Annotated in this window: 101 protein-coding genes (1 of these 101 cut by a window edge); 61 read left to right on the top strand and 40 right to left on the bottom strand. The window is 66.2% G+C overall.

Annotated elements, in window-relative coordinates:
* The first annotated feature begins 53 nt into the window (after positions 1–53).
* From rpmC to G5C50_RS12585, 26 genes are all read left to right on the top strand, one after another.
* The gene (gene rpmC, locus G5C50_RS12710) at positions 54–275 is read left to right on the top strand and encodes a 50S ribosomal protein L29 (RefSeq protein WP_165069757.1); all 222 of its coding nucleotides are present in this window, start codon (positions 54–56) and stop codon (positions 273–275) included.
* A gap of 47 nt (positions 276–322) precedes the next feature.
* Complete coding sequence (rpsQ, locus tag G5C50_RS12705; RefSeq protein WP_165069755.1) at positions 323–661, top strand: 30S ribosomal protein S17; 339 nt, start codon at positions 323–325, stop codon at positions 659–661.
* A 37-nt stretch (positions 662–698) separates the two neighbouring features.
* Positions 699–1079, top strand: coding sequence for a 50S ribosomal protein L14 (rplN, locus tag G5C50_RS12700; protein WP_165069753.1), 381 nt, complete (start codon positions 699–701; stop codon positions 1077–1079).
* Between the two features lie 61 nt (positions 1080–1140).
* Positions 1141–1527: a 50S ribosomal protein L24 gene (rplX, locus tag G5C50_RS12695; protein WP_165069750.1), complete on the top strand. Its 387-nt coding sequence runs from the start codon at positions 1141–1143 to the stop codon at positions 1525–1527.
* A 61-nt stretch (positions 1528–1588) separates the two neighbouring features.
* A complete protein-coding gene (gene rplE / locus G5C50_RS12690) occupies positions 1589–2143 on the top strand; it encodes a 50S ribosomal protein L5 (protein WP_165069747.1) in 555 nt (184 codons plus the stop codon).
* Between the two features lie 91 nt (positions 2144–2234).
* Positions 2235–2420, top strand: a complete 186-nt coding sequence (locus tag G5C50_RS12685) for a type Z 30S ribosomal protein S14 (protein ID WP_068409443.1) — start codon at positions 2235–2237, stop codon at positions 2418–2420.
* A gap of 150 nt (positions 2421–2570) precedes the next feature.
* The gene (rpsH, locus tag G5C50_RS12680; protein ID WP_165069745.1) at positions 2571–2966 is read left to right on the top strand and encodes a 30S ribosomal protein S8; all 396 of its coding nucleotides are present in this window, start codon (positions 2571–2573) and stop codon (positions 2964–2966) included.
* 61 nt (positions 2967–3027) lie between these two features.
* The gene (gene rplF, locus G5C50_RS12675) at positions 3028–3579 is read left to right on the top strand and encodes a 50S ribosomal protein L6 (protein ID WP_165069742.1); all 552 of its coding nucleotides are present in this window, start codon (positions 3028–3030) and stop codon (positions 3577–3579) included.
* A 101-nt stretch (positions 3580–3680) separates the two neighbouring features.
* On the top strand, positions 3681–4058 hold the full coding sequence (gene rplR, locus G5C50_RS12670; protein ID WP_315852314.1) for a 50S ribosomal protein L18: 378 nt from the start codon (positions 3681–3683) through the stop codon (positions 4056–4058).
* 62 nt (positions 4059–4120) lie between these two features.
* Entirely contained in the window at positions 4121–4624 is a 504-nt protein-coding gene (gene rpsE / locus G5C50_RS12665) for a 30S ribosomal protein S5 (RefSeq protein WP_165069739.1), read from the top strand.
* On the top strand, positions 4624–5118 hold the full coding sequence (gene rplO / locus G5C50_RS12660) for a 50S ribosomal protein L15 (protein WP_165069737.1): 495 nt from the start codon (positions 4624–4626) through the stop codon (positions 5116–5118). The genes rpsE and rplO overlap by 1 nt, the downstream gene beginning before the upstream one ends.
* 161 nt (positions 5119–5279) lie before the next feature.
* On the top strand, positions 5280–6656 hold the full coding sequence (secY, locus tag G5C50_RS12655; RefSeq protein WP_165069734.1) for a preprotein translocase subunit SecY: 1377 nt from the start codon (positions 5280–5282) through the stop codon (positions 6654–6656).
* A 33-nt stretch (positions 6657–6689) separates the two neighbouring features.
* Entirely contained in the window at positions 6690–7595 is a 906-nt protein-coding gene (map, locus tag G5C50_RS12650) for a type I methionyl aminopeptidase (protein ID WP_240907066.1), read from the top strand.
* Positions 7596–8106: 511 nt separating this feature from the next.
* Positions 8107–8220, top strand: a complete 114-nt coding sequence (gene rpmJ, locus G5C50_RS12645; RefSeq protein ID WP_068409457.1) for a 50S ribosomal protein L36 — start codon at positions 8107–8109, stop codon at positions 8218–8220.
* 114 nt (positions 8221–8334) lie between these two features.
* Entirely contained in the window at positions 8335–8718 is a 384-nt protein-coding gene (gene rpsM / locus G5C50_RS12640) for a 30S ribosomal protein S13 (protein WP_165069731.1), read from the top strand.
* A gap of 161 nt (positions 8719–8879) precedes the next feature.
* Positions 8880–9260, top strand: coding sequence for a 30S ribosomal protein S11 (gene rpsK / locus G5C50_RS12635; RefSeq protein ID WP_165069728.1), 381 nt, complete (start codon positions 8880–8882; stop codon positions 9258–9260).
* A 129-nt stretch (positions 9261–9389) separates the two neighbouring features.
* Positions 9390–10019, top strand: a complete 630-nt coding sequence (gene rpsD / locus G5C50_RS12630) for a 30S ribosomal protein S4 (protein WP_165069724.1) — start codon at positions 9390–9392, stop codon at positions 10017–10019.
* Positions 10020–10063: 44 nt separating this feature from the next.
* Positions 10064–11059 carry a DNA-directed RNA polymerase subunit alpha gene (locus tag G5C50_RS12625; RefSeq protein WP_165069928.1) on the top strand — a complete coding sequence of 332 codons (996 nt, stop codon included), beginning with the start codon at positions 10064–10066 and terminating at the stop codon, positions 11057–11059.
* A gap of 86 nt (positions 11060–11145) precedes the next feature.
* Positions 11146–11559, top strand: a complete 414-nt coding sequence (rplQ, locus tag G5C50_RS12620) for a 50S ribosomal protein L17 (RefSeq protein ID WP_165069722.1) — start codon at positions 11146–11148, stop codon at positions 11557–11559.
* 133 nt (positions 11560–11692) lie between these two features.
* Entirely contained in the window at positions 11693–12127 is a 435-nt protein-coding gene (locus G5C50_RS12615; RefSeq protein WP_165069719.1) for an HIT family protein, read from the top strand.
* A gap of 85 nt (positions 12128–12212) precedes the next feature.
* Positions 12213–13922: a glycoside hydrolase family 5 protein gene (locus G5C50_RS12610; RefSeq protein ID WP_165069717.1), complete on the top strand. Its 1710-nt coding sequence runs from the start codon at positions 12213–12215 to the stop codon at positions 13920–13922.
* 479 nt (positions 13923–14401) lie between these two features.
* Entirely contained in the window at positions 14402–16348 is a 1947-nt protein-coding gene (dnaG, locus tag G5C50_RS12605) for a DNA primase (protein WP_165069715.1), read from the top strand.
* Between the two features lie 10 nt (positions 16349–16358).
* The gene (rpoD, locus tag G5C50_RS33090; protein WP_165069712.1) at positions 16359–18026 is read left to right on the top strand and encodes an RNA polymerase sigma factor RpoD; all 1668 of its coding nucleotides are present in this window, start codon (positions 16359–16361) and stop codon (positions 18024–18026) included.
* 93 nt (positions 18027–18119) lie between these two features.
* Positions 18120–18887 carry a zinc ribbon domain-containing protein gene (locus tag G5C50_RS12595; RefSeq protein WP_165069709.1) on the top strand — a complete coding sequence of 256 codons (768 nt, stop codon included), beginning with the start codon at positions 18120–18122 and terminating at the stop codon, positions 18885–18887.
* Positions 18888–18960: 73 nt separating this feature from the next.
* Positions 18961–19449, top strand: a complete 489-nt coding sequence (locus tag G5C50_RS12590; RefSeq protein ID WP_165069706.1) for a zinc ribbon domain-containing protein — start codon at positions 18961–18963, stop codon at positions 19447–19449.
* Positions 19450–19491: 42 nt separating this feature from the next.
* Positions 19492–20070: a TetR/AcrR family transcriptional regulator gene (locus G5C50_RS12585; protein WP_165069704.1), complete on the top strand. Its 579-nt coding sequence runs from the start codon at positions 19492–19494 to the stop codon at positions 20068–20070.
* A 25-nt stretch (positions 20071–20095) separates the two neighbouring features.
* Here G5C50_RS12585 and G5C50_RS12580 read toward each other — a convergent pair whose 3' ends face one another.
* The 8 genes from G5C50_RS12580 to G5C50_RS12545 all read right to left on the bottom strand — a co-directional run bounded on the left by G5C50_RS12580 (position 20096) and on the right by G5C50_RS12545 (position 27492).
* Positions 20096–21406, bottom strand: coding sequence for a hypothetical protein (locus G5C50_RS12580; protein WP_165069702.1), 1311 nt, complete (start codon positions 21404–21406; stop codon positions 20096–20098).
* 121 nt (positions 21407–21527) lie between these two features.
* Entirely contained in the window at positions 21528–22316 is a 789-nt protein-coding gene (locus tag G5C50_RS12575) for a hypothetical protein (RefSeq protein WP_165069699.1), read from the bottom strand.
* Positions 22317–22415: 99 nt separating this feature from the next.
* Positions 22416–22655 carry a hypothetical protein gene (locus G5C50_RS12570; RefSeq protein WP_165069697.1) on the bottom strand — a complete coding sequence of 80 codons (240 nt, stop codon included), beginning with the start codon at positions 22653–22655 and terminating at the stop codon, positions 22416–22418.
* A gap of 43 nt (positions 22656–22698) precedes the next feature.
* A complete protein-coding gene (locus G5C50_RS12565; protein ID WP_165069694.1) occupies positions 22699–23730 on the bottom strand; it encodes a DUF1559 domain-containing protein in 1032 nt (343 codons plus the stop codon).
* A 290-nt stretch (positions 23731–24020) separates the two neighbouring features.
* Complete coding sequence (locus tag G5C50_RS12560) at positions 24021–24761, bottom strand: GntR family transcriptional regulator (protein ID WP_165069691.1); 741 nt, start codon at positions 24759–24761, stop codon at positions 24021–24023.
* Positions 24762–25021: 260 nt separating this feature from the next.
* Complete coding sequence (locus tag G5C50_RS12555; protein WP_165069689.1) at positions 25022–25462, bottom strand: hypothetical protein; 441 nt, start codon at positions 25460–25462, stop codon at positions 25022–25024.
* 64 nt (positions 25463–25526) lie between these two features.
* Positions 25527–26498: a DUF1559 domain-containing protein gene (locus G5C50_RS12550; RefSeq protein ID WP_165069686.1), complete on the bottom strand. Its 972-nt coding sequence runs from the start codon at positions 26496–26498 to the stop codon at positions 25527–25529.
* Between the two features lie 262 nt (positions 26499–26760).
* A complete protein-coding gene (locus tag G5C50_RS12545) occupies positions 26761–27492 on the bottom strand; it encodes a GntR family transcriptional regulator (RefSeq protein WP_165069683.1) in 732 nt (243 codons plus the stop codon).
* A gap of 271 nt (positions 27493–27763) precedes the next feature.
* Between G5C50_RS12545 and G5C50_RS12540 the strand changes: the two genes are divergently transcribed.
* Positions 27764–28198 (top strand): YciI family protein, encoded by a 435-nt coding sequence (locus G5C50_RS12540; RefSeq protein ID WP_165069680.1) that lies wholly within the window; start codon positions 27764–27766, stop codon positions 28196–28198.
* 40 nt (positions 28199–28238) lie between these two features.
* Positions 28239–29495 carry an RNA polymerase sigma factor gene (locus G5C50_RS12535; RefSeq protein ID WP_165069678.1) on the top strand — a complete coding sequence of 419 codons (1257 nt, stop codon included), beginning with the start codon at positions 28239–28241 and terminating at the stop codon, positions 29493–29495.
* 26 nt (positions 29496–29521) lie between these two features.
* Here the strand turns inward: G5C50_RS12535 and G5C50_RS12530 are convergent, their stop codons facing one another.
* On the bottom strand, positions 29522–30601 hold the full coding sequence (locus G5C50_RS12530; RefSeq protein ID WP_165069675.1) for a serine hydrolase domain-containing protein: 1080 nt from the start codon (positions 30599–30601) through the stop codon (positions 29522–29524).
* Between the two features lie 404 nt (positions 30602–31005).
* On the opposite strand from G5C50_RS12530, the gene G5C50_RS12525 reads away from it, so the two are divergent.
* On the top strand, positions 31006–31248 hold the full coding sequence (locus G5C50_RS12525) for a hypothetical protein (protein WP_165069673.1): 243 nt from the start codon (positions 31006–31008) through the stop codon (positions 31246–31248).
* A gap of 25 nt (positions 31249–31273) precedes the next feature.
* Here the strand turns inward: G5C50_RS12525 and G5C50_RS12520 are convergent, their stop codons facing one another.
* From G5C50_RS12520 to G5C50_RS12500, 5 genes are all read right to left on the bottom strand, one after another.
* Positions 31274–32539, bottom strand: a complete 1266-nt coding sequence (locus G5C50_RS12520; protein ID WP_165069670.1) for a lactonase family protein — start codon at positions 32537–32539, stop codon at positions 31274–31276.
* A gap of 96 nt (positions 32540–32635) precedes the next feature.
* Positions 32636–34186 carry a hybrid sensor histidine kinase/response regulator gene (locus G5C50_RS12515; protein ID WP_165069667.1) on the bottom strand — a complete coding sequence of 517 codons (1551 nt, stop codon included), beginning with the start codon at positions 34184–34186 and terminating at the stop codon, positions 32636–32638.
* The gene (locus G5C50_RS12510) at positions 34179–35705 is read right to left on the bottom strand and encodes an ATPase domain-containing protein (protein ID WP_165069665.1); all 1527 of its coding nucleotides are present in this window, start codon (positions 35703–35705) and stop codon (positions 34179–34181) included. The genes G5C50_RS12515 and G5C50_RS12510 overlap by 8 nt, the downstream gene beginning before the upstream one ends.
* Before the next feature lie 116 nt (positions 35706–35821).
* Positions 35822–36958: a sialidase family protein gene (locus tag G5C50_RS12505; RefSeq protein ID WP_165069662.1), complete on the bottom strand. Its 1137-nt coding sequence runs from the start codon at positions 36956–36958 to the stop codon at positions 35822–35824.
* A 5-nt stretch (positions 36959–36963) separates the two neighbouring features.
* Positions 36964–37503 (bottom strand): glycine cleavage system protein R, encoded by a 540-nt coding sequence (locus G5C50_RS12500; protein ID WP_165069659.1) that lies wholly within the window; start codon positions 37501–37503, stop codon positions 36964–36966.
* Between the two features lie 355 nt (positions 37504–37858).
* On the opposite strand from G5C50_RS12500, the gene G5C50_RS12495 reads away from it, so the two are divergent.
* Positions 37859–38980 (top strand): DUF3466 family protein, encoded by a 1122-nt coding sequence (locus G5C50_RS12495; protein ID WP_165069657.1) that lies wholly within the window; start codon positions 37859–37861, stop codon positions 38978–38980.
* Between the two features lie 12 nt (positions 38981–38992).
* Here G5C50_RS12495 and G5C50_RS12490 read toward each other — a convergent pair whose 3' ends face one another.
* Positions 38993–41077, bottom strand: a complete 2085-nt coding sequence (locus tag G5C50_RS12490) for an FAD-dependent oxidoreductase (RefSeq protein ID WP_165069654.1) — start codon at positions 41075–41077, stop codon at positions 38993–38995.
* A 262-nt stretch (positions 41078–41339) separates the two neighbouring features.
* On the opposite strand from G5C50_RS12490, the gene G5C50_RS12485 reads away from it, so the two are divergent.
* A complete protein-coding gene (locus tag G5C50_RS12485) occupies positions 41340–41621 on the top strand; it encodes a hypothetical protein (RefSeq protein WP_165069651.1) in 282 nt (93 codons plus the stop codon).
* A 264-nt stretch (positions 41622–41885) separates the two neighbouring features.
* Here G5C50_RS12485 and G5C50_RS12480 read toward each other — a convergent pair whose 3' ends face one another.
* From G5C50_RS12480 to G5C50_RS12460, 5 genes are all read right to left on the bottom strand, one after another.
* On the bottom strand, positions 41886–43334 hold the full coding sequence (locus G5C50_RS12480) for a hypothetical protein (RefSeq protein WP_165069649.1): 1449 nt from the start codon (positions 43332–43334) through the stop codon (positions 41886–41888).
* A 54-nt stretch (positions 43335–43388) separates the two neighbouring features.
* Complete coding sequence (locus G5C50_RS12475) at positions 43389–43892, bottom strand: hypothetical protein (RefSeq protein WP_165069646.1); 504 nt, start codon at positions 43890–43892, stop codon at positions 43389–43391.
* Positions 43893–43986: 94 nt separating this feature from the next.
* Entirely contained in the window at positions 43987–44997 is a 1011-nt protein-coding gene (locus tag G5C50_RS12470; RefSeq protein WP_165069643.1) for a DUF1559 family PulG-like putative transporter, read from the bottom strand.
* Positions 44998–45471: 474 nt separating this feature from the next.
* Positions 45472–47985: a protein kinase domain-containing protein gene (locus tag G5C50_RS12465; RefSeq protein ID WP_165069641.1), complete on the bottom strand. Its 2514-nt coding sequence runs from the start codon at positions 47983–47985 to the stop codon at positions 45472–45474.
* Between the two features lie 138 nt (positions 47986–48123).
* Positions 48124–48864: an RNA polymerase sigma factor gene (locus tag G5C50_RS12460; RefSeq protein ID WP_206107669.1), complete on the bottom strand. Its 741-nt coding sequence runs from the start codon at positions 48862–48864 to the stop codon at positions 48124–48126.
* A 233-nt stretch (positions 48865–49097) separates the two neighbouring features.
* On the opposite strand from G5C50_RS12460, the gene G5C50_RS12455 reads away from it, so the two are divergent.
* A complete protein-coding gene (locus tag G5C50_RS12455) occupies positions 49098–50255 on the top strand; it encodes a sialidase family protein (protein ID WP_165069638.1) in 1158 nt (385 codons plus the stop codon).
* A 24-nt stretch (positions 50256–50279) separates the two neighbouring features.
* Here the strand turns inward: G5C50_RS12455 and G5C50_RS12450 are convergent, their stop codons facing one another.
* Positions 50280–50891 (bottom strand): vWA domain-containing protein, encoded by a 612-nt coding sequence (locus G5C50_RS12450; RefSeq protein WP_165069635.1) that lies wholly within the window; start codon positions 50889–50891, stop codon positions 50280–50282.
* A gap of 249 nt (positions 50892–51140) precedes the next feature.
* On the opposite strand from G5C50_RS12450, the gene rnc reads away from it, so the two are divergent.
* Positions 51141–51875: a ribonuclease III gene (gene rnc / locus G5C50_RS12445; protein ID WP_165069924.1), complete on the top strand. Its 735-nt coding sequence runs from the start codon at positions 51141–51143 to the stop codon at positions 51873–51875.
* Between the two features lie 10 nt (positions 51876–51885).
* Positions 51886–53175 (top strand): hypothetical protein, encoded by a 1290-nt coding sequence (locus tag G5C50_RS12440; RefSeq protein WP_165069632.1) that lies wholly within the window; start codon positions 51886–51888, stop codon positions 53173–53175.
* Between the two features lie 10 nt (positions 53176–53185).
* Here G5C50_RS12440 and G5C50_RS12435 read toward each other — a convergent pair whose 3' ends face one another.
* Positions 53186–54022 (bottom strand): SDR family NAD(P)-dependent oxidoreductase, encoded by an 837-nt coding sequence (locus G5C50_RS12435; protein ID WP_240907064.1) that lies wholly within the window; start codon positions 54020–54022, stop codon positions 53186–53188.
* A gap of 319 nt (positions 54023–54341) precedes the next feature.
* Positions 54342–54884: a TetR/AcrR family transcriptional regulator gene (locus tag G5C50_RS12430; RefSeq protein ID WP_165069629.1), complete on the bottom strand. Its 543-nt coding sequence runs from the start codon at positions 54882–54884 to the stop codon at positions 54342–54344.
* A 106-nt stretch (positions 54885–54990) separates the two neighbouring features.
* Here G5C50_RS12430 and G5C50_RS12425 point away from each other — a divergent pair, with 106 nt between their 5' ends.
* Complete coding sequence (locus tag G5C50_RS12425) at positions 54991–55929, top strand: NmrA family NAD(P)-binding protein (RefSeq protein ID WP_165069627.1); 939 nt, start codon at positions 54991–54993, stop codon at positions 55927–55929.
* Between the two features lie 32 nt (positions 55930–55961).
* Positions 55962–56723, top strand: a complete 762-nt coding sequence (locus G5C50_RS12420; protein ID WP_165069624.1) for a hypothetical protein — start codon at positions 55962–55964, stop codon at positions 56721–56723.
* 43 nt (positions 56724–56766) lie between these two features.
* Here G5C50_RS12420 and G5C50_RS12415 read toward each other — a convergent pair whose 3' ends face one another.
* Positions 56767–57174, bottom strand: a complete 408-nt coding sequence (locus G5C50_RS12415) for a hypothetical protein (RefSeq protein ID WP_165069622.1) — start codon at positions 57172–57174, stop codon at positions 56767–56769.
* Positions 57175–57510: 336 nt separating this feature from the next.
* On the opposite strand from G5C50_RS12415, the gene G5C50_RS12410 reads away from it, so the two are divergent.
* The gene (locus tag G5C50_RS12410; protein WP_165069619.1) at positions 57511–58734 is read left to right on the top strand and encodes a zinc ribbon domain-containing protein; all 1224 of its coding nucleotides are present in this window, start codon (positions 57511–57513) and stop codon (positions 58732–58734) included.
* A gap of 39 nt (positions 58735–58773) precedes the next feature.
* Here G5C50_RS12410 and G5C50_RS12405 read toward each other — a convergent pair whose 3' ends face one another.
* Both G5C50_RS12405 and G5C50_RS12400 read right to left on the bottom strand, forming a co-directional pair.
* Entirely contained in the window at positions 58774–59979 is a 1206-nt protein-coding gene (locus G5C50_RS12405; protein WP_165069617.1) for a hypothetical protein, read from the bottom strand.
* Positions 59980–60260: 281 nt separating this feature from the next.
* Complete coding sequence (locus G5C50_RS12400; protein WP_165069614.1) at positions 60261–61247, bottom strand: glycoside hydrolase family 43 protein; 987 nt, start codon at positions 61245–61247, stop codon at positions 60261–60263.
* A gap of 657 nt (positions 61248–61904) precedes the next feature.
* Between G5C50_RS12400 and G5C50_RS12395 the strand changes: the two genes are divergently transcribed.
* Entirely contained in the window at positions 61905–65774 is a 3870-nt protein-coding gene (locus tag G5C50_RS12395) for a DUF7379 domain-containing protein (protein WP_165069612.1), read from the top strand.
* Between the two features lie 125 nt (positions 65775–65899).
* Here the strand turns inward: G5C50_RS12395 and G5C50_RS12390 are convergent, their stop codons facing one another.
* Complete coding sequence (locus tag G5C50_RS12390; RefSeq protein WP_165069609.1) at positions 65900–66946, bottom strand: DUF1559 domain-containing protein; 1047 nt, start codon at positions 66944–66946, stop codon at positions 65900–65902.
* 579 nt (positions 66947–67525) lie between these two features.
* Here G5C50_RS12390 and G5C50_RS12385 point away from each other — a divergent pair.
* Complete coding sequence (locus G5C50_RS12385) at positions 67526–67924, top strand: hypothetical protein (protein ID WP_165069607.1); 399 nt, start codon at positions 67526–67528, stop codon at positions 67922–67924.
* 331 nt (positions 67925–68255) lie between these two features.
* On the opposite strand, the gene G5C50_RS12380 is transcribed toward G5C50_RS12385, so the two are convergent.
* Both G5C50_RS12380 and G5C50_RS12375 read right to left on the bottom strand, forming a co-directional pair.
* Positions 68256–69377 (bottom strand): iron-containing alcohol dehydrogenase, encoded by a 1122-nt coding sequence (locus G5C50_RS12380; RefSeq protein WP_165069605.1) that lies wholly within the window; start codon positions 69375–69377, stop codon positions 68256–68258.
* A 21-nt stretch (positions 69378–69398) separates the two neighbouring features.
* Positions 69399–69722 carry a hypothetical protein gene (locus tag G5C50_RS12375; protein ID WP_165069603.1) on the bottom strand — a complete coding sequence of 108 codons (324 nt, stop codon included), beginning with the start codon at positions 69720–69722 and terminating at the stop codon, positions 69399–69401.
* 484 nt (positions 69723–70206) lie between these two features.
* On the opposite strand from G5C50_RS12375, the gene G5C50_RS12370 reads away from it, so the two are divergent.
* The 4 genes from G5C50_RS12370 (at position 70207) to G5C50_RS12355 (ending at position 74663) form a co-directional block, all read left to right on the top strand.
* Entirely contained in the window at positions 70207–71619 is a 1413-nt protein-coding gene (locus tag G5C50_RS12370) for a trypsin-like peptidase domain-containing protein (RefSeq protein ID WP_240907063.1), read from the top strand.
* A gap of 288 nt (positions 71620–71907) precedes the next feature.
* The gene (locus G5C50_RS12365) at positions 71908–72579 is read left to right on the top strand and encodes a CPBP family intramembrane glutamic endopeptidase (RefSeq protein WP_165069601.1); all 672 of its coding nucleotides are present in this window, start codon (positions 71908–71910) and stop codon (positions 72577–72579) included.
* 91 nt (positions 72580–72670) lie between these two features.
* Complete coding sequence (locus tag G5C50_RS12360) at positions 72671–73624, top strand: hypothetical protein (RefSeq protein ID WP_165069599.1); 954 nt, start codon at positions 72671–72673, stop codon at positions 73622–73624.
* Between the two features lie 97 nt (positions 73625–73721).
* Entirely contained in the window at positions 73722–74663 is a 942-nt protein-coding gene (locus G5C50_RS12355) for a DUF6263 family protein (RefSeq protein WP_165069597.1), read from the top strand.
* Positions 74664–74690: 27 nt separating this feature from the next.
* Here the strand turns inward: G5C50_RS12355 and G5C50_RS12350 are convergent, their stop codons facing one another.
* Complete coding sequence (locus G5C50_RS12350) at positions 74691–77753, bottom strand: sigma 54-interacting transcriptional regulator (protein WP_165069595.1); 3063 nt, start codon at positions 77751–77753, stop codon at positions 74691–74693.
* A 613-nt stretch (positions 77754–78366) separates the two neighbouring features.
* On the opposite strand from G5C50_RS12350, the gene G5C50_RS12345 reads away from it, so the two are divergent.
* The 10 genes from G5C50_RS12345 (at position 78367) to G5C50_RS12300 (ending at position 92440) form a co-directional block, all read left to right on the top strand.
* Positions 78367–79245, top strand: a complete 879-nt coding sequence (locus G5C50_RS12345; protein ID WP_165069593.1) for an alpha/beta fold hydrolase — start codon at positions 78367–78369, stop codon at positions 79243–79245.
* 287 nt (positions 79246–79532) lie between these two features.
* Positions 79533–81569: a tetratricopeptide repeat protein gene (locus G5C50_RS12340; protein WP_165069591.1), complete on the top strand. Its 2037-nt coding sequence runs from the start codon at positions 79533–79535 to the stop codon at positions 81567–81569.
* An 81-nt stretch (positions 81570–81650) separates the two neighbouring features.
* Positions 81651–82061, top strand: coding sequence for an Ig-like domain-containing protein (locus G5C50_RS12335; RefSeq protein ID WP_165069588.1), 411 nt, complete (start codon positions 81651–81653; stop codon positions 82059–82061).
* 184 nt (positions 82062–82245) lie between these two features.
* Positions 82246–84804 (top strand): DUF1592 domain-containing protein, encoded by a 2559-nt coding sequence (locus G5C50_RS12330; RefSeq protein ID WP_165069586.1) that lies wholly within the window; start codon positions 82246–82248, stop codon positions 84802–84804.
* Between the two features lie 41 nt (positions 84805–84845).
* Entirely contained in the window at positions 84846–86159 is a 1314-nt protein-coding gene (locus tag G5C50_RS12325; protein ID WP_165069584.1) for a DUF1552 domain-containing protein, read from the top strand.
* A gap of 15 nt (positions 86160–86174) precedes the next feature.
* Positions 86175–86450: a hypothetical protein gene (locus G5C50_RS32295; RefSeq protein ID WP_206107668.1), complete on the top strand. Its 276-nt coding sequence runs from the start codon at positions 86175–86177 to the stop codon at positions 86448–86450.
* Between the two features lie 676 nt (positions 86451–87126).
* A complete protein-coding gene (gene aroF, locus G5C50_RS12315; RefSeq protein ID WP_165069581.1) occupies positions 87127–88140 on the top strand; it encodes a 3-deoxy-7-phosphoheptulonate synthase in 1014 nt (337 codons plus the stop codon).
* Between the two features lie 645 nt (positions 88141–88785).
* On the top strand, positions 88786–89226 hold the full coding sequence (locus tag G5C50_RS32290) for a hypothetical protein (RefSeq protein WP_206107667.1): 441 nt from the start codon (positions 88786–88788) through the stop codon (positions 89224–89226).
* A gap of 181 nt (positions 89227–89407) precedes the next feature.
* Positions 89408–90100, top strand: coding sequence for a bacillithiol biosynthesis deacetylase BshB1 (gene bshB1, locus G5C50_RS12305; RefSeq protein WP_165069579.1), 693 nt, complete (start codon positions 89408–89410; stop codon positions 90098–90100).
* Between the two features lie 33 nt (positions 90101–90133).
* The gene (locus G5C50_RS12300; RefSeq protein WP_165069577.1) at positions 90134–92440 is read left to right on the top strand and encodes a glycoside hydrolase family 127 protein; all 2307 of its coding nucleotides are present in this window, start codon (positions 90134–90136) and stop codon (positions 92438–92440) included.
* Positions 92441–92669: 229 nt separating this feature from the next.
* On the opposite strand, the gene G5C50_RS12295 is transcribed toward G5C50_RS12300, so the two are convergent.
* The 3 genes from G5C50_RS12295 to G5C50_RS12285 form a co-directional block, all read right to left on the bottom strand.
* A complete protein-coding gene (locus tag G5C50_RS12295; protein WP_165069574.1) occupies positions 92670–93557 on the bottom strand; it encodes a dienelactone hydrolase family protein in 888 nt (295 codons plus the stop codon).
* Positions 93558–93630: 73 nt separating this feature from the next.
* Positions 93631–94431, bottom strand: coding sequence for a 3-keto-disaccharide hydrolase (locus G5C50_RS12290; protein ID WP_165069571.1), 801 nt, complete (start codon positions 94429–94431; stop codon positions 93631–93633).
* A 42-nt stretch (positions 94432–94473) separates the two neighbouring features.
* Entirely contained in the window at positions 94474–95820 is a 1347-nt protein-coding gene (locus G5C50_RS12285; RefSeq protein WP_165069569.1) for a neutral/alkaline non-lysosomal ceramidase N-terminal domain-containing protein, read from the bottom strand.
* Between the two features lie 214 nt (positions 95821–96034).
* On the opposite strand from G5C50_RS12285, the gene G5C50_RS12280 reads away from it, so the two are divergent.
* The gene (locus G5C50_RS12280) at positions 96035–97069 is read left to right on the top strand and encodes a PP2C family protein-serine/threonine phosphatase (RefSeq protein ID WP_165069566.1); all 1035 of its coding nucleotides are present in this window, start codon (positions 96035–96037) and stop codon (positions 97067–97069) included.
* Positions 97070–97109: 40 nt separating this feature from the next.
* On the opposite strand, the gene G5C50_RS12275 is transcribed toward G5C50_RS12280, so the two are convergent.
* Positions 97110–98015 (bottom strand): RluA family pseudouridine synthase, encoded by a 906-nt coding sequence (locus tag G5C50_RS12275; protein ID WP_165069564.1) that lies wholly within the window; start codon positions 98013–98015, stop codon positions 97110–97112.
* A gap of 289 nt (positions 98016–98304) precedes the next feature.
* Here G5C50_RS12275 and G5C50_RS12270 point away from each other — a divergent pair, with 289 nt between their 5' ends.
* The 7 genes from G5C50_RS12270 (at position 98305) to G5C50_RS12240 (ending at position 107913) form a co-directional block, all read left to right on the top strand.
* Positions 98305–99345: a DUF1559 domain-containing protein gene (locus G5C50_RS12270; protein WP_165069561.1), complete on the top strand. Its 1041-nt coding sequence runs from the start codon at positions 98305–98307 to the stop codon at positions 99343–99345.
* A gap of 30 nt (positions 99346–99375) precedes the next feature.
* Positions 99376–99834 (top strand): carboxypeptidase-like regulatory domain-containing protein, encoded by a 459-nt coding sequence (locus G5C50_RS12265; RefSeq protein ID WP_165069559.1) that lies wholly within the window; start codon positions 99376–99378, stop codon positions 99832–99834.
* A 168-nt stretch (positions 99835–100002) separates the two neighbouring features.
* Entirely contained in the window at positions 100003–101424 is a 1422-nt protein-coding gene (locus tag G5C50_RS12260) for a DEAD/DEAH box helicase family protein (protein ID WP_165069557.1), read from the top strand.
* A gap of 673 nt (positions 101425–102097) precedes the next feature.
* A complete protein-coding gene (locus G5C50_RS12255) occupies positions 102098–103390 on the top strand; it encodes a DUF790 family protein (protein ID WP_165069555.1) in 1293 nt (430 codons plus the stop codon).
* On the top strand, positions 103387–104034 hold the full coding sequence (locus G5C50_RS12250; protein WP_165069553.1) for a bifunctional 4-hydroxy-2-oxoglutarate aldolase/2-dehydro-3-deoxy-phosphogluconate aldolase: 648 nt from the start codon (positions 103387–103389) through the stop codon (positions 104032–104034). The genes G5C50_RS12255 and G5C50_RS12250 overlap by 4 nt, the downstream gene beginning before the upstream one ends.
* Positions 104035–104149: 115 nt before the next feature.
* The gene (htpG, locus tag G5C50_RS12245) at positions 104150–106066 is read left to right on the top strand and encodes a molecular chaperone HtpG (protein WP_165069551.1); all 1917 of its coding nucleotides are present in this window, start codon (positions 104150–104152) and stop codon (positions 106064–106066) included.
* Between the two features lie 86 nt (positions 106067–106152).
* The gene (locus tag G5C50_RS12240) at positions 106153–107913 is read left to right on the top strand and encodes an esterase/lipase family protein (RefSeq protein WP_165069549.1); all 1761 of its coding nucleotides are present in this window, start codon (positions 106153–106155) and stop codon (positions 107911–107913) included.
* Positions 107914–107925: 12 nt separating this feature from the next.
* Here the strand turns inward: G5C50_RS12240 and G5C50_RS12235 are convergent, their stop codons facing one another.
* The 6 genes from G5C50_RS12235 to G5C50_RS12210 all read right to left on the bottom strand — a co-directional run.
* Positions 107926–108450, bottom strand: a complete 525-nt coding sequence (locus tag G5C50_RS12235) for a hypothetical protein (protein ID WP_165069547.1) — start codon at positions 108448–108450, stop codon at positions 107926–107928.
* A 213-nt stretch (positions 108451–108663) separates the two neighbouring features.
* A complete protein-coding gene (locus G5C50_RS12230) occupies positions 108664–109209 on the bottom strand; it encodes a hypothetical protein (RefSeq protein ID WP_206107666.1) in 546 nt (181 codons plus the stop codon).
* 225 nt (positions 109210–109434) lie between these two features.
* On the bottom strand, positions 109435–109968 hold the full coding sequence (locus G5C50_RS12225; RefSeq protein WP_165069542.1) for a hypothetical protein: 534 nt from the start codon (positions 109966–109968) through the stop codon (positions 109435–109437).
* Between the two features lie 364 nt (positions 109969–110332).
* Complete coding sequence (locus G5C50_RS12220; RefSeq protein ID WP_165069539.1) at positions 110333–113233, bottom strand: hypothetical protein; 2901 nt, start codon at positions 113231–113233, stop codon at positions 110333–110335.
* A gap of 36 nt (positions 113234–113269) precedes the next feature.
* Complete coding sequence (locus G5C50_RS12215) at positions 113270–114232, bottom strand: ABC transporter ATP-binding protein (protein WP_165069535.1); 963 nt, start codon at positions 114230–114232, stop codon at positions 113270–113272.
* Positions 114233–114234: 2 nt separating this feature from the next.
* A protein-coding gene (locus G5C50_RS12210) for a GntR family transcriptional regulator (protein WP_165069531.1) crosses the window boundary here: on the bottom strand, positions 114235–114287 show its end. It continues 355 nt past the right edge of the window; only the last 53 of its 408 coding nucleotides appear in the window; its start codon lies beyond the right edge, outside the window; the stop codon is at positions 114235–114237.

Raw genomic sequence — 114287 nt, 5'->3', positions numbered from 1 at the left:
CCTTCGGGGCGGGCGGTCCGCCGCGACGCGACGACCGGAAGCGAGAAGGAACCATGAGCAAGGCCTCCGAACTCCGCGAACATTCCGACGAGCAGCTCGAATTGCAGCTCAAGGACGTCCAGAAGAACCTGTTCCGCCTTCGTCTCCAGAGTGAGACGGAGCGGCTCGAGGCCCCCAGCGAGATCGTCAAGGCGAAGCGCGAAATCGCGCGGATCAAGACGATCCTCCGCCAGCGCGAGATCGATCGCGTGAAGACCGCCGGGGCCGCCTCCTGACCTTGCGGGGCCGTCCCCCGCCCAAACCCAGGACCGAAGCACGCACGATGAGCCAGCCCAGCCCCGCCAACGCCAAACCAGCGCCGGCCCGCCGCCCCCGCAAGACGGAGGTCGGCGTGGTGATGTCCGACAAGATGAACAAGACCCGCCGGGTCGTCGTCGAGCGGCTTGTGCCCCACGACAAGTACGGCAAGCTGATGAAGCGGCGGACCGTCTGCCACACCCACGACGAAACCAACGAGTCCCACGTGGGCGACGTGGTCGAGATCATGGAGACGCGGCCGCTGTCGAAGCTGAAGCGGTGGCGGCTGGTCCGGATCATCCGCAAGGGCGCCCAGCAGGCGCTCGCCGGCGAGGGCGAGGCCGCCGCGGCCCCCGCCGAGTGATCGGCCCCACTGAGCGACGAAGAAAGGTCCACCGACCATGATCCAGATGCAGACCCGGCTCGACGTGGCCGACAACTCGGGCGCCAAGGAAGTGATGTGCATCAAGGTCCTCGGCGGCAGCGCTTCGCGGTACAAGCGACGCGTGGCCGGCATTGGGGACGTCATCATCGCCAGCGTCAAGAAGGCCTCGCCCGGCGGCGACGTGAAGGCGGGCGACGTCGTCCGCTGCGTGGTCGTCCGGACCCGCACCCAGGCCCGCCGGGGCGACGGCAGCTACGTCAAGTTCGACCGCAACGCCGTCGTCCTGATCGACAACGAAAAGAACCCCCGCGGCACCCGCATCTTCGGTGCGATCGCCCGCGAGCTGCGCGACCGCCAGTTCATGAAGATCATCAGCCTGGCCGCCGAGGTCGTCTGACGACGACCCGGACCGAGCCCCGACCCCCCGGGCGGACCCAGTCCCCCTCAGCGAGCAAGACATGAACATCCGCAAAGACGACCAGGTCGAAGTGATCGCCGGCGACGACAAGGGGACGCCCGAGAACCGCCGCATCGCCAAGGTGCTGCGCTCCCTCCCCTCGAAGAACAAGGTCGTCGTCCAGGGGGTCAACCGGGTCTACAAGCACATGAAGCCGAGCCAGAAGAACCCCCAGGGGGGCCGGCTTTCCAAGGAAATGCCCATCGACGTCTCGAACGTCATGCTCTTCTGCCCCAAGTGCAACCGCGGCGTCCGTCAGGGTGCCCGGCTGACCTCTGAGGGCCGTAAGGAGCGCTACTGCCGCAAGTGCGGGACCGGCCTCGGGACGCTCGGCCCCAAGAAGCAGGCCCACGCCGAGGCTTACGCCGCCCAGGCCGCCAAGCATTGAACCGGGTTCGCGCTTGAGCTGAGCTGAGAAGACCGCCGGCCCCGATCAGGACAAACGAGAAATGGCTCGCCTCCAGGAACTGTACAAGAACGAGATCAAGACGGCGGTCGCCGCCAAGTTCAACCTTGAGAACCCGATGTCGATCCCCAAGATCGACAAGATCGTGGTCAACATGGGCGTCGGCAAGGCGACCCAGGACAAGGCCGTGCTGGAATCGGCCGTCGACAGCCTGGGGAAGATCACCGGCCAGAAGCCGATGATCACCAAGGCCAAGACGTCGGTCTCCGGCTTCCGCCTCCGCGAAGGAAACGACATCGGCTGCAAGGTGACGCTCCGCGGAGCGAGGATGTATGAATTCCTCGACCGCCTGGTCTCCATCGCTCTGCCTCGTATCCGCGACTTCCGCGGCGTCAACCCCAACAGCTTCGACGGCCACGGCAACTACAGCCTGGGCCTGGCGGAGCAGGTCGTCTTCCCCGAAATCGACGCCGACCGCATCCAGCACACCCACGGCATGGACGTCACCATCGTCACCACGGCGAAGAACGACGACCAGGCCCGCGAACTGCTCCGCCTCTTCGGCGTGCCGTTCCGTCAGCCCGGCGGTCGTAAGTAAGCCGACCGACCCGTACCATTAACTGCACCGAACCGACGCGAGACGACCAGACGCCGAGAGGCGTCCTCCCAACGGTCCTGGAAGGTTGAGCATGTCGACCAAGGCCCAGAAGATCAAGTCCGAGACGCCCCGCAAGTTCGCCGTTCAGCACCGGAACCGGTGCCGGCTCTGCGGCCGCCCCCGCGCCTACTATCGGAAGTTCGGCATCTGCCGGATCTGCTTCCGGAATCTGGCCAGCCGGGGCCTGATCCCGGGCGTCAAGAAGGCGAGCTGGTAAGAGCCGCCCCCCCCTAGCCCAACCCCGTACACCGAACCGAATCGACGCGTCCGTCCGAGTCGCCCGCCGCGCCGACGATCCCCGAACGAGGCTCGCTAGAAGCAGAGCCCGGGGGCGTTACCCGCGGCGGTTCAGGAAGGCTTCCCCGCCATGATGACCGACCCGATCGCAGATATGCTGACCCGGATCCGCAACGCCGTCCGGATCGAGCGCACCAACCTGGACATGCCCGCGTCGAACATGCGGCGGGGGATCGCCCAGGTGCTCAAGGACGAAGGCTACATCTGGGACTTCGAGGAGATCGACACCGTCCCGGCCCGCACGCTCCGGCTGCACATGAAGTACGGCCCTAACGGCGAGCGGCTGATCACCAAGATCGACCGTATCAGCAAGCCCGGCCGTCGGGTCTACCGCGGCTACAAGGAGCTGAAGCCGGTGCTGGGCGGGATGGGCATCCAGATCCTCAGCACTCCCCGCGGCATCGTCAGCGACCGCAAGGCCCGCACCGAGAAGGTGGGCGGCGAAGTGCTGGCGATGATTTATTGATCCGGCCCGTCCCGCTCGAACGAGACGCCACGAACCCCACGAATCCGAGGAAGACGGAGCCATGTCCCGTATCGGTCGCAAACCGGTCGTCGTACCGGCCAACGTGAAGGTCGCGATCGCCGACTCGACGGTCAACGTCGAGGGGCCCAAGGGGAAGCTGAGCTACGCCCACCGTCCCGAGGTCAGCGTGACCTTCGACGAGGCGAAGAAGGAATTGGTCGTCGCCCGCCGCGACGACGAGCGCGTGAGCCGGGCCCTCCACGGCCTGACCCGCAGCCTCGTCGCCAACATGGTCGAGGGCGTGACGACCGGCTACACCAAGAAGCTGGAAATCGTCGGCGTCGGCTACCAGGCCCAGCTGAAGAAGGCCAACACCGTGGCCCTTCAGGTCGGCTACGCCAACCAGCACGTCCTGGAGGCCCCCGCCGGCGTGTCGGTGACGGTCCCCGACGCCACCCACATCACGGTGACCGGAGCGGACAAGCAGGCCGTCGGCCAGTTCGCCGCCGAGATCCGCCGCGTCCGTCCCCCCGAGCCTTACAAGGGCAAGGGCATCCGCTACGAGGGCGAGGTCGTCCGTCGCAAGGCCGGCAAGGCCTTCGGCTCGAAGTAACTCCCTCCGCGGCGCCTAGGCGGCGCGATAAAATCAAGCAAGAAACACCGAAGGCCAGGACTGGGAGGGCATAAGCCCCCCGCAGCGAGAGGATCGTTCCCGTGGACACCGCCAACCACCACCTGCTGGTCCAGACGCGTCGCGTCCGCCGCCAGCGCCGGATCCGCAAGCGGCTCAGCGGGACGCCCGAGCGTCCCCGTCTGGCCGTCTTCCGCAGCTCGAAGCACATCTACGCCCAGGTCATCGACGACGCGGCCGGGAAGACCCTGGCGTCGGCGAGCACCGTCGACCCCGAGGTCAAGGCCGAGGTCAAGTACGGCGGCAACAAGGCCGCTGCTTCCGTCGTCGGCCGGCTTGTCGCCGATCGGGCCAAGAAGGCCGGCGTCGAGAAGGTCTGCTTCGACCGCCGCAGCTACAAGTATCACGGCCGCGTCGAAGCCCTGGCCGCCGCCGCCCGCGAGGGCGGGCTCCAGTTCTGACCCGACGCCCAAGCCCCCCGATTCATCACGATCGAGCAGAATGACCGACAGGAGCATGCCCAGTGTCGACCGATAGCCGAGGCCGAGACCGCGACCGCGACCGCGGGGAATGGACGGAGAGCGTCGTCTCCATCCGCCGTTGCGCGGCCGTCGTGAAGGGGGGCCGCCGTTTCAGCTTCAACGCGCTCGTCGTGGTCGGCAACGGCCGCGGTCAGGTGAGCTGGGGCTACGGCAAGGCCAACGAAGTCCCCCCCGCCGTCGAGAAGGGCGTCAAGGACGCCCACAAGCAGATGAAGTCCGTCCAGCTCAAGGGGACGACCATCCCCCACGCCGTCGTCGGCCGGTTCGGCGCGGCGAGCGTCCTGCTCATGCCCGCCAGCCCGGGCACCGGCGTCATCGCCGGCGGCGCCGTCCGCGCCGTGGTTGAGGCCGCCGGCATCAAGGACGTCCTCACCAAGAGCTTCGGCTCCACCAACAAGCTGAACCTCGTGAAGGCCGCCATCCAGGGCCTCGGTCAGCTCCGCACGAAGGAAGAGATCGCCCGCCTCCGGGGAGTCCAGATCTAATGCAACTCCACGACATCAGCCAGGGTATCGAGCGCCGCAAGAAGCGCAAGCGCGTCGGTCGCGGCGTCGGCTCCGGCCACGGCAAGACCTCCAGCAAGGGCCACAAGGGCCACTCGTCGCGGCAGGGCTTCAAGATCGGCGCTCTCTTCGAGGGCGGCCAGATCACCCTCGCCCGCCGTGTCCCGAAGCGCGGCTTCTTCAACGGCGCCTTCAAGAAGCACTACGCCCTCATCAACATCGGCGACCTCGAAGTGGTCTTCACCGAGGCCGGCGTGGTCGACGAGGCCGCCCTCCGGGCCAAGAAGCTGGTCAGGGGCTACGCCCACACCGGCATCAAGGTGCTCGGCGACGGCGAGCTGACCAAGGCGCTGGAGGTCCACGCGACCAAGTTCAGCGAATCGGCCGCCAAGAAGATCGCCGCCGCCGGCGGCAAGGCCGTCGAGGTTCCCTACATCGGCAAGCCCCAGAACGACGAAGCCGAAGCCGCTTCCTGAGCGGTTTCGATCCGAGTCAACCGACAACCCCGCCCCGCCGAGCGATCGGCGCGGCGGGGAACGTCCATTGAAGGAACAAGGGGCGTCGCCCCGCGCCGGCCCTCGGACGGGCCGCGACCAACCGACCGACCGACAGAAGAGCCCAGCGGAGGCGATCGCGCGTGGACAAGCTGATCACCATCTTCAAGATCCCCGAGCTTCGGCGTAAGATCCTGTTCACCGCCCTGCTGCTGGCCATCTACCGGATCGGGTTCTACGTCCCGCTGCCGATCGTCAACCAGGCCCAGCTTCGCAACTGGGAAGAGCAGCTCAACACCAACGCCGCCGGCAAGATCTTCGGCACCGTCGCCATGTTCGGCGGCACGTCGATCGGCATGAGCACGATCTTCGGCCTGGGGATCATGCCTTACATTTCGGCGTCCATCATCTTCCAGCTTCTCGGCAGCGTGGTTCCCTCGCTCGAAGCGATGATGAAGGAAGGGGAGAGCGGCCGGAAGCGGATCAACGAGTACACACGCTACGCGACCGTCTTGTTATGCGCGATTCAGAGCGCTTTCTGGGTCCAATACATGATGAGTCCCCAGATGAACGTGGTACTCCCCCAGTATCGCGACTTCTGGCACGGCATGGTTTCAGTCTGCATCATGACGGCCGGCACAATCTTCCTGATGTGGGTCGGCGAGCAGATCGACGAGTACGGCATCGGCAACGGCATCAGCCTCTTGATCATGGCGGGCATCCTCTCGCGGATGCCGGTGGCCTTGCAGGGGCTCTGGCAGAGCGCATCGACCCGGCTGACGCCCGAACAGGGCAAGTTGGGCATCATCCAGCTCGCCTTGCTGGCGATCCTCTTCGTCGCCGTCGTGGTCGGAGTCATAGCAATAACCGAGAGCCAGCGGCGGATCCCGACCCAGTCGGCCAAGCATGTTCGCGGCCGCAGGGTCTTCGGCGGGACGCGGCAGTTTCTGCCCCTGAAGGTGAACCAGGCCGGCGTCATGCCGATCATCTTCGCCTCCAGCCTGCTCATCTTCCCCTCGCTGATCTTCAACGGTCTGGCCCGAGCGACCGCCGGCCTCCGGTCGGAGACCTCGTGGACGATCGGCTCGTTCTTCGCGACCCTGTTCCAGGACATGGCCGACGCTTTCCAGCGTCAGAGCTACCTGTACACGGTCTGCAACATTATCATGATCTACTTCTTCTGCTACTTCTGGACGGCCATCACCTTCAACCCGAAGGACATGTCCGAGAACCTGAAGGACTACGGCAGCTTCATCCCGGGATACCGCCCCGGGCGGCGGACGGCCGAGTATCTGGAGAAGGTCATGCTGCGGATCACCTACGTCGGGGCGGCCTTCCTGTCGCTCGTGGCGGTGATTCCCTCGCTCGTGCAGACGTGGCTCGGGGTTGACTTCACCGTCGCCCAGTTCCTCGGCGGCACCGGCCTGCTGATCGTCGTCAGCGTCTGCCTTGACCTGGTGCAGAAGATCGACAGCCACCTCGTGATGCGAAACTACACGGGGCTGGTCAACCGCAAGTGATCTGATCGGTACGTCGCCCGGAGGCCCTGAATCGTGTCATCCCACCGAGTCCCGGGCCGCCGCCCCTCGCTGTCGTCGTTCCTCTCCGGGGCGCTCAAACGCCCCGAGGGAGTCGCCGCGTCGAAGCCTGGTTCGCCGCCGGCTCCGGGTCGTCGGCAGCCGACGATTCAGCTCAAGAGCCCTCGCGAGATCGCTCTGATGCGTGAGGCCGGCCGGCTGGTGGCCACCGCGCATGCCGAGGTCGCCAAGCTGATCAAGCCGGGCGTCACGACGGCCGAACTGGACGCCGCCGCCGCTGCCGTCTTCCGCGACGCAGGGGCGACGCCTCTGTTCCTCGGCTACCCCTGCTCCACCAAGGGGAAGCCCGCCTTCCCCGCCGTGATCTGCTCAAGCGTCAACGAGCAGGTCGTCCACGGGATCCCCAACCGTCGCCCTCTCCGTGAGGGGGACGTCGTGGCCGTCGACACTGGCTGCCGATTCAACGGCTGGTGCGGCGACGCCGCCGTCACGCTGGCTGTCGGCGCAGTCGCTCCCGAGGTTCAAAAGCTCCTGGACGTAACCCGCGAGACTCTCGCGCTGGCCATCCGCGCGATGGGGCGATGCCGGTACTGGTCCGAGGTCGCCTCCTTGATGGAGCAGTATGTTAAATCCCAGGGGTTCTCGGTGATCGAGAACTTCGTCGGTCACGGCATCGGCAAGGAGATGCACGAGGAGCCGCAGGTTCCTAACTTCGTCAGCAAGGCGCTCCGAAAGCACGACATCCGGCTCGAACCGGGCGTCGTCCTGGCCGTCGAGCCCATGGTTGCGATGGGAACGAACGACGTCCGAACCCTCGAAGACGGTTGGACCGTGGAAACCAAGGACCGCCGCCCGAGCGCCCACTTTGAACACACGATCGCGATGACCCCCGACGGCCCCGAAATCCTCACTCTCCCCTGACTGACCCGGGATCGAGGACAGGACAGGACGGGGCGGATGCGAGGGCCCCGAGGCCAGCGGACGGCGGAATCGCGGTCGAATAATCTTGACGAAAGATGGCTTTTCGCCTCTTGCGAAGTTGAAGGAGAGCCGCTAGCATAGTTGAATTCCCCTGCGAGGTCCGCCTTGGTGAGTTGCGCCCGGCCCCTGAGGCCCGGCGATTCGGCGGATCCCTGGGCGATTGCGATCATCGAGACTTCGGGCGGCCGCCGCTGGAATCGCGACCGTCCGAAGCCGCGTCGTTTCCGGCCCCTTTCCCGGGCCGCGGCTTTGCCGCCCCCCGGGAACCTCGAATGGGCCGGCTCGGCCCCGCCCCTCTGGGCGACGGTCCGTCGAACGAACGACCGTGCGGCGACGATCGTAGGAGAGAGTCGCCGGGGCCCTCGCGCCGCCGGCCGCCGAGAACGAGCCGCGCCGCGGCGGGCGACCCGAAGCGAAAGATGACCGACGGAATACGAAAGCAGCGACGACCATGAAAGTTCGATCGAGCGTCAAACGGATCTGCGAGAATTGCAAGATCGTCCGGCGTGCGGGCAAGGTCCTGGTGATCTGCTCCAACCCCCGGCACAAGCAGCGCCAGGGCTGACGGCCCCCCCGGCGTTCCGCTTCAACGGAACGACCGGGCCGGCTCCAAGCCCGGCTCTAGCAAAACACCCCCCCGAACCCGACCCGACCTGCGCGACCGACGGAGACTGACGGAATGCCTCGTATCCTGGGCGTGGACATCCCCAACGACAAGCGGACGGTGATCTCGCTGCGCTACATCTACGGGATCGGCCCGTTCCTGGCGGCGGAGCTTTGCGAGCGCGCCGGGATCGATCCCGAGAAGCGGGCCCGCGACCTGTCCGAAGACGATCTGGCAAAGCTCGCCAACCTGCTCGACAACGAGTACACGGTGGAAGGCCAGCTCCGCCGGCAGGTCCAGCAGAACATCGGCCGGCTCCGCGAGATCGGCTGCTATCGCGGTCTGCGGCACCGCAAGGGCCTGCCCGTCCGCGGTCAGCGAACCCGGACCAACGCCCGCACCCGGAAGGGACCGCGTAAGACGGTCGCCGGCAAGAAGGGCGTCAAGGAGATGCGCTGAGAAGCGCGTCATTCTGATGACCGCCGCGCCGGGCCGAGGGGGGCGCGGGTGGTCGTCGTCGAGACAACGACATCAAGGCGGGCGCGGGGCGTTGAATCGTCCCCGCCGCGGGCGGCGAAGAAACACATTTTCGGTCAGGTGAGACGAGGAGCGAAGGACCCGTGGCCAAGGCCAAGAAGCGGAAGACGCGGCGCAACGTCAGTCGTGCGGTGGTGCACATCAAGGCGACGTTCAACAACACGACCGTGACCATCACCGATCCCAACGGCGACGCCCTCTGCTGGGCCTCGTCCGGGACGGTCGGCTTCAAGGGAAGCCGCAAGAGCACCCCGTTCGCCGCCCAGCGCGCCGCCGAGACGGCCGCCGCCTCGGCGACGAAGTTCGGCGTCAAGGAAGTCGAGGTCAAGGTCAAGGGACCCGGCTCCGGTCGCGAAAGCGCCATCACCGCCATCCAGGCTTCCGGCCTGTCGATCAAGGCCATTGAAGACGTCACCCCGCTGCCGCACAACGGCTGCCGCCCCCCGAAGAAGCGCCGCGTCTGATTCCGGCCGACGGCCGCGAGGCGGCCCCCCGCCCCAGCCCGCCGCCCCGGCCTTGACGTCCGGCCGATGTCACCCGCCGCCCGCACACTTACAAGACAATCCAAGAGATCGAGGTTCGCTGGATCTACCATGGGACGATATACAGGACCAGTCTGCCGGCTCTGCCGCCGCGAGGGCACCAACCTCTACCTGAAGGGGGCGCGGTGCTACGGCAACAAGTGCGCCATCGTGCGTCGGGACGGCGTCCCGGGCATGCACCAGTTCCGCCGCGGCAAGGCGAGCGAGTACGCCATCCGTCTGCGTGAGAAGCAGAAGGTCAAGCGCTTCTACGGCATCTTCGAGCGTCAGTTCCGCAAGTACTACGCCGAAGCCAACCGCAAGACGGGCAACACCGGCGACGCCCTGATGTCGCTCCTGGAGCGTCGGCTCGACAACGTCGTGGCCCGGCTCCAGTTCGCCTGCTCGCGGCCCCAGGCTCGCCAGTTCATCCGCCACGGCCACATCCTGGTCAACGGCAAGAAGGTGGACATCCCGAGCTACCTGGTCAAGCCTGGCGACCAGATCTCCGTCAAGAACCGCGAGCACTCGAGGAATCTGGCCCTGGAGAACCAGCAGGCCGACTTCCTGCCCCCGGTCCCCGATTGGCTCGACCGGATCAGCTCCGACCCCCCCGAGGGACGCGTCAGCCGCCTGCCGTCCGTCCAGGACGTCGCGCTGCCCGTCACTCCGCAGTTGATCGTCGAGTTGTTGAGCCGCTGAGCCGGCGACCGGCCCGGAGCGAGAGCACACCAGGGGGATTCATGATGCGTATCCGTTGGCGCGGCCTCGAATTGCCCAGTCGCGTCGTCTGCAACCGCGACAGCCTTTCCGAGAATTTCGGAGAGTTCCACGTCGAGCCGTTCGAACGCGGCTTCGGCCATACCGTGGGCAACAGCCTGCGCCGTATTCTCCTCTCCAGCCTGGAGGGGAGCGCGGTCACCAAGATCAAGATTCAGGGCGTCCAGCACGAGTTCTCGTCGATCCCCGGCATGGTCGACGACATCACCGATCTGGTGCTCAACACCAAGCTGCTGGTGGTCAAGAACCACTCCGAGCAGCCCCGCACGATCCGCATCGACCGCGACCGCCGCGGCGTCGTCACCGCCGCGGACATCCTCCACGACGAGTCGATCGAGATCATCAATCCCGACCACATCCTCTGCACGCTCACCGACGACGTTCCTTTCCACCTGGAAATGACCGTCGAGAACGGCCGAGGATACCGGACCGCCGCCGAAGGCCACACCGACGACCTGGAGATCGGCGTCATCCCCATCGACGCCAGCTTCAGCCCGGTTCAGCGCGTGGAATACCACGTCGAGAACACCCGCGTCGGTCAGCGGACCAACTACGACAAGCTCATCCTCCGGATCTGGACCACCGGCGTCCTCAACCCGGAAATGGCGCTCGTCGAGGCCGCCAAGATCCTTCGCAAGCACCTGAACCCGTTCGTCCAGTACAACGAGCCGGGCCCCGGCCTCCCCAGCGACGCCGGTCCGTACGACGGCAACGCGTACGCTCCGCTCGACGCCGAACTCGAGCGCAAGCTCGACATGAGCCTCGCCGAGCTGGAGTTGTCCGTCCGGGCCACCAACTGCCTGGAAAGCGAAGGAATCACGACCGTTCGGCATCTGGTCAGCCGCAGCGAGGACCAGCTCCTGAACGTCCGAAACTTCGGTGAGACGACCCTCAAGGAGGTCAGGGCCAAGCTCCACGAGATCGGCCTCGACCTGGGCATGTCCGTCCCCCCCAAGAGTTGACCGGTTTTCGACGTGAGGCGAGACCCCGGGCCTTTTCGCCCGGGGCCGCCGCGACCCGAAGCCCCTGAACCGATAAGAAATCCGCCATGCGTCACAAGAAAGCCGGCCGCAAGTTCAAGCGTACCCCCGAACACCGCCGCATGCTCCTGCGCAACCTGGCCACGGCGCTGCTGGAGCACGGCAAGATCACCACGACGGTTCCCAAGGCCAAGGAACTGCAGCCTTACGTCGAGAAGCTGATCACCCTCGCCAAGGAGGGCTTCAAGCTCGACCCGTTCCGTCGCAGCCTGGCCGTCCTGAACAACAAGGACGTGGCCTACAAGCTGTTCCACGAGATCGGCCCCCGGTTCGCCAGCCGTCCCGGCGGTTACACCCGCATCTACAAGCTCGCCAAGGTCCGCCAGGGTGACGCCGCCGAGATGGCCGTCATCATGCTCCTCGGCGAGAACGAGACCATCAAGACCCCCAGCCGTCCGGCCGTCGAGGCTCCCGCCTCCTGATCCGGCGGTGGACCCGATGCTGGTCATCGCGGTTCCCTCTCCCCATCGGGAGAGGGAACGCCTCTCCTCGTCGAACGGCTCGTTCGGCTGCTTCGATGCTTCGCTACGGCTTTCTCGAACCGCCGAGGCGTCTATGAGCCGCGACCCTCATTGCATCTTCTGCAAGATCGTCCACGGTGACATCCCATCCGTCTCGGTTCTGGAGACAGACCAGGCGATCGCCATCATGGACGTCAATCCGGTCGTCAAGGGACACATCCTCATCATTCCTCGCGACCATCACTCCCAGGTCCGCGATCTTCCCGAGGAACTCGCCGCCCATCTTGGGTCGCTGGTCCCACGACTCACCCGAGCCGTGGTCGCCGCTGTTGGAGCGGAAGGCTCGAACCTGATCATCAACAGTGGTCAGGTCGCCGGCCAGACGGTCGATCACTGCCACTGGCACATCATCCCGCGGTTCTCCGACGACCCCGTTGACTGGCCCTGGCCGCACGAGGAGTATTCGGGGGACGAGAAGGCCCAGATGGCCTTTCGGATCACGCGCGAGCTAAACGGCCCCGCCGACTGACCCCGCGAAGCCGGCCCGCCTCAGCCCTCGGCGTCCGATCCGCCCCTCTCCACTCGCCAACTTCGCGGGGGAGTACGGACCACCCATGACGCCTCGACTATCACGTTTCGCCTCGCTCGCGTTGGTATTCCTACCGGCCTGGGCTTTTGCCGCGGAGCCTCCGACGCGGCTGGCGACCTCGGCCCGGTTCGACCTCTCGGGCGACGTCCCGATCGATCACGGCCGCGTCGTCTCCGGCGACGGCTCGATCGAACGCATGAACTGGGTCGCAGCCGATCGCTCCCGTTTCGGCTACACATCGAACTTCCGCATCGGTCGACTGGGGTGGAAGCCGCTTGCCGTTGCGTTCACGCCAGAGGCTTCGGGGACCGTTACGCTAACCCTCATGGGTCCCTGGGAACAGGCTCCGGGCGGCGGCGTCTATCGCCAGGAAGTGTTCTGGGACGACCTCCGCATTGAGGGGGGCTCAACCTCGGCCGACCTGGGGCTGGAGTCTCGAACCGGTTGGGAGGGCGCGGGGGCGATCGTGACCGCCTCACTCCACCCGCCCGTCGCTCCCTCGGCTCCTACCCCACCGGCCTCCCCCGCTCCGCCGGCCTCCTCCGGTTCGCACTACGCTTGTACCTGGCACGACCAACCCCTCGCCGCGAAGATCGCCGTGAAGGCGGGCGTCCCGGTGACGGTCCGCGTCCAGGCGATGGCGCGGACGCCTCAGGGTTTTCAGGACATGAAGCGGCTGACCGGCCAGGACACGCCCGCTCATCGGTCGGCGAAGAAGTTCCTCCGCGGAGCCAACCTCGGCAACGGCCTGGAAGTCCCCCCGGGCCAGAACTGGGCCGTCAAATACACGGTCGACGACGTCAAGAAGATCAAGGCCGAGGGGTTCGACCACATCCGCATCCCCATCGGCTGGCACCACTACACGGGCGCTGGCCCCGACTACAAGCTCTCGGCCGACATCTTCAAGCGGGTTGATTACTTCCTGAACGCGGCTCACGCCGAGGGGCTCGCCGCGCTGATCAACATCCACCACTTCGACGCATTCACCAGCGATCCGGCCGGGCAGACCCCCAAATTCCTGGCGATCTGGCGGCAGGTCTCTGAACACTACGCGCGACACCCCGCCACGCTCGCCTATGAACTGCTCAACGAATCCAAGGACAAGGGAACGACCGAGGTCATCAACCCCATCTTCGCCCAGGCCGTGAAGGTGATCCGCAAGGCCGACCCAGCGCGGGCGATCGTGATCGGCCCGGGGCGTTGGAATTCGATCTCGGAACTCCCTGCCCTCCGACTTCCGGACGACGACGACAACATCATCGCCACTGTCCACTCCTACGACCCCTTCTTCTTCACACACCAGGGAGCCCCGTGGACCAACCGCGGCGACGACGGAAAGCAGAAGGGAATCCAGTTCCCCGGCCCGCCGTCGTCGCCTTTGGTTCCTGATCCCTCGTTGAAGTTGACGCCTGGATTCCAGTCATGGATCCATCAATACAACACCACGCCGGCAGGCTCCAATCCGTCGGGGCCTGAGGTGATGGACAAGGCCGTCGCAGCGGTCCAAGAGTGGTCCGACTACTACGGCAGGCCGGTCTACCTGGGGGAGTTCGGCGCGATCATGTCGGCCGATCCGAAGTCGAGGGCGAACTACTATCGTGAGTTCCGCAGCCGACTTGAGAAGGCCGGCGTCGGCTGGGCCCTCTGGGACTGGCACGCGGGCTTCAACTACTGGGACGTCGAGCACGACCGCCCCGAGCCAGGCTTACGGGACGCCCTGTTCGGACGACCCTGACTTCCCACGCCCTCGACCTCTCCAACTCAGTCCCGATCGACGCCCCCGTTTGCATGGGGGCGTCCGTTTTTCGAAATCTCTGGGACTTGACTTGGACACTTGGTGTGCGGGACGACGTTGAATTGTTTCTTCACCGTCCCGTACCGAGGTTTGGGAAGCAAGGCGAGATGTGAGAGGGGACCCGAGGCGATTTGCGAGCCGGTTTAAGTGGACATGCGATCAGAATATGGTGGACCTTGGGCCGTCTAGCGCAACTGCTAAAATGATGCCGGGTTAGAAGAATCACGGGGGTGTCGGCCGGAGGCCTCGAAAACTTGACGGTATGTAGGGGTGGGCTATAATTTCGTTGAACCCTCCGAGAGCCACCTTCGGGCACGAACCCAACGAGACGCGAGCGCCTCGGCGTCCTCTTGTCAAGAGAGGTCGCGCCGGCGCGAACCAAGGATCCGGACTCGCGTCGGAATGATCAGGAGAATCCCGTGCCCAGGCCATCCGATACGACGAAGGCCGCCATAAAAAACGCGGTTGATATCGTGAAGTTGGTGGGGGATTACGGTCTCGCCCTGCATCGAGCCGGGTCGCGTTACAAGGCTTTATGTCCCTGGCACGACGACCGCCATCCCTCGCTGGAAGTCAATCCGGATCGTCAGACCTTCAAGTGCTGGGTCTGCAACATCGGAGGGGATGTTTTCGAGTTCGTGCAGAAGTACGAGCGGGTGGATTTCCCGGAGGCGTTGCGAATTCTGGCGGAGCGAGCGGGGATCGCGTTGGATGGGCCGTCGAGTTCGGAGGCGTCGGCGGGGGGGCCTTCGAAGGCGGACCTGCTGACGGTTCTAGGATGGGCGGAGGGATTGTTCGAGCGAGCCCTGGGGAAGCATGATTCGCCGAGGACGTACCTGGAGGGGCGTGGGCTGACGGCGGCGACCGCGGCTCGGTTTCATCTGGGTTTCGCTCTGGACGATCCGGCCTGGTTGTTCGACGAGGCGAAACGAAAGGGTTATACGCGGGAGTTGTTGGAGAAGGCAGGGCTGGCGACGTCGGCGGAAGAGGTAGGCGGTAAGGTTCACGCGCGGTTTCGGGGTCGGCTGATCTTTCCGATTCGCGACGAGCGGGGCCGTCCGGTGGGATTCGGGGGACGGATCCTTCCGGAAGCAGAGCGAGCGGCTTCGTCTCGGGGTTTTCGTGTCGCAAAATACGTTAACAGCCCTGAGACGACGCTCTTCCAGAAGCGTCGCCTGCTTTACGCCGCGGATCTTGCGAGGTCTTCGTGTCGCGAAGCAGGCTGGGTCGCGGTGATGGAAGGGTATACCGACGTGATGGCGGCGCACCAGGTGGGGCTGACGAACGTCGTGGCGACGCTGGGGACGGCGTTCGGCGACGAACACGTCCCCCTGCTCCGCCGGTTGGCCAACCGGGCCTGCCTGGTTTACGACGGCGATGAGGCGGGCCAATCCGCGGCGGAGCGGGCGCTGGAAGTCTTCCTGGGACATGAACTGGACGTGCGGGTGCTGTCGCTTCCTTCGGGTCTGGATCCTTGCGACTACCTCCTGAGTGAAGGAGCCGAAGCATTCCGAAAGCTGGCCGACGAGGCCCGAGATCCCTTGACCTTCGTGCTCGATCGGTCCCGGACGCGATTCGACCTGGACACGATCGACGGCGCCCGACAGGCCTCCGAGTGGGTGCTCGGCATCCTGGCCCGCGTGCCGGCGGCGGCTCCTGGCTCAGCCCAGGACGTCGCCGTGAGCAAGGCTCTGGATGCTCTGGCCCTCGCCTTGAAGATGAAAGCGGGAGACTTGCAGAAGCGGCTCAAGGGGCTGCGAAAGACGGCGACTCGGAAGGTTCCCGCCGGGCCGGCCGCGACGACGCCCACGGCGGCCGAGTCGATCCCTTCCGCCGACGCCCTGCTGGCGACGATGGACCCGGTCGAACGCGAGTTGGTGGCGGCGGTGGTCGCCCGACCTGACGTGACGGCCGCCCTGGTGGCCCGGGTCTCCGTCGGTTCGATGCAAGACGGCTCGGCCCGCGCGATTCTGGACGCCGCTTATGACCTTTATGGACAGGGCGAGCAACCGACTTACGGCGCGATCAAGGAAAACCTCGACGACCTCGCCGCCCTGGCGGTCCTGGAACGACTCAACGACCTGCACCACGACGGACTGCAACGCCCCGAACTTCAGCCGCTCGACGCCGTCCAGTTCCCCCCGGGAAGTTGGGAGCAACGATTGGAGCTGGTTCTGGCCCGCCTCGCCGACCGCGAACGAATGACTCGCCAGACCGAACTACGGCAAGCCATCGCAGAGACCGATGAAGAACAAGAACCGGACGTCTACCGCGCCTTGAAGCGAGAACTACGACAACTCATGACCCAGCGGGCCGGGACCTTGAATGTGAAGGCCGCTCGTCCCGATCCGAAGTCTTGTGCGTGAGGGAGGAATGATGGACAAGCTGGACGAGGGTCTTAAGGCCCTCCTCGAACTGGGCAAACGTCGCGGATTCCTGACCTTCGATCAGGTTAACGACGTGCTGCCCGATGATCCCAACAGCCCCGAGCGCATTCCCGGTCTGCTGGAGACCCTCGATGAGTTGAACATCGAGCTCGTCAATGAGGATGAGGCCGAGGCCCGTCTGCTGGCCTCCGGCGAACTCGACGAAGAGCCCGATGAGCTGACCGAAGAGGCGGACGAAGACGACGGCGAACTGACGGCCGAGGAACTCGAGGATATCTCGCGGCGGATCGACGACCCGGTCCGCATGTACCTCACCCAGATGGGCGAGATTCCGCTGCTCACTCGTGAGCAGGAAATCAACCTCGCCAAGAAGATCGAGGTCACCCGCAAGAAGTTCCGCCGCAAGGTGCTGGAGTGCCACTTCGCTCTGGCCCTGGTCGTCGACGTCCTCAAGAAGGTCGCCGAAGGCGAACTCCCCTTCGACCGGACGGTCAAGGTGTCTGTCACCGAGAACCTGGAGAAAGACCAGATCCTCGGCCGGATGCCCCACAACCTGGCGACGCTCACCCACCTGATGGAGTGCAACGTCCGCGACTTCAAGACGTTCGTCCGCGAACGCGAGCCTGGACTTCGCGCCGGTCTCATCAGTGATCTGAAGCGTCGTCGGTTCAAGGCCGTCAACCTCGTCGAGGAGCTGTCCATCCGGACCCAGAAGGTCCAGCCCTTGATGAAGCGTCTTGAGCAAATCGCGTTCCGAATGAACGAGCTTCTCTTCCAGCTCCGCGAGCATCGCGCCGGTCGCGGCGGTCGCGAGGACCGGGCCAACCTGGTCAAGGAGCTGAAGGATCTGATGCGGATCACGCTGGAGAGCCCCAAGAGCCTCCTCCGCCGCGTCGAAATCATGAACGCCCGCTTCAAGGAATATGAGCAGGCCAAGCGCGAGCTGTCCGGCGGCAACCTCCGACTGGTCGTCTCGATCGCCAAAAAATATCGCAACCGCGGGCTCTCGTTCCTCGACCTGATCCAGGAAGGGAACACCGGCCTGATGCGGGCCGTGGACAAATATGAGTACCGCCGTGGGTACAAGTTCAGCACCTACGCGACGTGGTGGATCCGCCAGGCGATCACCCGGGCCATCGCCGACCAGGCCCGGACGATCCGCATCCCGGTCCACATGATCGAGACGATGTCCAAGCTTCGCAACGTCTCCAAGAAACTTCTCCAGGAGAAGGGTCGCGAGCCAACCATCGAGGAGACGGCGAAGGCCGCCAACATCTCCGTCGAGGAGACGCGGCGGGTGATGAAGATCAGCCGCCACCCGATCTCGCTCGACCGCCCGGTCGGCGAGAGCGAGGACAGCTACTTCGGCGACTTCATCGAAGACGAGGCCGTCGAAAGCCCGATCAACGCCGCGACCCAGGAGATGCTCAAGGACAAGATCGACCAGGTCCTCAAGACGCTCACCTATCGCGAACGCGAGATCATCAAGCTCCGCTACGGTCTCGGCGACGGCTACACCTACACGCTCGAAGAGGTCGGCCGGATCTTCAAGGTCACCCGCGAGCGAGTTCGACAGATCGAGGCCAAGGCCGTCCGAAAACTTCAACACCCAGTCCGAAGCCGGCAACTCGAGGGTTTCCTTGAGAGCACCGGTTGATGCGGTCTCAAACCGCCGGTCACACGACCGGCGGTTTTTTTTTCGCCAGGACGGACGCACCGAGACACCTCTCACACGATGGAGACCCGAACGATGACCGCGACCGCCGACGCCCTTCGCGACCTGCATACTCTCCACCAGCGCGCCAAGGCGATCCGCGACCGCCTCCAGTCCGGCCCCAAGACCCTCGCTGTGCGCAACGCGGCGCTCGCCGCCCGCAATACCGACCTGGAAAAGGTCCGCAAGACCCTCCAGGACGCTCAACTCGCGGTCAAGAAGAACGAGCACGCCGTCCAGGCCGCCCAGTCCAAAATCGACGACCTCAAGGTGAAGCTGAACCTCGTCAAGAAGAACGACGAGTACAAGGTCCTCCAGAACCAGATCGCCCACGACAAGACCGCGATGGGCAAGTATGAGGACGAGGTCCTCCAGGGCTTCGAGGTCGTCGAACAGAAGAAGGCCGAACTCGCCAAGGCCGAGGCCGAGGTCAAGGCCTTCGCCGACGAGGTCGCCGCCCTCAAGAAGACGATCGACGACCAGGCGGTCGCCCAGAAGACCCAACTCACCGAGTTGGAGACGGGTATCGTCACGGCCGAGGACTCGATCCCCGCTGACCAACGCGAACAGTATCGCCGCGTCGTCCGGCAACTCGGCGCCGACGCCCTGGCGCCGGTGGAAGCCGGGGCCTGTCTGGGCTGTTACACGGCCGTCACCACCCAGATGCTCAACGAGTTGATCAACCGGGACACCCTCACGTTCTGCAAGAGCTGCGGCCGCCTCCTCTACATGGCCGACGGCGAGGCCGAGTCCTCCCGAGGCGGCTCGGAGAAGCCCAAGGCCCGCTCTCGCGCCAAGAGCTGACGTGGAATATCGGGGCTCCAGCGACGAATCTCCTCGCGCGGTCGGTTCGTCGCCCTCTCCCGGAGCCCTCTTCATGAAGCCATCGCCCCCGATTCACGACGTCGCCTTTGAGCGTAAGGCCCTCTATTACGCGGGCATGGCGGTTGGAGCGGCCGGCTTCTTGCTGTTTGCTTCGAATTTCCTGTTCATCGCCTCAGGGTTCGGCGATCCCACCGCGATGGTCGGCGGAGCCCGCGGGTTCATCTGGCGGGCGCTGGGCGGTATGGCGTTGGTTGTCGCTGGCCAGGCGATGAGAAACGTCGGCGCTCGCGGACTGGCGGGATCGGGGATGATGCTGAACCCCGGCCAGGCCCGGCGCGACATGGAGCCCTGGTCGCGCATGGGGGGCGGCATGATGAACGACGCCCTCGACGAGGTGCCTGTCGTTCGCGACGCCGTCGCGCGTTTGGGCGATCCCGAGGGGGCTCGCGTCGTGGAGGTCGTCCGCGTCCGTTGCCCGCATTGCAAGTCGCTCAATGACGAGCACGACCGCTTTTGCGGTCAGTGCGGCGAGCGTCTGTGAGACCCGCTTGACGGAATCCTCGTCCGGCCTAGGATATCGGTCATGCGATATCCGGCCGACCACAAGGCGAAGACTCGGGCGAGGATCCTGGACGCGGCGGGCCGGGTCTTCCGGCGTCGGGGATACCATGCCTCGGGCGTGGACGCCGTGATGGCCGAGGCTGGTCTGAAGCCCGGCGGCTTCTACGCCCATTTCGATTCCAAGGAATCCCTGCTGGCGGAGGCGATCGACCAGGCCGCCGCCGCGATGCGAGCCCGGGGCGTTCCGATTCCCGACGGCCCCTCCGGCCGCGAGTGGGCCTCGGCGTTCGTTGCAGGATACCTCAGCCCCACTCACCGCGACGCCGACGACGATGGATGCCCTCTCGCCGCCCTGGCCTCCGAGGTCGCCCGCGCGGGGGATCCGGTCAAGCAGAGCTTCGAGGCTGCACTCCTGCGCATGGCTTCGCGGATGTCCACCGACCGTGAGGCCCCAGACGATCGCACGCTGGCCGTTTTGGCGCTCTGCCTGGGAGGGCTGGGGCTGTCACGAGCGGTCTTCGACGAGACCCTCGCACTCCGGATCCTCGCCGCCTGCCGCACTCTGGCCACCGAAGCCCTGGCCGATGGCACCCCGAGGTAAGCGGTCTGAACTTTGAAGCGGGAGATCAATCGACCGCCAGGCGGTGGACGTCGATCTCCCCATCAGCTCGAATCGTCAGGAACCCCCCAATCCCTGGGTGATAAACGGTTGGGGAGAATCCGGGGTCATGAGCGACTCGTTCGCCCGTTGAGACGTCCCAGGCTGATGTGCCGTGTTCGGCCGTAAACGAGAACAAGAACCGGTCGAAGGCGAATTCCCCGATCGGCCCCGGGAACCACCCGATACGATCCCCCGTTTCGGCGTCGAAGAGCAACGCAGCCGGGATGAGGTTTTCATCGTCATTACCAAAGCCCCAAACGGCGAGCGTTCGGTCGTCGATCCAACACAGCGGCCCTCCCCAGAAATACACCCTATGTGTGAGGTTGCGTCGCGATGATCCGTCCTCGGATTCCCAAGGATTCTCGTGAAGCCATCGATCGAGGCTCCACGCGGCGACGACGCCCGCAGGATGCCAGACCCAGCCGTCCTCCGCGATACGCCGGCCATCGGGGGACATGGTCAGTCGGCCGTGGAAATAGTTCAGGTAATGCACCGGACAAGGCTCACCTCGGGCATACGAGGTAGGGGCGCGCTCGGTGAGCAGGCGGCCGTCGCGAGGATCGGACACATCGAGCCGGTTCCAGTCGGTCGCGTGGACCAACCGAGGTTCGCCGTCGTGTTCGAAGAAGGCCACGGGAAAGTCCGATTGTTCCGGGTAGTAATCACCCCGGTCCAACCGCATGGTCGTTCGTCGATCGATCAGGTCGAGCACGACCCCGAATTGCCCGCGACGCTCGACGATTGCGGCCCACTCTCCCCTGGGTGAGACGTGGACTGCAAGGGATTGCCGGGTTGTAGACGGCCAGTCGGGGAGCGCCGTCAACCTCGAGGTTTCGCAGCGTCGGGGATTGATCCGATAGACGAGATCCTCGCTCGAGAGAAGGATGAACTCGCCTTCGGCAGACATAGAGATGACGCCGACCGCCTCTACGCCTCCTGGCATATCGTCGATCCGCCAGGTCGCGACGTGTGCGAATGTCGCGCCGGTGAACCGCTCTCGGATCGCGGGTCGCCCGACGATGCCGGCTCTACCCGTTTCCCAGTAGCAATCCGCCTCGATCCGGGCGAACTGTTCGGCCGTCACGTCGACGAGGCGGCTTGACTCATCTCGGCAGGCGGTGCAAACGAGCCGGTATTCCGTCCCCTTTCCCGTGAAAGCAACGATGTAATCGTCGGCGCTCTTCTCGAACAGGTGGATACAGACGCGATGGGTTCCCGACGAGTCGATTCGACGGGTCGACGACGTCCCAGGGGTCGGGGCGGACTGGTCCGTCATCCTGTCCTTTCTTTGACTCGACTGCTAACCTGTCTACGCCGTGGGCATATCGGGCCTCATCGCTCCTTTCAAAATAGCGATCCGGGCTGGAGCTTCAACGATGAATTGGGGCGTCGCTTTCTCACGAAGCAGACGCAATGTGCCCTTGCATTTCGGGCCGCCGGGCGACGACGCCGAGCGACGCGGCGATTCCCAACGACGCGCAAATCGCCACGCACGGATACGCGATCGATCGCGCGGCGGGACTTTGGGCGAGCACGCTCCACGTCTCGGCCATCGGGAAGGCGGCTGCGCCGATCAGGTCGTAGGCGACGGTTCCACCCAATGCTCCGATGAGGCCGCCGAGGGCCGCGCGAAGCATCAGCTTCCACCCACCCCCTCGACCCAGGGCGAAGGCGAGGCCCGCCGTCGCTCCGACGGCCCCCCAGACGGCGCCGTGCATGAGGATCGCGTAACCGAGATCGTCTGACGCGCGGACGCGGTTGGCGTCGGCGAAAGGGGTCAGCGCCCAGGCGGCCTGGCCCCCTACCGCCGCGCCTAGTATCAACCCGACCGAGCCGGCGACCATGGCGCGTCGTCTCGATCTCGCTGCGGCACCGCCGGCCGCGCCCATCGTCAGGCCGAGGACGCCGCCGAGGACGGCCGAGGCCAGAGTCGCGTTTTTGATTCGGGCGACTGCCTGCTCATAGGAGAGACGCGCGCCAATCCCGAGATCGACGGTCTCGATGAGTTCCCGAGGAGCGGCAAAGGTCCCATGCAGAGCCTCGCCGGCGATCCCGGCGATCACGGCCGCCGCGGCCCCGGCGGCGAACAAGTAGGACGCGAGTCTCGGGGAACGAGGCGGCGCCGCGGCGTCTGAAGTCGGCCGGAGATCGGCCCCGGCCGACCCGAGCGGGATAATCGTGTCCATTGCGGTTCCTTGGGAGGTGAGAATCGCGGCGATGCGTCTCCGGCCGTCAAGCATGAGTGAAGCCCCGACTCGACGGACCGAAGACGTCAGGAAGGACGATCACCGCTTCGCGCCTTTCCCGGGCTTTCCGTTTCCGGCGCGGATCTTGTCGAGGTACTGGTACTCGTTGTTGAGCGTAACGTCCTTGAGGGGATTGTCCGGCGAGGGGTTGAAGACAGGGATCGACCCCGCCTCCTCCGGTGTCATCGGCGCTGGACCGCCGCAGCCCAGCCCTCCCGCGATCGCCAGACCGACCGCGACCACTGCTGCTCGAACGATTCGCCGTGTCGCGTTGTTCATCGCAACGACCTCCTCTATCTCATGGTTCGGCGGGTCGACGTGGTCAGTAGGCATCGGATGAGATCACCTCGCCGAGGGCCCGCGAGCCGAGGGCCCACCAGACGGTCCGGTTGATGCTGTTCTTCATGAATTTGACGCTGCCGTCGCAGAACAGTGCATTGACCCCGCCGGGATGGCGGCTTCGCGTGGAGAACATCCCGCCGTGGGCCTGGTACATGCCGCAATCGGTCTTATTCCAGTTCGGGGGCATCAGGACGTTGACGCAGGTGCCGTGGTAGCACCGGCCGGCGGTCCAGTAGGACTGTTGCGAGATGAGGTTGGCTCCCTTCGCCATGTAGGGGCCGCAAAGCGCGATGTACTGGTCCAGGTACGCGATTCCCGAGGTCATAACCTGGTCGGCGCCCAGACCGTAGCCGCTGCCGGTCCCAGAGGGCCACGGCAGGGCGACGTACATCTCGCCCCCTGTGAGAGTCACGGCGCTGCCGGAGGCCTGGAGCTTTTCGATGAACGCCATGGTATTGCTCGTGCCGTCGACGATGTCTCGCAAGCTGTAGACGCCGTCGGGCTTGAAGACGCCGACGTTCACGGCGTTGGCGTCCGAGTCCCACCGGAACTGCGCCCCGATGTTCCCCCCGTAGTTGGTTCCCGCAGGCCAGACCGATGCGGCCGGGTCGGACGGGCAGATGAACGCCTGAACTTTCGAGGTGATGACCGTCGTGTTCATGGCGATGAGGTTGGCGGGCCCGCCCGTGACGTACGGCACCAGGTAGTTGAAGGCGTTGTACAACTGCGCCTGCTCCATCTGTCCGGAGATGGACAGCAGCGGCCCAGGGAACCAGGCGATGAAGGTTCCGGAGGGGTTCGGGGACGTCACCGCCGAAGGAGGAAAGCTCGAGTTGACGGATTCATAGTTGTGCAGCCCCAGGCCGATCTGCTTGAGGTTGTTGACGCACTGGGCGCGGCGGGCGGCCTCGCGGGCCGACTGCACGGCCGGGAGCAGCAGCGCGATCAAAACGGCGATGATGGCGATGACGACCAATAGCTCAATGAGCGTGAAGGCGCGACGCGAACGCATGGAAATGATCATAGGATGATCCCTTTGAGGAAGCGCGGCCGACCTCGCGGCCGCTGGAGAGAGGGTGTCGGAACGATCGATCCCACGGACTGAGGACCCCGTGCGGGAACGACCCTCGGCCGCCGACAGGCGCGGACGAAGAACCCTGCCGGGCCTCTGCCCGGCTCATCCCGACTCAGGAGCCCTGACCTGGCTCGACGGGCACGACCCGTCGCCGAGCAGTTCAGCACGAAACGAACGGACGAGACGAATCCGGCCCCATCGGGCGTCGGGCCGACCTGAACCGGCCCTCACGCCTTTCGGAGCCCCTGCCCCATGCCGTCGACCCGGGCCGGATCGCGCGACAGGGCCGCGTCCGGCATCAGGCCGACCTTGAACTCGCAGTTGTAGCGGATGTGTTCGACCATCGCCTGGCGGCACGCCGAGGCGGGGCCGTTTCGGAACGATTGCAGAATCCGGCGGTGCTGTTCGAAGCCGATCCGGCGGAGACGCCGCTGATCCTCCGGCCCGTACCGGCCGCCGCGGATCAGGATCGGTTCGAGTTGCTCGTGCACCACCATCGTCAGGCGATGGAGCTTGGCGATCTCGCGGGCGAGGACCGGATTACCCGATCTCGCCGCAATGACGCCGTGCAATTCGAAGTCGAACGCATTGCAGGCGGCCAGGTAGCCCGGCCCTTCCGGGTCGCTCGCCGCTTCCGCGAGAGCGTCCAGACGCGCGAAATCATCCGGAGCGAGCCGCCCCCAGGCCAGTTCCGCCGCCTTCCCTTCCAGGGCCTCGCGGACCTGGTGGAAGTGAACCAATTCGTCGGCGCCCAGCGGTCGGACCACGGCCGTATGGTTCGTCCGAGTCACCACCACCCCGAATTCCGACAGCCTCGCCAGCGCCTCGCGGATCGGCGTCCGACTCACCCCCAGCCGATCCGCCAACTCCGTCTCCTGCAAGGGACTCCCAGCGTGCAGCTCGCCCGCCAGAATCATGCCCAGCAGAAGGTCGTAGACCTGCTCCGCCAGCCTTCGGGGATGCAACATCTCGTCGACTCCAGGGAAGACTGGACCCAACGGCGACGACCATACTGTATACAGAGTGCGGCGTACAAGATGTGTGTGTGCCATTTTTTTGAGAATTTAAGCACGCAATAATTCGGATTACATTATGATATGATGTGCGATTGCGCCGGAGAGTGTGAGGGTTGCAAGGGAGGGGCGGAGGTCAAACCGACGCCCGCGCCGATCGCTCAGGAGTGGTCGGCGCGGGGAGGGGATGAACGAGAACGCTGTGGAAGTCGAACTCATTCGTAGCTTCCGGCTTTCGTCAGCTTGAACGAGAACTCGTTCTTCGAGGCGTCCGGGGAGATCGTCTTCTGGATGGACGACTTGGCGTGGAATTTCTCCGGGATGGATTCGGCGAGCACGTCCATGGTCGGGCCGCCGGTGGGCATGACGTTGGGGACGGTCTTGCCTGTCTTGACCGGGGCGTTGATGCGGATCTTGTAAGTCTTCTCGGAGACCGGTCCCGATGCGGCCGGGAGGTCGTAGCGCCCATCCTTGATCTCGGCCTGAGCGGGGGCTGAGCCGTCGATCGAGTCAAACGTGATGGTCCCCTGCTCGACCGGTTTGCCGTCGAGGGAGACGTCGCCCCAGACCCTCATCGTTCGTGGCCCGGTCGGTTCGGAACAACCGACAAGAGCGACGAGCGCGGCCAGGAGGAACGGCCAGGCGATCCGTTTCATGAGGAGGTTCCCTATGAGAGGGCGCATAGGCGCGTGGGGGAGTCCTCCGACGCGCCCGGTCGGGTCAGTAGGAATCGGACGAGATCACCTCGCCGCCGCTGATGCTGGCGATCGCCTGCCAGGTGATGAGGCTGATTGAGTCCTTGAAGAAGCGGACGGAGCCGTCCGCCAGGAGACTGTTGACGCCGCCGGCGTGATAACTGCGGGCGGCGTAGTCCTGCTCGCCCCAGTAGATGGCGGTCCCCAGGCAGGGGCACTTGAGCTTGGTGCTGATGCAGTAGCCCGTCGGATAGATGGAGTCCGGGACGGTCGTGTTGGGAGGGCGATGGTGGGTGTACTGAACGCCCCAGTCGTACCAGGCCGTGCCACGAGCGTCGTTGGAGTTGTCGGGGCCGGCGATCACCTCCGAGCAGGCCACGGAATTCGACGTGCCGTCAATGACGTCGCGGACGCCTCGGGTGACGTTGAAGTTGAAGAGGGCCTTGCGCGTCGCCGGCTGGTACGTCGGGTTGTTGTTCCGGGTGTCATATGTGAAGTTCACGCCTGGCTCGATCATCGTTCCGTCCGGACTGTAGCAGGCGACGTAGTTCGTCCGGCTCCAGAAATACACCCCCCGCTGATAGGTGCCCGCGTTGTCCTCCGGACAGAGGTAGCACTTGATGTAAGCCTGGGTGACCGTCGAATTCATCAGCCCATAGAGCGGGCTGCCGACGGCGGCGTTGACGCTGACGTCGTAGTTGTAGGCGTTCCCCAACGTCCCCAATTCGAGGAACGGCAGGACCGAAGTCGTCCAGAACGTCCGCGACTGCAACAGGTTCGGTGCGGTGCACTCGCCCGGGGGAAAGGAGTCGTACGCGCTGTGGTAGTTGTGGAGGCCCAGGCCGATCTGCTTCAGGTTGTTGACGCACTGAGCCCGCCTCGCCGCGGCCCGGGCGGCCTGCACTGCGGGGAGCAGCAGCGCGATGAGCACGGCGATGATCGCGATGACGACCAAAAGCTCGATCAGAGTGAAACCGCGAATCCGTTTGCTGCACATGATCATAACCTCACGCAATTGTGAATGCGCCGCTGGGTAGACGCGGTCGCAGGAGAGAGCATCACGAAGGCGTTCTCGTCGTCAGAAGAAGCCGCGCGAGGGCGACGCACGTCTGAAGCAGACGTTGAATCGTCGACCGGGCGGCGGCCTGGTCGTTCACGACAAGGAGATCCTCAGACTGAGCAATGGATAGAAGCCATCACTCAATGTGGCACGACACGAAACCGGAGATGAAGCGCACCGACCCGATCGAGTTCCGGCGTCACGCCGGCGTCGGTCGCCCTTTGGTGCGGGCAGGCCCGCGCGGCGGAGCCGCCTCGGGCATCAGGCCGACCTTGTACTCACAACTGTAGCGGATGTGGTCGATCATGGCCTGGCGGCAAGCCGCCGGCGACCCGTCTCGAAGCAAGGCGACGATCGCGCAATGCTGCTCAAAGCCGGCCTGACGCAGTCGCACCTGGTCTTCCGGCCCGTACCGCCCGCCCCGGATCAGGATCGGTTCGAGCTGCTCGTGCACGATCATCGTCAGCCGGTGGAGCTTGCCGATCTCGCGGGCGAGGACCGGGTTCCCCGACCGCTCGGCGACGATGGCGTGCAGTTCTCGGTCGAACTCGTTGAACGCGTCGAGGTACCCCGCCCGCTTTGGGTCGCGAGCCGCCTCAGCCAGGGATTCGAGCCGGGCGAAGTCTTCCGCCGTGAGTTTGCCGCAGGCCAGTTCGGCGGCCATCCCCTCCAGGGCCTCGCGGACCTGGTGAAAGTGCACAAGCTCCTCAGCCCCGAGCGGTCTGACGACGGCCGTGTGGTTGGCCCGCGTCACCACCACCCCGAACTCGGAGAGCCGCCCCAGGGCCTCGCGGACCGGCGTTCGACTTACCCCCAGGCGCGCCGCCAGATCCGTCTCCTGCAACGGACTGCCCGGCTCCAACTCGCCGGCCAGGATCATCCGCAAGAGATGGTCGTAGACCTGGTCCGCCAGCTTCCGAGGTTGTAACACGGCGTCGCCTCCACGCCAGAACGACCGATGGTGGCAACGTACGGTATACAACATGCGGCATGCAAGAGTCTTTCGGCCCGATTTTCCAAGAAATTGGAACGAAATCTCTCACTTTGGAGGTTTCCTCGAACGACGGCCCGATTTCTGAAAATCTTCCCGGGGGGTCGTCGATTCCGCGGAGAGTCGTTCGACGATGTTGTGACGACGATCGTCGTGGCTGGGAAGGCCCGGCCGGGCGGCGCGTCGAATCCGAACGAGTGGGGGCGAAGCAATGCGAGTCATGGTGATTGTGAAGGCGACGAAGGACTCCGAAGCGGGCCTGATGCCGAGCGAGAAGCTCATCAGCGATATGGACGCATTCAACCAGGAGCTGGCCAAGGCCGGCGTTCTTCTCATCGGCGAGGGTCTGCATCCCAGCTCGCGAGGGGCTCGCATGAAGTTCTCCGCCGACGGCAAGCGGACCGTCGTGGATGGGCCGTTCGCCGAGACCAAAGAGTTGATCGCCGGCTTCTGGCTCTGGCAGGTCAAGTCGATGGAGGAGGCGATGGAGTGGCTTCGTCGCTGCCCCTGCCCCTTCGACGGCGAATCCGAGGTCGAGATCCGCTGCGTCTACGAGCCCGAGGACTTCGGCGAGGCGTTCACGCCGGAACTCCGCGAGCGGGAGGCGAAGCGGCGTCAGGAGTTGGAGGACCGGGCCAGGTCCTGAGGCTTGCTCAGGCGGTCGGGCTCTGGTCTGATCGGTCGTCATGACCGGAGACCCGATCGCTCGCACCATTGAGGCCGTCTGGCGGATCGAGTCGGCCCGTCTGATCGCGATCCTGGCCCGTCGAACGCGCGACGTGGGACTCGCCGAGGATCTGGCGCAAGACGCCCTTGTGGCGGCGATGGAACAGTGGCCTCGGTCGGGCGTCCCGGACAGACCGGGCGCCTGGCTGCTGGCGACGGCCCGCCGCCGCGCAGTCGACGCCCTCCGACGCGACAAGGCGTTCGACCGGCGTCGTGAGGAGATCGCCGCCCGGTTCGAGGAGGAGGCCCGGACGGAGCCGGACGTCGATGCCGCGCTCGATGACGAGGTCGGGGACGATCTGCTGCGGCTGATCTTCACCGCCTGTCATCCTGTGCTGTCGTTTGAGTCTCGCGCTGCGCTGACGCTTCGGCTACTGGGCGGTTTGACGACGGACGAGATCGCTCGCGCGTTCCTCGTGTCGGAGCCTACGATCGCCCAGCGGATCGTTCGAGCGAAGCGGACGCTGGTTGAGAAGCAGGTGGAATTCGAGGTTCCCCGCGGCGAGGAACTCTCGGAGCGGTTGGCGTCTGTGCTGGGCGTGATCTACCTGATCTTCAACGAAGGTTACGCCGCGACGGCCGGCGACGACTGGATGCGGCCCTCGCTGTGTGAGGAGGCTTTGCGCCTCGGTCGGATTCTTGCCGGCCTGGCTCCGGCGGAACCCGAGGTCCATGGCCTTCTCGCGCTCATGGAGCTGACGGCCTCGCGCACGCCGGCCCGGACGGCCCCGGACGGCGAGCCGATCCTCCTGGCCGACCAGGACCGCTCGCGCTGGGACCGCCTCCTGATCGGCCGTGGGCTCGCCGCCCTGGCGAGAGCCCACGCCCTCAGCGCCGAGCCTGGCTCGTACCAACTCCAGGCCGCCATCGCCGCCTGCCACGCGAGGGCCGCGACGGCGGAGGCCACCGACTGGTCGGAGATCGCCCGCCTCTACGGCGAATTGACGCGCGTCACTCCGTCGGCTGTCATTGAGTTGAATCGGGCGATGGCCGTTGCGATGGCCACCGGCCCGGCGGATGGGCTGGAAATTCTGAACGCTCTGGCCGAGGAGCCGGCGCTTCAGGGCTACTCCTATTACCACGCCGCGCGAGCCGACCTGCTGGCGAAGCTCGACCGTCGCGCCGAGGCCCGCGCCGCGTTCGACCGGGCCGCTGCGCTCACCCGCAACGTCCGCGAACGCGACTGGCTTCTGAGGCGTTCAGCGGAGTGCGGCTGAACTGAAGGGCGATATCGCGCGGCTCGTCAGGGCTGTTCAACGGCCTGCACGACGAGCTTGAAGAATGCGGCGACGCGTCCGCCCCAATCTTCTTTATTTTCGCCGCCGGGGAGCATTGAGTCACGGGAGCCGGTCCCCATACGGACGGCCACGATGTCGAGGCTGGGGCAAACGACGACGATGCTGTCGCCCAGGCCGAGGGCCCAGAAGGCGTCCTTGGGGATGTCGGGGAACGTCCCCCGGGCGTTGCTTCCCCAGAAGAAGGCGTAATAGGGGACGAACGCAGGGAGGTCGGTAGGGGTTGTCGCGATATGGACGAACTCGGGCGAGAGGATCCGGCGTCCGTTCCAGTCGCCGTCGTGAAGGTAGAGAAGGCCGATCCGGGCCAGCGCTCGGTGTGTGATCGTCAGGCCGGAGGCGAACTCGCGGCTGATGTGCTCGCGGATCGTTTTGGGCCGGTAGGCGTTCTGACGCCACGACCACTCGTCCGGCTGGATGGCCAGGGGGCCCATCACGCGGCGGCGGATCACCGACGAGAGGTCGTCGCCGAACCGAATGGTGAGCAGTTCGGCGAGCATGTTCGCGCCGTCGTTCGAGTAGATCCCGGACGTTCCCGGCCGATAGACCAGCCGGGGCGGCCGCTCGTCGTCGAAGCCCGCGGTCATGGTGGCGAGCTGGCGGATGGTGATCTCGTCGAGCCGGTCGTCGGGCCTCTCGGCGCTGATCTCGGGATAGTACTTTCGGGCGGGGTCGTCGAGCTTGACCAGTCCGTCGTCCACGGCCAGGCCGAGGAGCGTGGCTCCGAGCGTTCCCTTCGTCGCCGACTTGACGTCGACCAGGCGTTTCGGGTCGCCCCACTCCTTCACGATGCAGCCGCGACGGACGACGCAGCCACTGCCGCCCCCGGCCTGCTCGGCGTAGGTCGCGACCTCGGCGAGCCGATCTGCGGACATCCCCACCGTCCTGGGCTCGGCGGTCTCCCAATCGCGACCGGGCCACGAGGTGACGGCTTCCAGCCGATTCGCCTCCTCAGCGTTCGAGGAAGGCGGAGAGGCAAGAGGCGCGAGCGTGGCGAGGAACAGGCTTCTCAGAGCCGAGGTCTTCATGACGAGCCTCCCGAGGGGCTGGATCCGACGATCCCCTCGTTCTTGGACCTCTCGGCGTCTCTGAATTTCGTCGATCCAGTCGTCTTCGCGCGGGCTTGCGATGAAAACTGAATCGACGATGTTGCAGTCGTTCATGCTAGCAGCACGTCGGGCTCGTCGGCAAGGTCGCGAGTGAGGCTGGGGGATTAAACCTCAAAGTCTCGGCTGGAGAAGACCAAAGACCACAGCCGATGACCACGCATCGCGGGGTGTTGCTGAGATGGGCCCGTCCGAGCGCTTTGGCTGGGGACTTCGGCGACTCCGCTGCATTGTTCGTCGCATTCGTGATCTAGGGTTCCTTTGTAAGCCGAAAGGGATCGAGGTCGATCAATCGGTGGTGCCGTCCCGTGTGTAGGAGGGCGACGATGAGCGATCAGCGGATCGACGAGGCGCATGACGTCGGGCCGATGGCCCGCTTCCGTCAATTGGCCGCGGCTCGCGAGCGGTTGGCGGGAGACCCGCCAACGCCGAAACACGCCCGCGCAGCCATTCAGCCGAGCCTCCTCGCCGAGCGTCGTTACCGCAAGGCGTTCTACGACGTTCTGTTCGAGGGGACTGTCTTCGCCTCGTACTCGGTGAAACGGGCGGCCGTCGATCCGGAGTCGTGACGAGGATTCGGGTGCGGCCGGGGGATCAACCACCGCCGCCGAGATCGTTGAAGGCGACGATCGACGGGTTGCCCACCGCCGCATAGTGCCCCGTGAAGGCGAGCGCGCCGGTGGCGCGATCGACGCGGAAGACGGCGACGTGATCGGCCCGCTGGTTGCAGCAGTAGAGGAATCTCCCGGTGGGGTCGAACGAGAAGCTCCGCGGATAATCGCCGCGGGTCCATTCCTCGGTCACGTAGGCGAGATCGCCGTCGGGACCAACCGAGAAGACGGCGATCGAGTCGTGCAGGCGGTTCCCCGCATAGACGAATCGACCGTCGGCGGAGACGAGAATCTCCGACGTGAAATTGCTCCCGGCGAAACCGGGAGGCAGCGATGAGATCGTCTGCCTCGGCGTCAGGCGACCCGTCTCGGCGTCGTAGTCGAGCCGAACGATCGTCGAGCCTTCCTCCTGGATCGAGTAGAGCCAACGGCCGTTGGGATGGAAGTGAAAGTGCCGCGGCCCGTCGCCGGGAGGGAACGCGACGGCCGGTGGGTCGTTGGGCGTCAGGCGGCCGGTCGTCGCGTCGAACCGCCAAACGTAGATCCGGTCGAGTCCCAGGTCGACGTGGAGCACGAACCGGCCGGTGGGATCGGCCTGAATCATGTGGGCGTGGGTCCGGTCGTGCCCGCTGAAGGCGAAGCTCCCCGGCGGGGCGTTCGTCGCGGTCGCAGGGCCGATCGTCCCGGCGTCGTCCTTCACGTCCACGGCTTCGCCCAGGCGGCCGTCAGCCAGGATCGGCAGCACGGCGATGGAGCCGCCGAAGTAGTTGGCGACCAGCAAGAACCGGCCTGACGGATGAATGCTCACATAAGTCGGCCCTGCTCCACCTGAGCCGACGGTGTTGAGCGGCGTCAGCCCTCCGGTCGTCCGGTCGACGGCGAAGGCGGAAACACTTCCATGTTTGTTCTCGCCTACACGGTCGGTTTCGTTGGCCGAGTACAGGCGAGTTCCATCGGCGCTCACGGCGAGGCAGCTTGGGCTGACGCCCATCTCGTGGACGCCCACGGGCGACATCGCCCCGGATTCGCGATCGACCCGGAACAGGTGGATCCCACGGCCGTTCCCCGGCGGTCGATCCACCTGCGTCGGCAGGACGTCGCGCAGAGGGGCGCTGAACGTCCCCACGTAAGCCATGAGCGGCCCGCGCGAGGCTTCGGCCCGCGTCGTTCTGCCGATCAACGCCGAAGCTCCGGCGAGGGCGGCGGAGGACTTGAGGAACGATCGCCGATTGCGCTCGGATGGATCCATGATGAGAATTCGTCTCGGTAAGGGGTGGGCGGCGTCGGGGAGGTTGAGTCGCCAGCTTACCTGCGGAGGGCTCGGTCGGGAAGCGTCCGGGGGGCGTCAGGGGAGTTGCTCGATCAGAGAAGCCAGGACTTCGAGGTCGACGGGCTTGGCGAAGTAGTGGTCGAAGCCGGCGTCCCAGCCTCGGGTCATCGACGACTCGTCGGCGTATCCGGTGACGGCGACGATGAGCGATCGGGCGCAGAGCGGTTCCCGCCTCAGGAGTCGGGCCACCTCGTAGCCGTCCAGGTCGGGCAGCCCGATGTCCAGGAGAATGACCTCGGGCGTGAAGTCGCGGGCGGCGTCGGCCGCCGAAGTGCCATCGTTCGAGACCCGGACCTGGTGGCCGAGCGTTTCGAGGAACAGCCCCATCAGCCTCGCCGAGTCGACGTTGTCGTCGATGATAAGCACGCGGCGGGCGGTGGTCGTCCGTTGCGCCGTAGCCTCGGCCGAGGCGGCGTCCGGGCCGGCGTGGAGCCGCAGCCGGACGGTGAAGACGCTCCCATGGCCGACTTCGCTGGTCGCTTCGATCGTCCCGCCGTGCATCTCGACGAGGCGTTTGACCAGCGTGAGGCCGATGCCCAACCCCCCTTCCGTCCTCGCCAGCGACTGGTCGACCTGGGCGAAGAGGTCGAAGATTCTGGGGAGCATCTCGGGCGTGATCCCGACGCCGTCGTCCTCGACGCGGATGACCGCCTCATATCCTTCCCGGACGACCGTCAGCGAGATCCGACCTTCCTGCTCGGTGTACTTGGCCGCGTTGTTCAGGAGGTTGCCAACGATCTGCTCCAGACGCGTCGGATCGGCGTCGACGTACAAGGGTTCTACAGGCGCGTCGACCGTCAACGTTTGTCGCTTCCGATCGGCGATCGCCTTGACGGAGCGAGCCGCCTGGCGAGCAACGGCCGAAGCGTCGACGATCTCTCGCCTCAACTCGAGCTTGCCGCGCGAGACCCTTGCGACGTCCAGAAGGTCCGAGACCAGCCGAGAGAGCGTGTTCGACTGGCGCCGGATGACGTCCAGCGAATCGGGGATGAACTGCGCGGCCCGGGGCGCGAGCGCCAGGCCGACGGCCCCGACGATCGCCGCCAGCGGGTTGCGCAGCTCGTGGGCGAGCATCGCCAGGAATTCGTCCTTGCGGCGGTCGGCCTCCTCCAGCCGCGCGGCCTGGTTCTCACGCTCCAACAACAGGTCGCGCATGCGATACTGACGACGGCGGTCGCGCAAGGCCGAGGCCACGGCGCTGACGAACGCCGAGCGTTGGAGGGGCCTCCTGATCAGCGTCGCGTGGCCGACGGTCTGGAGAACGATCATCGACCGTCGCGATCCCGGGCCCGCCGCCGTCAGGACCAGGAGCGGAAGGTCCGACCAGGGAGGTTGGTCCGCCATGAGGCCGGCGACTCGCCCGGCCCGATCCAAGAGGATCGCCTCCTCGGGCACGACGACGACGGCCGCACCGTGTCGTGCCTCCTCGCACAGGACGTCCAGGTCTCGGCAGATGATACAGCCGAGGCCTTCTCTGCGCAGGAGGACTTCTCCGGCGGCGGCGTCCTTGGACGTGGGCGCGAGCAGGAGGACCCGCTCCGCCGGATGGTCGCTCGGCCTATCCATCCTCCCTACCGATCGGCGGTGGAGCCTGCCCGAGGAATTTGGGCGTCCCCGTGAGGATGCCCTCGAACTGTTCCAGCGGCCGGCCGACCTCGATGCCCTGGCTGCTCAAACGGTATTCCCGGATCGTCCGCTCATGCTCGCCGATCCGTTTCTTGAGCACCGAGACGGCCTGGCGAACCTGCCCGTGCGCTTCGAAGAATCGGAACAGGACCACGGCGTCGGCCACATAGCTGGTGTCGACGGGCGTGTGCATCGGGGTGCCGACCATGCCATGCTGGGCGACCACCATGATGGTCACGATCCCCTTGTTTCCCAGAAAGGTTAAAAGCTCGTGGAGTTGTGCAGTGAGGAACCGCTCCTCGGGCATGGCGTTCAGATAGCCGTTGAGGCTGTCGATGACGACGACCTTCGCCCCAGGGGTCTCGGCGTCCCCCTCGACGGCGCGGCGGATCGCGTGAGCGAACTCGCCTGGCGACAACTCCGCCGGGTCGACCTGCTGCACCGTCAGGGTCCCCGACTCGATGAGCGGTAGGAGATCCATCCCCAACGACCGCGACCGTAAAAGCAGGGTCTGGAACCGCTCGTCAAAGGCGAAGACCGCGGCGCGGATGCCACCGGCCGCCGCCGCCCGAGCGTACTGGAGGGCCATCGACGACTTTCCCGTCCCCGCAGGGCCCACCAGGAGCACGCTCGTGCCGAATTCAATGCCGCCCCCCAAGAGAGCGTCGACCTCGGCCACGCCGCTCCTCAGGACCGGCACCGGCTCGACGATCGGTTTCGAGTGCTCGGCCGCGACCAACCTCGGGTAGACTTCCAGGCCCCCCGGGACGATCTTGAAGTCGTGGTAGCCCCCGCGATATCGCTGGCCCCGGAGCTTCGTAATCCGCAGCCGACGCCGCTCGGCGCCGTACTCGGGCGAGAGTTGCTCCAGGTTCACGACGCCGTGGGCGATGCTCTGGAGTTGGAGGTCCTCGGTCTCCGAGGTCCGATCATCGAGCAGCAGAACGGTGCACTGGCGACCGATGAAGAATTGCTTCAGCGCCAGGATCTGACGCCGATATCGCAGGGCGTTTTGGGCCAGCAGCCTCATCTCCGAGAGCGAATCCACGACCACCCGGCGCGGCTTCAAAGCCTCGACCTGGGCGAGGATCGCCTTCGTGGTGACGCCGAGTTCCATCTCCGAGTGCTCGAACATCGCGTACTGGTTGTCGGGCTCCAGTTCGCCCTCGTCGGCGGTCAGCTCGACGATCGCGATCCCGGCCAGGGACCAGCCGTGGGCCTCGGCGACGGCTTCCAACTCGGCGCGGGTTTCGGAGAGGGTGACGTAGATGACCGGCTCGCCCCTCCGGACGCCTTCCATCAAGCAATTCAGAGCCAGGGTCGTCTTGCCCGATCCGGGATCTCCCTCGATCAGATAGACGCGGTTGGGCGTTAGACCGCCGCCCAGAACGTCGTCCAGCCCTTCGATCCCGGTCGCGACGAGGACGTCGCTCGTCCCGCTCCTCGACCTGTTATCCATCGTTGGAACCTCTTCATCCCGAGGGCGTCATCGGCCTGCCGATGAATGACTCTGCACATCGCGCGCCGGAATCGTCGGCGCGGCGATGTGAGGTTCGCGGCGGGATGTTGAGGGCCTTACCGGCCGGAAGGGGCGTCCAGCCTCATGGTCTGGATTCCCGTCGACTTCGACTCCCAGGCGACGAAGACCGGTCCGCGTCCCCCCGGAGCTGAGGCCACGACGGGGTCGTTGGCGTCCTCGGCGATTGCGAGGGGTTCGTCGCGGCCTGGAGGCAGGACCAGGAGCTTGCCCGGCCTCGCGGCGAGCCATGCGGTATAGGGGCCGTTCGGCCCGAACGCGGTCCAACCCTGGACGCCGCGGCCGAGCCTTCGTTCGCGTCCGCCGGGGCTGGCGGCGAAGACCGTGTTCTCGCGCATCCAGACCGTTTCAACAGAGTCGTCCGGCCCGAGGGCCGCCGCGCCGCCGTCCATCGGGCAGGCGTTGAGCCGCCAGGTCCCGCGGCCGAGCTTCTCCGCCGAGCCGAACGTCGCACCGTCGTCGGTCGATCGGGCGAGGTAGAGGTCGCGAGCGCCGTCGACGATGTTCCGCCACATCACGGCCAGTTCGCCGGTCGGCCCGAAGGCGACCGAGGGGTGGCAGCACTGGCAGACGCTCCCGCTCGGCGAGCGATAGACCAGCTTGTCGGGCTCCCAGGTTGCGCCGCCGTCGCGCGAGCGGGAACCGTAGACCAGCGTCCCCTTCTCGCGGAGGTCGAGCCAGGCGCAGAAGACCGATCCGCCGGGCCCCGCGGCCATGCCGTGAAGCCCCTCGCGGGCCGATCCCTCAACGGTGTTGACTCGCGCGGGCCCCTTCCAGGACTGACCTGCGTCGGTCGATCGCCAGGCCAGCAGGTCGCCGTCGCGTCCTTTCCCCTCGCGACCGACGATCGCGCTGACGACGACGAAGTCTCCCGCCGCGGCGATCCGCGGGCCTCGCCTCATGCCGAGCGAGAGCACGCCGGCCTCGCCGACGGTCGCGATCCTGTAACTCCTGCCGCCGTCCTCCGATCGCGCACACCGGATCGAGTTCCCGACGCCGAAGGCGACGTAGACTCGACCGTGGCCGTCGACGGCGACCTGCGGCTCGCGAGCGCCGACGTCGGCGGCGACCACCGTCGTCGGCCGCGCCGCCTGCGAGTCGTCGCCCGCGGTCGCGACTCCGACGGACGCCAGCAGGGCGGCGCCCGCGGCCATTACGAAGACCGTACGGTTCATGGCGATCAATCCTGGAGATCAAGAGGGAGCGGTTCGACTTCGATCTCCAGATTGAGCCGGTCGCCGATCTCGCGAATGCCGGCCGACCAGGAGTCGTCTGCGTCCGGAGGGGCGAGGACCAGCGCCCGCATGGAGAACAGCGGAGCACCGCTGGTCGGGGCCGGTGAGGATTCGGAATCCATCTCCTCGATGCTGATCCCGTGCGCGGCCAGGTAGCGGGCGACCTCGTGGATGATCCCCTCGTGGTCGGCGCCGTCGACGGCGATGTGGTACGGACTCCAACCTTCGTGCTCCTGGGCCGTCGAGCCCGCCTGAGCGATCCCGACCGTGTACCCCTTGGCCTTGAGTCCCTCGAAGTCCCCTTCGAGCCCCTCCAGGCGAGACTCGGGCGCCGAGATCAGCATCAAAACGGCGAACTCGCCCCCCAGCCGAGCCATTCGACTCGACTCGACGTTCCCCCCGCGCCCGAGCACCAGCCGCGTCACCTCCTCGACGACCCCGACCCGGTCGGGCCCCGTCAACGTCAGCACGATATTCCGGGGCATAGCAGCTTACTCCAACGAAATGCCAGGCCGTTTCACCGAGGCCGCCTGGCCTCGCCGCATGAGGTGCCCTCTGCGAAGGTATACCCGCCCTGTTCGACCCGCAAGCGTCCCCAAGAAGGAAGTTGGCCCGGATCGGGGCTGTCGTGTCGCTTTAGGATGCCCCACTGAGCGACGAGCGTCGGTCTGATTAAACTGAATAGACAGTTCTTTTGGGATGACTGGAAATCGAAGCTGGCTTGCGTCCATACATGGTGTTAAGCTCTCGAGAGGGCCGTTCGCCCTGTCGAAACGGCATTGTTTGATGAATCGTGGATGGACTCGGGGGGCGAAACAGCCCCTTCTCAGGAATGATGTTATGAAGCACTGGCGAACCCTTTTTCATGTGATCCTGTCGGTCGCGGCTCTCGTGACGCCATCGGCGGCTTGGGCTGACGTTGCCTACACGCTGACTCCTCTGGGAGTCGCCGGGCAGACTTACAGCGAGGCTTTCGGGATGAACGACTCCGGTTGGGCGGTCGGCATGACTGGCGTGAGCGGGGTCTCCGAATACGCGTTTCTGTACGACGGGACGCGGGTACGCAGCCTTGGGGCGCCCGTCGGCAAATCCAGCGAGGCGATCTCCGTCAACAATGCGGGCCAGGTCGTCGGCACGATTTACTCAGGGGACTTCACCTCGCGGGCGTTCATGTATGACGGGACCTCGATGCGCGACCTTGGAACGCTTGGTGGGACGAGCAGCGAGGCCTTCGGGATCAATGATCAGGGTTGGATCGTCGGTAGAGCCCAGACGGCGAATGGAGGCTACGGAGCGTTCGTCTACGATGGGGCATCGATGCGAAACATCAATGACCTGCCCGGCGTTCCTTCCGGGATGTACATGTCTACGGCGTGGGCTGTCAACGAGTCCGGTTGGATCGCTGGTTTCGGCGTTGGGTCGGGCTCCGGAATGGCGGCGTTGCTCTACGATGGGACCACGATGCGCGACCTTGGATCGCTCGGAGGATCGTACAGCCTCGCGGTCGGGATCAACGACCAGGGATGGGTCGTCGGCTCGTCCAGACTTGCGAACGGGGTGGATCACCCATTCCTATACGACGGCGCGGGGATGCGCGATCTCTCCGCTCCAAGCGATCTCCACGGTGAAGCGTTCGGGGTCAACAATGCGGGTCTGGTCGTCGGGACCGCCACAAGTTCAAAAGGTAATCAATACGCGTTTCTGTACGACGGGTCGAGGATGCTGGATCTGAACAGCCTGATCGACCCGGCCCTGGGATGGAAGCTTACCTCCGCCCGGGCTATCAACGACTCGGGCTCGATCGTCGGTTACGGTAAGGATGCGAATGGTCGGACACGGGCGTTTCTGTTGACTCAGACCGCAGTCCCCGAGCCTTCCTCGCTGTTGCTGCTCGGTCTGGGAGTCGCGGCCCTCTGCGCCGGTCGCCGGCTCTCGAGGGCGGCGAACTTCCAGGTGAGCTGAATCCTATCGCTCTCACCTCACGCCTTTCGCCACCGCCTGCACCGCATCGACGACCACGTAGCCGTCGGCGCCTGCGTTGGAGACGACGACTTCGGCGGGGACGTCGGGGGTGAGGCGGAAGGCGCCAAGGGGGTGGAAGGGACCGTCGGCGGGCTTCTGACGCTGGTTGACGCGGACGGCGTGGGGGCCGTCGGCGTCGCGGACGGCGACAGGGACGTTGGTGGCGCGGTTGGCGTTGGGCGAGTAGGACAGCCGGATCTCGTAGCGGCCGGGCTTGTCGACGCGGATTGTGAAGCGGGCGGACATGTCTCCCTGGCCGTCGCCGCCGTCGGTCAGGTAGTGGTCGCCGACGAACGGAGTGATGGAGCTGCTGTACCGCCACTGGCCGGTGAGAACGGCCTTGTCGTCGTCGACGACGACTCCCGGGAGCTTGCTCGCGTCGACGGAAGGCGCCCGCTTCGGGCCGGTCCACTTGAGGACCTGACCGTCCTTCAGCAGCCGCGATTGGAGGGCCGTCGTGTCCACCTTCTGCACCGACGTTTTGCCGTCGATCGCCATCGCCGCGGCCGTGGCCGCCGACTGGCCCAGGACCATGAAGACGGGCTCCATCCGGATCGACCCGTAGGCGATGTGCGAGGCCGACAGGCAGACCGGCACCAGCAGGTTCGAGCACTGGGCCTCGGTCGGCACGATCGAGCGATAGGCGATCGGGTACGGCGAGAAGCCGCCGACCTGCACGTCGCCCTCGTTCCAGGCGTGGCCGTCCTTCACGTAGCGCTGGACGTTGTGCGAGTCCATCGTGTACGCCGCCAGCCCGACGGCGTCCTCAGCGACTTCACGCCCCTGGCAATTGTGCTGGGACATGACGTAATCCGAGATCATCCGCCGCGCCTCGCGGACGTAGAGCTGGAACGGCCAGCCAGCGGTGTCCTTGAATTCGTCCTTGGTGATTCCCCAGCGGTTGACGTCGGCCCGAACCTTTTCCGGCACGCGCGGGTCGTTGGCCAGGAACCAGAGCATCCCCTGGTGGTAGTTGACGTGGTCCTGGAAAATCTCGGCCCGGCGCGTGTAGTCGGCCTCGGGGTAGTCGTAATTCATGCCGATGTTGTCCGACGAGACCGCGCCGTGGTTGTTGATGTCGGTCTTACGGTTGGGCATCGGCGTGTTGAGCTTCAGGGCGTCCCACTGGCCGGCCAGGATGTAACGCAGCAGTAGCTCATAGCGGAGCGGGTCGTAGACCGGAGGCTTGGGGAGGGGCAGCTTGTTATCGGGGGCGTCGGTCAGGCAGATCCGGAAGTTGTAAGCCTGGACGCGGTGGTCGCCCTCGCCGTGGACGCCGGGGCCGCCCTCGTGGACTCCCGGCAGCAGGCCGCTGGAAGGATCACCGGCGACCTTGTACGGATCGACATCCTTGAGGAACTGGTGCCCCTTGTGGCCGAGTTCCACGCCGTTGAGCGTCTCGCCATAGCGGGCGTTCGCCTCGCGGCCGACGTGGTACGACACGCCGGCCTTCGCCATCAGGTCCCCCTCATAGGTCGCGTCGATGAAGACCGGCCCTTCGAGCGTCAGGCCTCTCTCCATTCGGATCGACTCGATGGCGTTGCCGCGCTTGCGGACGCCGTTCTTGAGGTCGAGCCGCTCGTTGAATTTCACGGGGATCTTGGCGTCGGCGATCCAGCCGTTGAGGATGGCCTCGGCGACATGGGGCTCGAAGGTCCACATGGCGTCGTCGCCGGAGGCCTTGCGACGATCGTTGTACTCGTCGTGGGTCTGCTGCCGCCAGGAATCAGCCTTGGCGTAATGGGCGGCGACCGCGCGATAGAACTCGCGCGAGATCCCGCCGATGGCCGCCTTGTTGCCGATGTCCGTCGCGCCCAGGCCGCCCGTCGTCAACCCGCCCAGGTGCCGGCCGGGTTCGACGATCACGACGGTCTTCCCCATCCTCGCCGCCTGAACGGCCGCGGCCACTCCGGCCGAGGTTCCGCCGTAGACGACCACGTCATAACGCTCTGGCCCGGCTCCCTGACCCGCCGCCGGTCTTGCGTTCGCCGTCAGGCTTCCGATCGCCGCGAGTATGATGGTCGTCCGTCCCCACATGATCCTATCCCCTTTCTCCGAGATCGACGGGCAGAAGCCGACCCCCTCGCGCGGGAGTCAGACCGTCGACCGCAAGATAACGGACCCCGCCGCGCGAGGCCAGCGGCTGGCGACGAGCGATTTTCCCGACCGGCCGCGCAGTCGGCTTTTCGGTTGACGCGGTCGCCGTTGACGCTGAACATAGGCCGAAGCCCGGGGCCGATCGGATTCGGCCCTGTCCCGCGATGCGTTCCCCAGGGATCGCTTTCAGGAGGCGGACGCCATGGAGCTTCTGCAAGTCGAACGGATTGGAGTCGTCGGTATGGTCCGCCCCCAAAGCCGGGTCCGCGGTCTGATCGACCTGTCCACCTTGCCCGAGGTCGACCAGCGCCAGGTGGACGCTCTCTTCCGGACCGATCCGCTCGCGTCCCCGTACGATGCCGTCGCGGGCGTTCGCTACCAACTGACCCGAAACACCGGCTACGGAACCGAGACCGTCGTCGCCCCCGAAGCCGCCGTCCCGGCGACCGTGGCCGCCTGCGTGATTGAGGAGGCCGCGTCGTAGCCGCCCTGCGATTCCACCTCCCACGCCTGCCGGGTTCGTTCGCAGCAGACGTGCAACGAAGCCGATCGACGCAACATCTCGTTGGGTAGGCGTTTGAGAGCGAATCTGCGGCGTCTGGGATTGGCTTCGATTGGTCATCTTTCGAGCTTCCGGGCCGTCTGTTCCTCCGATCGCAGGGCCTCGCGAGTGGCTGCCCGCTTAAATAGATATGGGCTCTGATTTGCCATTCTGTTCGATGAACTTCGCGGAATCCGCGGGATGTGATCAGGGGGACTCGCCCAGGAGCCCACGCTCTGCGGGGCCCCAGAGGCTGAGGACCCAGCGCGCGACGTGGAGGAGTTCGCGTTCGCCGTCGGATCTTGGTTCGACGTGGCGCGACGCGATGGCCTGAAGGCGGTCGAGATCGGCTCGGATCTCGGCACGCCGCGAGGCGGGGAGTTCGCCCGGTGAGGTCATCGCGCGGACCCGGTCGGGGCTGGCGATGGGTGCGGGCTGGCACCAGGTCCGGCCGGCGTTGAAGAGGGACTGAAGGGCGAGGAGGTCGTCGACCGCCTGGGGTGAGTCGGCCGCGCCGAGCCGTTCGCGGCCGAGGGTCGCGCGGAAGGCGTTGAAGTCAAGGTCGGGGTTGCGGCTGAACTCGCGGTAGGCGATCCGGTTCACCCGCGCGAGGATCTCGTCATAGGGCGGATCGCCCGGGGCGAGCCAGCCGAAGCCGAGCGGGATCTGCCGCTTTCCCTTGAGCCACGCCTGGCCCTCGTCGGCTTTCTGGGAGACGAAGGTGAAGGCCTCCAGCGAGGGGACGTAGCCGGTCATCCCCTCGTCGCGGGCGCGTCGGGCGTTGGCCTGGATCTCGTGCGGGGTGCGGCGGGCCGGCGAGTCGTCCGACCAGTAGCTGCCGCGAGCCCGCTTGATGAGCGTCGGCTCTGGGTGGGCGCTGTGGGGCGTGAAGAAGAGCGACCAGCGCGGGTCGAACGGCAGCCTCGCTCCTCGGACGCCCAGGCCGGGGGCCTCAGCACCGGAGAAATAGTGAGGGTAGACGATGATCTCCGCGTCGGGCTTGCGGGCCCAGACGTCGTCCGAGATCGCCTTCACGAAGGCGAATTCGCGTTCGAAGAAATGTTCCCGGCAGTCGGCGCAGTGGCAGGCGGCGTAGTCGGACGATTCGATCAGCAGGCCGTCGGCTTCGGGGTAGAAGTCGCGAGCCAGCTCGCGGGCGTAGTCGAGCATCAGGCGCTGGGATTCGGGCTTCGACGGGCAGAGGTTCCACCCCCAGCAGCCGATCCCGAAGGGGGCGGTCGGCTTGCCGTCCGGGCCTGTCGCCTTCAATTCGGGGTGATCGACGGCGAACCGGTTCACCCCGTCGTAGCCGAACGGCGTGAAGCCCAGCAGGATCCGCACGCCCTTCGTGTGGGCGTAGGCGATCAGGTCGCGGACGAAGTCGTCGCGGACGTTTTCGTGGTCCTGGTTGTAGGCCCAGGTGATCGGATGCCTTCGCGAGCGGAAGCCGCCGGCGACCCAGAGCATCAGGGTGTCGCCGCCGTCCGCGCGGACTCCGTCGACGATCCTCTTCCAGTCGGGAAGGTCGTAGGTCGGCATCCGCATGAACGTGATGTAATAGCCGCGATGAACGAAAGGGCCGTCGCCGGCCCAGGCCGCGGAAGCGGTCAGGGCCAGGACGGCCGTTGCGAGGATGCGGATCGGTTTTGAGAGCACGGGCGGATCTCGCGGAGGTCGGCCGAGGGCCGGCGCCGCGCCTTCCCGTCCGACTCAGTCAGTCAGCTCGATGTCGATGGTATTCTCACCCGACTTCACCGTCTCGACCAACGGAGTGCTGGTGGGATCGCCGTACTTTTCGGGGACGAGCGATTTGAACTTGGGAACCTTCGAGCCCCCCTTGGGCGGCCCCCCCGAGGGCGAGGGACCGATGATTTCGACCTTCGAGACGTCGGGAGCGGCTTCGGCGGTCGCACCGGGATCGACGGCCATGATGACGACCTTGTGTTCGCCGATCACCGCGCCGGGTTCGCCGCCGGAAGTCAGTTCGTAGGTGCCCTCCGCGTTAAGCTCGCCGGAGGCCGGCAGGAGGCTGCCGTCGGCCATGGGCTTGGTCGGTACGAACAGGACGGACCCCGTGGTGACGGGCTTGCCCTTGTACGTCACCTTGCCGTGGACCTTCGCGTGTTCATAGTGCGGTTCACCGCAGCCGACGAGGGCCAGGAGGCAGGCGGACGCCAGGGACGAGGCGGCCCACCGCACGACTTTCCGATTCATGGTTTGCTTCCTCCGCCCCCCCAAGGTCGAACCGGGAGCGCCGGTTCGGACCGAGAGGGCCTGATACTTGCGTTGGCTACACGAGGAGGGGGCGTCAGAGCGAGTCGCTGGAGAAGACCTCGCCATTGGCGATGGTGCCGATAGCCCACCAGGGGCCGAGGGCGACCGAGTCCTTGATGAACCGCACCGACCCGTCGACGAACAGGACGTTGACGCCGCCAGCGTGACGGCTGCTGGCCGTGAGCAGGGCGCCGTTCATGTCCTGGTTGTTGGTGACGCAGTTCCAGGTGTTAGGCGTCATGATGTGGGTGTAGATGCCGCCGTTGCGGCCCAGACCCAGATGCCAGAAGCTCCCCATGCCGCTGAGGGTGTTCGTCGGATTCCCGGAGAGGGCCAGGTTGGCCAGGTTCGACGCGTTGGGGTAGAGCGACTTGCACGAGAGGTAGTCGACCATCGGGCTGACGTTGGGGTACCAGGTGCTCGTGTTCGAGACGCTGGAGGTCGGCTTCAGCGTATCCAGGCCCGAGTCGATCCCCTTGACTCGCTCGCTGAACGAGGCCGTGTTGCTCGTGCCGTCGATGATCGCCCCCATGGTGATGCGGCCGACCACCCCGCCCTGCTGGCCGAGGTCGATGCCGACGCCCCGGAAGTTATCGCCGTACTTCATCGTGTACGCTTCCGACCCGGCGCACATCGAGTAGTTCGTGTGGCCGGCCGAGTTCGACATCCGGTCGATGTCCGAAGGGCAGAGCAGGAACGAGAGCTTGGTGTTGAAGGCCGTGGTGTTCTGCATGGTCGCCGGGCTGGCGAAGCCGGTCGAGAAGTTGATCGAGTTGAACAGGTTCGACTGCTCCAGTTGGCCCAGCATCATCGAGGTCGCCGACCAGTCGTTCCAGTTGTAGCCGACGTGCGCCGGCGGCAGGCACATCTGGGAGCTCTCATAGTTGGCTACGGCCAACCCAAGCTGCTTGAGATTATTGACGCATTGCGCTCGGCGGGCGGCCTCGCGGGCCGACTGCACGGCGGGAAGCAAGAGTGCGATCAGCACGGCGATGATGGCGATCACCACGAGCAACTCGATCAGCGTGAAGCCGCGACGACGCATGGATGATTCTCCGAAAGAGCTGGGACGGACTCGAAGGGAACGACGCTGAAAAACCTATGGACGTGTCGCCACGCGGGCGAGGCCTGGACGAAGAAGTCCAGATTCAGATGAGAGCCTGGGCGCGAGACATCCCGTCAGGCCGCGACGGCCGACGAGGTCGAACTCACGAGCGATTAACCTGGGCGTCCCGACCGATTGCACGAGTGGTCGGGATCAGACTACGAAGACGAAGACGAAGACAGGCACAGGGTGGGCCAATCGGCCCGCTGCTATCGATAAGTTCGTCGGCTCCGATGCGAATCTCACATCGCTCCGCCGAATCGAATCAACCACCGAAGGCGCGTCGGATCGAGGCAAGGAAGAAGGGCGGCCGGAAGCGAAGCCCCGGGGCCGATCGCTGGGTCTCTCACCGCCTCCCGGAACGACCCTCCGAGAGTGCCTTCACTGAGGGATTAAGCACGGGGGGCGGAAACGTTACCGCTCCCTCGAAATTTTTCTATCGACCGGGCCTATTCCCGCGTCGCCCTCGTTCCGCGCCTTGATGACGGCGTCCATGGCGGCGAGGGCGCCCGCGTCGCGGGGGTTGATTTGAAGCGCGTCACGTAGGGTGGCTTCAGCGTCGTCGAGGCGGCCCGCAAGCTGCAACGCCTTCCCCAGCAGCACGAGGACATGCACCGTCCGGGGACGGATGGCGACCGCGACGGATGCGAATCGCGCGGCTTCGTCGTATCGCTCCAGGCGCACCAGCGAGCTTGCGAGGTTGCTGTTGATCCAGAAGTCGTCGGGATGGGCGCGCTGGGCGGCTCGGTACAGGGCGACGGCGGCCTCGCTGTCCCCCAGATCGGCCAGCGCCCACGCCAGGCGTTCCGCGCTGGCGGCGGTCAGGCCGGTGGCGTCGGCGGAGGCCGCCAGGCGTTCCAGATCGGTTCGGGCTCGGGACCGGTCGACGGTCATGAGGTCGAGGGCGTTGCGGAGTTGATTGCGCCAGGGATCGGGGTCGGCGATGCGGGCGACGCGGATCAGGCGCTCGGCCTCCGCGATCCGGGGCGGACGGTTCCGCCGTCGGCTGAATGCCCAGTGGTCGAGGGCGCCGGCCAGTTCAATGGCGATCGGTCGCGCGGCGATCCGCGCCGCGGCCTCGGCGGGGCTCAACTCGTCGACGGGGATGCCGAAGTCACGGAAGGCCTCGGCGTACTGGGCGTCCTCGCGGCTGCGGCTCAGGTGGGACGACGTGTTGGCGTGGATGTCGGCCAGCCGCTGGACCATGTCGCGGTCCTTGAAAGCCGCGTCGGCCTGAGCGTGTTCGGCGCTGATCGACGCGAGCAGGTCCACCACGCGACGGCCGAGGGCGGGCGTCGCCTCGCCGTGACTGAGCAGCAGCTCGGCGCGACGGGCCGACTCGGTCGCCTCGACCCAGAGCGCAGGATCGTATTCGGCCGCCGTTCGGGCGCGATCGCGAAGATCGTCGGCCCCGGCGAGCGCCTCCTCGATCTCCGTCGTCGTCCGAAGGGTGCGGTCCGCTCGGTAGCGGGCCGTGAGGGACCAGACCCCGGCCCCCGTCAGAGCGGCGGTCAGCAGAACGCCTGCCAGGACGGCCGTCAGGATCCGCCGTTTGCGTTCCTCGGCCGCTCGCGCCTCGGCTTCGCGGGCCAGGCCGTCGGCCAGGATGCGGTGGGTCTGCTCTTCCTCGGCGCGGGCTTCAGCCTGGGCCTGAGCCCGTTCGGCCTCTCGAAGCCGGTCCTGGACATGGGTCAGGTAGGCGGTCAATCGAGCCAGCACCACTCCGGCGTCGCGCGGACGGTCCTTGGGCGCCGGGGCCAGACACGAACGAGCGAGGGCCACCAACTCACACTCCGCGTCGCTGGCGTCGAGCCGGGCGCGGGCGTCCGCCAGGTCGGCCCGCGCCGCCTGGTGGTAGATGGCCTCGTCAGTCGGAGCTGCGTAGGCCGGCGCTCCGGTGAGGATCTCGCAGAGGATCGCGCCCAGGCCGAAGACGTCGGCGCGTTCGTCGAGGGTGTCGAACGCGCCTCGGGCCTGTTCGGGGGCCATGTAGGCGGGCGTTCCCAGCACGGCGTCGGCGTAGGACGCGCCGGCTTCCGACCCCTTTCGGACCATCCGCACCGCGCCTCGCTCGTCCGACCCCGCGCTTCGGGGAGCCTCGTCGGCGGCGCCTCCCTTGTCGAGCACCTTGGCGAGGCCCCAATCCATCACCTGCACCTCGCCGAAGCTCCCCACCATGACGTTTGAGGGCTTCAGGTCGCGGTGCACGACTCCTCGCGTATGAGCGTAGGCGATCGCCTGGCAGACCTGTTCGAACACCGCCAGGAACCGAGCGAGGTCGTCGGACGGCCCCCGCCGCGTCCGCAGCAACGCGGCCAGCGTCTGGCCGCGAACGAGTTTCATGGCGATGTACAGCCGGCCGTCCGGCAGCCGGCCCAACTCGTGCACCGGGATGATCCCCGGGTGCTGAAGCTGGCCGCCGATCTGGGCTTCCTCGATGAACCGACGAATGCTTTCCGGATCGTCGCGACGCCGTTCCAGGAGAACCTTGAGCGCGATCTCCCGGCCCAGGTCGACGTCGCGCCCCATCAGCACGACGCCCATCCCCCCGCGGGCCAACTCGCCGAAGAGCTGATACCGGCTTGGGAGGCCCGAAGTGGACGGCACCTCCTCGGAATGAGGACGCACAGGCTGAGCGCTGTCGGGCCGGCCGTCGCGGAGCAGAACGCGCGGGATCGTCCCGATGCTTCGGTCGAGGTCGCTGAGGACCCCCGGGGCCGGCGGCGACAGCCGGAACTCGTCCTCGGTGGTTCGGGCCGTCGGCGGATGCGATGCGCCGAACGCCGGTAAAGCGCGGTGCGGTTCGTCCCGCGCCGCGGGCTGAAGGGCGTCGAGGCTCAGTCCAAGCAGGCAGCCGGGGCAAAGCCCGGCTGGGCCGTCCTCCGGCTGCTGGGCGCCGCAACGTCGGCAGATCTTTTCGGTCCGCATGATCGGGCTTCCGGTTTGACTTGGCGCCCACTCGAAGTCGGACTCGACGAGCCCGGTTCGGCCGCCGGTTCGGCCCCTCATCGGAGGTATTAAGCAAATGGGATTGCGCCGTTACCGCGACGCGACCGATTTCCCGGCTCAGGCCTGGAGGGCGGCGAAGAGCGCTCGAATCTCGTCCTCAATCTCTTCGGAGTCCTCCACCGTCGCCGCGATCTCGCATCGGAGCAGATGGGCGTAACGGCGGCGCAGTCGGTGGACGGCGACCCGCGCCGAGCCTTCAGAGACGCCCAGCCGCCGGCCGATCGCCGCGTAGGATTCGGCCTGCGGCCCTTCCGTCAGGTTGACGGAGAGCGTCTCGAAGACCGCTTCGCGACCGGAATCCTCGTACTCGCGGCGGAGTTCGTCCAGGACCCGGCCGAGCAGCGTTAACGCCCAGCTACGGTCGAAGATCCGCTCTGGCGTCAGGTTCAGCACGAGGTCCCGGTCGTAGCGGCCCTCGGCGGTCGTGGCGTCGATCGACAGGGCCGAGCGTCCGCCTCCGCGTTTGAGGGCGTGCTCATAATCATGCCGGTTCGCGAGATAGTGGGTGTAAACCCCCAGCAGGAACGACCGAAATCGGCCTCGATGGGGGTCGGCTCGGGCGAGCAGATCCTTTTCCAGCACGTACGCGAAGAAGTCCTGGGTCAGATCCTGCGCCTGTTCGGGCGAATGGCCGCGACGGCGGGCGTAAGCGTAGAGCGGATACCAGTATGCTTCGCAGAGCGCCTCAAGGTTCTCGCGTCCCTGGGGAGCGCCTGAACCAGTAGCGGCGACCACCCGGCTCCAGCGCGTGGTTGGGAATCTTCTCTGGGAAGGGCGATCAGGAGGAATCGAGGACACGCTTCCGACCTCGATGAGTTCATCCGGGGTTGCGCTCTCGCTCGCGAAACCCTCGCTGACCGATCTCGAACAGGGATTCCGATATCTTACCACCACCCGGAACCGATTCGACAGACCCGCTTAGCCGATCCAGGAAGCCCCATCCACCGCGACGCCGATGTCGGTTGGGGATCGCACCTGGGTATCGAAGGGCCTACGATCAAGGGAGGTCTTTGATGCAGGGGAACCTTTCGATGCTTGCTCGAATCGTGCGGCCTGGCCTGGCGTTGGTTTGGTCGATCCTGATCCTGATCGTTGCGGCCGGCTTTGCGCCTCCGGTCGTCTCGTGGGAGCCCGAGACGCTCCGCCTGGTGCAAGAGGGGGCCGACTACGCCCGGATGGCGCGGTTGGGCGATGGGCGAGTGGGCTGCGCCTACGACCGCGGCGGCCGATTGTACTTCCGCCGCAGCGCAGACGACGGCGCGACCTGGGAAGCGCCGGTCCTCGTGAACGAGGACCCCGAGTGCTGGCTGACGAACGCCGAGATCCTGCCGACCCGCTCCGGTCCCCTGCTCTACTTCTGGAACGAACGGCCCAGGAAGGCCGTGCGGATGCAACGCGAACGCGCTGCGAAGGCCGAACTGACTCGGCCCTTCCTGATCCGGATGGCTCGGAGCGACGATCACGGCCGGACGTGGTCTCCGCCCCGGACGCTCTACGAGGGCGGGACGACTTTCCAGGACGGTTGCTGGGAGCCCGCGCCGGTGGAACTCCCTTCGGGGGAGATCCAGGTTTACTTCGCCAACGAGCGGCCGTTCCCGACGACCAACGAACAGGAGATCGACGTCCTTCGATCCGTCGACGGCGGCTCGACCTGGAGCCCGGCCGAAGCGTTCGCCTTTCGCCGAGGTCGTCGCGATGGGATGCCCGTCCCTGCGCTGCTCGCCGACGGCCGCCGCGTGGCCGTCGCCATCGAGGACGACGGCCTCTCCGGCGATCGGTTCAAGCCGTCCATCATCCTCCGCGAGCCTGGCCGCGACGGCGTCGTCGGCGGCGACGACTCCCGGCGCTGGGGGGCGCTCGCCGAACCTCTCAACCCTTCCTGGTACGCCGGCGCGCCCTATCTGAGACGGCTCGGCGACGGCTCGACGGCGATCTCCTTTCAGGAGGACCGTTCGGGGGCGATGCGCGACTGCCGCCTCGTCGTCTGCACGGGCGACGCCGACGCCCGAGGTTTCACGAACAGGTCCTACCCGTTTCCCGACGAGGCCGGATCGAAGCAGCTCTGGGGTTCCCTGTTCGTGAAGGACGATCACACGATCACCGCCGTCGTTACCGGCGCCTTTCGGGGCGTTCGCGGGGTGTGGGCCGTCGATGGACGAATCTCCCCTGCGGCAGTGCCGAACCGTTGAGGCGATGGGCCGGAGGCCGACGGCTTACTGATCGGCCTCCTTGCGGTCCTCGTCAGTAAAGGCGACGCCTTTGCCGGTGTCGCGGTATTCCCGCGAGTAGCGGGCCATGCTCTTCATCGTGAGGCCGTAGCTGCCGCCGCGGGAGCGGATCGTCTGGTGGACGCCGACGCCGACTCCGCCGGCCTCGGCGAAGGCGTCGAAGTCAGCCCCAAGGAAGATGACCTGCCAGTGCTTCGCCTTGCAACGTTCGACCGCAGCGCGGGCGCTCTCCTTGGTGATCTCGCGGCTGGCGTTCTCCTGACCGTCGGTCATCACCACGATCATGGTCTTCTCGCCGCCGGCCGCCTCGGCCAGGGCGATGATGCGCGAGAGAGCGTCGAGCAGCGGCGTGTACCCGCGAGGCGAGGCTTCGCTGGGTTTGACGTCCTTCCAATCGGCGGCCGGGGTGCGGTCGCGGATCACCTCGAACTTCAGGCCGTCGACCGCGTCGAAGGTCGCCAGCGTCGCGACGGCGGCTTCCCCCAACTCGTGCACGTAGGCGTTGATCGCCCCCAGGGCCTCGTCCCATCGCGTACTCATGGAGCCGGAGCGGTCGAGCAAGACGAAGGCGTTCAGGACGTCAGAGGATGGGGACATGGGGCCTCCGTTGTCGGTCGGATCAATGGTACTAGCACGTAGTGATTGCGGCGATGTTCACAATTCAACGGTATGCGCTCAAGCCGACGAAATCCATAGGAATCTCGCACGCCAACGCCGCGTCCCGGATCCGGGAAATCGACGCATCAGACGGTTGACACGGGATTTCCCGCGAGCTAGCCTGGTATTCGTATTGATTTCGGACCACCTCCGACCGTCCCTGCGCGACTCCCGCCGGGAGCCACGACCATCGCTGCGCCAAACACCACGACCCACCGGGACGAGGCACGCCTGCTCGCCGAGTGCCAGGCCGTCCTGGGTTATGAATTCCACGACCCGGACCTGCTTCGGGAGGCGCTCACCCACGCCTCCGGTGCGAATCACCGCCTGGCCTCCAACGAGCGGTTGGAGTTCCTGGGGGACGCCATCCTCGGCGCCGTCGTCTGCGAGATGCTCTTCCGCAAGTTCCCCGACTATCAGGAAGGGGAACTGACCCGGATCAAGTCGATCGTCGTCTCGCGACGCACCTGCGCGAAGATCTCCGAGACCCTGGAACTGGACGTTTACCTGTTTCTGGGCAAGGGGATGGGCGCGGGCGATCAAACCCCGTCGTCGCTGCTGGCGGACGTCTTCGAGAGCCTCATCGGCGCGATCTTCGTCGACGGCGGCATGCCCGCCGCGGCCCGATTCATCACCCGCTACATGGAGCCCGAGATCGAATCGGCCGTCGAGGGCCAGAACGGGCTCAACTACAAGAGCAACCTCCAGCAGGCCGCCCAGCGCGATTTCGGCGAGACGCCGACCTATCTGCTGCTCGACGAGAAGGGCCCGGATCACTCGAAGTGCTTCAAGATCGCGGCTCAGATCGGCCGCAATCGCTATGCTCCGGCCTGGGGGCGAAACAAGAAGGAAGCCGAGCAGCGAGCGGCGATGAACGCCCTCTGCCAGCTCTCCGGCTCACCCATCCCCTATCAGTCAGACTGACGAGGTCTCCATGGAAGGGCCGTTCGTCACCGATTTGGGTTTAGGGCCATACGTTTGGCTCTTCCTCTCGCTGCTGGGCTGCGTCACGCTTTTCTTCAAATTCGGCCGGATCTGGAGCGTTCGCAACCTCGACCTTTTGCTCCTCTTCGCGCTCGTGCCCGGCATGATGCTGATCGTGGCCGGCGGCGAGAAGCGCCACTGGATTGGCTTCATCCTCCTCTTCGGTGGGACGGCCGCCTGGCTGGTTCGTTTCCTGGTCGACCTGGGGTTCTCCAGACGTCCACTCCTGGAGCCGAATCTCAGCGCCTCGGGACTCTTGACGCTCTCCATAGGCGTCCTCGGCCTTTTGCTGGTGGAGACCGTGAGTCTCCCTGTTGAGGACGGCGCAGCGCGGAATCCGGCTGAGCCCTCCGGCCACGACCGCAACGGGCGATCTCCCAAGCCGGTTGAAAAGAACGCGGCGGTCCAGCAGGTCCTGGACATCACGCCTCTCCCGAACTCGCTCAGGCACGAACGGCCCCAGGTGATCGTCTCACGAGTCCTGGCCGTGCTGGCGCACCTGGCGCTGGCGTCGGGGCTGTGGCTGATCGGCTGGCGACACTACGAACGCTCGCTCACCGGCCTGTCGATGGCCGCCTGTTATCTGCTCCTGCCATACACACGGATGGCCCTGGTGGACAGCGGTCAATTGGTCGCCTCGGCGCTCATCATCTATGCGGTCTTCTGGTACGCGCGGCCGGCGATTTCCGGGCTCTTGATCGGCCTGGCGGCGGGATGGATCCCGGCCTGTCTGGGGCTGATCGCCCTCTGGACGGGGTTCTACCGGGGGCGGCAGCGGATCGTATACATCTCCGTTGCGGCGTCCGTGGCCTTCGTCTGCGCGCTCTTGGGGGCGGCCGGGCTGGGCCTTTCGGAGTGGGCCGGCGCACTGGGGGCGCGGAGCATCGCCGAGGTCGGCCTCTTCCCGCGGTTCGCCCCCCCATCGAGCGCCAACAGCTTCTGGGGCGGCATCGATCCCAGCTTCCGCCTGCCGGTGTTGATCGGCTACGCGGCGATGGTTCTGGTGGTGACTTTCTGGCCGGCCCAGAAGGATCTGGCCCAATTGATCGCGATGTCGGCGGCGCTGCTGGCGGCCAGCCAGTTCTGGTACCTGGACAAGGGGGGGACGTTGGTCTTGCTGTACCTTCCCCTGGCCTTGCTGGTTATGTTCCGGCCGACGATGAACCTGCGGCGCCTCCGTCTCGGCTCGGCCCCGCGCAACGGCTCCGCGTCGAGCACGTTGGTCGGTCCGACCGTCTGACGGTCTTCCCTCAGGAAGAGGCGTGTCCCACCGGTCGCGGCGGCTTCGGCGAACCCTTTCGCAGGGAGGGAGCGTCGGGGAAGTGGCGGAGAAGCCATCGCGAGAGGCCCCAGTCGACGAACCGAGGGGCGATCCGGTTCACCAGCACGAGGAGCCTTCCCTTGCCGGTGAGGGTGATCTCGCTCTTCTTCTTCTCGACGGCCCGAAGCGCCGCTGCGGCGACGGCTTCCGGCGGCATGGTCCGCCATTCGGCCACCGACACCCTCGCCGTCTTCACGACCGCGTGATCGTCGAACGGCGTGGCTGAGAAGCCCGGGTTCAACTGAGCGACGTGGATCCCGAAACGCCGCCACTCGATCCGGATCGACTCCAGGAAGCCGGTGACGGCGAACTTGCTGGCGCAGTATTCCGAGCGTCCCGGCAGCGCCCGGCGGGCGTTGACCGAGCCCGTGACGAGCATCACCGGGTCCACGCCTTCGGCGAGCATCGGCAGCGCGGCGCGGCAGACCTCGGCCATGGCGAAGAAGTTGATCTCGAAGACCCGGCGCAGGACCCAGGGCTCATGGGTGTCGAACTGCCCTGTCGCGCCGACGCCCGCATTGTTGACGACCAGGTCGAGCGCGCCGAACCGATTCGCCGCCTCGTCGAACAGACGACGACGGTCAGCCTCAACGGTGAGATCGGCCGCGATGATGCTGACGCGGTTGGGATCGGCCCCTCCGTGGACGAGGTCGTTGCGAACCTCCTCCAGGCGGGCGAGCGATCGGCCGGTGAGCAGCACCTGGGCGCCTCGGCGGACGAGATCCTCCGCGATCGCCTTCCCCAACCCTGAGGACGCGCCGGTCACGAGCGCGCGCGTCTCCTTCCACGATCGAGTCCGCCTCATGTCGGCAAATACCTGGAAGAACTTGAGATGTGCATCAAAGAAGCCCAGATATTCTAGCAATTTGTGGCGAGATAGAGAAGTCGCCGTCTACGCGTGGGTTGGCGCCGAAGGTCGGGATGCCGGTGTCGGGCAAGAGGTGTCGATGGGGCAAAAGTTATAGGGTTCCGGTCGCGGGAGGTCGTCCCATCCGCCGACTCATGCCGCCCCCGGAGACGCTTCGAAACCGCCGACAGACCGAGTTCCCGCGTCGTCGGGCCGTCCGTGATCGCCGCAGCTTGGCTCAGCCTTCGGCCAGGGCTTTCTCGACCTCGTGGAGAATCTCCGTCGAGAGTTTCGGGTCGGTGACGATGCGCGACATCGTCACCGCGCCGATCATCATCGAGGCCGCAGCCAGGGCGCGACGCCTGGCGTCCTCGGCCCCGGACTTCTCTGCCAGGAGCGTCACGAGCCGCTCGAAGCCTTCCGTCGCCGCCTGGCGAGTTTCGCCCTCGCAACGGGAGAGCTCGCTGCCGATCGCGGCGAGCGGGCAGCCGGCGTCGGGATTGTCCCGGTGTTGGGTCGAGAGGTACGCCGCCACAGCGGCCGGGAACGTCGGCTGCCCCGCCATCATCTCGATCAGCCCGTCGACGGCCTCCGCGCACGCCTCGGCGACGAGCTGGTCCTTCGACTCAAAGTGCTTGTAGAAGCCGCCGTGCGTCAGGCCGGCGGCCTTCATCAGATCGTTGAGCCCCGTCGCGACGATCCCGTTCTTCCGGAACTGGCGCGCGGCCGCCGAGACGATCCGCTTGCGGGTCTCCACCGCCTCTTCCCTCGACTTCCGCATGGGAAACTCCTCGGCGAAACTTTGGGATTATAGTTGACATCTAAATCGGGGTGCCTAGTATTTGGATGTCGAACACAATCCTATTCTCTCGCCGAGGAGAAGTCCAATGTCATCGATCAAGATCCTGGTCACCGGCGCGACGGGCGACACCGGTCGGGCGACCGTCGACGAGTTGCTGGCTCGCGGCCATCAGGTCCGGGCGCTGGCCCACGGGCGTGATGAGAGGTCGGAGCGGCTGCGGGCCCGGGGCGTGGAGGTCGTCTACGGCGATCTGCTCGACTTCGGTCAGGTCCGGGCCGCGCTGGACGGGGTGCAGCGGGCCTACTTCGTCTATCCGATCCGACCCGGCATCCTGGAGGCGACGGCCTATTTCGCGCAGGCCGCGAAGGAAGCCGGTGTCGACGGCATCGTCAACATGTCGCAGAAGTCAGCGCGGGAGGACGCGAAGAGTCATGCCGCGACCGACCACTGGCTCTCCGAGCGGGTCTTCGACTGGTCCGGCCTGACGGTCGCCCACATCCGGCCGACCTACTTCGCCGAGTGGCTCATCTACCTCTCGCCGCTGATCAAGGCCGGACTGCTTCATGTGCCGTTCGGCACGGGGAAGCACGCCCCGATCGCCGCCGAGGACCAGGGCCGGGTGATCGCCGGAATCCTTGACGACCCCGCGCCGCACAAGGGGAAGATCTATCCGCTCTACGGCCCCGTTGAATACACCTACGAGGAGACGGCCGTGGTCCTGAGCCGGGTGCTGGGTAAGCGGGTGGAGTACAAGCAGGTTGATTTCGAGACGTTCCTGGCGTTGCAGAGTTCCGGCCGCCAGAGCCCGACCGAGGGGGCGTCCTCCCGGAACATGTATGGCGAACTGGGCGGGAAAACCAAGAGAATCGGCGATTCCTTCGTCGTGCAGCATCTGAAGGAGGTCGCGATCGACCATCAGAACGGCGTTTTCGAGGGGACCAACGACCTCGTCGAGAAGCTCGGCGGTCGTCCTCCGATGACGCTCGAGGCGTTCATCGAGAAGCATCGCGCGGCGTTCGTATGATCGCCTCTCCCCCAATCGTCGAGAGGTGGGCCATGACCGGATCGATCGGGACCGCTGCACTGCTGACCGGGACGACGTTCGTCGTCGTCCTCCTGCTCACCCTTGGGACGGCGCGGGGGGCTCGGAAGGCCGGGCTGCCCCGCTGGCTCGCCCCCTCCTTCGCGGCGGTGATGATGGTCTGGCTGGGCGCGACGGCGCTCGTCGGCATGAGCGGGGTCCTCTCCCAGTGGGAGGCCCGCCCGCCCCGCTGGCCGCTGGTCCCCTTGACGGGCCTCGCGACGTTCGTCGGGCTCGGTTCGACCAGGGCGTCCCGGCGGATTATCGGGGAGGTCCCTCCGTGGCAGCCGGTGGCCCTCCAGTCCTTCAGGGTGGCCGTGGAACTGGCCTTCTGGGGACTCTACACGGAGGGGTTTGCGCCGGTGCAGATCACGTTCGAGGGCCGGAACTTCGACGCCCTCGTCGGCCTCACCGCGCCGCTGGCGGCGGCCGGCATCACCTCCGGCTGGATCGGGCCTCGGGCGACGATCGCCTGGAACGTCTTCGGCCTGGCGATGCTGCTCAACGCGATCGGGACTGTCGCCACGTCCGTTCCGGGCCCCCTCCACCTGGATTGGTCGGGGGCGCCGTTCACCGCGATCGCCGCGTGGCCGGTGGTCTGGGTGCCGGCGTTCCTGGCGCCGATCGGGATCTTCCTCCACGTCGTCTCGTTTCGTCAGGCGCTCGCCGGCCTGGCGACTCGCGGGGGCGATCCGGACGCGATCGAGCATCGACCTGCGAACGACGACTCACGCTGACGCGGAATCATCCCTTCATGCCGCGACGTGAGGATCTCTCGCTTTACTTGACCCTCGTGCCGCCGACCGCGCCTTCGATCTGAGTGAAGGTCGGTACGTCCTCAGGATTGCTGTTGCGCCAGCCGTATTTTGAGGTCCTGCGGTCGGGCTGGCTGACGACGACTTTCGGCTTGGCCCGGCCGTTGTCGATGACGGTGGACGGGCCGTCGATGACGACGGGCTCGCCGTTCACCGAGGAAGGAACTTCGCAGACCGGACCGACGGTCACGTTGCTGGGCACGACGACGCCCGAGGACACGGTCCCCGGCGGGCAGGGGCTGCCCGCTCCCGAGGCCCCATAGTAGTAGTAATGGTGCTGGTGGCATCCCCAGCCGCAAACGCAGTAGCCGCCGATCAGCAGGGCGGCGAGCGTCCTGCGGCCGTCCCGGATCCGCGTGCGGGCGTGTCTCATGGGCGTAACTCCCAACGAACCGATCCATCCGGTTGAGCCGCGCGCGATTCTGAAGAAGTGGATGCAAGAGATGGGCCCCTCGCCGACGTCCTGTCGGCTCTGGTCTCGGCGGACTTTATCGGAACCTCATCAATCGGCCAACCGCAGTTTCGGGGATCGGCGCGTCGTCGTTCTCTCCGATCCATCTGGTCGTTGCCGGCGGCCGCTGATCGACCGTGGCGCATCGCCGTCGCATTTCCGATGCAAGCATTGGACAGGTCGCGACTGTGTGATTATAAGATCTTCATGGCCAGGGCGTGGGGCGTCGCCAGAGCGGCGTCGGCGTAGGGGGGGAACATGAAGATCGAGTTCGCCTGCCCGTTCTGTCGCAAGCCGCACTCGGTGGAGCCCGAACTGGCTGGGCGGCGGGGCCGCTGCAAGGATTGCGGGACGGTGATGCGAATCCCCGGGGAGCGGGTGGCGTCGGGGGCCCACAAGGCGACGCCCCGCGAAGCACCGGCGGCGCGCGTCTCAGCCCCGGCCGAGGTGAAGTCGACGACTCGCCCGCGGCCCAGGCCCGCGCCCGTTCGCGAGCCCGAGCCGATCGTCGAAGTCAGCGACCCTTACGGGCTGGCCGACGAGGTTCCCGCGCCGTCCTCGCGGCAGGGGCTCGTCGAGACGGGAGTCGCCGAGCCGGAATACGCCCCCCTGCCCCGCGCGGGGTTCGAGCCGTCGGCGAAGCTGAAACGGAAGCGGAGGGATGAAGGCCCCTGGGGGTTGCAGATCCGACAGGCCGCGATGGGGTTGATGATCATCGTGGCCTTCCTGGGGCGGGTCTCGCGAGGGCTGCAACGAGGCGGCCAGTGGGACGCAGTGTCCTACGTGGGCACGGGGGCGTTGGGGCTCTGCGTGATCGGCGGCGTGCTCGTCGTGATCGGCCTGGTGGGCGCGGCGATCAGCTTTGCTCGGGGGAACCGCCTCGCGTTCAGCGGCGAGAGCACGCGCGAGCAGCTCGATTGGTTCGTGACCATCGCCCTGCTGGCCCTCAATCTCTACGTCGGCTTCGGCTTGCCGGGGACCTCGCATATCGTGTTGACGGCGTGGGACGCCAGGCTGTCTTCCACGGAGAAGGCCGACATCGCCGCATACGACCGCATGCTGAGCTCAACGGTGAGCTTCCATAACCGCTTCGCAGACGCACTCGAAACGCTGCCGGCGCCGACTTCCCCCGGCGGGAGTGAAGCCTGGACGGCTCTCGGCGTGCTCGCGCTCGAAGGCGAGCGTCTCAAGACCGAGACACACTCAACGCCCTTGCCCACTCGCGCCCAGGTCAAGGAACTCTTCAGTCGGCATCACGCGCCGCTGCTCACCGCGTTCGCCCGCACCGCTCAGGCCTCGCACGACGTCGTGGCCCGGCTGAACCTCCCCGCGGATTCCGAATTCGGTCAGATGCTTCGTGAAACCGAGACCCACTGCATCGACTGCGAACAGATCTACACGAAACACTTTCCAGCCGGCGCCACTGACAGCGCCGGCTGGTACTTCGTCGTCTATGGCTCGGATCTCGCGCCCCAGCGGTGACGGCCGGGGCGCTTCGTCGGACGGTCGGCCCGGATCGGCTCAGGTTCCGGTCGCCCGGAAGTTCCCCCAGATGATGCCCGGGGCGCGGGTGTTCGCCACGAGGTACTGGGCGGCCATGCCGGGGTACAGGCTGGGGGTCGCCTCGCGGCGGAAGATCCCCTGGTAGATCGGCGCGACCTTGCCGACGTAGACCCGCGTCCCGGTTGGGAGCGTGACGTCCTCGACGAAGTACGCCTGGTTGGTGCCGTACCAGCTCTGGTCGAGGGCCAGCTTACGGATCGCCTGCGCGGGGGATTTGAAGACGTCGGTGGTCATGAACCGGCCGTAGCGGTCGGAGGCCGACGTGAAGTTGCGGTGGAGGACCGTCGTCGAGGTCGTCACGACCTCGCGGTATTGAAGGTGGGCGAAGGTGGCGACGTCCGAGATCGCCAGCGGGTCGGCCACCACCGACGGCTGCTGGATCCGCTTGCCGATCGAACCGCCGGGACCGAAAGCGCCTCCCGCGTTCACCAGCGCGTCGGCGAAGCCGGTCGTCGCCGAGACGATCAGCGCGGCGAAATTTGGCTGGCCGACCGCCGCGTCGACCTGGGCGATGAACGTGCTCGTCGCCAGGTTGATCGGGGCCGCGACCTGCGGCTGCTGGGTCGCGCCCAGGATCGCCTCGGTCTGGAACGCCAGCGCCTCCGACTTCAGGACGGCCGCGGCCTGTTCGTCGGTGATCGTGCTCGTCGTCTGCACCGTCGTCGCGATCGTCGACAGCCCGTCCGAGGTCTCCGTCGCCATGACCAGGAACGTCGACAGCGGCGTCCCCGCCGGCCAGACCTCGCGGCTGAGGGTCAGCTCCTTGATCTCCATGTAGGCGTCGTAGTTGAAGGTTGACACCGTGATCAACCCCAGATCGTACTGCAGTTTCAGCGAGTCGATCTCCTGCCGGAGCGCCTCGCCCTGCTGAACCAGCAGGCTCGTCGTCTTGGGAAAGCCCGCGAACGTCGCTTGCGAGGCGGCCTCATACTGGCTCACGACCTCGTCGACCACCTGCGCCAGCTTCTCGGGCGCGGTGTCCTTCGGCGCCTGGATGGCCAACTGGGCTTGAAGCGACCCCACCATCCGATCAAACGTCGCCGACAGGTTCCGACCGCCGCCGAGTCCCTGAACGCCCGGCATCTGGAAGGTCGCCATCAACGCCCGAACTTCCAGGACCTCCACGCTCCACTTCGCCCTGCGGGATTTTCCGCCGACAGCCATGTTGACCTCTCGCGTGAACTGAGTAAACCTCTTAAACCGCCCGTGTTTCCCAAATTAGTTCATGATGCGAGTCGAGGCAATCGGCAAGGTTGACGTGCGCTCATTTTGCCAAGATCGGTCGTCGGAGCCGCACGAAAGGCGGATGTCGGCGAGGAGGGCGACGGTCGGCAATGGCGAGGGCGACGCCGATCCGGCGTTCGCGGGCGTCAGGTTCGGCGAGGGCTGGTTTCCGGATCCGGGGCGATAAAACACGGATGAAGTTCGGGGCTCGAATGCTGGAGTCATCGCAGCGGACGGGCCGGGACGCCTTCGTTGGTGATGCGGATCGGCTTGATCGCGCCCTTGTCGTCGAACTCCATGCGGTCGATGCAGGTGATGCGGGCGTTGGCGTCGGTCTGGCCGCGAGGGCGGCGGTGGTAGACGATGAAGTATTCGTCGGTTCCCGGGACGTGGATCACCGAGTGGTGACCGGCTCCCGTGGCGATCTCGGGGTCTTGCTTCAGGATCTTGCCGACGCGCTTGAAGGGGCCGAAGGGGGAATCGGCGATCGCGTAGGCGACGCTGTAATCCGGACCCTTCCAGCCTCCCTCCGACCACATGAAATAGTACTTGCCGTTTCGGATGAACATGAACGGACCTTCGACGTAGCCTTCCGGGGTGATCTCCTTGAAGGAGACGCCGTCCTTGAAGGGGACGAAGCCCGTGAAGTCGTCGTTGAGCCGGGCGATGTTGCAGTGCCGCCAGCCGCCGTAGATCAGGTAGTAAGCCCCGTCGGCGTCCTTGAAGACGAACTGGTCGATGGGTTGGGCGCCGTTGTGAAATCTGTCGACGAGCGGCTTGCCGAGGTAGTCCTTGAACGGACCCGCGGGATCGTCGGCCACCGCGACGCCGATGCCGCCGAGGGTCTGGTCGTTCTGGATGTCGTTTGCGCCGAAGAAGAAGTAGTACTTGCCCCCCTTCTCCACCACGGCGGGCGCCCACATCGCACGCTTCGCCCAGGCGACGGACTTCCCATCGAGGACGCGCGGATGCTTCTCCCACGTCAGGAGATCCTTCGACGAGAAGGCGTCGAAGAAGACCTGTTCGCCGTACCGGGCAGAATAGGTCGGATAGATCCAGTACGTGTCGCCGAAGACGACGCCCTCGGGATCGGCGTACCAGCCTTCGAAGATCGGATTGCCGGACGTCTTCTCCTGGGAATGTCCGGACCGAGGGATCGCGAGGAGAAGAAGACAGGCTGCGAGTCGAAGTCGGCGTGTCGAATTCATAAGTCGTTGAGGCAGTCGTGAGCGACGCCGAACGTTGGTCGATCAGTGGATTGGATCGGTTTGACGTCGGGTCAGGTTGATGGAATCAGATGGTCAAGTGGATCGCCCGCGTTGAATTGCCAGGCATAGGCGCGGCCTTCAAGCCGTTTCCCAGGTCTTCCACCGAGCGGATCGACACGGTCGGTCCACTCGCTACGAAGGCGATTATCCCTGACGGCAACGATCTTGGACAAGCATCGTGGTCGGTCGGTGGCGTCATGCATCGCGCGCCGACTGCCTTCGCTGAGCCCTTTTCGATGGTCGATTAAGGTTGTTGAGGTACTGGTAAGTACCGCCTTGTTAACCGCTTTTCTCCCCTGGTAGTCTGATCACGGGGTTGATTTATTCGCGAGGTCGCAGTGGGGATTCCGACCGAGTTCGGCGATTTCTCCCTTGCCGTCGAAGGCGAGACCCGCGGCGGATTCTCCTGGACAAGGTAATCCCGAACCGGCGTTCAGGGGGCGTCCCTTCGTCCTCGGGATTCCACAAGACGCGTCGTCCACCCGGGCGTCCTGTTGTCCTCGCCGGCGTCTAACATGATCCAGCGTGATCGAGGATCGATCGGTCATCGGGGCCCGACCCGTTCTCAGGCCGTGAAACCTGGATGGAAAACGATTCATGCCGACAATCCATCGGAAGAGTGGCCTGCAGATCACTACGGCCTCCGGCTACCGTGTCGCTGAAATCGTCACGTCGGCGAAGCCCAAACGGCGGACGAGGTCGGGGGCCTTCCCCACCGCAGTCCCGATGCCTCGGAACGCGGACGCGGAGACGGCTGCCGACGATGCGGTCGTCGAGGCGTTCCGCCGGCAGGAGATGGAACTGGTCGACCAGGTCGAGCTTGAGCCGGATAGCTCCGCGCCGCCGGCTGCGAAGCGTGGCGGGCGGGCAGCCAGGGCCGCTGAAGCGACCGAATTCGCTCTTTCTCTGGAGCCTCACGAAGACGCGGTCGTGCTGCTCGAACAGGATGGCGTGTATTCGTGGGAGTTCGCGACCGAGGCCACGACTCGATCGGCCGCAGGCCAGAAGCGCGGCCGGGCCGCGGCCCCTGCTCAGAGGATGGTGAAGTTCCAGATCACGCCGGCCCTCCAGGCGGCCCCGAAGCGAGGCGAGACGCGACGTGGAATCATCGGCGACTTCATCGCGGAGAAAGTCAGGGCGTTCGTCTTCAAATTCGCCGCTCGCATCGCCGTCGGCAGCGCCATGGCGTTTCTCGAGCGGAACGTGCGGCGCGGCCTCGTCGCGATGTCGGATGGGGACCCGAGCCGTTGGGGCTTGCTTGACGACCCCACGTCGCTCCTGCCGAAGGATCGACCGGCGCGCGTCCTGCTCTTCGTCCACGGCACGTTCAGCAGCACGATCGGTTCCTACGGCGCGCTGTCTGCAACGCCCTGGGGACAGGAATTCCTCAAAGCGGCCCGCGAAAACTACGACCTGGTGATCGGCTTCGATCACGCGACGCTCAGCAACGACCCCTTGGAGAATGCGTCGGACTTGCTCGCTCGCCTCCAGAGCATCTCATGGCCGCATCCTCCTCGGCTCGACGTGGTCACGCACAGCCGCGGGGGGCTGGTCCTCCGGAGCCTGTCCGAACACCTCCTGCCCCTGGCCAGCTTCCCGGTCCTGATCGAGCGAGTCGTCTTCGTCGCCGTGACCAACGGCGGCACCCGGCTGGCCGAACCGGCGAACTGGCACGCCATGATCGATTTCTACACCAATCTCTCGGTCGCGGCCTGTCGCGTGATCGGCATGATGCCCCAGGCCAAGGCGGTCACCCTCGTCCTCGGGGAGATCGCTCAAGGCCTTGGCTCGCTGGTGAAGTACTTGGCGACGACCATCGTCACCGAACGCGCCGTACCCGGGCTGGCCGCGATGGAGCCGGACGGCGATTTCATCAAAAAGCTCAACGAGGAGCAGGTGAACCAGCCGAGCATCGCCAACAGTTACTACTGCGCGATCACGTCCGAGTTCGAGCCGCGCGTCTTCGGCGGCGATCACGAGCCGAAGGAGTTCCCGGGCCGCCTGCTGCAGTGGATCATCGACGTTTTCGCCAAGCAGTTGATCAAGGAGGCGAATGACCTGGTAGTCGATACGGCCTCCATGACCCGGGTGGACCCGCAACTCGGCAAGTACATCAAGGACACCCTCGATTTCGGCAAGAACCCGCAGGTCTATCACACCAACTATTTCGTCCGGCCCGAGGTCGCCAACGCCCTGGCTCGCTGGCTGAGACTCGCCGGCCCGGCTGAGATCGAGACCAGGCCCCGGTCTACCAACACGACACGCGGTGGAACTCGCCGTCCGAAGGGAGGTAAGAGAGGCCTCCCCAGGGCGGCAGCTTTCAGTCCTGACGTGATCGAGGTGGGTGGGGTGGCCGGCGCCGAGATCCCCGCGGCGGTGGACACAGACATCGTCGTGATGGCAGCTACGACGCCAGTTGAGGAGGCCCTCGAGTCGATCAAGCAGGACAGCCCGAGCTACGTGGTGATCCGGCGGGAGCATCAAGGTGAGATGCTCAACTATGCGTTCTCGAGCGAAGAGGTGCTCGAGCAGGCGAAGATCATCGAGGGCCAAACCTCGCTCCACAGCGCCCTCAACCTCCACGAGACCGGCCGCTCGGACACGCGTTCGGTGACCGACTCGATGATTCCCGCCGCTTCAAAGGGGTTCGAGTCGACGACGCGTCGCGCGGTCGTCCTCTCTGGGTACAAGCCGGTCGGCGTCCTCCCCGAGGAATCGGAGCTCTCCAACGCGGAGGAGTTGGCCAACCTCGCGAGACTGGCCGTCAATCCGACGAAGGATGCTGACAAGGTCCTGGCTCGTCGGGCGATGCCGACCTTCGCGATCGCCCACGGGACCGCGCCGGATCCTACGCCACGGCCAGCCAATCGAGGTGGAGGCGGTACGACCCGAAGTGGAGACGGTGCGAGCCGAGGAGGCGGCGGTGCGACCCGGGGACCGGGAAAGAAGACGGCCGTCGAGCCGAAGGTTACCTGCCACTTCCGCGCCGAGATGGAAGAAGAGGTGGTCCTCAACCGTACGACGACGGTCGAAGTCCTCGTCTCGCGCGAAGTCATAGGCAAGGCGATCCACGCCGCGGCCTCGGAGAGTCAGGTTGAGATCGACCCGAGTCGGAAGCTGCTGATCCAGGTCTTGCCCAAGGTCAACTTCGAGTCGGTCGACGAGGACTGGGTCGAGATCGATCCACCGAAGCCCGGCGAGCCGACGCCGCTCTATTTCATCCTCAGGCCGACGCACGTCGGCGAGGGCGAGGTCCGCGTGGTGGCGCGGCAGGGCCAGGTGCCTCTGGTCACCCTCGTGCTGAAGCCCCAGATCGTCAAGACCCGGGGCAAGTCTCCCCGCAGGGCCTCGGCGAGCGCGACGACCGCCGAGGCGCCAAAGCTGGCCGCCCCGCTGCACCAACTCACCATCATCGAGCGTCGGAACGGCGATGACGTCTCCTACAGCTACCGGTTGCAATCTCCCGCCCTCAAAGTGCTGGAACGGGGCGATTCGAAGCCGCTCGTCGGCGATCGTAAGCGGTATGTGGAGGAACTCTACAAGACGATCGAAGACCGGTGGGTCAGCACCGACGGGGACCAGGATGACTTCCTCGAAGAGCTGCGCGCGATCGGCGCGGTGATGTTCAACGAGTTGATTCCGGATAAATTGCAGCGAGTGTTGTGGGATTATCGAGACCAGCTCAAAAGCATCATGGTCATGGCCGAGGAGCCCTTCATCCCCTGGGAATTGGTGCACCTCTGCGCGCCCGGAAAGCCGCTGGGCTCGGAGGAGCGATTCCTGGGGCAGTTGGGCCTCGTGAGATGGCTCGACGATGCGGGTTGGCCGAACGAGAAGGTGGGTGACCACGCGGGGAAAGCTCGCTACGTGATCCCTAGCTACCCCCATCCCGACTACGTGCTTCCCGAGGCGGAGAAGGAGTGGAAATTCCTGGAGGACGAATTTAAGGCCACGAGGGTGGAGGCGAAGTCCGGCGCCGTACGGAAACTGCTCGCCCAGCCGGGGGCGTTCGACCTGCTCCACTTCGCCTGTCACGGCGTCGCCGATCAGGGGAATATCTCTGACGCCCAGCTCCTGATGGAGGGCCGCGTCGAGGGGGGCAAGTACGTTCTCGACAAGCTTACCGCGACGACCGTCGAGTCCCACGCGAATCTGGGGTCGGACGGGCGGGCGCCGATCGTCGTCCTGAACGCTTGCCAGGCCGGGCGAGCAGGTTACAAACTGACCGGGGTCGGCGGCTTCGCCCAGGCCTTCCTCAGGCGTGGTGCGGGGGCCTTCGTCGGCACGCTCTGGTCGGTCGGGGACAGCCCCGCGAGGACCTTCACCGAGTCCTTCTACACTCATCTCAAGCAGGGGGCGATGATCTCCGAGGCGGCCGTCGCGGCCCGCGAGGAAGCCCGCAAGGCTGGCGATGCGACGTGGCTGGCGTACGTGGTCTACGGGCACCCGCACGCGAAACTCGGCTGACCCACGCGAATTCGAGGCGGCATCGAAACCGGCTCGGCTCCGTCGACCTCGGTTCCATCGGCGAGATCCTCGACGCCGCCGATGCAAGGGCGGCGTCGAGGACGTGGAAATCGCACGGCCCAAGCCTAGAAGGCGTCGGAGCTGACGACCTCGCCGCCGTTCTTGGAGCCGATCGACCACCAGGTGATCCGGCTGATCGAGTCCTTGACGAAGCGGACCGAGCCGTCGCCGAAGAGGGTGTTGACGCCTCCGGGGTGGAAGCTCCGGGGGCCGTACATCCCCGCGCTGGCGGGGCCGAGGTTGGTGATGGTGAAGCTCGCGCAGTCGGGGAGGGTTGAGTTCGGCGTGAGCGCCATGTTGCTGGTGGCACCGACCTCGACACGGCCGTTGGCCCAGTAGGCGTGGGCGGCTCCCCACTGTCGCGACACCGAACTGGCGTTTCCGCTGTACGCCGCGCCGCCGGTGTCGGCCTGCTTCATCGCCGCGCAGGCGGCGGCGTAGCTGTCGAGCTGCGGGATGCTCTCGAAGAAGGTCACGGTGCTGGGGGGCGTTCCGGACTGGTTGTCGTAGACGTCGCCCCGGTAGAGAGCCGGAGAAAGGTCGCCGCGGACGACCTCCAGGACGGCCACGGTGTTGCTCATGCCGTCGGTGAACGAGGCGAACGAGGAAGCCGTCGAGTACGAGAACGGCCCGGACTGGGGCGTGTTCCAGTGCCACTGAGGGCCGTAGCTCGCCGCGTAGTTCGTCCCGGCCGGCCAGACGTTGCCTGACGCCTCGCTCGGGCAGAGGAACGTGTTCACGACCGCGTTCCGCACCGTCGAGTTGATGTAGTCGCTGCCGCCCCAGACCGGGGAGATCAACCAGTTGAAGGCATTGAAGAGGAGCCCCCCTTCGATGTTGTTAGCAGCCCGGAGCAGGAAACTCGGCCCCTGGTCGGGGCTGGTCGCCGCCGCTTGCGTGGTCATCAGGGTCGCCACGGGTGGAAACGTGTCGTAGGTGCTGGCGTAGTTGTGCATCGCCAGCCCGATCTGCTTCATGTTGTTGACGCACTGCATCCGTCGGGCCGCTTCGCGAGCCGCCTGCACGGCGGGGAGCAGCAGCGCGATCAGCACCGCGATAATAGCGATCACCACCAGTAGCTCAATCAACGTGAAAGCGCGACGCACTTTCATGACGGGACCTCCAGTCTCGATGGAAGAGGTGCAAGACTCGGATCATCCCTGGCGAGACCGTTCCAAAAACATGCATCGCGATCGTCCACCCTTGAGAGAGGGTGGAGAAACCAGCGTGATGCACCACGTCGCCAGGCCCACGACCCTGGGCTCGCGACTCGTCCTCGCCAACGACGGTCGTCACTCTACCGCGACGGCATGGCGAAGGAACGACGAAAAGGGCATATTTTGAAGATTAACGTTTAGTATGGTTTGTGATGCGATGGCCGATCGTTGACGCCCCGAAGCTTCTCGACAGTCGCACACCAGGCGCACACGTGGGGGAGCGGCGCAACTCTCCTGATGCCGGCTGGGGATTCGGCCCCCAGGTTACGAGGAGGTGAAGGAGCAGAACGATCGACCTACCGGTCGCAGGGCCCCCTTGATCCGGTCGGGATGCGTCGGTCGTGCCGATTGGGGGCGACTATGACGAGAGTTGTCGACGCGGGAAGTCGATGAAAGAGGAAGAAGCGTTGGCGGGAGCGAGGACGTCGGCCCGCAATCTTCTCCCAAAGCGCCAGGCAGGAGCGGAATGTGACGATGCACAGGCGAGCTTTTCGACCCGAAGCGTCCCACCGTCTGGAAGATCGGTCCCTGCAATCGGGTATGGGGGGGGCGGCCGGCACCGTCGAACTTCCGGCTGGCCGGCTTGACGGCATCCTCCGCCAGGTCCGGTTGAGCTATTTCCTGTACGTGCGCAAGCCCAACATGGAGCAGCTTCGCAACCATCTTCAGCAAGCCGTCGTGCTCGTCCCCTACGGCCGCGAGGACGGCCTGGGGGAGAAGATCAACGACTTCCTGCACGAAGTGCACGACGGCATTGCCAATGGGGCGCCTCTCCCCGTCTATACCGCCTCCAGGCAGACGATCAACCTGGTTCGCTCCGACGTGTACAACCGCGTCCGCGCCGGGGACGTGGTCATCGTGAGCGGATCTTGAGGACCGGCTAACCCTTCACGCGCACGAATCATCGCCCGATTCGATGGTCGCCGTCGGCACATGAGCGCGACGCGGGTCATCGGCGGATTGAATCCGGGTGTTATTCATTGAGGGTCATCAGGAACCATCGTAGAGATAGAGGCCACGCGTCTCCATCGCTCGTTGGCAACCTGATTGTCGGAGAGAGAATCGCGATCCACGATCGCCGAAAAGCGCGCGAACGGACCCGACGTATTATCGACGCAAATTGCTTCGGGTTCGTGGTTTAGGGTCGGTATGTCGGTTGGCTTCGTTCGCGAGCGAAGCCATTTCGGGTGCTCCTGGGACGGGTTCACCAGGCACGATCGAGAAGCTCTTCGAGGGATGTCTGGGTGCACTCGCGGGGGTTGGAGGCGAGGTCGGGGTCGAGAAGGGCGAGGCGGGCGTATTCGGGGATGCGGTCGCGTGAGGGGCCTTCCAGATCGCCGAGCTTACGTGCAAGGGGGGCGTTGGAACGAAGAAGTTCCACGAGCGTGATGAGGTGGCCGGGGCCGTCGCCGGCCCGACCCAGCCCGACGCGCGAGGCCAGCTCGGCCATGCGGGGCTCGGCGGCCTGACGGTTGTATCTCAGGACGTGTGGGAGGAGGATCGCCACCAGCGGCGCGTGCCGACCGGGGGCGTCGACCTCGACGGCGAAAGCCAGGGCGTGGGCCGCCCCCAGTCCTTTCCGAGCTGCCGCGCCGCCCAGGAGCGATCCGACGGTCATCGCGGCGCGGGCCTCGGCATTCGAGCCGTCGAGCACGGCGGCCTCGAAGCCTCGGAAGATGTACCGCAGGCCCTCGATCGCCGCGCCGTCGCAGAACGGATGAAACCCGGCGGCGAGGTAGGCCTCCAGGCAATGCGAGAGGGCGTCGATCCCCGTCGCCGCCGTCAGCGCAGGGGGGGCCGATCGAGTGAGCGAGGGGTCGGAGATCGTCAGCGAGGGGAGCGTGGGCGTTCCCCCGACGTCGCGCTTGCAGCCGGTTTCCATCGAGCGGATTCGGGCCGTGGGCAGGGCCTCAACCCCCGGGCCGGCCGAGGTCGGAACCGCCACCAGCGGCGTCCCGCCGACGAACCGCCGAATCGCCTTGGCGGTCTCAATCGCTGAGCCGCCTCCCAGCCCCACCAGGCCGTCGCAGCCGCTTTCACGGAAGCGTTCGATGGCGCGCGAGACATCCGCTTCCGTCGGGTCGGGGGAGAGTTCGGCGAACAGCTCGGAGGCGTCGAGCGGCTGACGGACGGCGTCGACCAGTCCGACGGCGACCAGCCCCGCATCGGTGACGATCAGGGGACGGGCGACCCCCAGCCCCGCCAGCGCAGCGGCCAGGCCTCGGGCCGAGCCGGCGCCGATCCTCACGGGCGCGGGGAGTTCGAGAGCCGTCGTCCCGGCAGGGATCGCAGGCGCGATCCCGGACGAGAGCATGGGGCCGATCACTGGGCCGCCCTCCAGGCCCCGTCAGTCGAGGGTGTCAAGGAGCCCCTCCATCTCGGCTGCGGCGTGGCCGTCACCTCGGGTTCGCGCCAACGCGATCCCGGCCCGAAGCGTCTCGGCGGCGGCCTCGAACTCCTCGGCCTCCGCATAGGACTGCCCGAGCTGCTGGTAAGCCGCGACCGCTTCCGCCGGCCCGTCGGCGATGAGCGCCTTGAGCCGCTCTCGGCCCTCGTCCACATCGCCCTCGCGCAGGCACTGCACGGCCAGGCCATATCGCAAGAAGGCGTCCGAGGGGTCCTCACTGAGGCTTGCTTCCAACTTCAACCGCTTCGGCGACTTTTCGGCCATTCATCCCGACTCCGCGACCTTAAGAAACCTGCCCTCTTCTAGTTTGACGATCAGGCGGGGGTTTTGGGCAGGGCGATTTTTTTGAATCGTGAATCGGCGGCAGAGGTTAGGACCTCGTCGCCGCGATCGAGCCGTCCGAGCGTGCCGAGTTGAGGAGGCGCGCTCCCCCGCGAGGCTTCAGGAGTGGCGCCGCTCCACCAATTCCGTGCAACGAAACGACCGACCTGACGGCTTATTCATGACGTGCGGGCGTTAAAATGGGAAATTTGATTGTGTTATTCGGATAGTTGCGGAACGTGGAAAGCCTGGGCGAAAGACGGTGGACTAGGTTCAAGCTGGTAATGTGGGCAACCGATCCAAGAGCACGTCGGACGAGCCTGGTGGGCGGCGGAGCGGAGTCGCCGGGCCGGGGCATGGAAGTCAGCCGACGCTCAACGCGATTGGGGACGACATCGTGTCAAAACCTTGGAATCGCCGAGGAGGGGTGGAACGCCCCCTGGGCTTGCCGGGCCCTCGGGCGGGCGTCGCCTTGATGGCGGTCGTTCTGGCTCTGACTGCGGCGACGGCGAAGGCGTCCGACCCGTCGGCGGTCGGCGTCCGACGGACGGCCGTGGTGGAGGCCGTGGCGAAGACGCAGGCCTGCGTGGTCAACATCTCCAGCGAGAAGAAGGCGGCGTCCAGCAGCCGCTGGCCTTTCTCGCCGGAGGAGAATCAAAGACCGCGGGTCAACGGCATGGGCTCGGGCGTCATCGTCGACGGCCGGGGCTACATCCTCACCAACCACCACGTGGTGGATAGGGTTCAGGGGGTGCAGGTCCAGCTTCTGGACGGCACGACGTACCCGGCCCGGGTCCTCCAGTTCGACCCGGTGATGGACCTGGCCCTGATCAAGGTGGAACCCCGGACCCCCCTGCCGGCGATCACGATTGGAACGTCGTCCGACCTGATGATCGGCGAGCCGGTGATCACCATCGGCAACGCGTTCGGCTATGAGAACACGGTGTCCGTCGGGATCGTGGGCGCCCTGCACCGCGACGTGACCCTGTCCGACGAGCAGGTCTACCGCAACCTGATCCAGACCGACGCCGCGATCAACCCCGGAAACTCTGGGGGGCCGCTGATCAACATCGAAGGCGAGTTGATCGGCATCAACGTGGCGGTGCGGGCCGGCGCTCAGGGGATCGGCTTCGCCCTCCCCATCGACGAGGTGAAGCGGACCGCCGCCGAGATGCTCAGCACGCGTCGGCTGGCGGCGACCTGGCACGGGGTTTCGGCGGCCGAGACGGTCCGCAACGGACGACGGGTTCTGGTGGCGGCCGACGTTCAGCACGGCGGGCCGGGCGAGTCGGCCGGCGTTCGGCCTGGCGACGAACTGCTGCAGATCGGCGGAATGACCGTCACCAACGTTGTGGACGTGGAGCGGGCGTTCCTCGACGCTCGGCCCGGCTCCGCGACGAAGGTCGTCGTCCGTCGCGGCGGCGTCGAGACCGCGCTGGCCGTGGACGTCCGGCCCGTGACCCAGGAGACGGCTCTGGCCGCCTATGAGCCGAACGATCCGATCTGGGAGTCGATCGGCCTGAGGACTTCGCCGGCGGCCACCGAGGACGTCTCCGCGGTCAACCCGAAGCTCCGCGGCGGCCTCTTCATCCAGGCCGTTCTGCCCGGCAGCCCCGCGGCCGCCGCCGCGTTGCAGCGGGGAGACATCCTGGTGGGGATGAACGTCGGCGAGCGGAACTGGGAGACCCTGCGGCCCGACCACATCCGACACGTCCTCAGCCAGCCCGAAGCCGTCCAGACCGACTCCGCCCTGCTCTACGTCATCCGACGCAACGGCGGCCTCCAGTCGCGACGGATCAGCCTGGCCGACCCCCGGGTCAAAAACATTACCGCCCAATAACCGAGATTCTCGGTCAAGCGGCCCTCGAATTCGTTCCGCGCGACCCTGCGTCGACGCTCTTCTCCAAAAGGGCGTTCGACCGGGGTCGCCGCGTTTGACCCTGGCCGACCGAGGCGAACGACGCCTCGGCTTGACCCTCCCACCCGCCGCCGCAAGGCCGAGGATCGACACAGGCTGCGGCGTCAGCTAGTCTTACTATCGAGCAAGTCGAGCCGGACGGTCCCCGCCGACCGCCTGCGAGGCGAGTGTCTGGAGTCGCGAAAGGACGGGATGCAGGATCGGGATGATTTGAGCGATTCGGGAAGTTTCCCGGACCCAGAGATCGACGCGCCGGGCCATGACGCGATTATGACCCTGGCCGTATTCGCCGAGGGAGGCCTCGCGCCGGCGTCGCTCCTGCTCGGTTGGCTGCTCGGCCACGCCCCCTTGAAGCGGTTCGGCTGGGACTTCCACGCCGGAGCGACCGGCGCGCTCCTTGGGGTTCCGCTGGCCTTTCTGCTCGTCGCCTCCCTCCGGTGGCGGTTCGCTCCGTTCATCTGGCTGCGGCGGCTCTTCGACGACGAATTCGTGCCGCTGCTGGCCAACAGCACCTGGGACGACCTGGCGCTCATCGCCGTGGCGACCGGCGTGGGTCAGGAGATGATGTTTCGAGGCGTCTTCCAGCAGACTCTCATGGATCTTTGCGGAGACGCCTGGGGCGTCGTCCTCGCCAGCTTCCTTTTCGCCGTCCTCCACCCGGTCTCCATCTCTTACGCCCTGCTCACTCTTGTGGTGGGTCTTTATCTGGGGACGGTCTACGCGGTCAGTGGAAACCTGCTGGCGTCGATCACCTGCAATATCGCGTACGTTTTCATCTTCATGAGTTGCCTGCTGCGTCCCGGCGATCCGAACCGGCCGCGCACGAATCCCATCATCGCGATCGAGGACGATCGATCGATCGACGACCCGAACGCACGATGATGTATTCTCGGTCGTCCGTGGGTATGCTGAAAGTCCCTAAGGAGAAGGTCGCTTCTGGACCGACTGCATCGAACCGGAAAGGCTCCGAGCCATGAAGGATCCGGCCCCACGGAGGCTGACGGCCGCCCTCCTGATGCTGCTGCTGACGCTCCTGCCGACCGCGAGGGCCGGCGAACCTGTCTCTCTACGGTGGCGGTTTGAGCCTGGAAAGGTCCTCCGCTACGAGCTGCGGCAGGTCGTCGCCTACGGGTCGAAGCCCGAAGGAGGCCGGGGCGTCCACACCGAACGTCGCCAGGACGTCGACTTCCACTGGACGATCGGCAAGGTGGAGGCGGACGCCGCCGAGGTGACGCTGACCATCGACCGCGTCCACGTCAAGGTCGAGGGGGACGGCCGGCCGATCGCCTTCGAATACGACACTGCGAAGGGGACGATCCACGAGGACGGTCCGTACTCGGCCCGGCTCGTCGAGCTGCTCCGAGCCCTTCCCGGCTCCGAGGTCTCCTTCCGCGTGAGCGCCCGAGGCGAGATCTCCGACCTGAAACCCACCCCAGCCCTCCAGGCGGCCGTCCGCCAGGCCGGGACGCTCGGCGGAGCGCTGCTCTTCTCCGAAGAGGGGATCCGCAACCTGATCGTCCAGACCTCCCCTCTCCTTCCCGAGGCCTCTGTGGAACCCGGAGCGACCTGGACCCGCCAGGTGACCGCCCCCATGCCGATGCTTGGCGCCCTGGTCCTCGACCGGACGTACACCGAGCGCGGGCCTCGGGCCGACGCTCCCCACGTTCACGACGTCGACGTCGAGTCCAACTGCTCGCTTCGCCCGACCCCGGAGGCCGCGCTGGAGATGAAGCTGCTGCGGCAAGCCGGCAAGGGAACCTTCGCCTTCGACGTTCGCGCCGGCCTGCTCCTGTCTGGAAGGCTGGAGGAATCCATGACGCTCGGCATCACCGCCGGCGGTCAGAGCATCGAGCAATCGGCCGAGACGCGCCTGGAACTGAAATACGTTCCCTCGGTCGAGGCCCCCGCCCCCGCACCTTCACGCTGAGCTGAATCTGGACGCCCGCCGTCGGTTCCTTCGCCTGTTGCGAGGGGCGTCGGCCGGGCATGACGCCCGCCGCTTCACCACCTGGGAGTTCCGATTGATGTCGCACCCGTCCCCCACGCCCCGACGTCGCGCCCTCGCAACCGCCCTGGGGCTGGCCGCGATCCTCGCGACCGCGCCGGCGGCCCTCGCCGACGCTCCCCTCCGCTGGAAGTTCACGAAGGGTGAGACCATCCGGTACACCCTGGTTCAGAAGACCGACACCAGGATGAAGGCCGGCGACAAAGAGGCGGGTCAGACGATCCAGCAGGCCAGCGACGTCCGCTGGACGGTCGACGACGTCTCCCCCGAGGGCGTCGCCCAGATGACCCAGGCCAACGAACGCATCAAGATCAAGATGGAGGTGGCCGGCCAGCCTCCGTTCGAGTTCGACAGCGCTGAGCCGGACAAGGCTCAGGAAGGCCCCATCGCCGCCCAGCTTAGCTCCATGTTCAAGGCCGTGGCCGGCCTCCAATACACCTTCAAGATGGATCCCCGGGGCCGCATCGACTCCGTCTCGATCCCCCAGAAGTCGCTCGACAGTCTGAAGCAGAGTTTCACCGGGCCGATGGCCACCCTCTTCTCGGAGGAATCGGTGAAGAAGATGATCACCCAGTCGATCCTGATCTTCCCCGAGGAGGCCATCGCCGACGGCAAGGGCTGGAGCGAGGAGTCCAAGCTCCCGCTCGCCCAGTTCGCGACCGTCGTCACCGACAAGACCTACACCGTCGTCGGCCCCGAGGCCAATGCGCCCGGACGGGTCAAGATCGCCCTCGACGCCAAGATGAAGCTTGAGGACCTTCAGAACCCCCAGCTTCAGGTGGAGATCAAGGAGCAGAAGAGCGACGGCTCGTACGCTTTCGACAAGGAGAAGGGCCGGCTCGACAGCTCTCACGTCAAAATCAAGATGGTCCAGCTGATCACGGTCGGCGGAAATCAGCTCGAACAGACCATTGAGAACACGATGGACATGACGATCGGGAACGAGCCCGCCCCCAAGTGAGCCCACCCGTCCATCCGGGGCGATGCTCTACGCCAGGCCGTGTTTCTTGAGCTTGCTGTAGAAGGTTCCCCGGGGCATTCCCAGCAGGCGGGCGGCGACGCTCTTGTTGCCGTCCGCCCGTTCCATCGCCTCCACCAACCGCTGACGCTCGTACTGGGCGAAGCCGGCGGTCCATTCGCCTCCTTCCCCGATCGTAGGGGCGGACGTCGCCGCCGCGGCCGCGCCCGACGCCGCCGCGCGAGGAGCCGCGACCATCGCCGAGGCCCGCGGCTTGTACCGACGCCGCGTCGGCTGACGCACCTCGGGCGGCAGGTCGCCGGCCGTCAGTGAAGGACCGTCCGCCAGCACGACGGCCCGTTCGATGGCGTTTTCCAACTCGCGGATGTTCCCCGGCCAGTCGTAGGCCAGAAGCGCTTCGACGGCCTCGGGCTCCAGGTACGTCAGCACCTTCCCCGCCTTGGCGGCGTAGACGTCCATGAAGTGCATCGCCAACTCCAGGACGTCCTCGCGACGATCGCGAAGCGGAGGCGCGGTGAGCGGGATGACGTTCAGGCGATAGAACAGGTCCTCGCGGAATCGGCCCTCGCGGATCAACGATTCCAGGTCCTGGTGAGTCGCCGCCACGATCCGGACGTCGACGTGAATCGGCTGGGAGCTCCCCACGCGCTCGAACGTCGTCTCCTGCAGCACTCGCAGCAGCTTGGTCTGGACTTCCCCGTTGATGTCGCCGATCTCGTCGAGGAACAGCGTGCCGCCGTCGGCTTGCTCGAACCGGCCGACGCGGTCGCGGTCGGCCCCTGTGAACGCCCCTTTGACGTGGCCGAACAACTCGCTTTCCAGCAGGCTCTGCGAAAGTGCAGCGCAGTGCACCTTGACGAACGGTCGACCGGCCCGGGGGCTGGCGGCGTGGACGGCGGCGGCTAGAAGCTCCTTCCCGGTGCCGCTCTCGCCCCGGATCAACACGGCCGAGGAACTGGCCGCGACCTTGCGGGCCATCTCGATCATCCGTCTCGCCTGCGGACCTGACCCCTTGATCCGACCAATCGCCTCGGCGACGCCCGGCGATTCCTTGGCAAACCCGTCCCGGACCGAAGGCAGGCCCCCCGCTTCACGCTCGGCTCGATCGCGAAGCTGGTCCTGAAGGATCAGGATCCGCCGCTGCTGTTCGGCGATCTTCTCGACCTTGTCGCGCAGCTCGTGGTTCAGGGTCTCCAGCGTCTCCTGGATGTCGGCCGAGTGCAGCGCCATGGCCGAAACCGAGCTGAGGGCGCCCAGGAACGCCATCTCCTCGTCCTCGTAGGCCGTCCCGCTGCGCTTGGGGCCCAGCACCAGCACGCCGGCGAGCTTGCCGTCGCCGCCGACTCCGCAGGCGGCCTCGCCCCCCAGGCGAATCATCGAGTCGGCCGCCGGATCGTGCGCGCCTCCCGAGGTCGGAGAGTGCGACTGGCGGACCGAGGGCGTCTCCCTCAGCCGCATCGCCAGCGGGTCGTCGGCCTCCAGAACGGACTCGTCAGGGGCCGGCCCATGGCTCGCCGCCAACTCGAATCGGCCCTCATCGCCCTCGAGATAGAGCGCTCCCCACTCCAGCCGGAGGACTTCGGCGGTCCCTTCGAGCAGCCGCTTGCCCAGGGTCTGGCGGTCCACCAGGCTGCCGACGGCCAGTCGCATCTTCTGCATCGCCTGGTCGAACTTGTACTTCTCTCGGAAGAACCGACGGTCGAGCACCCGCTGAAACCGCCCTCGGACGACCTCAGACACCAGCAGCACGACGATCACGGAGACCGTCGCGACAACCGCCCCCCACGAGGTCCCCAGCGCCGTGAGCCGGTCGCCGATCAGCTTGCCGCTGACCAGCAGGAGCGCCGAGTAGATCAGCCCCGCCGTCACGCTGAAGACGAAGTAGGCCACGCTCCGGTTGACGATCTCCTCCACCTGCAACAGCTTGTACCGCGTGATGCTGAAGGCGTGGGCGATCGTGTAGAAGAGCGAGACCAGGAACATCGGCCAGGCCGCGCTGTCGCGGCCGAGATTCGACGGGTCGATCAGGGTCTGAACCATCAGGTAGCCGATCAGGACCGACGAGGCCACCGTCGCCAGCAGGATCCACTTCACCTGGTTTCGCTCGCCTCGATTCCGCGCCCGGCGGAAGCTGAACACGAGACACAGAAAGCAGAGCCCGAAGAAAAAGGCGGCGACCCAGACGTAGCTGAGCGCGAGGATTCGGATCAGCTGCAAGGCCGTTGAGCTTTCCGAGGAAGCGTCTCTCAGCCTGAGCCATCGCGACGCATACATGCTCCCCCAGAGCGCCGCCAGGAACGCGCCGGGAACCCCGTAGAGCACCCCCAGAACCCATCGCCGATGCAGCAGGAGGAGCGGATTCGGCCGTGGGAAGACCAGGTAGAAGTGCAGGTTGACCGTCGGCACCAGCAGGGCGAAGAAGACGAACGGGTAGATCAGCGATGGCCGGCCGACGATCTCCGTCCAGTGGTAGCCCCCCATGAAGGCCCCGACCGTCACGATGCAAAGCATGAAGAACAACCGCGCCGAGTCGTCCGTGGGGCGCCGCCAGAAGACCATCGCTCCAACCACGAAGATCAGCATCTCCTGGAGGAACCAAACCAGCGACCACAGGTAGGAACCCGTGGGCATGTAACGGACCTCGGCGGTCGCCTCATGTTCAACGTCAGATCCGGCTTCCCTCCAGCGCACCGGCACCTTGTCGCCGACCCGGCTGTTCAGATCCCGCATCGCCGAGATGTAACCGGCATAGTCCCCCTGCCCCAACTCCCGGCCGTCAACCGAGATGAGCTGGTCGCCTCGTTTCGGGCGGACATCGTTCCCCTGACCGTCGACCCAGTGGAACCGGGGGGTGACATTGTCTTCGATCTCGGTCCCGAACATGCAGCGCACGCCGATGGTCCCCATCCAGGCCACCTGGAAAAGAACCATCGCGGAATACGCCAACACGCCCACTGAGCAGATTGCGTAGAAAAGCCGGAGTCCCGCCCAGCGCTCTCGCAGCCACCCCCACCCCTGAGCGCGCTTGGGTCGACTCCCACCGTTGATCCATGACGAGTCGCGTCCTGGCATCGTCGATCTCCGTTACTTCACTCGCATTCCGCCCAGGTCGCTTAGCAACTCGAAAACCCTCTGTTTTGCCAGGGTTTCCAGAGTTGTTGTGACCGACCTGTTGATCTTCCGGAATTCGGCGCTGAAGTGCAAGTTCAGCGCTGTTGGAGTATCGACAATTTTCAGCGCTCGTCGAGCGGCGTTTCTGGATAGTTCAACATCTCGTGGAAATTGCGAAACCTGACGTGGGATGGTGTCGTTGAGCCGCTGTAATCCGCAAAGTCTTCTTGATTGCCCCTGGTTTCGGAAAATGGATCGCCTGGGTAATTTGGGTGATTCCGATTCTGTCGAGTGCTGCTTTCTGATCCATGTTTCAGCGCTGAAATTTCGACGATCTGTTGAGGTGTCGGAAATTCGGCGTCAAGTGAATCAGGGTGTCGAACGAGAATTTGTGTCGGGAAAACCGGAAGGCACGTGAAGTGCGAAAGAAGGGTGATCGAATCCGCCACTCAGAGGCCAGTTCGCTGGCGATGAACGGGCGGAGCCAATGGGTTTCCTCGACGAGCAACTTCAAGATGCGGCGGCTTGAGTGACGGCTTGTTGAGCGGGCCGAGGCGGTGTGAGGGGGGGCGAGATGCGGATTGCGACGAAATGGCAGGATAGCTGGTCGAGCATCGCGCCGGAGGCGGGAACGCGGCGGACGCGCCGCGTTGTGGTCAACGGGGAAGACTTCGAAGTCGTTCGGATGGGTTCCGGCGACCCGCTCGTGGTGATTCCGGGGATGGCCGGAGGTTGGCGGCTGTGCCAGCCTCTGCTCCGTCGACTGGCGAAGCACCATGAGGTCATTTCCTACGACCTGCGCGGCGAGCGGCCCTGCGGCGCGGGGCCGTTGGGGGCGACCCGAACCCCTCACGTCGAACTCGGCTGGCACGCCGCCGACCTGGCGGGCCTGATCGAGCGTCTAGGCCTTGAGCGGCCGTCGGTGCTAGGCGTCTCCTTCGGCGGGGCCGTCGCGCTGGAACTGGCCGTCGACCACCCTCGGATGATCGATTCCCTCGTGGTTCACGGGATAGAGTCGAAGTTCCGGGCCACAACCGCCGCCGGAATCGTCCGGCACGTTCTGGAGCGGTACGCACTCCCCACGAACAGCCCGTTCATCAACCAGTTCCTCAACCTGTTGTATGCCAAGAAGCCCGAGCCCGGCCCGCAGGCTGATCAGGTGGTCGAGCGGATTTGGCGGACGCCTCAAACGGTGATGGCGGCCCGTCTGGGTCAACTCGAGCACTTCGACGTGACCGACCGCCTCTGGCGGGTGGACGTGCCGACCCTCGTGCTGGCGGGGGCTCGCGACGTGATCGTCCCGGCCTCTCGACAAAAGCGGCTGGCGATGGAGATCTCCGGCGCCCGCTTCGAGTCGATCGAGAACGCCGGCCATATCGCCTTCGTCACCCACGCCGACGCCGTGGCTCGCCAGGTCGTCGCTCACGTCCAGCGCGTCAAGACCGCGGTCTGAGTACGACCCGACAAAACAACCGATTCATCCTCAGGAAGTCTCCCCCTCGCCGGATTCGGCCCCGGCGGGGTGGGAGCTTCTTGTTTTTTGACGTCCTTCGATCGTGCGATCGCTCAGGGGCTGGACGCAGGGGCCACAACGAGGCGGCGTCCCGGATTGCGCGGACCCTTTGAGACGCCTCGATGGATGTGTTAGGTTCGATCTCGCTCGCGATTGATCGAAGTCGAGATTTGTGAGGCGAACGTCTCAAGCCGAGGTCGGCCGGGAATTCCTCGTTCGGGGATGCCATGTTCCATTTCCTCCGACGGCTCTTCGGCGCTTTGCGGAGCCAGACCCCCGAGCCCGAGAAGGTGGGCGACCGCGGCGGCGCCGACGCCCGATCCTCGACCCCCCCCGAAGGTCCATCGGGCGCCGAGAAGCCGTCTGGCAACGATCTCATCGGGCCGCCGGAGTCCGACTCCCCCATCGTCGTCGTGGCCCAGGGGAACATGACGATGATCATGGATCGGATGGGTTACGAGTTTCAGCAGGGGCTCAGAACGGGCGAAGCGCCGTCCCAGGCGTCGCTCGAAAGCATGCTGCATCGGACGATGCGAGTGCGGGCGCTCGATGGCGGCGTCTATCGCGAACACAGCCTGGGGGCGAACGTCCTGTTCGAAGAGGAGGATGCTGCGGCGATTCGCGGGTTGATCGACGCGTTCAAGATCTCCGAGGACCCGGAAACCTTCTGCCATTGCATGTGCCTGGGCGGGCCGACCCTGGAGTTTTTCGACGACGATGAACTGATCGCGACGATCGCGATCCATCACGGCCGGTCGATACGCTGGCCCGTCTGGAAGCATGACGCCGTCCTCAAGGATGGGAGGCGGTTGACCGGGTGGTTGGCCGCCCGCGGGATCGAGCTGGGCGACGGTCCAAGCAGCCCCGGCGATCCCATGATGATGGGTCTCCTGTCGCTGAAACCCGCGGAACGCTTCGCGTCCAGGGCGTTCTCGTACCTCCGGCTCGGCTTGCCGTCGAGGGTTCTAGCGGAGTTGGACCTGGTTGAAGCCATCGACCCAGGGATGACGGTCTTGCCGGTGTTCAGGACCGATGCATTGATTGCTCTCGGCAAACTTGACGAGGGACTCGCGACGGCGGAAGCAGCGGTCGGTCGTGGCGTTCGGGAGCCTCAACTCTTCAGAGCCCTGGCGGTTTGCCTCGACAGCCTTGGACGGACCGAAGAGGCGCTCGCCCAGGCCGACGAAGCGATCGCCATGGACGCGGACCATGCCGACGCCCGTAACACGCGGGCCACCATCCTGGCTCGGCTCGGCAGGATGGACGAGGCCCGCGTCGAATACACGGAGGCGGCTCGGCTCGCTCCCGATTGGATCCTGCCGGCCTTTCATCTTGCACTCATGGATTTCGACGGAGGCCGGCCGACGCAGGCCGTCGAGTACCTCACTCGTTCGATCGAAATCCTGGAATCGGACGGGGTGGCTCCCGCGGCGCGGGTGCTGGGCCCCCACTCCATCGCGACCCTCCACGCGATCCGCGCCTGCTGTCGGATCATGCTTGGAGACGCCGAGCGGGGGCTTGAGGACGCCGAGCGCGCGATCGAGCTCGACCCCGAAGACGCCAACGGCTACGTCCAGAAGGGCCAGGCGTTGCGCATGCTCGGTCGACCCGCGGAAGCGGCCGAGGCGTTCGAGCCGGTCGTCCGAATTGTGCCCGACAATCCCAGGGCCTGGTGCGACCTGGCCTATTTCCACGCCGATGCCGGCTCCTTCGAGGCGGCGTTGGGGGCGATCGACGAGGTGATTCGACTCCAGGGTGAAGACCCGAATCTCTCGGCCTTCAAGGCCCAGGTTTTTCTGAGGCTCGACCGATTCGCCGACGCGATCGAGGCCGCCGAGACGGCCATCGACATGCGGCCCGACCAGGCGGGATTCTACGTGATTCGCGCCGAATGCTCTAAGCGACTCGGCGACTTCGAGCGAATGTTCGAGGATCTCCAGACGGCCCGACGTTGGTCTCCCGACGAGCCGATGATCCTCAACCTCCTGGCATGGCACCTGTCGACCTGTCCTGTCGACGCCCTCAGGAACGGTCGATTGGCCCTCGACCTGGCGATGAGGGCCGTCGATGGAACCGAAGGCCGGGATTCCAACATCCTCGACACCTTGGCGGCTGCGCTGGCCGAGAACGGCCGATTTCCCGAGGCCCGCCAGCGCCTCCGCCAGGCGATCGAGCTCGATCCATCCTGCAACCAAGAGGCCCGCAAATTGATGAGTCTGGCCTTTGAGGAAGGCCGCCCCTATCGAGTCCCGCCTACCTCCTGATTCCTCCCGTCGGACCATTGCGTCGGCGAACCGGGATCGACGCGACGAGGGCCGACTCCTTTCGGAAACGAGGATGCCACCATGTCACGCAGCCTGTTCCTCCCCTTGATGATCTTCGGACTCGCCCTCCCGCTTGCGACCGCCCGAGGCCAGGAACTCACCCTGGCGACCGCGCCGCCGGTGGTGGTGGAGACCATCCCCAGGGCCGGGGCCGACGGCGTCGATCCCGCGACGGCCGAGATCAAGGTAACCTTCAGCAAGGCCATGATGGACAAGTCCTGGTCATGGTCCCAGCACTCCAAAGACTCCTTCCCCGCCACGGCCGGCCAGCCCTCATACAAGGACGACCGCAAGACCTGCGTCCTGCCGGTGAAGCTCGATCCGGGCAAGACGTACGTCATCTGGCTCAACTCGGCCAAGTTCCACAACTTCAAGGACGCCGAGGGCAATTCGGCCGTTCCGTATCTCCTGGTCTTCAAGACGAAGGGGTGAAGCAGGACGAGGCGTCGGCGAGACATTCGGCGGATCGATGCATGATGATGGGGAAAATGGTTTGCCCCCTGTTGAACTTCGGGTAAACTCCGGATGAATCGCTCCGCCTGCCTTGTCCATCGAGAACGTCGGCCTGCGACCTCGTAACGGCGAAGTCGCCCCGCCCCCCGGGGTCCCTCCCGCCATGAAGACCTCGACTTCCACCGTCCTCGTCCTCCTGATCGCCGTTGGAGCCGCCCAGGGTGCGGACCTGCCCGCCCCTCAGCGTGCATTCCTCGAAGAGAATTGCGCCGGCTGCCACGACGCGAACACCAAGAAGGGAGGCCTTGACCTCTCCGCCTTGCGGTTCGATACCGGAGACCCGGCGCTCTTCGGCAAGTGGGTGGCGATTCACGATCGCGTCCGTGACGGCGAAATGCCGCCCAAGGATGTCGAGGCCCCCGACCCCGCCGCACGTCGTGCGCTTCAGAAGGGGCTCGGCGACCTCCTCGCCGGGGCCGACCGCGACCGTGCCCGCACCTCGGGTCGAGCCGTCTGGCGGCGGCTGAATCGCTACGAGTACGAGAACACCGTTCGGGACCTGCTCGACGCTCCCTGGCTGCAGCTTCGCGACCGGCTCCCTGAAGACGGCACGGCCAACCGGTTCAACAAGTCGGGCGAGGCGCTGGATGTCTCGCACATCCAGATGTCGCGGTACCTCGGGGCCGCCGAGTACGCCCTGCGAGAGGCCACCGCCCCCCGCGCCGAGGCTCCGAAGGGCGGGACCGTCCGCTACTACGCCCGAGAGCAGCGGAACCTCGTCAACAAGATGAAGTTCGGCCCGTTCAACCGCAGCCCCGAACGAGCCACGTTCCCCCTGCTCGACTGGACGGCCCAGCCCGAGGTCACAGACGAGAAGGTCCCCGTCTCCGTCGGCGAGTCCGACCCGGAGAAGCGCGAGCACGAGGCGTTCGGCGTCGTCGCTGGCTGTTACGAGCCGATCGAACCCCGCTTCGACCGCTTCCGCGCTCCCGTCGCCGGCCGCTACAAGCTGCGGTTTTCCGCCTACTCGTTCTGGGCCGGGCCGGGCAAGGAGCCGAGGTGGTGGACTCCTGACCGTAACGTCGCCTCGAAGGGGAGGACGACTGAGCCGGTGGTGATCATGGCCGAGCAGCCTCCCCGCGAACGCCGGACGCTCGGAGGCTTCGACGTTGACCCCGAGCCAGGCGTCGACGAGCTGGACGTCTGGCTCCAGAAGAACGAGGTGATCGTCTTCGACGCCGCCCGCCTGTTCCGGTCGCGGCCCCCCGCCTGGCACAACCCGCTGGCCACCCGCGAAGGCAGCCCCGGAGTCGCCTTCCGCTGGATGGAGGTCGAGGGGCCGATCAACGATCAGTGGCCTCCGGCCGGTCACAAGACTCTCTTCGGCGACCTGCCGATTAAGTCCGGCCCCGGCGGAACGATCGAGGTCGTCGCAAACAATCCTTCGGAAGACGCCGAGCGGCTGTTGAGGGCGTTCGTCCGCAAGGCCTATCGTCGACCGACGACCTCCGAGGAGGAGGTTCGGTTTCTGCCGATCATCAAGGAGGCGTTGGCCTCGGGTGGATCGTTCGCCGACGCCATGCAGGCGGGATACTCGGCCGTGCTGTGCTCGCCGGAGTTCATCTGTCTTGCGGAGGCCCCCGGCCCGCTCGACGACCACGCCCTCGCCGCTCGTCTCTCGTATTTCCTCTGGAACTCGCCTCCCGACGACGAGCTGCGGAAGCTGGCCGACGAAGAGAAGCTCCACGAGCCCGACGCCCTGCGCGGCCAGGTCGCCCGCCTGATCGACGACCCGAAGTCGCGGCGGTTCGTGGACGCCTTCCTGGATTACTGGCTCGACCTCCGGAAGATCTCGTCGACCTCGCCCGACGAGAACCTCTACCCTGACTACTACCTCGACGACCTCCTGGCCGATTCCGCCCTGGAGGAGACGCGGCTCTACTTCGCTGAGATGCTCAAGGCCGACCTCCCCGCGCGGACGGTGGTGGCCTCGGACTTCACCTTCCTCAACGACCGCCTGGCCGACCATTACGGTCTGTCCAAACCTGGCGGTTGGGCTCTCAAGAAGACGACGCTGCCGGCGGACTCGATCCGCGGCGGTCTGCTGACTCAGGCGAGCATCCTGAAGGTTACGGCCAACGGGACGACGACCTCGCCCGTCTTGCGGGGCGTCTGGGTGATGGAGCGGATCGTCGGCAAGCCGCTGCCGCCGCCTCCCCCGGGCGTGCCGGCCGTCGAGCCCGACCTCCGCGGCGCGACCACGATCCGCGAGCAACTCGACAAACACCGGGCGGTCGCCTCGTGCGCGACCTGCCACACCAAGATCGATCCTCCCGGCTTCGCGCTGGAGAGCTTCGACGTTCTTGGCGGTTTCCGTGACAAGTACCGCGTAATGGGCGACAACGGGGAGAAGATGGAGGGCTTCGGCAAGAACGGCCAGCCGTTCAAGTTCCGCGCTGGGCCGACTGTCGACGCCTCGGCCAAGCTTCCCGACGGTCGGGCCTTTCACGACGTCCGCGAGATGAAGCGGCTGCTGCTGGCCGACGAGCGGCAGATCGCGCGAGCCCTGCTCGGTCAGCTCGTCGCCTACTCCACCGGAGCGCCGGTGCGGTTCGGCGACCGCGAGGAAGCCGAGCGGATCCTCGACTCCGCCGGCCCGGACCTCGGCGTCCGTTCGGTCGTCCAGGCCATTGTTCAGAGCGAGCTTTTCCGAAATAAGTAAGTAACGTCCCCGAATCATCCCGACCCGAAGCGAGCCCGGCCATGTCCAACTCCGCCTTCGCCTCGACCCGCCGACCCGTCTCCCGTCGCGCGTTCCTCCGCGGTGTGGGCGTGGCCCTGTCGCTGCCGATGCTCGACGTGATGAGGCCGGCGTTCGCCCGTGAGCCGGGCTCGGCGGAGCGGCCGCGGCGCTTCCTGGGGATCTGCAACAACCTCGGCGTGCTCCCCGAGGAGTTCTTCCCGACCGAGGCCGGACGCGACTACAAGCCGTCCCCCTACCTCGAGTTGTTGACTGCCCACAAGAAGGACTTCACCGTCTTCAGCGGCGTCTGGCACCCGGACGTCGACGGCGGCCACCCGGCCGACAACTGCTTCCTGACCGCCGCGCCCCATCCCGGCAACGCCGGCTTCCGCAACACGATCTCCCTCGACCAGTACGCCGCCGAGCGCATCGGGCACCTGACGCGGTTTCCCTCGCTGACGCTGGGCGTGAACGTCTCCCGAGGCGCGCGTTCGCTCTCGTGGACCGGCGACGGGGCGATGATCCCCTGCGAGGAGAAGGCGTCCGACGTCTTCAAGAAGCTCTACCTCCAGGGCAGTCCGGAAGAGATCCGCGATCAGGTCCGCCGGCTCGACCGCGGCCGGAGCATCATGGACGCCGTCGCGGGGCAGCTCGGCCTTCTCAATCGCAATCTGGGAGCCCCGGACCGCGACCGCCTCGACCAGTACCTCACAGGCGTCCGCGACCTGGAGAAGCGGATGGCCGCCGCCAAGGAGTGGGAGTACCGTCCCAAGCCCAAGGTCGACGCCAAGCCCCCCGTCGATCCGGCGGATCCTCGCGAGTACATGGAGAAGGTCCGGCGCATGTACGATGCCGCCCGGCTCGCTTTCGAGACCGACTCCACCCGCTTCGCCACCCTGATGCTCGACAGCGTCAACTCGCCCGCCATCCACGTCGACGGCCACGACACCACCGACGGCTACCACAACCTCTCGCACCACGGTAAATCCAAGGCGAAGATCGACCAGCTCAAGTCGATCGACCAGTGGCACATGAAGCTGCTGGACGAACTCTTCACCGGCATGAAGGGCCATCAGGAGGGGAACGAAACCCTCTTCGACCGCACGATGGTCCTCTACGGCAGCAACATGGGGAACGCCAACACCCACGTCACGACGAACCTCCCCGTCCTCTTCGCCGGCGGCGGCTTCAAGCACGCCGGACACCTCGCCTTCGACCGCGAGCGCAACTATCCCCTCCCCAACCTGTTCGTCTCCATGCTCCAGCGCCTGGGCCTCGAAACCGATCGCTTCGCCACCAGTACCGGGACCATGCGGGGGCTGGAATTGGCCTGAGCTAAAGGAGTCGCAATGCCCCCGTTGAAGTTCGTCTACTGGCAGGACGGGGATGGCTTCCTCGGCTACCTTGAGGACTTCCCCGATCATTGGACTCAGGGGGAGTCGCTGGACGAGCTGAAGACTCAACTCGCCGACCTCCATCACGAGCTGGCGAACGGCGAGGAACTGTCGGACGAACGAAAAGCGCTGCTTGACCAGCGCCTCGCTCACGCCGAGGCGAACCCCGACGCCTTCTCGACGCTCGAAGAAGTCTGGGCCCGGCTGGCTGGGCGCTACCGCGAAGAATGAGACGATGAATCGCCCACCGCCGCGTCCGTTGATGGGTGCGGTTTCCGATCCAGCCTGTTGATCCTGTGGGTCGTCCTGGATAGAGTGACCGTGTCGAGATCGGCGACACGCGCCCCTCGACTCTCGGATCGCGCTACCGTGGCGCGACGGACTAGAGCCCGCTCCCGCGACGAGGCTGGACTCCCGCGGGCCCGGGGAGGCTAGAACGAAAAGGAGGTGATCGCGTGTGTAGTGACAACCAGAGGCGGCTCGCCTAACGGCAGCCGACGGGTTTGCCGTCGGGCAAGCCGCATATTCCGAAGCCTACCAAAGGCTAGGTTCGACCGGACCCGGTCCACACCCGGGTCCGGTCGGATTCGCCTTCTTCAGACGGTTCGATACGACGATCGAAGATCAGAGTTCGAGTCGAGACATTTGGGGTTCCCTCGCGTGACGTTCGGCCTGTTTGCGACCTACTTTACGGGCTCTTATCTGGGCTGGCGGTACTGGTTCTTTACCAGTGCTGCATCAGGTCGCCGGGCTGTGTGCGGAGGTTGTTCCTAAGAACCCCACTCCCATACAAGCAGATACCCAAGGCCCCGGGACCTGACCTTCAGGACCGGGGCTTTTTTCGTTTCGTGAGCAAGTCCATTCAAACTCGGGCCGTCGGCCCATTACCACAGAAAGGGCGTCGACCGTGATCGTCGTGATGAAACCTGACGCGACCGGGGCGCAGATCGAAACCATGTCGCAGCAAATCTCCTCTCTAGGGCTGACTCCGCAGGTCATCAAGGGCGAGCACCAGACGGTCGTCGCCGCGCTGGGCCAGGAGCGGCCGGGGCTCGTCGAGACCTTGGAAGTCGGCGAGGGCGTCGAGAAGGTCCTCCCGATCATGGCCCCGTACAAGCGGGCGTCGGCCGAGGTCAAGAAGGACCGAACGGTCGTGAAGGCGCTGGGGCTGGAGATCGGCGGCAAGAAGATCGCGGCCATCGCCGGGCCGTGCTCGGTCGAGAACGAGGAGCAGATCGTCTCGATCGCCCGCAAGCTCAAGGAGCTGGGCGCGACGGGCCTCCGCGGCGGGGCGTTCAAGCCCCGGACCAGCCCCTACAGCTTCCAGGGCCACAAGGAAGCCGGCCTGAAGATGCTCGCCGCCGCCAGGGCCGAGACCGGTCTGGCGATCGTCACTGAGGTCATGGCGCCCGAGCACGTGCCGATGCTCGCCGAGTACGCCGACGTCCTCCAGATCGGCGCCCGCAACATGCAGAACTACCAGTTGCTCCAGGCCGTCGGCGACTCCGGCAAGCCGACGCTCCTCAAGCGCGGGATGAGCGCGACGATCGAGGAGTTCCTCCTGGCCGCTGAATACATCCTCGACCGCGGCAACCCCAACGTCATCCTCTGCGAGCGCGGCGTCCGCACCTTCGAGGACCACACCCGCTTCACCCTGCCGCTGGCCACGGTCCCCTACCTCAACGAGAAGTCGCACCTCCCCGTCGTCGTCGACCCCTCGCACGGCACCGGCAAGGCGAGCCTCGTCGCGGCGATGTCCAAGGCGTCGGTCGCCGCCGGCGCGGACGGGCTGATCATCGAGGTCCACGAGGATCCCAAGAAGGCCGCCAGCGACGGAGCGCAGACCATCACCCCGGCCGCCTTCGCCCAGCTCATGGCCCAGTGCCGCCGCGTGGCCGAGGCCGTCGACCGGAGCATGTGACGACCGCTGCCAGAGCGTCGAGGCCGTGTTTCTGGTCTCCCCATCCGGGGTGCTGACGACCTGACGCTTGTCCCGACGAGGAGTGATTCGCGGGTGCCATGGCCACGCTTGTCGTGGCCATGGACCGGCGTGGGACGCCCGCGCGACCGTCGCCGATCGCATGCCCACGACAAGCGTGGGCATGGCACCCATCAGGAGCATCGAGGCCGCGCTTCCGTTCCCCGGCGCGGGATCATCGCCTGTCTCGTTCCCGCCTGTCCATTCTTCGGTATCGGGCCTTTCTCTCGTCGTCTCGACGCCGATCGTTCTCTCGCCTCCAGCGCGTCACGCGCGGCCTGCGCCCGGCAATCTCGCCGCACGCCGCACGGCTTGACGCGGGCGTCTCGAAATCTCGTTTCGAGAGGGGAACGAATCATCAAAACACGATCTCACGGCCCTTGATTGTGGGCTAGAATTCCACAAGCGAACTTGCGCGTGCGCGCGTCGAAATCGTACGGACGCCGACGCGACGAGGTCGCCCCGCCCGTCCACATCCGGAGGGCTCGGTTCGAGTCGCATTGAACCGCGGTCCGCAATTCGGAGGGCGTCCCGGGCGCGGCGAGGGTCAAGGCCGCCCCGTCCCCAGTCCCACATCGTGAGGTCGACATGGCAACGAAGAAGACGAAATCGAAGACGGTCGTGGAGAGCGTGAAGGAGACGGTGGTCGAAGCCGCCGTCGCGACGACGAAGGCCGTGAAGAAGGCCCCGGCCAAGATCGTCGAGGCGGTCAAGGCCGTCCCCGAGAAGGCCGCCGAGGTGGTCGAGGTCGTCGCCGCCGCGCTGCCCGGGTCCGAGAAGCCCGCTCCGGCTCCCAAGAAGAAGGCCGCCCCCAAGGCGAAGGCCGCCGCTCCCAAGGCGAAGGCCAAGGCCGTGAAGACCACGGTGAAGGCGGAGGCCCCCAAGGTCGAGGCCAAGGCCAAGCCCGCCCCCAAGAAGGCCGCCGCCAAGAAGCCGGCCGTTGAAGCCAAGGTCGAGGCCAAGGCCAAGCCCGCCCCCAAGAAGGCCGCCAAGCCCAAGGCCGCGAAGAAGTCCGCTCCTTCGGCCTGACCCGGTCCGACTCCTCTTCCGTTTCGATTCACTCCACGTCCATCAACAGGCGAGCGGGGAGACGCCCCTCCGCTCGCCTGTTCCGCGCGCAGGCCCAGGCGGGTAAGCTGATCGACTCAAGGGGCGCCGGGCGCAGTCTCGCCCGGTGCGGACGGTCTTGCTCACCCGACGGGTCGGTTTCATGCTCGACGCTCTGGTCGTGTCTCCCCACCCCGACGACGCGGAGCTGGGCGTCGGCGGGACGATCATCCGGCTCGCCAAGCAGGGTTGGAAGGTCGGAATCCTCGATCTCACCAGCGGCGAGCCCACTCCGCTCGGCAGTCTGGAGAAGCGCCGGGCTGAGACGGCCGCGGCCAATGAGCACCTGGGCAACCCCTGGCGCGAGAACCTCGGCCTGCCGAATCGCAGCCTGCTCCCGGACCTCGCCAACCGCCGGGCGCTCGCGGCCGTTTTCCGGAAGGTCCGCCCTCGGCTGATCTTCGCCCCCTACTGGGAAGACGCCCACCCGGACCACACCTCGGCCACGAAGCTCATTGAGGACGCCCGGTTCTGGAGCAAGCTCTCCAAGTCGGACATCCCCGGCGAGCCGTTTCACCCCGCGCGCATCCTCTATTACTTCAGCGTGCATCTGAGGATCGTCGAACGGCCCAGCCTGGTGATCGACATCACCGACGAGCTGGAGGCCAAGCGCGCGGCCATGAGCTGTTACCGCTCGCAGCTTGTGGACAACCAGCCGCAAGGTCGGCCGGGGGTGATTGACTCGGTCTGCGACCGCACCCGGTACTGGGGCCACATGGTGGGGGTCGGTCACGCCGAGCCCTTCGCCAGCCGAGAGCCCGTCGGGCTGACCGGGCTCGACTCCCTCCTGCTCTGATCGGATCGCCTCGTTCCTCAAGGACCCTCTCCCATGAAGACCTTCGCCTCTCTGCTGGTCGGACTGGCGGTCGCGACCATCGCGCAGGCCGCGCCGATCGAGCCACTCCCGTTCAAGACGCCCGATAAGCTCCCCGACGTCGCGCGGACGCTTTCGCCTTCGCGAATCCATCTCGGCGGCTGGCTGGGGAATCGGGTGGCGCTCAACGAGAAGGTCCGGCTGCTGAACGTCGAAGTCGAGCCACTGCTGGCGGGCTATCGCAAGAAGCCCGGCAGCCACCCCTGGATCGGCGAGCACATCGGCAAGTGGCTGCACGCGGCGACGCTCGCCTGGGTCAACACCGGCGATCCCGCGCTCAAGGCGAAGCTCGACAAGGTCGTCGCCGAACTGGTCGCCTGCCAGGAACCCGACGGCTACCTCGGCACCTACGTCCCCGAGCAACGCTTCGGCCTTTACCGAGGGGCCGACTGGGACGTCTGGTCGCACAAGTACAACCTGATCGGCCTGCTGACCTACCACCAGTACACGGGCGACGCCAGAGCCCTCGACGCCTGCCGCCGCATGGGCGACCTGCTGATCGCCACTTTCCCGGCCAGGAAAAGCATCCTCGCCGCTGGCACGCATCAGGGGATGGCCGCGACCAGCGTGCTGGAGCCGATCGTCCTCCTCTATCGATCCACGGGCGACGAACGCTTCCTGGAGTTCGCCCGCTACATCGTCAAGTCGTGGGATGAGCCCAACGGCCCGGGGATCCTCTCGCGGCTGACGGCCGGCAAGGGGCTGGACGAGGTCGGCAACGCCAAGGCCTATGAGATGCTCTCGAATCTCGTCGGTCTCTGCGAGTTGGCCCGCGCGACGGGCGACCGGGCGTATCTCGACCCGGTCTTCCACGCCTGGAACGACGTGGTCAAGAACCGGCTTTACATCACCGGATCGGCCAGCGCGGCGGAGCACTTTCGCAAGGCTCACGACCTGCCCAACGGCGTCGCCGACCACATTGGCGAGGTCTGCGTGACGACCACGTGGATCCAACTCTCGCTCCAACTCCTCCGCCTCACCGGAGAGCGGAAGTACGCCGACGAGATCGAGCGCGCCGCCTACAACCATCTCGCAGCCGCCCAGCATCCGTCCGGGTCCGACTGGTGCTACTACACGGCCCTCGACGGCCGCAAGCAGTACGACGCCCACATCACCTGCTGCCACTCCAGCGGCCCGCGCGGGATGGCCCTGGCGGTGCAAGAGGCGTATCTCATGGGCGAATGGGAAGGCCGCGAGGCCCTGATCGTCGAGACGCGCGAGTCCTCGCGAGCCACCGTCCCACTCCCCGGCGGTGAGGTCGTCGTCGAGCAGACGAGCGAGTTTCCCCGCACTGGACGATCGACGCTGAGGCTGCTGTCGTCCAGGCCCTTTTCGCTCGCACTGGTGATTCCGAAACCCTGGTGGACGGCGCGGCTGACCGTCTCATCGCGGGGGTCGTCGGCCGAGCTGAAGGTCCAGCCGGACGGCTCGATCGTCCTGGCCTCGGACGCCTGGCAGAACGGGACGGAGATTCAGATCAACCAGGACCTGGAGCTGAAGGCCGTCGCGGGGGGCGTCTCCAACCCCGACCGCCAGGCGTTGACCTGGGGCCCGTTCGTGCTGGCCTACGACGAGGCCCGCAACCCGGGCGGCCCGCCGTTGCGGCTGGTCGGACTGACCGCCGATGTGAAGGCCGAGCCCGCGCCCGGGGCTGCCCTGGCGTTCCGGCTCCCGGTCGTCGGCAAGGAGCCTTCGGCCCCGTTCCCGGCTGTGTTCGTGCCGTTCGCCGATGCCGGCGCGACCGGGGGCGCGTTGCGGGTCTGGCTCCGTGCGCCGGGGGTGGCCGTCAAGCAGGCTGATTCGCTGCTGGCGTATGCCGAGGAATCGCGGTCGCGGCCGGGGAACGTCGGCGGGTCGATCAACGACGGCGACGTCTCGAGCTTCGTCGTCACGTTCAACGGCCGCAAGCCGAAGGAGGACTGGTACGCCGTGACGCTCGCCGAACCGGTCGCGATCCGCCGCGTCGTCTTCCGCCACGGCAAGACCTTCCACGACGGCGGCTGGTTCGACGCCTCGCAGGGTAAGCCACAGGTCCAAATCCAGCGCCAGGCGAACGGCCCCTGGGAAACGATCGGCGAGCTGGCCGACTACCCGGCCGTCGACGCGACCCGAGGCGACCTCGCGCCGGGCGTCGCCTTCGAGCTGAAGCTCAAGGAGCCCATCACCGCGAAGGCCGTCCGCGTCCTCGGCCGCCCCGCCTCCGGCGACGACCCGAGCCAGGCGTTCTCCTCGTGCGCGGAGTTGGAGGCGTTCGCGGAGTGAAGAGAACAGCCTTCGAAACCGATGCGAATCGTTCCTTCTCCCCCCGGGAAAAGGTGCCGCGCAGCGGCGGATGAGGGTCGTCGGAGTTCGAAGGGCACGCTGGATTCAATCGATCGGCGTGCCGTTGCTATGCCTACAGGTCCGACGACCCTCACCCGGCCCTTCGGGCCACCCTCTCCCGGGGGGAGAGGGGACCTGGGATTGGCTGGCGGACTTTGAGTTGCATACCTCAAGCCTTCGGCCCAACGCCCTGCTTGGCGAACCATGCCAGCAGCCGCTTCCAGCCATTCTCGGCCTCAAGCTTGCGATAACTCGGGCGGTAGTCGGCGAAGAAGGCGTGGGGGGTGTCTTCGTAGACGTGGATCTCGACCTCGACGGGCGACGCCTTGACGGCCTCGCGCATCTGCTCGATAGAGGCGAGGGAGATGCCCGTGTCGGCCGCACCGTACAGGCCGAGGATCGGGGCCTTGAGCTGGCCGGCGATGTCGATCGGGTTCTTGGGGTGCAGCTCGTCGGGCTCGACGACAAGTCTGCCGTACCAGGCAACGCCCGCTTTCAAGTTCGGGTTGTGGGCCGAGTACAGCCAGACGATTCGGCCGCCCCAGCAGTAACCCGTGATCGCCAGCTTGGAGACGTCTCCCTTCTCACCCTTGGCGAAGGCCACGGCCGAATCCAGGTCGGACATCACCTGCTTGTCGGGGACCTTGGAGACGACCTTGGAGATGATCTCGCGGATGTCGGTGCTCTTCGAGACGTCCCCCTGCCGCACATAAAGCTCGGGGGCGATGGCGTAGTAGCCCAGCTTGGCGAACCGCCGGCAGACGTCCTTGATATGCTCGTGGACGCCGAAGATCTCCTGGACGACCAGCACGACGGGGAACGGCCCCGCCCCCTTGGGGACGGCGCGATAGCCGGGCACCTTGCCGTCGGCCGTTGGGATCTGGACCTCGCCGGCGTCGAGCCCCTCGGTATCGGTCGTGATCGTCTGGGCCGAGACCGGCTGAACGGCCGCCGCAAAGCCCGCGGCCAGCGTCGTGATCGCGAAGCCCCTCCGCGAGACGCCCGTCCCCGACTCCTCGATCCCCACTCCGGCGGCGCTCTTCGGCTGTTCGTGCATGCGTGTCTCCCTTCGAGATGAACCCGATCGCAAGAACGATCAACGCCATCTTACGAGGAAGGGAAAGGCCGGGTTAATGCTCGGCCGGCCGGATCTCCACGTTGCGGAACCACATCTCGGCGGCCTCGATCTCCAGCGCGATTCGACCGCGGGTCAGCGGGACGGGCGAGCCGGGGGCCTTCGGGTCGTCGAACCGGACGTTCGCCCCCCGATTCACGACGACCCCGTTCAGGAGGTGCGTGACTCGCGCCCCCTTGGCGATCACCTCGACGTCGTTCCACCCTTCGCGCTCGGTGGTGCCGACCATCCGGTGCTGGTAGTCGATCGGCTTCATCCCCAGGATGCGGGGCTCGCCCCCCTGGTCGGGAGGTAGGAACGTCGGATAGTCGGGCGACTTCACGTCGCGCGTCCTCGGGTCGATCCAGGTGTCGGCCTTCATCCCATAAAGCGCGATCAGATCGCCGACGTTCGTCTCCTCGATCTGATACTGAAGGGCGCGCGGCCAGACGTTGTCCGGGCCGGTGATGTGGTAATAAACTCCGGCGTCCCGCTTGAGAGCGTAGCGCGGCTCGTACTTCGGTCCGGCCCAGCGGTACTGGAGCCGGAGGTGGTAGTCGCCGTACTCCTGCTCCGTGGCGATGTAGCCCATGACGACGCGCGAGCCGTCCGGGACCCCTTTGTAAAGGTGGATCGCGCCGTCTTCGATCGTGACGACCTTGTCCGGGTCGGCGTTCTTTCCGTGCTGCTGGAGGAAGGTGTACCAGCCGGTCAGATCCTTGCCGTTGAACAGGGGCGTCCAACCCTCCGCGTTCTCGGGCGGAGCCGCCAGGGCGAACGCGGACGCCAGGATCAGGCACGACGTGGAGAGGAGCATGGGGCGTCGCCTTTCAGGTCGGTTCGATGAGGAGGAGATCTCTCAGGGCTCGTCGTGCAACGTTTTCAGCAGGCCGAGGGCCTCCTCGGCGAGCATCTCGCCCGTGCCGGGCGCGGTGTAGCTGTGGAAGCCGGTCCACGTCTGGTAGCCGCCCAGATCGAAAGCCTTTCGATCGGGCGTGTAGCCGATGTAGTCGTTGGCCAGCTCGAAGACGTAGGTGTAGCGGAACGGGCTCCGGCGCTTGATGTCCTGGCCGAGCACCGTGAAGAACTCGGCCGGAACGCCCACAACCGCGAACTCGCCGATCCGGACGGCCTGGACCCACGTCTTGCGCTCCTCGCCGCGTTTCGAAGCCAGGCCCCGCCGCATGTCGCGGAACGTGTCGATGACGAACTGAGCGTTCTTGGCGTCCTTCACCTTGTGCGCCTCGTAGGCCGCGACGGCCGCGTCTTCGCGAGCCTCGTCGAAGTCGCGGACCTTCACGACGACCTCCTTGCGGAGCCCCCGAACGCGATCGACGGCTTTCGGCTCGGCCTTCGCGAGCGCGGCGCGGACGGCGTTCTTGATCCGCAGGGTCATTTCGTCGGCCTTAAGCTCGAGGTTGTGCGTCGAGCCGGAAGCGCCCTCGAAGAAGAGGGCCGTCCCGCCCAACTCCTTTTCCAACTCCTGAGCCGCCAGACCGTAGAAGCCGGGCGAGCGGAGGCCGGGCGTCCTTGCGCCGATGGTGTGGGTCGAGTGGTTGAACAACAGGGCTTCCAGCGAGCCGTCGGGTCGGCGGAAGGCCCAGACGGGTAGCTCGGGATCGAACGGGCCGGTGGGGCGGACGACGTCGTCCTGGGCTCCGACCCAGAAGATCATGCCGTTCGCCAGCAAGAGCCGGCTGTTACGACCGACCGAGGATTCCTCCCCCAGCCGGAACGACATGGAAGCCGGGGCGAGCCGCCGGTCGGCCGCGACGGCCGCCTCGACGGCGCGGTCGCCGACCTGCTTCGCGAAGCCCTCGTCACGCTGGTAGCCGTGGACGGTGACCGTCGTGGGAGCGTGGTGGGTGTGGGTCGCGTTGATCAGGACGTTGTCGAAGGGTGCCCCGGTCGCCTCGGCGATCCGCTTCGCGGCGGAGTCGAGCACGTCGCGCTCGACCATCAGGACGTCGCACTCGACGAGGACGACCTTGGCCCCTTGCGGGTCCTGGATCACGACGGCCGAGGCCCGCAGCTCGCCTTCCTGGCCCTTCGCTTTGCCGGGGCCGATACTGCCGCCGATGACCATGGCGTCGTCGGCCGCGAGCTTGGAAGCCGCTGCGCCCACCTTCAATTCGCCGGCTGTGAGTCCCCCCGCGGCGAAGCCTAGCAAGGTTCCGATCCCGGCGGCGAACAACCTCCAACGCATCGTCAAGCCTCCCAGGGGGGCCGATTCTCTCGCGGCGGAGGCCAGGTTATCGGAACCGAGAGTCGGAATCGAGGACCCGTCGCGAACGGCCCGGAACAAAACGGCGGCTTGCGGGGAATTCGCGTACGGTCCGAAGTTTGCTGGATTATGCTGTCTGAGGCGGCCGGAACGACCGGCGGCGCTGATGATGAACCGGGCCTGGGGAGCGTCATCCATGACGGCGACGCCCGTGAAGATTGAGACCTCTCAATTCGAGTTCCTGGTCAGCCCCCTCAGTTCCTCGGCGCGGCCGGCTCCCAAGGAGCCGCCGTCGTCGTCGGTCGTGGTCGACCTGGCCTCGGTTTCGGATCCGGGCAAGGTGCGGAGCCGCAACGAGGACCATTACATGGTCTCGAAGGTCTCCCGCCGGATGGAGGTCATCGCCGACAACCTCCCCGCCGGCGAGCTCCCTCACGAACTGGCCGAGGACGGCTACTGCATGGTCGTCGCCGACGGTATGGGGGGCATGAACGCCGGCGACGTGGCGAGCATGATGGCCATCAGCACGGGCGTCCGCCTGGCCGACAAGTCGGTCAAATGGGGCTTCAAGATCAACGAGCGCGAGGCCCGCGAGCTGCTCAACCGTATGAGCATGTATTTTCAGGAGATCGACCGCCGCCTGACCGAGAGGTCCGACCGCGACCGCCGCCTCTTCGGGATGGGGACGACGCTGACGCTCGCCTACAGCATCGGCTCCCACCTGTTCCTGATCCACGTCGGCGACTCCCGCGCCTACCTCTTTCGCGGCGGCGAGATGACCCAACTCACGCGCGACCACACCGTCGCCCAGGCCCTCGCCGACGCTGGCCAGATTAGGCCCGAGGACATCCGCACCCACGCCCGGCGCAACACGCTGACCAACTACCTCGGCGGCCACCGAGGCAAGATCCAGGCCGACGTTCGCTGGACCCGTCTGGAGGACGGCGACCGCCTGCTGCTCTGCAGCGACGGCCTCAGCGACATGGTCGACGACGCCAAGATTCTTGAGGTCCTGAGCCGTCGCAAAGGTGCCCAGGTCGCGACCGAAACGCTCTTGCAGAAGGCTCTCGACGCCGGCGGCAAGGACAACGTCACCATCGTCCTCGCCGACTACACGATCCCCCCATTCGTCGCCCCTCCCGTCTTCGAGGGACGGTCCTCGTCTTCACGGCCCAGGGACGTAATGGCCCTCGACACCGAGGAATTCCCCATGCAGGGCGAGGAGAAGTAGGCGAAAGGCTCGCGATCGCAGCCGTGCCGCTCGTCTCGATTCACTCGCCGCGGCCGGCGACGCCGTAGTCGTGTTTGAGCTGGTCCACCAGCGCGGTGAAGTCGGCCGGCGGGGGGGCGTCGACGCGGATGGGCTGGCCTGAGAAGGGGTGGTTGAAGCCCAGCGCGGCGGCGTGGAGAGCCTGGCGGGGGAAGTCGATGGGGAACTTCGGCCGGCCGCGACGCCCGTAGACGGGGTCGCCGACGATCGTATGGTCGATGGCCGCCATATGGATGCGGATCTGGTGCGTCCGGCCGGTCTCCAGGCGGATGGAGACCAGGCTGGCGGTCGTGCCGTAGGTCTCGACCAGCTTGAAATGGGTCGTCGCGGGCGTCCCCCGCTCGGGATCGCGCGAGACGCCCCGGCGGTTGTCGCCGGCGTCCTCGACGAGCGGCAGGTCGATGCTCCCCTCGGGAGTCAGAAAGACCCCCTCCACGACGGCCAGGTAGTCGCGCTCGATCGTGTGGGTGCGGAACAACTCCTGGAACGGCCGCAGGGCGCGCGGATTCGTCACCAGCAGGACCACTCCCGAGGTCTGCTGGTCGATCCGGTGGACGATGCCGATGTACGGCTTCTTGACTCCCCGCTTGTGGATCAAGTAGCGCCCCGCACGTTCCAGCAGGGTGTCGCGTTCGCGCATTTGCGTCGGTTGGACGAGCAGCCCCGCCGGCTTGTCGATGATGAGGAGGTCGCGGTCCTCGTGGAGGACCTTCAGCCGACGATCCTCCGTGCCGATCCTCGGCCGGTTGGGGTTGAATGCGATCTCAGCGTCGGCCTCGAACTGATCGGCGGGGTCGACCCGACGCTCGCCGCCGACGTCGACCTGGCCGCGTTCGATGGCCTCGCGCGCGGAGCGTCGGGACAGTTTGAATCGTTCGGCCACCAACTTGTCGAGCCGCTCGCTCATGGAAGGGACGCCTGCTCTCGTTGCAAATCCGTCAAACCAAGGATCGGGCGATTCGATCGACGACCGGCCCGCGGGTTCGCCAGTATATCCGTCGGCTCTGGCAGGCGATACGCGAACGATCTGGAGGATGCGTGTCCAAAGTTAGAAAAGGATGACCGAAAATCGCATTGTTGCATCTGTGTGGGTGGTCTAGGCTTGTTCTTCCTCTTCCCGATCGATCGTGCGCGGCCTGGTCTCGGCGTCGCCGTCATCGTACTCTCTTCACCCTGTCGCGGAGGCATTTCGTCTAATGTCCGCTCATGTTCCCTCGAGATTTCGTCGCGGCTTCACGCTGATCGAGCTGCTGGTGGTCATCGCCATCATCGCCGTCCTCATCGCCCTGCTGCTTCCGGCCGTGCAGGCGGCGCGTGAGGCGGCCCGACGCGCCCAGTGCGTCAACAATATGAAGCAGATCGGCCTGGCCATGCACAACTACGAATCGGCCACCGGTTCGTTCCCCCCGGCGAAGCTCTGGTCGGCGACGTCCGGAACCACCGCCGGCCCCAACGACGGCACCGGCGGGAAGGGATTCGTCCTGAATACGACCGCGTTCGTGCTGATTCTGCCTCAGCTCGAGCAGATGCAGATGTCCAACGCCTATAACTACAGCCTCCCCTCGTGCCCGGCGACGAACGCCTCGCCGAACCTCACCGTCGTCGGCGGGAACACCTCCTACCTGGCGAACACGACGGTCACCAGCTCGGTGTTGAACGCGTACATCTGCCCGTCGGACACGGACCTGCAGCCGTACAACGCGACGGCCTCCACCTCCAACGGCGCCTACAACGGGTTCAACTCCCAGCGGTCGAACTACATCCTCCCCTGCGGTCGGTACTACGAGGCCTACAACCTCTCGTTCTTCACGACCACGCCCCTCGACGGCGGCATCTTCTCGGGCTCCGACCGTTCGACGAAGCTCGCCCAGATCACCGACGGCACCAGCAATACGACCCTCTCGCTGGAGTCGCGCAGGCAGAAGACGACCACCGCGTACGGCGCCTACTGGGGCCAGGGGCTGTGGACTTCGACCCACGGCATCGTCTACGCCCGCACCTACACCACGAACTGGCCCTCGACCATGCCTAACGGCCCGGCGACGGTCGCCCAGGTTGCCAACAATCCGGGGCGGTTGGGATACGCCTGGTCGATCAGCAGCCGTCACTCCGGCGGTGTGAACACCGGCTTCGCCGACGGCAGCGTCAAGTTCATCAAGGATTCGATCAACCCCGACGTCTGGTTCGCGATCAACACCCTCGCCGGCGGCGAGGTCGTCAGCGCGGATCAGTATTGATCGACGGCCGATTCGCAGGAGTGCATGAAGGTGAAGCATCGTATGAAGTCTCTCGTCCTCGGTTCGTCGTTGATGATCCTGGCCGTGGCGGGTTGCGGGGGGCCGACCCTCCACCCCGTCACCGGCACGATCACCCAGAACGGCGAGCCGTTGGCCGAAGCTGCGGTTATGTTCCTGCCTGAGGACCCCTCTGGCCTCCCCGCCCAGGCCGTTACCGGCCCGGACGGCAAGTACACCCTCACCACCGGGGCCAGTTCGGGCGCCACCGCAGGCAAGTTCAAGGTCGCGGTCTCCAAGACGGCTTCCAACGTCACTGGAGATTTCCAGGACGACCCCTTCATGGCGTCGATGGCTCCCGACGACGGCAAGAAGAAGAAGCCCACCAAGGGCGGGCCCGTCGAAGCGACGTTCGACGCCGAGGTCGTGGCCGGCAAGAACGAACCGATCGACTATGACGTCAAGGTCGCGGCCGACTCGGCCAAGCCCTGACGCGTCCGCTTCGACGATCCACGCGAGCCCCCGCTTCCGGCCCCCTGCCTCTCCAGGAGCCGGCGCGGGGGCTTGTGTTTTCCCGGGCTCGTCGACCGGTTCCTCGTCGGGTAGACTGGATAAAACTCCAGGTGTCGTCGACGGTTTGGAAAGCGGAGCGGCCGGGACATGAGTGCGGGGGAGGCGATCTCGGTCGAGGGCGATTCCCGCCCCCTGCGACTGGTCTTCGACCGAGGCACGGTCGTCGTCGAGGGCCTGGCCGAGGGCCAGGAAGCTGCGCTGCCGGGAGTTCGCTTCGACCCCCGCACCAAGACCTCGCGGGCCGAGGCCATCTGGTACCGGCCGCTGGTCGAGCATCTCCGCGGCCGCAAGATCGCCTACGTCGACGACGCCCGGGGCTACGGTCCGACCCAGACGCCCTGGAAGATCCAGGTGGCCAAGGAAGCCTTTCCGCACCAGGTCGAGGGCCTGGACGCCTGGTGGAAGGCCGGCGGCCGCGGTGTCGTCGTGCTCCCCACGGGGACCGGCAAGACCCACCTGGCGAACATGGCCATCGAGAAGGCGGGCCGTCCCACGCTGGTCGTCACGCCGACCATCGACCTGATGAACCAGTGGTACGACGAACTCTCGATGAGCTTCGGCGTCGAGATCGGCCTCCTCGGCGGCGGTTACAACGACGTCCAGCCGATCACCGTCACCACCTACGACTCCGCCTGGATGAACATGGAGCGGCTGGGCGATCGCTTCGGGCTGATCGTCTTCGACGAGTGCCACCACCTGCCGGGAGCGACGTACGGGCTCTCGGCCATCTCGTCGATCGCCCCGTTCCGCCTGGGCCTGACCGCGACCCCTGAACGCGCCGACAACGCTCACACCCATCTGGACCAGCTCATCGGGCCGATCGTTTACCGCCGAGAGATCACCCAGCTTCGCGGCCAGTTCCTGGCCGAGTATCAGGTGATCCCGCTCTACGTCTCGCTCTCCGAGGAGGAGCGGCTGCGGTACGACAACGCCCGCGAGTGCTACCGGGCGTTCGTCAGCGGCTCGGGGATCGACATGCGCCGGCCCGACGGCTGGAGCCGGTTCCTCTTCCTGGCCTTCCGCTCGCCGGAGGGTCGCGAGGCCTTCCGCGCCTACCGCGAACAGCGCGACCTGGCCCTGGCCGCACCGGCCAAGCTCAAACTGCTCGACAAGCTGCTCGAACGCCACGGCCAGGACCGCGTGCTGATCTTTACCCACGACAACGCGACGGTTTATACGATCGCTCGCCGGTTCTTGGTCCCGGTCATCACCCACCAGACCAAGACCAAGGAGCGCCGGGACATCCTGCTGAAGTTCAACTCGGGCGAATACCCGATCGTGGCGACCTCCAAGGTGCTCAACGAGGGGGTGAACGTCCCCGAGGCCAACGTGGCCGTCATCCTCAGCGGCTCGGGCTCGGTCCGCGAACACGTCCAGCGCCTGGGCCGGATCCTCCGCAAGTCGGGCGACAAGCAGGCCGTCCTCTACGAGGTGGTGACGCGCGGAACAGTTGAGGAATACACCTCCAACCGTCGCAGGCAGCACAGTGCATACGACGGGGATTCTTGAACTCGGCTTTTTCTACCTGGGCTGATCAGAATCGGCAGTTCGGGACCATTCTCTATCTGGATATCCGTGCGCTTGCCGTTGAGCTTGGTGAGGGATTCATGCTCCGTCGAATCGACGATCAGAAGCCGGCGCAAACCATGTCCCCTCTCCCGCCGGGAGAGGGTGGCCCGCAGGGCCGGGTGAGGGTCGTCGGATTTCGGATCGAGCGGGTCCGTCGACGAGAACAGTCTTCCCCCCTCGCGGGGGAAGACGGACCGCGCAGCGGTCAGATGAGGGGGACGACCGCCATCGCACTCGCATCCGATCCTGCAACTTCAGAGCGACGCCGATCCCTCCTCATCCGGCCCTTCGGGCCACCTTCCCCCGCGAGGGGGGAAGGCCGTTTTGGTTCGGATCGAATCGTGGCTGGCGGATCTGGGGACCGTGGCCACGCTGGCGTGGCCCTGCGATCGGCGTCGGTCATGCAACCGTCCCGCGCCGGTTCATGGCCACGCCAGCGTGGCCATGGCACCCGGGTGGCTGAGCATGTGAATCTGGTCGAACAAAGCCAGATACTGAAGCCAGGGATTAGACGTAAGTTCTTGGTTTGCAATCAATTGAACGGCTCCGGGTTCGATGCCTCGGCCAGCAATCAAACCCAATTTCAAACCCGCCGACCCGGGAGGTTTCTCCCATGCTGACCGGCGACCTGATGCGGGTGAAGATCAGCAAGGAGCGGGTGCTCCCGATCTACCTGAACCGCGAGAGCGCCCAGTGGCTGGAAGCGGCGGAGAGCCTCCTGGCGATCTTTCGTGAAGGGGTCGGGATGACCCGGGGCGAGATCGAGGGGGAGATCGACGAACTCTTTGGCGGCGGGGGGAAGGCGACGCTCGTTCATCGCGGGCTGGCGAAGGTGCTGGAGAACGGGGCCGAGTTCGAGGTGGTCGCCGACGTCCCGCCCGACGTGATCCGCGAGAAGGTCTTCACGGCCGCCGCCGCGTACCGCAAGGAACTCGGCCAGGCTCATCCCCAGCTTCACGAGGGGGATTCGATCCCCGCTGGCGGCCGTCCCGCCCGGCCCATCTTCCGGCGTGAGGTGGTGCTGGAGGCCGTCGGCAAGGAGCTGAACGTCGAGCCCGAGACGCTGGTCGCCGGCATGTTCGCCGACCTTCGCGACGAGAACCGGATGCTCTCGTTCCAGGACATGACCGCCCAGCGGCTCATCGACCGCTACAACGTGGCCCTCGCCCAGACGGTCCTCCTGCGGTCGGTCCGGGTCGTGGTTGAAGTCCGAGGCGAGTCCCCCGCCCGGTATCGTCAGTTGTTCCGGCAGCTCAAGTTCCACCGGCTGCTCTACCGCGTGAGCGGCTCGATGCGCGAGGGGTACACGTTCCACATCGACGGCCCGCTGAGCCTCTTCGCCGCGACCACGCGGTATGGCCTGCAGATGGCGTTGTTCCTCCCCGCCCTGCTCCGCTGCAAGGAGTTCCGCCTCGACGCCGAACTGCGCTGGGGGCCGAAGCGCGAGCCCAAGAGCTTCCACATCGACGCCGGTATCGGCCTGGTCCCGCACACGGCGGACACCGGGACCTACGTTCCTCCCGAGATCCCCGCCTTCGCCGAGCGCTTCCGCCAGGTCGTCCCCGCCTGGGAACTCTCCGAGACGGCCGATATCGTGGAGTTGGGCCGCGAGGGCGTCTGGGTGCCGGACTTCCGCGCCGTCCACAAGAAGACGGGCCTCGACGTGTTCGTGGAGGTCGTCGGCTTCTGGAAAAAGACCACGCTCGACCGCCTGCTGGATCAGCTCCCCCGATTGGGGCCGGAGCGGTTCGTGCTGGTGATCTCGGACAAGCTGAAGGTGGACGAGGACGCGCTGGAGAAGCTCCCCGGCCCGATCCTCTGGTTCAAGGAGATCCCCAGCGCCCCCGAACTGGCGGGCCTGCTGGAGCGGTTCCTCCCCGGGAAACAGGAAGGCTTGCTGCCATGAGTCGCGAGAAGACGCTGAAACGGATCCTCGACGGCGGGATCGTCGCCGTCGTGCGGGCGGAGTCGGGCGAGGCGCTTGTGAAGGTCGTCGAGGCCCTGGCCGAAGGTGGAGTCACCGCGGCCGAGATCACCTTCACCGTCCCCGACGCGCTCGACGTGATCCGCGACGCTCGCCGCGCCCTGGGGGATTCGGTGGCGCTCGGCGCCGGCACGGTGCTCGACCCCGAGACCGCCCGAGCCGCGATCCTCGCCGGGGCCGAGTACCTCGTCAGCCCGACCGTGAACCTGGACGTGATCCGTCTCGCCCGGCGCTACGACAAGGCCGTGATGCCCGGCGCGTTCACGCCCACAGAGATCCTCACCGCCTGGGAAGCCGGCGCCGACGTGGTGAAGGTCTTCCCCGCCGAGATCGGCGGCCCTCCGTTCCTGAAGGCGGTCCGCGGTCCACTCCCCCAGATCAAGCTGATGCCCACCGGCGGCGTCGACCTCAACACGGCCGCCGCGTTCCTCAAGGCCGGCGCCTGCTGCCTGGGCGTCGGCGGCTCGCTCGTCGAACCCAAGGCCGTCGCCGCCGGAGATTTCGCCCGGATTCGCGATCTGGCTTCGAAGTATGTCGCCATCGTCCGGGAGTTTCGTGGGATGTAACCAACAGCCGATGACGAGAGGTCCCGTCTCCCGGGGGGAGAGGGAACTACCGTCGTCGCTGACGACCATTCCAGTCCCGTTCCATAAAGAAAGCCCTCCCGAGGTCCTCACCGATATGACGACCGAACACACTCATGACAAGCAGGAATTCACCTTCCAGGCGGAGATCAAGCAACTCCTGCACCTGCTGTCGCACTCGCTGTATCAGAGCAGGGAGATCGCGCTTCGGGAGTTGATCTCGAACGCTTCCGACGCGCTCGACAAGATGCGGTTCGTTTCGCTGACCGACGAATCTCAGCGCGATTGCGGACTGCTGGAGATCACCATCGAGCCCGACGACGCCACGCATCTCCTGGCGATCCGCGACACGGGCGTCGGCATGACGCGTGACGAGTTGGTGACGAACCTGGGGACGATCGCCCACAGCGGCTCGGGCGAGTTCCTCAAGGGGCTCTCGACCGAACAGAAGTCGAAGGCCGAGCTGTCGCTGATCGGCCAGTTCGGCGTCGGCTTCTACTCGGCGTTCATGATCGCCGACCAGGTCCGCGTCCGGACGCGGAGCTACCGCGAGGAGCACGGCTGGGAGTGGTCGTCCGACGGCACCGGCCGGTTCACCATCGAGTCCGTCGAATCCCCCTTGCCCCGCGGCACCGAGATCATCCTCCACCTCAAGGATGACGCCCACGACTTCGCCAAGCCGTATCGGATCAAGGACGCCGTCAAGCGGTACTCCAGCTTCGTCCCCCACCCGATCAAGCTGCTCCCCGAAGCCGAGGTCCTCAACGACCAGAAGCCGATCTGGGTCGAGCCCAAGCGCCAGGTCACCGACGAGCAGTACGAGCGGTTCTACCAGCACCTGAGCCACCACGGGGATGAAAAGCCGCTCTGGCGGCTGCACGTCTCGGTCGATTCGCCGATCCAGTTCCACGCGGTCCTCTTCTGCCCGCCGACGAACCTGGAGCGGATGGGATTCCCGCGCGTCGAGCACGGCGTCAGCCTGTGCGCCAAGCGGATCCTCGTGCAGCACGACTGCCGCGAACTGCTGCCGGACTACCTCCGGTTCCTCTTCGGCCTGGTCGACTCCGAAGACCTGCCGCTGAACGTCTCGCGCGAGACGCTCCAGGACAACACGGTGATCCGCCGGATCCGGGGCTCGCTGCTCAAGTCGATCTTCGACCGCCTGGAGCAACTCGCGAAGGATGAGCCCGAGGCCTTCCAAACGTTCACCGACCAGTTCGGCATGATGCTCAAGGAAGGCGTGATCGTCGACTTCGCCCAGCGCGAGCGGTTGGCGAAGCTCATCCGGTTCGGCTCCTCGCACAAGGCCGACGACAAGCTCGACGTCTCGCTGGACGACTACGTCGCGCGGATGCCCGAGAACCAGAAGCGGATCTACTTCCTGGGCGGCCCTGACCTCGCCGCGATCGAGAAGAACCCCAATCTGGAAGTCTTCCGAAAGCGCAAGCTGGAGGTCCTGTACCTCACCGAGCCCATCGACGAATTCGTCATGAACTCGCTCGGGCAGTACGGCGGCAAGCGGCTGACCTCGATCGACTCCGACGACCTGGAACTCCCCGAGGCCCCCGCCGAGGAAGGCAAGGCCGAGGATGCGGAGGCGTCGAAAGCCGAGCCGGGCTTCGAGCGGGTGCTGACCCTCTTCCGCGAGGCTCTCGGCAGCCGGGTGCGAGAGGTCCGCGAGTCCCATCGCCTGACCGACAGCCCCTGCTGCCTGGTCAACGCCGACGGCACGCTCTCCACTCAGATGCAGCGCATCCTGAAGATGGCCAACCGCGACATGCCCGAGGCCGAGCGGATTCTGGAGATCAACCCGAAGGCTCCGTTGATCCGTCGCCTGACCCGTCTGAGCGCCAACACGGACCACGACGCCTTTATCAAGGAGTGCGGACTCCAGCTCTGGTCGAACGCCCTGATCCTGGAAGGCGTCACTCCGGACGCCCGCGAATTGACCTCCCGGATCGAGTCGTTCATGGACGAGGCGGCGGAGAAACGCTCGCCGTTAATCGTCATGTGAGCGGTCGATTGACGATTCGGGCTGGGGGGAATTCTTGGTTCCTGGTAAGGATTCCGTGAACGCTTTCCGGCCCGGAGGCCGATTGCATGAGGGAGAAACAAGGACGCGTCGCGGAGCGGCGTGAAGGTCGGGGACCGATCTGCGAGGGGTTCATGGATGATGCTCGGCGGATCGGCGTCCCCGTGGCGCGACGGCGCTTCCTTTGGGGGGCCGCCGCTGCGATGGCCGGGCCCTCGCTCGTTCAGGCTGCGGGCGACTCCGGTCATGCGCTGAACCACGCCGGCTCGACGAAGCTCAAGGCCCATCTCGCCGAGCACGCCGGAAGTCGAGACGGGGTTGAGCTTTACTATCAGGCGGCGGTCTTCGCCTACGCCGCGATGGCCGCCGACCCGACCGGCCGCGAATCGGGCCGGGCGATGGCTCTCTACAACGAGTGCCTCGCCGGTTGCCTGCGGGTCGCGTCCCGTCATCGGGCGATCGACCCCCGGTCGAGCCTGGTTCTCCGGACGTCCCGGGGCGAGGTCGCCGTACCGATCGTCCATCGCGGGTTCGTCTGGTCCCCCTCCGAGTTCCACGGGCTGATCCCCCCCTCCACCGCCCCCCGGAATCCGTCCAACGCCCGCGACCACACCCGGGCCGGCCTGGGGGCTCCCCAGGTGGTCCGGCGCTGCAATCCGCAGGCGACGGCCGCTGACGCCTTCTTGCCGACCACCAGCTACTTTCCCGCCACGGCCGCCCTTCGGCCTGACCTCGACGCCTGGCTCAACGGCGGCGGACCCGGGCCGGGCGACGTGCTGGAACTCGTCGATCCCCTTCGCGTCGGCTGCGTGGAGGGTCCAGGGGCCGGCCGTCCCCTGGCCTATGATCTCGACGCTCCCATCGCCTTCCTCGAACACGAGACGATCGGGCCGTTTCAGTCGGGCTGGGAAGGCCTGGTCAACCCGAGCCAGGATCCCAACCGGGCGTTCCTGAACCTGCTGGAGCCGTTTCAGCCGGGCAAAACTCCTGTCGTCTTCGTCCACGGCCTGTATGACAGCCCGTACACGTTCACCGACCTGATGAACGGCCTGCGGTTGCGGCCGGGGTTTCTGGACCGTTACCAGATCGTGGGCTATCGCTATCCCACCGGCCTGACCTTCCTGCACACGGCGGCCCTCTTCCGTCGCGACATGTACCGCTTCGCCGCCGCCGTCGACCCCGCGCAGGCAGACCCCGGCGTGCAGAACTCCGTGCTGGTCGGACACAGTATGGGCGGCCTGGTCATGAAGACGCTGATGGTCTCGTCCGGCTGCACCTTCTGGAACCAGGTCTGCAACCGTCCTCTGGAGGCGCTGGCGACCGCGGAGCAGTCGCGGGCCTCGCTCTCGGCCCTGTTCTTCTTCGAACCGGTCCCCACGATCCGGCGGGCGATCTTTGTGGCGACCCCTCACAACGGCCTCAGCGCCGCAGCCCAGCCCGGCGGCGTGATTACCGAGGCCCTGACTCGACGCCCCAGAGACCTCGACGGCCTGATCGGGCAGCTCAACCGCGACAACCCCGGCGCGATCCTCCCTTACATGCACGACCTGCCCAACTGCATCGGTATGCTCCGGCGTCGCGAGCCCACCCACCGGGCGCTCCGCGACCTGGCGATCGATCCTGCGATCCAGTATCACACCATCGCCGGCACCGGGCGGATTCTGCCAGCGGCGATCTCCCACGGCGACGGCGTCGTCCCCGTCGGCAGCGCCCATCACGAGGGGGCTGCCAGCGAGACCCTCGTTCCCGAGACCCACACGACGATCAACCCCAGCGAGTACACGCTCGTTGAGGTCGAGCGAATCCTCCGTCTCCACGCTGGAAGCTGATCGACCCGCGGACTATTCGGGAGCGATGCGGTCCAGCAGCAACATCACGACATCCCGGGCCGACGCATTGATCTTGTCCGGGCGAAGGTCGATCTCGCAGGGCGGAAGCTGGACCTGATCTCCGGTGATTCGGCCGTGTGCAACGGCCAGAAGCCGGAGGAACTCCTCCGTCGCCGGCTGGGCGTCATGGCAGGGCCTGCGCTTGTAGAGCACCTCGGTGGTGCGGCCGTCGTCCAGGATCGAGACGACGCGGAGCGCGTAGGCGACGTCGTCCCAACCACGCTCCTTCATCAAGCGATGGAGCGCCTGCCACGGCGGCGGTTCAGGGGTGAGGGCGGCGATCTCGGAGAGTTCCTGAAAGCCCTCGGACACCTGCACCTCGACCAGGGCGGCGCCGATGATCGATCGTCCCTGGCCCACTCTTCTCAGCTCGGCGTCGTTGGCCGGCCCACTATTCGCGCGGATGACCAGGTGTAGTGGGGCTGCCAGGGCTGCGATCGAGCCCAGGACGATGACGACCGCGTGGGTCCACCACATCAACGTGCGAAACGGGGGAATGAACCGCCGGCCACCTGTCGTCGACTCGGGAGCCCGATTCATATAACCCCGCGACTGGAATCGAACAGAGATTTCGCACGACCCTCGCGTCGGCCCGTTTGGGATGGGCGAAGACGACGATCAGCCTTCCAGCGTCGAAGTCGATTCTCTCGCCGCATCGCGCCTCAAGAACCGTTCGCATCACGCAGGAGTTTACTGCTTTGGGAACGCCCTGTCATCGCTGTCTCGAAAAATTGGCCCGGTCGACGATGCGATGTCAGGCAAGTGCTCGGCGTGTTTCACGAGATCTTCAAGGATCGAATCCGGGACAGCGAGTCCTTCTTCCGGTTGGAGCTTGATGATCCGCGGCTGGGTCTCCGGGAGGAGCCCTGCTGCGCGGGGACCTCCTCGTAGAATCGATGTGAACTCCCTGGCGTGCCATGGTTCTGCGTAGGGGCGTCGCATGTAAGTTATGTCGTCGATGAGGCCGTCGTTGAGGGTCCAGCGGACTCGAAGGCTATAGCGGAGCTCCGTGCAACCACGGGCTTCCATCAGGGCGAGGAGATCCTCCCACCTCGGTTCGTGAGGGGCGGCGGCAACCTCCTTGGCCAGTTCGATGAAGCCCTCGGAGGCCCAGAAGTCCAACAACTCAGCCTGCGCGACCTTGCGCTCGCTGGCTGAGCGTTCTCCCGACGCGCCTGAATCCAGCGGCTCTTTCAAGAGTTGGGGAACGAGGACGACCACGGCGGTGAATCCCATTCCGCTGATCATCCCCAGGGTCCGCCCCGCACCGGACAGGCAGCGCCCGACGTTCGATCGATTCATGGCTCCCCCGATTCGTCGCCACTGAGATGGGCTTCGGCGACTTGGACGAATAGCCTTTCAGAGAGGACGACGGTCGACTTCGCGGCCGAGGTCCTGGCTTTCCCCACGAGGCAGAGACAAGATCTTTTACGCGGGTGCGTGCGAATGTTTCAAATCAAATCAGGGATGAAAATTTTTTAGAGTCTCGGCTTCCGTGTCGCGCTCGAGCGGGCCGGGTGCGTCGGACTCGTCGAACAGGAGGCGAGGGGTCGATTCCGGACCGTGTTTCAGAAAATCGAGCAAGTGCTCGCGGTAGACGCCGTCGACGTCATCATAGGGTATGAGGTTGTATGTGATTGTATAGTCATGGCCGTCGCGTAGGACCCAGCGCAGGCGTCGGCTGTAGTGCAGGTCGGTGCAGCCTTGTTCCTCCATCAGCCGGCGGATGGCCTCCTGAGTCGGCTGATCGGAAAGCTGAGAAACGGCTGCAGCCAGCTTCTCGAAGCCCTTTGATCCCGAACTCTCCTCCAGGATGACGCGGGCGACGGTGCGACTTGCGTCGAGTGGAACCTCATCCGCTGGATCGGCGCCCAGCGAATAGTGCAGGCGCAAGGGAACCAGCACGAGCAACACCGCCAACCCGGCGAAGGCGATCACCCCCGACTGGCGGACGATCGCATCCAGCAGGCCGCCCGTCGATCTGCGAAGGCGCACGCTGCCCTCCTGACGCGTTGAAGCGCTGTTGTGATGAGTTCAAGATCTCGGCGGAACGCCCGCCGGGTGATGTCGGAAATTGGTTCGTGCGTTGACGATGGCGTGAGCCGGAACACCGTTTCCGGCGGCGGGAACGCGGCGCTCGATGGAGGTCGAGAGCTTCGACAAGGAGTCTTGCTTAAGGCTCCCTCTTAGTCTTCACAGGCGGTCTGATTGTCTTTCAGATGTAATCGTGGATGAGCAGGATTTATTCGGGGGATTCTGCAGGATCAGAAGCGAAGGCCGTAGGAGGTTCGCCTTTGGAACGCTTGCGGGGGAGGACGGAGCCCGGCCTGCGCCGGGCTCCGTGTGAGGATCAGCGAACTCAGGATGCAGGCGGTTTGACGTCGTTCTTGATCGGGAAGACGAAATCGCCGCGGCCGTCGTAGCCGACGTTCCGTTCGGCGCGGTCGTCGGTCTCGTCGGGGCCGACGCTGTAGAGCAGCATGCAGCCCTCGGTCGACTGCTGGCGATGGTCGGCAGTCGCCAGATGGTTCGACGCGAGAGGGTCGATCGAGCCGATGGGCAGGAGCGACTGCCCCTGCGACGGCACGTAGCCGAATGGCTTGCTGGAGAAGACGTCGACGAGATCCTGGGGTTTGGCGCCCAGTTCGTCCGAATCCTCCTTGGCGGTGATCGCGTCCAGGGACGTCGGAAGCTTGCCGTCGTGCCGGGTTTGGTAGAGCCGCAGAAGGAGCACCAACCACACGGCGCGGCGGGTGGTTTCATTGCGGCCGATGACGTCGAAGTCGCGGCCCAGTTCGGAGTAATCCAGCAGCGGCGTCGAGATGGACAACGTGTTCAGATCGTCCGGCGTGAAGGTCTGCGTCTTGCCATGATCGAGCAGGACGAATTCCCGATGGGGATCGACCCCGGCTCGGATCCATCGCCAACGCTCTGATGGAATCCCGCCGCCGGCCGAGCGGAAGGGAGAGGCTTCTCCCTCGAATCGACGGATCTGGGCCGCGGCCAGCAGATCGTAGACTCGTCGGGCGCGGGCTCGTTCCCAGGAGGTTGTTTGGACGTCGTACCTCAACTTGTCGAGCGACCCGACCTTGGCCTTCTTGCGATCGAGGTTGGGTCCATAGAGGAGCAGATCGACCAGGCTGTCCCCCGGGAGGTCGAGCATGTTATGGAAGAGGGCCGCGTCGGCCCGAATCCGGTCGGCCGGAGACGTGGCCTCGGGGAGCGCCTTCCAGGCTCGGGCCGCCTTCTCCAGAGTCGCCGCCGTCTGGCGCGGGTCGACCGTCCAGCGCAGGGCCATGCCGGACGCCAAGGGGTCGATCAGCCGGCTCGACCAGCGCGAACTGTACGAATACTGCCGGGCCATCCGCTCCAACGATTCAACCTCGGTCCAGGCCCCCTCCATCTCTCCCTGGGCGAGTCGGACGCGGGCGGAGACGGCCAGGGCCGTGATCAGCGGGTGAAGGGGCGGTTCGTCGGCCACATCCAGCGTGCTCGCCTTGCGGAGATCTTGAAAGCGGCACGCTGGCTTCCGGGCCGCCTCGCGCAGTTTGACCAGCGCGGGTTCGATCCGACCAAGCCATTCGAGGACTTCCCGCGGAATCGGATCGAAGGAAGCCTGATCGAGCGACCGGACGTCCGTGATCCACGGCGCCGCCTTGCCTTCCGGAACCGAGGCTGGATAGCCGTTGCGTGCGAGAATGCGCTCCGCCTCCCGGTACAGCGGCGCAGCGTTGTCCTCGTCGGCGACCGGTGCGACGATCCTCGATTGCTGAAAGATCGAGTCATACTGGCTGGCCGGGATGAGCGGCGCTCCCCAGGCGCGGCTGGCGATGTAGGCCGGCCCCAGGATCGCCGGGACGGCCGCCGCGTAGACCGCCAACCGCGCCCATCGCCCCCAACCGGGGCGGTCGTACAGCCAGTCAGCGCTCCACGCCCAGCCGACCGCCAGCAGCGCGACCGCGAGGTAAGGCCAGTACCAGGGGAACATGATCTGCGACGCCAGCATCCCCACGAGGAGCAGGGCTGTTGCAAGGCTTGCGACGAGGGCGATCATCCCCGCCATGATCCCGCGGCGGAAAGCCATCCCGCAGAGGACGCCAATCGCGAAGATGATCGTCAGGCCTGCGACGACCCACATCGCGATCGACGCCAAGTCTCGAAGAAACGGGGGATTGTTCGCGATCGAATGCGAGGTCGTCGTCGAGACGATCGGCGCGAAGGTGATCGCCCACAGGCCGAGCGCCGTCAGCCACCAGGTCCCGACCTTGACCGCCCAGACCACACCGGGCCGCGCCCCGTGCTGAAGCAGGAACCGCTGCGTCTGGCCTCGGTTCTCACCGTTGAACGCCAGGACGCCGGTCGTCAGCGCCAGGATGGCCGAGCCGAGGTAGATCAGCGAGGTATCCGCGCCGCCGCCTCGAGTGTTCCAGAAGAGCAGAAACGGCCCCACTCCACTGGCGATCGCCAGACCGATGAGCGTCCACATTTCTGACCGCACTTGCCGCAGGGTTTCCCACAGGAGCCTCGGCACGGAGTACTTCCAGACTCGGGCGAGCCGGCCGGCCGGCGGAGGCGTGTCCAGGAGGATGTTCGACACCGGGCCCTCGACCTCCCCCGCGGTGACGGCGGGCCGAGCCCGTCGCGGTTCCCATCGCGGCGGCCCGAAGCGCCGGAAGATCCACGCCGAGGCCGCCGTGGACAGCGCCGCGACCAGCAGGAGCAGCGGCGCCGCGTCGATGGCCCCCGACTCAGTCTGGAGATTGACCAACGCCAGCAGCGTGACGGAAAGCGAGACCATCGCCAGCACGGCGGCGGTCATTGCATTGGCCAGCAGCGACGACCAGAACAAGCCCCAGCCCATCGCGACCAGCCCCACCAGCAGGGCCACGCCGGAGATGTCCCGCCAGTAGGTCGAGTAGCCTCCGAGGGCCAACGCGCTGATCAGCAACAGGCCACCCAGCCCCAGGGCCGTCGCGAAGGCGAACGACGCCTTGGCCGCCCAGAGTCGCAGGCGTTCAACCGGCAAGGCGTCGAGGATCCAGAGCGTGCTGCTCTCGCGTTCGCCGGCGAATACCGCGGCCGCGATCAGGAACACGTAAATCAAGGTGACGACTTCGGCGAGGATCGCCAGCCCCCGCGGTTCGCCGTCGCCCTGGGCATACCCGACGATGAGCGCCTGAATCGCGATGCCCACCACCGCCAGAAACGCCCAGACCGGCCACGTCTGCCGCGCCTCCTTCCACCACAATCGCGCGAACATGCGATCCTCCTTTCGGGATCGAAGGACGAGGAAGGGTCAGGCGACGTGGATCGCACTCGAGGGAGGCGAGGACGGCGTCGGGCGTCGACCTCGCATGTAGCCCACATACACGTCTTCGAGCGAGGGAGTCTCGATTCGGACCGACTCCACGCCCGGAAGGTTGCGGACGGCCTCGCAGGCCGAGCGGTCGCGAGCGCGAACCAGCCAGTGGGCCTGCCGTGGAGCGTCGGCCGCGTCGATCAACTCCAGCGGCAGCGAGGCCGGCGGGGCCGGGTCATGGTCTCGGCTCTGGAAATTCACCGCCAACAGGAAGGTCCTGGCGCGGAGGTCCTCGAGCGGTTCGGCCAGGATCAGCTTGCCCTTGTGCAAGAGCGCCACATGGCTGGCGACGCGTTCCACCTCGCCGAGTTGGTGACTGGAGAGGAAGACGGTCCGCCCGCTGGCGGCGAGGTCGACCATGCTCTCCAGGAACTCGCGCCGGACCATCGCGTCCAGGCCCGACGTCGGCTCGTCAAGGATCAGCAGTCCCGGATCCGAGGCCATCGCCAGCGAGAGCGAGACCTTGGCCCGCATCCCCTTTGAGAGGGCCTTGATCTTCCGGTCCGGCGGCAAGCCGAAGCCGCGGGTCGACTCGCCGTAACGCGCGAGAAAACCAGCCGGACCGACGACCGGCTCCGGATGGAAGCCAGCGGCGAACCAGCCGATCTCGGCGACCGTCATCCAGTCGTAGAGCGTCGGGACCTCGGGGACGTAGCCGACCCTACGGCGGACCTCCAATCCCTCCGTACCCGGGTCCAGCCCCAGCACCTTCGCTCGACCGGCGTCGGCTCGAATCATTCCCAGGAGGATCTGGATCGTCGTCGTCTTGCCCGCCCCATTCTCGCCGAGCAGCCCGAAGACCGAGCCTTCGGGGACGCTTAGCGAGAGGCCGTCGAGCGCGACCTGATCGCGGTAGAACTTGCTCACGTTTTCGATCGAGATGGCGATTCGGTCGTCCACGGTCAGGCCCCCTTCCCGTTCGCCTGGTCCCCGCCCTGCCCTCGCGACCACTCCT

Origin of the sequence: Paludisphaera rhizosphaerae (genome assembly GCF_011065895.1) — a bacterium.
Classification (GTDB): domain Bacteria; phylum Planctomycetota; class Planctomycetia; order Isosphaerales; family Isosphaeraceae; genus Paludisphaera; species Paludisphaera rhizosphaerae.
The sequence above is the reverse complement of the archived record's forward strand: the minus strand, read 5'-3'. Positions and strand labels throughout refer to the sequence as shown.

Excerpts from the sequence above, each read along its gene's own strand:
- G5C50_RS12490 (WP_165069654.1), bottom strand. The coding sequence starts at position 41,077 with ATGTGGGGACGGACGACCATCATACTCGCGGCGATCGGAAGCCTGACG.
- rplQ (WP_165069722.1), top strand. The coding sequence starts at position 11,146 with ATGCGTCACAAGAAAGCCGGCCGCAAGTTCAAGCGTACCCCCGAACAC.
- G5C50_RS12275 (WP_165069564.1), bottom strand. The coding sequence starts at position 98,015 with ATGAGCGAGCGGCTCGACAAGTTGGTGGCCGAACGATTCAAACTGTCC.
- rplN (WP_165069753.1), top strand. The coding sequence starts at position 699 with ATGATCCAGATGCAGACCCGGCTCGACGTGGCCGACAACTCGGGCGCC.
- G5C50_RS12425 (WP_165069627.1), top strand. The coding sequence starts at position 54,991 with ATGTCATCGATCAAGATCCTGGTCACCGGCGCGACGGGCGACACCGGT.
- G5C50_RS12465 (WP_165069641.1), bottom strand. The coding sequence starts at position 47,985 with ATGCGGACCGAAAAGATCTGCCGACGTTGCGGCGCCCAGCAGCCGGAG.
- G5C50_RS12355 (WP_165069597.1), top strand. The coding sequence starts at position 73,722 with ATGTCGCACCCGTCCCCCACGCCCCGACGTCGCGCCCTCGCAACCGCC.
- G5C50_RS12340 (WP_165069591.1), top strand. The coding sequence starts at position 79,533 with ATGTTCCATTTCCTCCGACGGCTCTTCGGCGCTTTGCGGAGCCAGACC.
- G5C50_RS12565 (WP_165069694.1), bottom strand. The coding sequence starts at position 23,730 with ATGCGTTCGCGTCGCGCCTTCACGCTCATTGAGCTATTGGTCGTCATC.
- G5C50_RS12220 (WP_165069539.1), bottom strand. The coding sequence starts at position 113,233 with ATGTTCGCGCGATTGTGGTGGAAGGAGGCGCGGCAGACGTGGCCGGTC.
- G5C50_RS12270 (WP_165069561.1), top strand. The coding sequence starts at position 98,305 with ATGTCCGCTCATGTTCCCTCGAGATTTCGTCGCGGCTTCACGCTGATC.
- G5C50_RS12440 (WP_165069632.1), top strand. The coding sequence starts at position 51,886 with ATGGAAGGGCCGTTCGTCACCGATTTGGGTTTAGGGCCATACGTTTGG.
- rpsH (WP_165069745.1), top strand. The coding sequence starts at position 2,571 with ATGATGACCGACCCGATCGCAGATATGCTGACCCGGATCCGCAACGCC.
- G5C50_RS12395 (WP_165069612.1), top strand. The coding sequence starts at position 61,905 with ATGCCGACAATCCATCGGAAGAGTGGCCTGCAGATCACTACGGCCTCC.
- G5C50_RS12525 (WP_165069673.1), top strand. The coding sequence starts at position 31,006 with ATGAGCGATCAGCGGATCGACGAGGCGCATGACGTCGGGCCGATGGCC.
- G5C50_RS12685 (WP_068409443.1), top strand. The coding sequence starts at position 2,235 with ATGTCGACCAAGGCCCAGAAGATCAAGTCCGAGACGCCCCGCAAGTTC.
- G5C50_RS12535 (WP_165069678.1), top strand. The coding sequence starts at position 28,239 with ATGACCGGAGACCCGATCGCTCGCACCATTGAGGCCGTCTGGCGGATC.
- G5C50_RS12530 (WP_165069675.1), bottom strand. The coding sequence starts at position 30,601 with ATGAAGACCTCGGCTCTGAGAAGCCTGTTCCTCGCCACGCTCGCGCCT.
- G5C50_RS12520 (WP_165069670.1), bottom strand. The coding sequence starts at position 32,539 with ATGGATCCATCCGAGCGCAATCGGCGATCGTTCCTCAAGTCCTCCGCC.
- G5C50_RS12280 (WP_165069566.1), top strand. The coding sequence starts at position 96,035 with ATGACGGCGACGCCCGTGAAGATTGAGACCTCTCAATTCGAGTTCCTG.
- G5C50_RS12450 (WP_165069635.1), bottom strand. The coding sequence starts at position 50,891 with ATGTCCCCATCCTCTGACGTCCTGAACGCCTTCGTCTTGCTCGACCGC.
- G5C50_RS12420 (WP_165069624.1), top strand. The coding sequence starts at position 55,962 with ATGACCGGATCGATCGGGACCGCTGCACTGCTGACCGGGACGACGTTC.
- G5C50_RS12555 (WP_165069689.1), bottom strand. The coding sequence starts at position 25,462 with ATGAAACGGATCGCCTGGCCGTTCCTCCTGGCCGCGCTCGTCGCTCTT.
- G5C50_RS12390 (WP_165069609.1), bottom strand. The coding sequence starts at position 66,946 with ATGAAAGTGCGTCGCGCTTTCACGTTGATTGAGCTACTGGTGGTGATC.
- G5C50_RS12485 (WP_165069651.1), top strand. The coding sequence starts at position 41,340 with ATGGAGCTTCTGCAAGTCGAACGGATTGGAGTCGTCGGTATGGTCCGC.
- G5C50_RS32295 (WP_206107668.1), top strand. The coding sequence starts at position 86,175 with ATGCCCCCGTTGAAGTTCGTCTACTGGCAGGACGGGGATGGCTTCCTC.
- G5C50_RS32290 (WP_206107667.1), top strand. The coding sequence starts at position 88,786 with ATGGCAACGAAGAAGACGAAATCGAAGACGGTCGTGGAGAGCGTGAAG.
- G5C50_RS12405 (WP_165069617.1), bottom strand. The coding sequence starts at position 59,979 with ATGGCTGTCGGCGGAAAATCCCGCAGGGCGAAGTGGAGCGTGGAGGTC.
- G5C50_RS12230 (WP_206107666.1), bottom strand. The coding sequence starts at position 109,209 with ATGGGATTCACCGCCGTGGTCGTCCTCGTTCCCCAACTCTTGAAAGAG.
- G5C50_RS12515 (WP_165069667.1), bottom strand. The coding sequence starts at position 34,186 with ATGGATAGGCCGAGCGACCATCCGGCGGAGCGGGTCCTCCTGCTCGCG.
- rpsM (WP_165069731.1), top strand. The coding sequence starts at position 8,335 with ATGCCTCGTATCCTGGGCGTGGACATCCCCAACGACAAGCGGACGGTG.
- G5C50_RS12375 (WP_165069603.1), bottom strand. The coding sequence starts at position 69,722 with ATGGCCGAAAAGTCGCCGAAGCGGTTGAAGTTGGAAGCAAGCCTCAGT.
- rpsQ (WP_165069755.1), top strand. The coding sequence starts at position 323 with ATGAGCCAGCCCAGCCCCGCCAACGCCAAACCAGCGCCGGCCCGCCGC.
- G5C50_RS12575 (WP_165069699.1), bottom strand. The coding sequence starts at position 22,316 with ATGGACACGATTATCCCGCTCGGGTCGGCCGGGGCCGATCTCCGGCCG.
- bshB1 (WP_165069579.1), top strand. The coding sequence starts at position 89,408 with ATGCTCGACGCTCTGGTCGTGTCTCCCCACCCCGACGACGCGGAGCTG.
- G5C50_RS12585 (WP_165069704.1), top strand. The coding sequence starts at position 19,492 with ATGCGATATCCGGCCGACCACAAGGCGAAGACTCGGGCGAGGATCCTG.
- G5C50_RS12510 (WP_165069665.1), bottom strand. The coding sequence starts at position 35,705 with ATGGATAACAGGTCGAGGAGCGGGACGAGCGACGTCCTCGTCGCGACC.
- G5C50_RS12330 (WP_165069586.1), top strand. The coding sequence starts at position 82,246 with ATGAAGACCTCGACTTCCACCGTCCTCGTCCTCCTGATCGCCGTTGGA.
- G5C50_RS12300 (WP_165069577.1), top strand. The coding sequence starts at position 90,134 with ATGAAGACCTTCGCCTCTCTGCTGGTCGGACTGGCGGTCGCGACCATC.
- G5C50_RS12570 (WP_165069697.1), bottom strand. The coding sequence starts at position 22,655 with ATGAACAACGCGACACGGCGAATCGTTCGAGCAGCAGTGGTCGCGGTC.
- G5C50_RS12410 (WP_165069619.1), top strand. The coding sequence starts at position 57,511 with ATGAAGATCGAGTTCGCCTGCCCGTTCTGTCGCAAGCCGCACTCGGTG.
- G5C50_RS12475 (WP_165069646.1), bottom strand. The coding sequence starts at position 43,892 with ATGAATCGGAAAGTCGTGCGGTGGGCCGCCTCGTCCCTGGCGTCCGCC.
- rplX (WP_165069750.1), top strand. The coding sequence starts at position 1,141 with ATGAACATCCGCAAAGACGACCAGGTCGAAGTGATCGCCGGCGACGAC.
- G5C50_RS12345 (WP_165069593.1), top strand. The coding sequence starts at position 78,367 with ATGCGGATTGCGACGAAATGGCAGGATAGCTGGTCGAGCATCGCGCCG.
- G5C50_RS12295 (WP_165069574.1), bottom strand. The coding sequence starts at position 93,557 with ATGCACGAACAGCCGAAGAGCGCCGCCGGAGTGGGGATCGAGGAGTCG.
- G5C50_RS12625 (WP_165069928.1), top strand. The coding sequence starts at position 10,064 with ATGCGTATCCGTTGGCGCGGCCTCGAATTGCCCAGTCGCGTCGTCTGC.
- G5C50_RS12415 (WP_165069622.1), bottom strand. The coding sequence starts at position 57,174 with ATGAGACACGCCCGCACGCGGATCCGGGACGGCCGCAGGACGCTCGCC.
- G5C50_RS12400 (WP_165069614.1), bottom strand. The coding sequence starts at position 61,247 with ATGAATTCGACACGCCGACTTCGACTCGCAGCCTGTCTTCTTCTCCTC.
- G5C50_RS12360 (WP_165069599.1), top strand. The coding sequence starts at position 72,671 with ATGAAGGATCCGGCCCCACGGAGGCTGACGGCCGCCCTCCTGATGCTG.
- G5C50_RS12430 (WP_165069629.1), bottom strand. The coding sequence starts at position 54,884 with ATGCGGAAGTCGAGGGAAGAGGCGGTGGAGACCCGCAAGCGGATCGTC.
- G5C50_RS12285 (WP_165069569.1), bottom strand. The coding sequence starts at position 95,820 with ATGCGTTGGAGGTTGTTCGCCGCCGGGATCGGAACCTTGCTAGGCTTC.
- G5C50_RS12495 (WP_165069657.1), top strand. The coding sequence starts at position 37,859 with ATGAAGCACTGGCGAACCCTTTTTCATGTGATCCTGTCGGTCGCGGCT.
- G5C50_RS12615 (WP_165069719.1), top strand. The coding sequence starts at position 11,693 with ATGAGCCGCGACCCTCATTGCATCTTCTGCAAGATCGTCCACGGTGAC.
- G5C50_RS12250 (WP_165069553.1), top strand. The coding sequence starts at position 103,387 with ATGAGTCGCGAGAAGACGCTGAAACGGATCCTCGACGGCGGGATCGTC.
- rpmC (WP_165069757.1), top strand. The coding sequence starts at position 54 with ATGAGCAAGGCCTCCGAACTCCGCGAACATTCCGACGAGCAGCTCGAA.
- G5C50_RS12260 (WP_165069557.1), top strand. The coding sequence starts at position 100,003 with ATGAGTGCGGGGGAGGCGATCTCGGTCGAGGGCGATTCCCGCCCCCTG.
- G5C50_RS12560 (WP_165069691.1), bottom strand. The coding sequence starts at position 24,761 with ATGTTGCATCCCCGAAGGCTGGCGGAGCAGGTCTACGACCTTCTGCTG.
- G5C50_RS12610 (WP_165069717.1), top strand. The coding sequence starts at position 12,213 with ATGACGCCTCGACTATCACGTTTCGCCTCGCTCGCGTTGGTATTCCTA.
- rpsD (WP_165069724.1), top strand. The coding sequence starts at position 9,390 with ATGGGACGATATACAGGACCAGTCTGCCGGCTCTGCCGCCGCGAGGGC.
- G5C50_RS12580 (WP_165069702.1), bottom strand. The coding sequence starts at position 21,406 with ATGACGGACCAGTCCGCCCCGACCCCTGGGACGTCGTCGACCCGTCGA.
- rplF (WP_165069742.1), top strand. The coding sequence starts at position 3,028 with ATGTCCCGTATCGGTCGCAAACCGGTCGTCGTACCGGCCAACGTGAAG.
- G5C50_RS12540 (WP_165069680.1), top strand. The coding sequence starts at position 27,764 with ATGCGAGTCATGGTGATTGTGAAGGCGACGAAGGACTCCGAAGCGGGC.
- G5C50_RS12255 (WP_165069555.1), top strand. The coding sequence starts at position 102,098 with ATGCTGACCGGCGACCTGATGCGGGTGAAGATCAGCAAGGAGCGGGTG.
- rpmJ (WP_068409457.1), top strand. The coding sequence starts at position 8,107 with ATGAAAGTTCGATCGAGCGTCAAACGGATCTGCGAGAATTGCAAGATC.
- htpG (WP_165069551.1), top strand. The coding sequence starts at position 104,150 with ATGACGACCGAACACACTCATGACAAGCAGGAATTCACCTTCCAGGCG.
- G5C50_RS12595 (WP_165069709.1), top strand. The coding sequence starts at position 18,120 with ATGACCGCGACCGCCGACGCCCTTCGCGACCTGCATACTCTCCACCAG.
- G5C50_RS12350 (WP_165069595.1), bottom strand. The coding sequence starts at position 77,753 with ATGCCAGGACGCGACTCGTCATGGATCAACGGTGGGAGTCGACCCAAG.
- G5C50_RS12505 (WP_165069662.1), bottom strand. The coding sequence starts at position 36,958 with ATGAACCGTACGGTCTTCGTAATGGCCGCGGGCGCCGCCCTGCTGGCG.
- G5C50_RS12385 (WP_165069607.1), top strand. The coding sequence starts at position 67,526 with ATGCACAGGCGAGCTTTTCGACCCGAAGCGTCCCACCGTCTGGAAGAT.
- G5C50_RS12590 (WP_165069706.1), top strand. The coding sequence starts at position 18,961 with ATGAAGCCATCGCCCCCGATTCACGACGTCGCCTTTGAGCGTAAGGCC.
- rplO (WP_165069737.1), top strand. The coding sequence starts at position 4,624 with ATGCAACTCCACGACATCAGCCAGGGTATCGAGCGCCGCAAGAAGCGC.
- rpoD (WP_165069712.1), top strand. The coding sequence starts at position 16,359 with ATGGACAAGCTGGACGAGGGTCTTAAGGCCCTCCTCGAACTGGGCAAA.
- G5C50_RS12550 (WP_165069686.1), bottom strand. The coding sequence starts at position 26,498 with ATGTGCAGCAAACGGATTCGCGGTTTCACTCTGATCGAGCTTTTGGTC.
- rplE (WP_165069747.1), top strand. The coding sequence starts at position 1,589 with ATGGCTCGCCTCCAGGAACTGTACAAGAACGAGATCAAGACGGCGGTC.
- G5C50_RS12335 (WP_165069588.1), top strand. The coding sequence starts at position 81,651 with ATGTCACGCAGCCTGTTCCTCCCCTTGATGATCTTCGGACTCGCCCTC.
- G5C50_RS12500 (WP_165069659.1), bottom strand. The coding sequence starts at position 37,503 with ATGCCCCGGAATATCGTGCTGACGTTGACGGGGCCCGACCGGGTCGGG.
- G5C50_RS12235 (WP_165069547.1), bottom strand. The coding sequence starts at position 108,450 with ATGTGGTGGACCCACGCGGTCGTCATCGTCCTGGGCTCGATCGCAGCC.
- G5C50_RS12470 (WP_165069643.1), bottom strand. The coding sequence starts at position 44,997 with ATGCGTCGTCGCGGCTTCACGCTGATCGAGTTGCTCGTGGTGATCGCC.
- G5C50_RS12290 (WP_165069571.1), bottom strand. The coding sequence starts at position 94,431 with ATGCTCCTCTCCACGTCGTGCCTGATCCTGGCGTCCGCGTTCGCCCTG.
- G5C50_RS12240 (WP_165069549.1), top strand. The coding sequence starts at position 106,153 with ATGAGGGAGAAACAAGGACGCGTCGCGGAGCGGCGTGAAGGTCGGGGA.
- G5C50_RS12455 (WP_165069638.1), top strand. The coding sequence starts at position 49,098 with ATGCTTGCTCGAATCGTGCGGCCTGGCCTGGCGTTGGTTTGGTCGATC.
- G5C50_RS12325 (WP_165069584.1), top strand. The coding sequence starts at position 84,846 with ATGTCCAACTCCGCCTTCGCCTCGACCCGCCGACCCGTCTCCCGTCGC.